Below are 109,998 nucleotides of genomic sequence, written 5' to 3' on the forward strand. Positions count from 1 at the left end.
GGCTCGTCAGGCTCCCAGTTTTCCGGAATGCGGCTGATTGCCGTTTCAAGCGCGGCGATCTTGGCGCTGAGCCGGTCCGGCGTGGGGGGCACGTCTTCTACCAGCTCGGACGTCCCGAGGTTGAGCATGTCGGCTGAATAGGCCGCAGCGCGTGGCGCACTAAAGGCCAGCTTGCGCGACGGCTCCGAGGTATCCTGCAGATGATCATCACCCGTGGGGGTCGAAAACTGCGCCCGAAAGCGCGGCTCGCGTCCGGAAATAAACTTAAAATCTTCTGCAACTTGATTGCGATCAGAGGCGGAGGGCTCTTCTTCCTCGCCTGACTCGATCTCTTGCATGGCCTCTTGATAGGAGGCGGACCGCTGCTGGACCACTTCGTGCACCTGAGGGGGCGCGGCCTTTGGCTGCGCCGCCACTGGCGTATCGTTCGAGACGCGCAATGACGGCGTGAGCACCAATTTCTCTTCAATAGCAGGCTTTTCGGGCGCTTTTTGCGCCGGCTTGCGATCCTCGGAGACCAGACGGCGGATCGAAGACAGGACGTCTTCGACCTCTGCGTTTGTGACGGTTTCGGACATAATCAATCACCACTCGTTCTTTGCAAATAGTCTAACCCGAAGGCTGTCTTGTCACAATGGGGGTGGTGAAAATGTCAGTCTTTTTGCAGCGCCCGCAAGACACGGTCCAACTGCTTACCCTCTTTCGAGAGTTTCGTTGGACCATCCTTGACTAGATTGTAGTACGCCGAGGGGTCATAGATCTGTACGGGCAGCTTGAGGTCCTGCGCGGTCAACTGTCCGGTTGCCGCCAGCACGGAATAGGCGGCAACATAGAGCTGTGACTGCGCCGAAACGCGGGCAGAGCGTGCATCAAGCAAGGATTGCTCAGCGTCCAGCACATCCAGCGTCGTGCGTGCGCCCAGACTTGCTTCTTCGCGGATACCGTCGAAAGCGATCTGTGCCGCGCTAACCTGCCGCTGCGATGCTTCGATCTGTGCCCGCGCCGAGGCGAGCCCCGCATAGGCATCGCTTACCGCACGTTCAACATCCTTGGCCACCACATGCAGGTTGCCGCGTTGCGCGTCACGTTGCGCTTGGCTTTTGCGCACACCGGCGGACAAGGCCCCGCCCTGATAGATCGTCTGCCCGACCTGAACCCCCACCGATCCACTGCGCGTAGAAGCTTCGGAGCTGAAGGTTTCGGTCAGGCCATAGGCCCCTTGCAGCGACACCCGTGGCTTCAAGCTGGATTCATTGCTGCGCACCAGCAAATCAGCGGCAGCGACCTGGTGTTGCACGGACAAGATATCGGGGTGTTGCCGCACAGCCAGTGCCTTGGCTGTCGCGATACTATTAGACACGCTTGGCAAGCGTGGCGGCGGGCTAAGACGACCGGGGTTCGTGCCCACGGCCACTTTGTAATAGGCCTTGGCACTGATGAAATCGCCCTGCGCACCCGCAAGATTGCTGCGTGCGGCTGCCAGCTCTGCCTCTGCGAGAGAGACGTCGGTACGCGTTACTTCACCCACTTCAAAACGATCCCGCGCGGCGCGCAATTCCTGCGTCAGGACGCGCACGTTGTTTTCCCGAAGCGACACAAGCTGTTGCGTCTGGATCACGCTCATATAGGCGTCGACAGCGCGCAGCAGGATCTGTTGTTCGGCACTGACCAATGTTTCGCGGGTGGCCAGCACGGTTTCTTTGGCCGCTTCGATCGAATAGCGCGATGCGCCAAAGTCATAGACAAGCAGCGATGCCACGAGGTTGACCGACGTGGTGAGGGAATTGGTGGAGTTTCTGAAACCCGTTGGAAGAGTGCTGGTGCCCCCGCTGACCGACCGGTTATACGATTTCGTCAGGTTTCCCGTCCATTGCAGCACCGGCTTGAGCACGGATTTGGCGATGGCCACGTCTTCGTCGGCAGCACGCAGCACGGCGCGGTTCTGGTCCAGCAGACCGGAGTTGTTATAGGCCCCGACCAGCGCATCAGCCAGTGTTTCCGACTGTGCCGCCATCGGAGCCATCAACCCCAACCCAACGCAGGACGCCGCCATTATACTGCGGACGGACCGCATCTTGCCTGTATTCATCATATTTCACACTCCATCGGTGTCACTGCTTCTGCCGTCATGCGCGGCAGTTATATTATCTTATAGCTGAAATTCTTTCGCGCGGGTAAACCCATTCAGCAGCGGGGCTGCGGCATTAAAGCTTTTGCGCCAGCTGATGCCATGATCACTTTTATATCCCAGGCGTACCTCGCCCAAGGGGCCCTCCATGAACAGGCAGGCAATCCGCCCACCGTTCTTAAGCTGCGCCAACAGCGCCTCTGGCACTTCTGCAACGCCGCCCTGCACGATCATCACATCATAGGGCCCATGCTGCTGTGCACCGTCTGCAAGCGCGCCGGTGTGCACAATAACGTTGTCGATGTCGGCGTTGATCAGCGTTTCCTGCGCTTCTTTCGCCATCTGCTCGTCCGCTTCCACGGCGACCACAGCTTCGGCCATATGCGCGATCACCGCAGAGGAATAGCCGTAGCCACAACCGATATCGAGCACCAGTTCGTCATTCTCGATCCCGAGGCCGTCCAGCATTTTGGCCAATGTGCGCGGCTCTAGCACGACACGTCCCTCGCCCAAGCTGATGTTTTCCCCCAGATAGGCGGCCTCGCGACGGGCGGCGGGCACATAATCTTCGCGCGCCACTTTCAACATCGCATCAATGATCGGGAACTTGGTAACATCCGAAGGGCGCACCTGAGTATCAACCATCATGGTGCGGCGGGCTGTGAAATCTGTCATCAGCTAAACTCTTTCGTTCGGTTATATGTCTTATGGAATGCCATATACCCGCCTGTCGGGCAACGGTCAGTGCGTTTAAGGGGTGCAATTTTCCCTGCTGGGCGAACAATAGGGTCAAAACAGGGCGGATGCCATAGCTGCTCCGCACAGCGCCGTTATCCCTCGCACACGAAGACTGGGGGCGATTGCCCCTCGCGCGCGGTCTCGAAAGCGCGGACAATAGCTCAGATCACCCGATCACGATCTGGCCAGACGCCTGCGACACCGGAACTGGTATCAAGCGGCAGCCAAGGCCTTCGCCCCCGATACCTTCGCCGGTTCCAGCGTCAAACATCGCACCATGGGCGCTGCACATCAGCTTTTGGCCATCTGCGGACAGCATCTGCCTTGCGCGATAATCGAGAGGCAAGAACTGATGCGGGCACATGTTAACAAAGGCAATCACCTGATCGCCTCGCCGTACCAGCAACAGGGGGAAATCCCCTGCTGCAGTCGTAAGCGTCATTGCGGCAACCCCGGTCACATCCGCCGCGCGCGCGACGCAGGTGCCGAGGGTCGGGGCCGTGGATAGATCCGTCCAGATCATTCCACCAGGGCAGCTTGCAAGACCCCACGACGAACCTGATCTTCTTCGATAGATTCAAACAAAGCGCGGAAGTTGCCCTCGCCGAACCCGTCATCCCCCTTACGCTGGATAAATTCGAAGAAAATCGGGCCAATCACGGTTTTAGAGAAAATCTGCAGCAGCACGCGGGTTTCGCCCCCGCCCACAACCCCTTCGCCATCAATCAAAATACCGCGTTTCTGCATCTGATCGATCGGCTCTTGGTGGCCTTTCACGCGGGCACGGCTCATCTCGTAGTAGGTCGCGGGCGGCCCTGGCATGAACCCCAGCCCTGCATCCGCGATCTTTTCAGTGCCGCCGTAGATGTCATCAGAAGCAATTGCGATATGCTGGATGCCCTCGCCTTTATATTCGCGCAGGTATTCCTCGATCTGGCTGTTATCATCCGCACTTTCGTTAATGGGGATGCGGATTTTACCATCCGGCGAGGTCAGCGCGCGGCTGGTCAAACCCGTCTGCTTTCCCTTGATGTCAAAAAACCGGATTTCCTTGAAATTGAAGGTATCGGCATAAAACCGGTACCACGTGTCCATATTGCCGCGGATCACATTGTGGGTCAGATGGTCCAGATAGTAGAACCCAAACCCTTCGGGGCGCGGATCAACTTCACCAAGCCAATCGTAGTCAGCATGAAAGGCACTGCCATCTTCACCATATGTGTCGATGAAATACAGCAGCGATCCGCCAATACCGTAAACGGCAGGTGCCTCTATCGCCTTACCGTCACCGGTGTATTCCTTCGCCCCCAGATCGACAGCACGTTTAAGCGCATGTTGCGCGTCCACGACACGCCAGCCCATGGCGGGGGCACAGGGGCCATGTTCTTCTACAAACTCGGCAGCGTGTCCGGTTTTCTCTGCGTTCAGCAAATAGGTAATATCGCCTTGGCGGTAGATCGTGATGTCCTTGGATTTATGCTTGGCCACTGAAACAAAGCCCATCTGGCGAAACAGCTTGTCTAGAACGTCCGGATCGCGGTGCGCAAACTCGACGAATGAAAACCCATCAGTCCCTGCAGGGTTCTGATCGGAAATAGTGGCCTTTGGCGCGTCGTGTGGGAACGGTCCCATGGTGCAAACTCCTCCAGGTATTAGTTGAATCCATTGTGCATCAGCGTCCGCGCATGGTGCGTGCATACTAGGCGTGAATTACACCTGATTTTACACAAAAATTGCATCAAAGTGGACATTAGCGCTCCTAAGAAACATACCCCCTGTGTAGGCTGCACGAAGCAGGCAAAAAGATAGGCTATTATGTCGCTAGACGGATTCGATATCGCAATACTCAGGGCGCTTCAGCAGGACGGAGCGCTGACCAACACCGCTCTTTCAGAAATGGTGAACCTTTCCCCGTCGCAATGCTCGCGGCGACGTGCGGCGCTCGAGTCGGCGCAGCTTATTTCCGGATACTCTGCACGGTTAAATGCGGACCGGCTGGGCTTTGGACTGCGCGCGATCGTGCGCGTCAATTTGCGCAGCCACGGTGGCAATAACGAAAGTGGCTTTGCCAGCTTTATCGCCCGCCACTCTGAAGTCCGCGCCGCCTTCTCCGTCTCTGGGGATGCGGACTATATCCTCGATCTGCGCACCCCGGACCTAGAGAGCTTTGCACGCTTCATACACGAACATTTGCTGCCGCATGAACTTGTAGCGCAGGTAAGGTCGGAGATTGTGCTTAGAACGCTCAAAGACGCCCCGGGCGTTGATCTTGCACAGCTTCCTACATCAGCGCGCTAGCACTGAAGTGCTACCGCAGCCCTCGCGCCCGAAAAGATCACCCAGACGCAACAATAGATTGCCCTGCCAATACTGGCACCCAACTGAGGTTTTTAACTTGAGCTTTTGAAATCAAATGGAGGCGAGTAGGAGAATCGAACTCCTGTACACGGATTTGCAATCCGCTGCGTAACCACTCCGCCAACTCGCCTCGGCCGCCTTGGTGGCGGCGATCATTCGGACCGTGGGCCCGAATGCGTTTGGCGCTTATCCCGATTTTTGTGGGAAATGTCTAGCCCAGTTTAGAGCAAAACGGCGGGAAAAATATCTCCCGCCGTCCAAGGGTCAGTTAAACCGAGATGACCGGCTTATCGCCTTCTTCCGGTGCGTCGATTTGCAAGTGGTGATCCTCAAGGATCAGGATGTTTTCCACACCGACAATCGCGCTTTTGGTCTTGTAGCCGATGACGTCCTCGATCTCCATTTCGGGGTTCCGCGCCATCAAGATGGTCTCTTCGGAGGAGAAGTTGGTCAGGCCACGTGCGAACTCGTTGCCCTGCTCGTCATAGACGTGCAGCACGTCCCCTTTCGAAAACTCGCCTTGGATCGACACCAGGTCATCACGTTGCAAGCCGCGCTCCTTGGCGGTGATCGCACGGACAGCATCGTCGGATACAACAAGTGTACCGGCGACCTGCAAACGGTTGCTGAGCCAGATCATCAAAGGCGAAGCACCCCTCCCCGAGGCCAGACAGCGCGTATGGCGGCGTTCGCGGTTCAGAACGGACGAAATCGGACGTTCGATGATGCCGTCGGCGATGATCGTCTCGACCCCGGCGTTTTGCGCCATATTGGCCGCCAGCATTTTGGTCAACATGCCGCCGCTGCCCAATTCGCTGATGCTCTTGGTGGATTCGAGGTGCTCGGACACGTCCTCGATTTCTTCGATGAACTGCGCGCCGGGTTCCGACGGATCGCGGTCATACAGGCCTTCGACGCTGGTCAGAATGATCAGGTGATCCGCTTCGACCATCTGGGCGACCTTGGCCGAGAGACGGTCGTTGTCTCCCACTTTCAAATCGCGCGTGGCGATGGAGTCGTTTTCGTTGATGATGGGAAGGATCTGGTTTTCAAACAGCCGCAGCATGGTGTTCTTGATGTTCAAAAAGCGGCGACGTTCTTCCATGTCTTCGACGGTCACCAGCATCTGTGCCACGTCAAAGTTATATTCATTCGCAACCTGACGATAGGCATTCATCAGCAGCGGCTGGCCACAGGCGGCAGCGGCTTGCTTGTCCAGAATACCGGCTTCCTCGGGGCGTTTGCCGATCATGTTCAGGCCAAGCGCGACCGACCCTGAAGAGGTCAGGATGATCTCGTAGCCCTGGTCCTGAAGGTCCCCCAAATCCGCCATGAGTCCGTTCATGAAAGCATAGCGCAATGTCAGCTTTTCTTCATTGGCCAGTAAACTGGATCCGATTTTAACGACGATACGTTTCTTCTTGGACACGAGGAGATTTCTCCGGTTTATTGTTAAATTTCAATGCGTCATCGCACGCGGCACGAAATGCCGCGATGCAGAAAGACACTGTGATTCGGTGATGTATAACATGTGGACACCAAGCACTTGCAACCGCCAAGCCTGAACGCGCGGGATTACGCCACGCTTAAGAGGTGGTTTGCAGCCCCTCTAGCGCGCTACGGGTCAGGCTGGGAATTTCAGTCGGACGATGGTCTTCGCGCCCCACGTAGACATGCACAAAGAACCCTTCGGCAGAGGCCGTGTCGTCGTCATTTTTAAACAACCCCAGCTCCATCCGCACAGAACTTTTGCCAAGCTGCGCCACCCGTAAACCTGCGGTTACACGGTCAGGGAATTTCATTTCCCCAAAGTATCGACAGCCGGTTTCAACCACGAGCCCGAACACAGGGCTGGTCTGCGGATCCAACAGTCCGCGTTCGATCAACCAGCCATTCACGGCCGTATCAAACAGCGCGTAATGGACGACGTTGTTCATATGCCCATAAGCGTCATTGTCGTTCCAGCGGGTTTGCAGCGGATAGAAATCAGCATAATCAGCCCGGGTTGCGGCAGGTGCGCGAGGGGCCATTACCAAGCCGCCTCATAGATCGCATGAACGTCGGCCTGCGTGACGTCGCGCGGATTATTGACCAGCAAACGCGCCTGCACCATCGCATCTTCGGCCATCTTTGGGATCGCACTTTGTGGAATATCCACGTCGCGCAGACGCTGGGGAAGCCCGAGCTTGGCCGAAAGCTCTGAGAGCGCATTGATAAAGGCTTCTGTGCGGGCCTGACTACCCTCCACCTCTGCCAGTGCGGGGAAAGCATCTGCTGCGATCTCGGCGTAGACGCTGCCGGCGTGTGGCGCGTTAAAGCGCAGTACATGAGGCAGCACCAGCGCATTGGAAAGCCCGTGCGGGATGTGAAAGGTGCCGCCGATGGGATAGGCCAGCGCATGCACCGCCGCGACCGGCGAATTGGCAAAGGCCTGACCCGCCAGCATGGACCCCAACAACATTGCACCGCGGGCGTCGACATTGCTGCCGTCGGCCACCACGGCTTCGATATTGGCCCCAAGCAAACGCAAGGCTTCGCGGGCGAGCAGCTTGGACACGGGGTTGTTGTTCGCATTGACCGACGCATAGGATTCAATCGCGTGGACCATCGCATCAACCCCCGTTGCCGCCGTAATCGGCGCAGGCAGTCCAACCGTCAGGGACGCGTCCAGAATGGCCATGTCAGGCAGGATCACAGGCGACGACACGCCGCGCTTTTCCTCTGCGCCGACGGTGATGATCGACACGGGCGTGACCTCTGATCCGGTACCAGCGGTCGTGGGGATCAGCACCAGTGGCAAGCGCGGACCCTTGGCCTGCCCTACCCCCCAAGCGGCATCCAGATCCTCGTCAGAGCCAAGCAGAAGCGCCACAAGCTTGGCCACGTCTTGCGATGATCCGCCGCCAAAGCCGATCACACCCGTGGCCCCTGCCGACCGCCCTGCCGCGACTGCGCGCATCAATGTCTCGCGCGAGGGGTCCGCCTCTACCTTGTCAAAGATGGTGACCTGATGACCCGCTTTTTCCAGCGCGTCGATGCAAGGCTCACATAGACCAAGCTGGCGCAAACCGGGGTCCGTGATCAGCAAGCAGGCCTTGCCCAGCAGACTGCCTGCCAACTCCGCGATACGCACGGCGGCTCCGTTTTCGAATACGACGGATTTGGTGGTGTTGAATACAAAAGGGTTCATATGCCCGCGCTTCTCCCATAGCTGCCCGCAGCTTTCCTCCGCGCTGCGACTTAAAGGCATTAAAGGGAATAAAGCCGCACGCGCATAGTCACTATTTCGGTTTCTTTTTTCGCTCTGCGAAACTGGGGCTGCGATATATGGCCGCCCGTGTCACCTTTGCAGAAATCTACGCCAGGGGTGCGCCTGTCGATGCACATCCTTGCAGCCCAATGGATAAATCCGGCCTTATTGCTGCTTTAGACCCTACCGGCCCAGACCGTTACGGCAGGCGGCGCACGTCGTTGGTTTGGCTGCGCAGATATTCCATCACCGCGGGGCGGACCGACTGGTCTCCACGATCCCGCGCGGCATAGATGACCTCGCGGATTTCGTTCAGATCAGACCGCAGCAACATGCTTTTGACCGGCCCGATAGAGGCAGGGCGCATGGAGAGCGTGGTTATCCCGATCGCGGCAAAACACAGTGCCTCCACCGGACGGCCCGCATCCTCGCCGCAAAACGACAACGGTGTTCCGGTTTCACGGCAGCGGCCAACGATGATTTCGAGAAAGGTCAGGAAGCTGACGTTCAACGTGTCATAGCGGCGGCGCACGAGTTCATTCTCGCGGTCGGCAGCGAAAAAGAACTGCTTGAGATCGTTGCCACCGATCGACAGGAACTCGACCTCTTCGAAGAACTTGGTCGGGGCAAAGGCGAGCGATGGAGTTTCCAGCATCGCCCCCACTTCGATCTGCGAGGGCAGCACGTGACCCAAACGGGCCTCGCGGGCAAGCGTCTTGTCCATCTCGGCGCGGGCGGCGCGGTATTCTTCGAACTGCGCGACAAAGGGAAACATCACCGACAGCGGGCGTCCGTTTGCGGCCCGGATCAACGCTTGCAACTGCATCCGCATCATACCCGGTTTGTCTAGCCCCACGCGGATCGCACGCCACCCCAGCGCGGGGTTCGGTTCGTCGTTGGGCTTCATATAGGGCAGCACTTTGTCCGACCCGATGTCCAGTGTCCGGAAAACCACGCGCTTGCCAGTCGCAGCATCCAGCACACGGCTGTACAACGCCGACAGCTCGGACCGTTTGGGCATCTTGCTGCGTACAAGGAACTGCAGCTCGGTGCGGAACAGCCCCACCCCTTCGGCCCCCGACCCCTCCAGCGAGGGCAAGTCAGCCATCAGCCCCGCATTCATATGTAGACCGACCGTGGTGCCGCATTTGGTAATCGCTGCTTTGTCACGGATCGAGGCATAGCGTTCCTGCGCCTCGGCCTGCATCGCAATCTTGTCACGAAACGCAGAGGCGACGGTTTCATCGGGGCGCAGGTGCACCACGCCTTGTTCACCATCGACCATGATCCGGTCACCGTTTAGCGCGTCATTGGTCACGCGCGCAGCATGAACGATCAGCGGAATCGCCAGCGCCCGCGCGACAATCGCGGCATGGCTGCCGACCGATCCACCTTCCAACACGATACCGCGCAGAGAGCGACCATATTCCAGCAGTTCCGCCGGTCCGATATTACGCGCCACCAAAATTGGGTCGGCAGGCATCTCTGCGCCGGTGTTTGACCCCTGCCCGGTCAAAATACGCAGCAAACGGTTGCTCAGGTCATCCAGATCTGACAGCCGTTCGCGCAGGTAGGCGTCGCTGGCTTGCCCCATACGGGCCCGTGCCAAGGATTGTTCTTTTTCGACAGCCGCCTCGGCGGACAGACCGCGGCCGATGTCTTCCTCCATCCGACGCAACCAACCTTTGGAGTTGGCGAACATGCGGTAGGCTTCAAGCACTTGCTGCTGGTCCTTGTCGCCCCCCGCCATCGCCATCATCTGATCGACGCTGACGCGTAGATCGTCGACGGCTTCGTTCAGGCGGGCGGTTTCAATCACGGGGTCATCCGCCACCAACTTTGACACAACGACGCGTGGTTCGTGCAGCCAGACGTGGCCTTCGGCGACGCCTTCTTGGGCAACGGTGCCGCGCAGCAGGACCGGCTGACTGTGGCGCGCCGACATCGCCGCCCCCTCGCCGACAAAGGCCCCCAGTTCGGTCATCTCGGCCAGCACCATGGCGACCACTTCCAGCGCGTAAACTTCGTCGGCTGAAAATTCGCGGGCAGCTTTGGATTGGACAACCAGAACGCCCAGCATTTCACCCAAGCGCTGCACCGGTATACCCAGAAAGCTCGAATACAGCTCTTCGCCGGTTTCGGGCATGAACCGGAAACCGGGGGCCTGGGGCGCGTTAGGTGTGTTTATGATACGTTTGCGCTTGGCGACGCGACCGACCAGGCCTTCGCCCATCTTCATGCGCGTTTCGTGAACCGCATCGGCTTTCAGCCCTTCGGTCGCGCAGAGTTCCAGCGTGTCTTCGTCGCGGAAAAGGTAGATAGAGCAGACTTCGCAGCCCATCGAAGACGCAATCAGATGCGTGATCTTATCCAGCCGCGCCTGCCCTGCGTCATCACTGGCCATGGCATCGCGCAGACGCCCCAGCAGCTTGCGGCTTTCTGTCTCTATCCCATCAGCCATGCGATCATTTCCCCCCGGCGATGCCAGCTTAGATCACAGGCGCGTCGAAAATGAAACGCCTGTTATCATAGACATCTATCATCTGCTTTTTGGGGCAGGAAGATGCGTTTTCCCCCGAGGCGGGAAAACGCAGCGATCCACACGGGCGATACGCCTGCGATTTAAGCAGCTTTGTCGAGCTCGAACGCGTCATGCAGCGCCTGAACGGCCAGCTCCATGTATTTGCGGTCGATCAGCACAGAGATTTTGATCTCGGAAGTTGTGATGACCTTGATGTTCACGCCCTCGTTCGACAGCACTTGGAACATCTTGGCCGCAACGCCGGTGTGGCTGCGCATGCCGATGCCCACGACCGACACTTTGGCCACATCTGTGTCCGCGATCAGATCGTCAAAGTTGAGCTCACCCGAGGCTTTTGCGGTATCTATCGCCGCCTGCGCACGCTTGATCTGGTCGACAGGGCAGGACCACGTCATATCCGTGCGCCCCTCTTCCGATATATTCTGAACGATCATATCGACGTTCACGCCACCTTCGCTGAGCGCGGTAAAGATCGCGGCGGCAATGCCGGGGCGATCCGCCACCGAAACCAGCGTCATCTTTGCTTCGTCACGCGAAAACGCGATACCGGATACTACATTGCTTTCCATAATTTCCTCCTCGGCGCAGACCAGCGTTCCAGCCTCGTCTGATTGTTCTTCAAAACTGCTTAATACACGCAGCTTGACCTTGTAACGCATAGCCAGTTCAACCGACCGGGTTTGCAGGACCTTAGCCCCCAGCGACGCCAGTTCCAGCATCTCTTCAAAGGCGATCTTGTCCAGTTTACGCGCCTTGGCACTGACCCGCGGGTCGGTGGTGTAAACCCCATCCACATCCGTATAGATGTCACAACGCTCTGCATCAAAGGCAGCGGCAAAGGCGACCGCGGTGGTGTCTGATCCGCCACGCCCCAGCGTGGTGATCCGTCCTTCGGGGCTGACACCCTGAAAGCCCGCGACAACCGCAACGCGCATGCCCTCGCCAAATTTGGTCATGATATTTGCAGGCGGAATGTCTTCGATCCGCGCAGACGAATGGGCCGAGGTCGTCTTGACCGGCACTTGCCAGCCCTGCCAGCTGCGCGCCGGCACGTCCATTTCCTGCAACGTCAACGCCATCAGGCCTGCGGTCACGTTCTCGCCAGACGATACGACAGCGTCATATTCACGCGCATCATACATCGGAGAGGTCTCGTTTACCCAGCCGACCAGCTCGTTCGTCTTTCCCGACATGGCAGAAACGATGACGATCACGTCATAGCCCTTGGCCACTTCGACGCCCACGCGTTTGGCCGCGCGGCGGATACGGTCCAAGGTGGCCACCGACGTGCCACCAAACTTCATCACCAGAACAGGCATATGTCCCCCGTTGCAAAACTCCGGCGCGGTGTACGCGCAAGCGCCGCCCTTAGCAAGCCCGCAGGCCGCTGGGATTGCACAGGCATACAACACGGGGCGCGCCTCTGTTCAGCCGGTCCTAAGAGGTGGAGCGTTTGGCCCGGAACGGCAGCGGCGTCAGCGGGATACCCTCTTCGATCAGGGCGACAGCTTCGTCCAGACGGGCTTCGCCATAGATCGACCGGTCAGGTGCATCGCCAAGATGCATGGCGCGGGCTTCTTTGACGAAATTGTTGCCGACATATTCCGACGAAAATTCGACCTCCTTGCGCAGGGCTTTCAACGCCTTTTCCAGTTCGGTTTGCGGTTTGGAGAGGACTGGCACCGCCGTGTCCGGCTTCGTGTCATCCTTAGGGCTGTTTGTGCGGGCGTCGCCGGTCGAGACACGCGGGGCCATCATGCCTTTGGTCACCTCGGGCGACCCGCAAATGGCACATGCCAAATGCCCCGCCTGCGCCAGCGCATCAAAGGCGGCGGCAGATTTAAACCAGCTTTCGAACTGGTGGTCGCGTTCACACTTCAGCGAAAACTTGATCATCGCGCCCGCAGGCATCCTCTCGTCGTTAAGGTATCTAAAATGGGGGTGCGATCTGGCGCCGTCAAGCGGCTTAGCTCCGCCCACGCGGATCAAAATCGCGGATCATCCGCGCCAGCTCGGGCTCGGACACCAGTTTGGCAGCCTTCTTGCGCGACATCCATTTACGTCGCCGCTGGCCGGCTTCGGGGTATTTATCGGCCAACATCTGAACCTCGATGGGGTAGAGCATGGCGATGACAGGCAGCTGCGCAGTGTCGTCCACCGCCTTGATGTATGAGTAAACGCCCAGACAGCCCCCCGTGACGCGCCCCCTGACGCCTGCCTCTTCCCACGCCTCGCGTGCGGCGGCTGCACCGGGGGTTTTGGCATCCATCGGCCAGCCCTTCGGCACGATCCAGCGTTTCGCCCCCCGCGAGGTAATCAGCAACACCTGCACCTTACCCTGCCTGACGCGATAGCACAGCGCCGCGAACTGGGTTCTTACCTCTCCCTTGCGGGCACCTTGCAGGGATATGGGCAACTGTTTCATGCGAGGCATTCTGTCTCCGAAGATGGTGCATCAACAAAAGCCTACCCGTGCCAAGTTGACAAGACCCGTCGCCCTTGCACGCCCCAACCGCTTGACTGATACTGCGCGGATGAAACGTTTTTTACCTCATGTTATTGCAGTGTTACTGCCCACCCTCGCGATGGCCGAGCAGCCTTCGGTGACGGTCTTCGCCGCCGCTAGCCTGCGCGGCGCGCTGGACGAGGTCGCGCGCGGCTATGACGGTGATGTGGCGCTATCCTTTGGCGGATCGGGCACCATGGCGCGGCAGGTTGATGCGGGGGCCCCTGCCGATGTGGTCCTGCTGGCCGCGCCGGTCTGGATGGACTGGCTGCGCGATCGCGGCGCGGTTGATCCCGACGCCGTGGTTGATCTGCTGGGCAATGCGTTGGTGTTGATCGCCCCCGCCGACAGCGACATCGCACCCGACCCTGCCGATCTGGCAGGTGCCCTTGGCGATGCACGGCTGGCTATGGGGCAGCGCGACGCTGTGCCCGCTGGTATCTATGCGCGTGAATGGTTCGAGAAAACCGGACAATGGGAAGCCATCTCTGCGCATTTGGCAGAGACAGATAACGTGCGCAGCGCCCTTGCCCTTGTTGCACGGGCAGAGACGCCGCTTGGTGTGGTCTACCGCACCGACGCCATGGCAGAGCCGCAGGTCCGCATCGTCTATGACATCCCAAAGGATACACACAGCCCGATCACCTACCCTGCCGCGGCTTTGACGGACAGCGGGGCGGCCTTCATGGCGCATCTGCGCTCGGAGGGAGCACGTGCGGTCTTTGCCCGCTACGGCTTCGAGCCGCGGCCCGAATGACGGTAGACGCCGCCGCATGGGACGCGCTGCGCCTGTCGCTTTGGGTGGCCTGTTGGGCGACACTGCTGGCAATACCGCTTGCGCTTTGGGTGGCGTGGTTGCTGGCGCGACGTGAGTTCTGGGGCAAGGCGCTGCTGAATGCCGCCGTGCACCTGCCGCTGGTTTTGCCGCCTGTGGTGACGGGCTATCTGTTGCTGATGGCGTTCGGGCGGAACGCGCCCTTGGGCCGTGCGCTGGACGCAATCGGGCTGCAACTGGCGTTCCATTGGTCCGGCGCGGTGCTGGCCGCGATCATCATGGGGTTCCCGCTGATGGTCCGTGCCATGCGGCTGGCGATAGAGGCGGTCGACCCCAAACTCGAGGACGCTGCCGCAACCTTGGGTGCCCCCCGCGCCGCCGTCTTTGCCCGCGTCACCCTGCCGCTTATCTTGCCCGGTGTGCTGGCGGGGACAGTCATGGGCTTTGCCAAAGCCATGGGCGAGTTCGGGGCCACGATCACCTTTGTCGCCAATATCCCCGGCCAGACCCAGACCCTGCCAAGCGCCATCTGGGCTGCGCTGCAAATTCCCGGTGGTGAGGGTCAGGCCGTGGTGATGGTGCTCATGTCATCAGTCATCGCCGTAAGCGCCGTGCTTTTGTCCGAGGTGCTGGCCCGCCGCGTTGCAAAACGGATTGCAGGCGCATGACGCTCTCGCTGTCCCTGTCGCACCGCTTTGACGGCTTTGCGCTGGACCTCGCGCTTGAGGCCGGGCCGGGCATCACTGCGCTGTTTGGCCGGTCGGGGGCCGGAAAATCCACCGTGATCAACGCGGTTGGGGGGCTTTTGCAGCCTGACCGCGGGCGCGTCCTTATCGACGGCGAGGTGCTGCTGGACACCGAACGCGGCATCTACGTGCCGCCGCACAAACGCCGCCTTGGTACCGTGTTTCAAGATGCGCGGCTGTTTCCGCATCTGACCGTGGCGCAGAACCTGATGTTTGGGGCCCGCTATGCGCCGCGCGGCAGCACCGGCCCCGCCCAAAAGGATGTGGTCGCCCTGTTGGGGCTAGAGACCCTGCTGGACCGCGCCCCCGCCACCCTGTCGGGCGGCCAGAAACAGCGGGTCGCCTTGGGCCGTGCCTTGCTAAGCCACCCGCGGATGCTGCTGATGGATGAACCGCTGGCCAGTCTTGATGGGCCACGCAAGCAAGAGATTTTGCCCTTTCTCGAACGTCTGCGCGACGGGCCCTTGGGGCTGCCGATCCTCTATGTCAGCCACGCGGTCGATGAAATCGCGCGGCTGGCCGATACGCTGGTGCTGATCCAGAACGGGACAGTGCAGGCGCAAGGCCCGCTGTTCGATGTCATGTCTGACCCCGCCGCTGTGCCCCTGCTTGGTGTCCGCGAGGCCGGCGCAGTGATCGAGGCGGATGTTGTTGAACATGGGAATGACGGGATCACGACCCTGCGGATCAGCGCCGGAGAGCTGGAACTGCCGGGTGTTCACGCCGAGGCAGGCGCGCGCGTGCGACTGCGGGTGCTGGCTCAGGATGTGATCCTTTCCCTGACCCGCCCTGAGGGGCTGAGTTCGGTCAATGTGCTGCCCGTGACGATAGAGGCGATCCACCCCGGCGACGGCCCGGGGGCCGCGATTGCCCTACGGGCGGGGCGCGACCGGTTGCTCAGCCGCGTGACGGCCCGCGCCGTCGCCGAATTGGGGCTGTCACCGGGCATGACCTGCTTTGCGATCCTCAAGGCCACAACGGTCGCGCCGGGCAGCATCGGACGCTAGGCGATCTTGCGCAGTCCAACCTTGGCGCGCAGCCGCTCGACCAGCTCTTCGTGGGGGACATCAGCATCAATCGCCAGCTTGCGCAGCCCGAAATGCACATGGGCCATGTCTTCGTAGTAGCTGGTATAAGCATAGTTGGTCGCCGCACCGGCCACCGCCCCCAGCACTGGCACCGCTTGCGCGGCCAGCTTTTGCCCCAACACCAGCGCCAGACGCGGGGCGACCTTGGCTATCACCGCCTGCATTGCCCGCCCGCTCAACGCGACCCGTGCCGACAGAAACGCCAGATCTGCCCCGTCATCCTCTGACAGCGGCCCCGCCGCGCTGAACACCTGTATGCAATCGAATTGCACGTTTTCCGCATGGGCATCGAACCCGTGCTCTACGGCAACGCCCTGAATGACGCGCAGCAGCAGCGTAGTCGTCACCGGCAGCTCTGCCAGCGCGGTAGGCAAACCACCTGCACCGCCCGCCGCCCCCATTGCCGCGCTCACTGCAATGTTCAACCAGCTTTTCTGATCCGGCACCATCGACCGTGTCGTGGTCGCAGCCTTCATCGCCTGGCCCAGCGCCTTGACGGTTGCACTTTCAAGATTGCGCCGTATCGGCGACGGTAGTTTGTCGATCAGGCCTTCGGCGCTGCCGCCGATGACATTCAACACGTTGATCCCCACCCCGCCCGCACTTTTGTAGCGCTTGGCGATCTGGTCCAGCCGCGCCTCTACATCAATGGTGCTGGGTAGGTTGCTTTCGATTTGCATTTTCCGGAGCCTCTGCCTGTTTGGCTAGAATGTGGGCTAATGCCTCGCCACTTTCAATGTGGCCAAGCAGTGACATCCCCTGAAATGCCCTCCCATGCGCGCTCTACCAGCGCACGGCCAAGCACCCGTTCAGGATTTGTCGGCGGCGGCATCACCACCTCGGACAGCAAAGTGAACCCGAACCGGCTATAGTAAGGCGCATCCCCCACAAGCATCACCCGCGACCACCCCAGCGGGACCGCTTGCGCGAGGCTCCCTTCGATCAGCAACGCGCCGAGCCCTTCGCCCTGCCGCGTGGGGTGCACAGCAACCGGCCCCAACAACAGCGCGGGATGGGTGCCAATACAGACCGGCCAATAGCGGATAGCCCCGGCAAGGATACCACCTGCATCGCGGGCTACATGGTTCAGCCCTGCCGCCGGCGGCACACCATCGCGCAAACGATAGGACGACAGCGCCTCGCGCCCGGGCGCAAAACAGGTGTCGTATAATGCTTCGACTTCCCAGCGATCTGCGGCCGTCTCGGGGGTGATGTGATACAAGGCGTGGCCCTCTGGAGGTTTTCCTGTGGCGCTGCCTTTATCATGGCGCTAGCCATAGGTGCAAACCATGAGGAGATTTTGATGTTCTATCGCCCGCAAGACGGCCACCCGCTGCCCCATAATCCGTTCAACGCGATTGTCACACCGCGCCCCATCGGATGGATTTCAACCCGCGATGCGGACGGGAACGACAATCTGGCCCCCTACTCCTTTTTCAATGGTGTTGCCTATACGCCGCCACAGGTGATGTTTGCGTCAACCGGCACCAAAGCCGATGTGGACGGGACAAAGGACAGCATGGCGAATATCCGTGAAACCGGCGTCTTCTGTGTGAACATTGTCGAATATGCGATGCGCGATGCGATGAACGCTTCTTCGGCCACGCTGCCCCATGGTGCCGATGAATTCGGCCATGCGGGGATCGAAAAGGCGGACTGCGACCAGATCAGCTGCGCACGTGTCGCACTGGCCCCGGCCAGTCTGGAATGCCGCATGACCCAGATGGTCAAGATTGAAGGAGAGAACAACTTTGCCGTCTTCGGCGAAGTTGTGGGCGTGCATATGCGCGACGATTGCATCAAAGACGGGCGGTTTGATGTGACGACCTACCAACCCCTCTCGCGCTTGGGCTATCGCGATTACGCCCGCGTGACCGAAATCTTCGAGATCATCCGCCCCGACGATTGATCCGACCATTTCAGCACAAAGACAAAAGCCCCCGATGCGGTCTGCATCGGGGGCTTTTTCATGTCATGGTGTCGGGCGGGCTAGTGACCGCCAAAAACGCCGGTGCGCACCTGATAGTTCACGGCGACCTGATACTCGGGATCATCATCGCTATCGATCATCAGGTGGCCCGCTTTCTTCAGCAGACGGTGACAGTCGCGGCTCAGGTGGCGCAATTGGATACGCTTGCCCGCGCCTTCGTATTTCGCGGCAATCGTCTCGATCGCCTGGAGGGCAGATTGATCCACCACGCGGCTGTCTTCGAAATCGACGATCACTTCGCTCGGGTCGCCCTTGACGTTGAACAGCTCCGCGAACCCCTCAGAAGACCCAAAGAACAAAGGCCCCTGAATTTGATAGACCTTGGCCCCGTCGGGCGTGGTGTAGGTCTTGGCGTGGATGCGGCGGGCGTTGTTCCAGGCATAGGCCAGCGCAGACACGATCACGCCGACGACCACCGCAACGGCAAGGTCTTCGTAGACCGTGACAAACGTCACCAGCAGGATCACAAAGGCATCGGTCAGCGGCACTTTGCGCAGAATACCAAAGGAGTTCCACGCGAAGGTGCCGATCACGACCATGAACATCACACCGACCAGTGCTGCCAGCGGGATCTGTTCAATCAAAGGTGCGCCCACAAGGATAAAGAGCAGCAGGGACACCGCCGCAGCGATCCCCGCAACCCGTGTGCGCCCGCCTGATTTGACGTTGATCATCGACTGGCCGATCATCGCACAACCGCCCATACCGCCAAAGAAGCCTGTCACGGTATTCGCCACACCTTGTGCGATACATTCCTGACTGGCACCGCCGCGGGTGTTGGTCATATCGCTGACCAGGTTCAACGTCAGCAGTGATTCAATAAGGCCGATCGCCGCGAGAATAACGGCATAGGGCAGAATGATATAAAGCGTCTCAAGGTTGAACGGGGCCAAAGCGGTGCCATAAAGGCCAAGCCCGTCGCCAAACGGCATGTGAAACATCGGGAAGCCACCTTCGATAGAGGCCAGATCCCCCACCCGCGGCACGTCCATGCCGGTCGCGATCACCAGAATGGCGATGATGCCGATACCTGCAAGCGGCGCGGGGATAAGCTTGGTCAGGCGTGGCATAATCCAGATGATCGCCATGGTCGCGGCAACCAGCGCCAGCATCAGATACAACGGGCTGCCCGATAGCCATTCGCCGCCCGACATGCCGTGCCCTGTATCAACCATCGTGCCCGGCACTTTGAACTGGCCCATCTGGGCAAGGAAAATAACAATCGCCAGACCGTTTACAAAGCCCAGCATCACAGGATGCGGCACAAGCCGCATGAACTTGCCCCATTGCATGACGCCCGCGAAAATCTGGATCAGCCCCATGAGCACCACCGTGGCGAACAGGTATTCAACACCGTGCTGCGCAACCAAAGCCACCATCACCACGGCCAAGGCCCCTGTCGCGCCAGAGATCATCCCCGGACGCCCCCCGATCAAAGCGGTGATCAGACCGACCAGAAACGCCGCATACAGCCCCACCAACGGGTTCACACCCGCGACAAAGGCAAAGGCCACCGCTTCGGGCACGAGGGCCAGAGCGACGGTCAGACCCGACAAAAGTTCAATGCGCAGACGCGAGGGAGAGAACCCCTCTCCCGGCATCCATCGCAGATCGGTCACATCAAGATTTTTGGTAAAACTACGGAACGTGGTACGCGCCATCGGGCATCCTTCGGGTCAAATCGCATCTATAAGCTGGAAAGGTCGTTGCCGCCTCCTAGCTGAAACGTGAACAAAATGAAAGGCACGGGAGGGTCCGACCCCGGATTTGAGGCTTTCCCTAAGGGCCAAGCTTGATACTCTGCCGCCAACTCAATCCAAAGGCACCTTCATGACACAGACTAAAATCGCCGTGATCGGCGGCTCCGGCATCTATGATATCAACGGGTTGGAGGGGGCCGAGTGGTTGACCGTCGAGAGCCCGTGGGGGCCGCCTTCGGATGCAATCCTGACCGGCAGGCTCGACGGGGTAGAAATGGCCTTTCTGCCGCGGCACGGTCGTGGACATGTGCATGCGCCCTCCACCGTGCCTTACCGCGCCAATATCGACGCGCTGAAACGGCTGGGCTGCACGGATGTGATCAGTGTGTCTGCCTGCGGGTCGTTCCGCGATGAAATGGCACCGGGTGATTTTGTCATCGTGGACCAGTTCATCGACCGGACCATTGCGCGGGAAAAGTCGTTCTTTGGCACCGGCTGCGTCGCTCATGTCAGCGTGGCACACCCCACTTGCCCGCGCTTGGGCGACGCGTGCGAAACCGCTGCGCGCGACGCTGGCATCAATGTGCACCGTGGCGGTACCTATCTGGCGATGGAAGGCCCGCAGTTCAGCACGCTGGCCGAATCCAAGATGTACCGCGAAAGCTGGGGCGCGGATGTGATCGGCATGACCAATATGCCCGAAGCTAAATTGGCCCGCGAGGCAGAGCTTTGCTATGCGTCGGTCGCAATGATCACCGATTATGACAGCTGGCATCCGGATCATGGCGAGGTTGACGTGACCAAGATCATCGAGACGCTGACGGGCAATGCCGACAAGGGCCGCCAACTCGTTGCGCGTCTACCCAAGCTGCTTGGGGCTGACCGCGCGCCCTGCCCGCATGGCTGCGACCGCGCGCTGGAGTATGCGATCATGACCCAGCCTGAAATGCGCGACGCAGCACTGGTGGCCAAACTGGATGCAGTAGCAGGTCGGGTGCTCTAGGCCGCGCTGCAAACGCTGTCGCAGCGCCCGTGGAGGGTGCTGTGGCAGGTGAGTTTATTTGGCAAAATGAAGACAGGCCGTGCGGTCTTGACGCGATGTCCTGCTTTGACGCGCTGTGGAAGACGCTTGCTGACAGGGGGCGGGTCGCTTAACGCTGTGGCGCGGTTGCTGCGCTGGTGCAGGGACCGACCAAAGCCCAACGACTGGAGCACTGCATGAAACAGGTTCAAGATTACATCCGTACCATTGTCGACTTCCCCCATGAAGGGATCATGTTTCGCGATGTGACCACGCTTTTCGCCGACCCGCGCGGGTTTCGTATGGCGATTGACCAGATGCTGCACCCCTACGCCGGTATCGATATCGACAAAGTGGTCGGGCTTGAGGCACGCGGGTTTATTCTGGGCGGCGCAATTGCGCACCAGCTGTCGGTGGGGTTCGTGCCGATCCGCAAAAAGGGCAAGCTGCCCGGTCGCACCATCTCTCAGGATTATAAGCTTGAATACGGCGAGGCGATTGTCGAATTGCACGAGGACGCGATCAAACCCGGTGAGAAGGTTCTGGTCGTCGATGATCTGCTCGCCACTGGCGGCACCGCCGAGGCGGGGATCAAGCTGATCCAGCGTTTGGGCGGCGAGATCGTGTCCTGCGCCTTTATCATCGACCTGCCAGAACTTGGCGGGCGTAAGCGGCTGGAAGCCATGGGGATGGAAGTCAACGCGCTCTGCGCATTCGACGGGGCCTGAACGGCCCTGCCTAAAGGTTTACGCCGGCGCGGGGAACATCGCGCCGGGGTTCATGATCCCTTTGGGGTCTAAGGCCGCCTTGATCGCGTGCAGCGCCGACAGCTTCGCGGGATCGCTATAGCGTTCGAGGTCTTTGACCTTGAGCCGCCCGATGCCGTGTTCCGCACTGATAGAGCCGCCCAATTCATGCACCAGATCGTGGATCGCCGTCTTGATCGCGCCACGGTCGTCCAGATGGTCCTCGCGGCTGCGCCCCTGCACGGGGAAGACATTATAGTGCAGGTTGCCGTCGCCCACATGACCGAAACAGTTGATCCTGAAGTCCCCAAGTGCCGTGACTTTTTCGCCCGCCCGAATGATAAACTCAGGCAGCGCCCCCAAGGGCACCGAGATATCGTGGCTGGAGATCGACCCGATCTGGCGGTTGGCATGGGGCATCATCTCGCGGACGGCCCAGAAATCTTCGGCCTGCTGCTGGCTTTGCGCGATCAGCCCGTCGGTGACCAGATCCGCCTCAAAGGCGGCGGCGAACAGCGTTTCAAGCGATGCCATCGGGTCCAGTTCACCGCTGAGCCCCAATTCGATCAGCACGCTCCATTCAGGGGGTGTGTCGAAGGGCTGGCGCAGCTCGGGCATCTTTTCGGTCAGGAAATCCAGCCCGACGCCATTCATGATTTCAAATGCACTGATCATCTCGCCCAACTGGCTGCGCGCCAACGACAGCAGCTTCAGCGCGGCCGCCGGAGAGTTCACGACCAGCAGCGCCGTTCCCGTCTTGGCCGGACGCGGAAAGAGTTTCAGCGCGGCGGCTGTGATGACGCCAAGCGTGCCCTCGGCCCCGACCAGCAAATGACGCAAGTCGTAGCCGGTGTTGTTTTTGCGCAGTCGGGTCAGCCCGTTCCAGATTTGACCATCGGGCAGCACCGCCTCGAGGCCCAGACACAGATCGCGGGCGTTGCCATAGCGCAGCACGCCGGTACCGCCTGCGTTTGTCGCCAGATTGCCCCCGATGCGGGCAGAACCCTGCGCTGCGAGCGTCAAGGGGAACAGGCGGTCGGCGGCTTCGGCGGCGGCTTGCACGTCTGACAGGATCATCCCCGCTTCGGCCACCAGCACGTTCTCATCAGGGTACACCGCGCGAAGTTTATTCATGCGCTCCAGCGAAAGGATCAGCGGTGCGGGGCCGGTTTCGGCCACCTGCCCCCCGACCAATCCGGTGCCCCCGCCGTACGGGATCACACCAACCCGCGCCGCATTGGCATGGCGGATCAGGGTTGCGACCTCTTCGACAGTGCGCGGCAGCGCTAGCACTGCGGATTTTCCCGCATAGAGCCCGCGTGGTTCTTCCAGATAGCGAGGTTCGACCTCGCGGAACACGTCGGGCGACAGATCGGCACGCAACGCGGCCTCGAATGCGGGATCAGCGGGGTTCAATGTCATGCCCTATTGATCGCGCCAAGCGAGGCGGGATGCAAGCGGCTTTGGCGGGGACCGATTAATGCAAGATCGGCGGCTTTGACGGATCAGAACCAGGAGCCTCCATCCGCGGGGTTTTTTCCAGCGGGTCCATCTGCGGCAGATCAAAGCGCAGCCCGACTTTTGACAGTTTTTCGACCGTCGGATCAGACGGCGCAAAGAACCCCACGTCCATTGCCCCTGCGTCGATCCCCGAAAACGTCAGCGCCTCGGATGCGGCACGCACCAGCGCGTCTTGGGCCCGCGGGATTGCCCCGACAAAGCCCAGCAAATGCCCATGCCCGCCGCCGGTATATTCGACCCTGACCAACCAAGCCCCTGCGGCCATGCCCGTGGCGGTCGCCAGCTTGGCATCAATCGCGGCGATCAGCGTTTCGGGCAAGCCGGTCGGCGGCAAGACGCGATCAATGCGGGCCTCGACCTCTCCGGCTTGGTGGGCGAGCGTTTCGCGCAGCCATGCCACCGCGCTGTCGGGCAACAGGATCGCCGACGGGGCCACATCAAGGTTGACCGCCATGCCAAGCGGCTGCCCGTCCAGCATCCCTGCTATCGCACGCCCCGACAGCGCCACATAGGGCGCGGGCTGGCCCACATGGGCCGCGAGACGTTCGATCCGATCAAAGACCAACACATAGGCGTCATCCAGCAGAACGGGGCTGATCTGATCGGCCGCGGGTTCGTCTTCGAGCAGCAGGAACAGTTCCACGTCGGCCATGCGTTCATAGAACCGCAGGCGGGCGGCGTCATCGCTTTCGTCGGCCATCATGGCGGCATGGGCGATGTCCAGCGGAGTCGCGTCAGTCATCCAATACATTCCTTACAGCAGCGCGGAGCCGGGGAAGCACCTCTTCCTCGAACCACGGATTTTTCTTGAGCCAACCGGTATTGCGCCACGACGGATGAGGCAAGGCAAAGACGCCGTTTCGGTGGTTTTGCCATTCGGCGACCGCGCGGGTGACGGTGGTGAACCCGGGCAAGTGATAGCGCATGGCATAGGCCCCGATCAACACGGTCAGCCGCACATCGGGCACGGTGGCCAGCGCCCCTGCCCGCCACGTTTTCGCGCAGACGGGGGGCGGCGGCAGGTCGCTGCCTTTGGCATCATAGCCCGGAAAGCAGAATGCCATTGGGATGATCGCCACGCGGCTGCGGTCATAAAACGTCGCCTCGTCCACGCCCAGCCAATCGCGCAAGCGTTTGCCAGAGGCGTCCCAGAACGGGGTATTCGCCTCGTGGACCCGCAACCCCGGTGCCTGCGAGGCAATCAACATCCGCGCGCCCGGCTGGAACCACACGACCGGATTGGGCCGATGCGCCGTCGCCGTCGCGGCAAAGCGGTCGGCGCACAGGGTACATTGGCTCAGTTGCGGGCGGATATCTGTCATGCGCCTAGACCTAAGGGGTGGGTCGCCGGTTTCAACCCGGGCCTCGCACGGACGGTTGCGGCGCGCAGGCGGCACCGTTCACGGCTCCTTGTCGACAATGGCCTACCTTTGCGGCGTGCCCTTTGCTTTGGCTCCTTGTAAATACAGTCTCATCTACGACATAATATAGTCAAAATAGTGGGCTAGACACCGCACAAGCCTCGGGAAACAGGGCGCGATATACCCACAACAGCACCAATCGGAGCAGGCATGCTGGAATTTGACAACGTATCCAAGTCCTTTTGGACTGGCACGCAACACAAGGTCATTCTGGACCATGTGTCGTTTCGTGTGGATTTGGGTCATTCCCTTGGCATCCTCGCCCCCAATGGCACCGGTAAGACGACCCTTATCAATATGATGGCGGGGCTGGAAAAACCGGACGAAGGCGAAATCAGACGGGGCTGCAACATCAGCTTTCCACTGGGGTTTATGGGCGGCGTCATCAACAAGATCTCTGCCATGGAAAACGCCCGCTATATTGCGCGGCTCTATGGCTTGGACCCTGATTACGTCGAAAGTTTTTGCCGCTGGCTGTGCGGTTTGGGTGAATATTTTGACCAGCCGGTCGGGACATATTCCGCCGGGATGAAATCACGGTTTTCGTTTTCACTGCTGCTTGCGCTTGATTTCGACATCTATTTGATCGACGAAGGCATGCCGAGCACCACAGATGTTGAATTCAACCGCAAGGCGGGCGAAATTCTGCAAGAGCGTCTGCAAACGACGACGATCATCATCGTGTCGCACCAAGCCGAGACGTTGGAACAATTCGCGCGGTCCGCTGCTGTACTACTTGGCGGAAAGCTTCATATCTTCGACACCTTGGAAGAGGCCAAACAGCTTTATGACTACGAAACCCAAGGCTAGAAAATTCCGCATCAAACGCGCGGCCCCTGCGGCAGCCCCGCAAGGCACCGAAACGCCCAAGGCGACTTCGGCCACGTCTTCTGACGTTCCGCCTGCGGCGGGCGCTGCGCAGGACAACGTTTCAGAACCTGTCAACAGCGCCCGAACGACGGCGGCCTCCCCCGCGTCTGCGCCACCACGTTCCACCCCGTCGCCGGCTCCGCGCAGCGGAGAGGTTGCTTCCGCAGACGAAGTCGGCGGCGAGCAGGACATTGACGCGATCCGTCGCGAAGGGCTGACCGGCCGCCAGTTGCGGATGGCACGGCGCGTGGCCCAGAAACACGGGCTTGCGCCGACCTCGGATTTTGATGCGGTACGTCTATTGCGCGATCAGGGTATTGATCCGTTCCAACGTTCAAACATGCTGGAGCTCGTCGTCCCGCAAGATCAGAAATCCACGGGTACGGCCCTGTCTAAGAACCGAATTCAACTGCCGCAAACGGTACCTGCAGGGGGGCGTAATGTTCCCTCGACCGACGTTAATCCGATGGAACGCCGGATGCGCGAAATTTCGGATATCCAGCGCGACATTACCAAACGCCGCCGCCGCAAGATGGCGCTTTTGGCGGTGCGGCTGGCGTTTTTCGTCGGGCTACCCACACTGATGGGAGGCTATTATTTCTATAAAATCGCCACGCCAATGTATGCGACCGACAGCCAGTTCCTGATCATTCAGAACGAGGGCACCGGCGGGCTTGGCCCGCTTGGCGGGCTGTTGCCGACGCAATTCGCCAACTCTGCCGACAGTATCGCGACGCAAAGCTACCTGCAGTCCAAAGACGCCATGCTGCGCCTGGACCGCGACGTCGGCTTTATGCAGCATTTCTCTGATCCCGAGATTGACCCGATCCAGCGGATGCACCCGGATGCGTCAAACGAGGAAGCCTATAAATTCTACAAGGACAACGTTAAAATCGGCTACGACCCCACCGAAGGGATGATCCGAATGGAGGTCATCGCCGCCGATCCGGCAGTCGCCACTGATTTCTCTCAGCACCTGCTCGACTACGCCGAGGAACGCGTGAACGCCCTGTCGCAACAAAAGCGCGAAGACGGTATGCGCGACGCGCGCGAGGCCTATGAACAGACTGTCGCCAAACGCCGCGAGGCGCAGGAGGCGCTGATCAAGCTGCAAGTTGAAAATGGCGTCGATCCGCAGGCTGTTATTGCGTCGATCCGCGGGCAGATCACCAACTACGAAACACTGCTGTTGGAAAAAGAGCTTGAGCTCGCTGCCCTGCTCGACAACCCGCGCCCCAACCGCGCCAAGGTGGACGGTGCCCAAGGCGACGTGCGCCGGCTTGGCGCCCAGCTGGACCGCTTGAACCAGCGTATGAACAGCGCCACAGAGGGTACGAACTCTCTTGCGCAGCAGGCCGTCAGCTTGCAACTGGCGCAGGCCGATTTGGCCGCCGCGGATGCAGCACTTCAGGCATCGCTCACACAGATGGAACAAGCCCGCACCGAAGCCAGCCGTCAGGTGCGCTATCTGACTGTTGCGGTGCGCCCTGTCGCATCGCAATCCGCCACATATCCGCGCAAGTTCGAGAACACGATTTTGACATTTCTGATCTTTGCGGGCATCTACCTCATGCTATCGCTGACCTCCTCTATTCTGAAAGAACAGGTAACAAAATGACCCAAGTCACCGTTGGAAATGTCGTTATCGGGAATGATCGCCCGCTGACGGTGATCGCAGGCCCTTGCCAGTTGGAAAGCGAAACCCACGCCCAGATGATCGCCGGCCAGATGAAAGAGGCCTGCGACGCCGTCGGCGCGCAGTTCGTGTTCAAGGCCAGCTATGACAAGGCCAACCGGACCTCGCTTGGCGGCAAACGCGGGCTTGGCATCGACGAAGGTCTGGCCGTGTTGCAGTCTGTGGGCAAGTCCATCGGCGTGCCGGTTCTGACGGATGTTCACACCGAAGCCCAATGTGCCATCGCCGCCGAAGCAGTGGACATCCTGCAAATCCCCGCCTTCCTGTGCCGCCAAACCGATATGCTGCTAGCCGCTGGCAATACGGGCAAGGTCGTCAATGTGAAGAAAGGCCAGTTTCTGGCCCCGTGGGACATGCCCAATGTCGTCGCCAAGATCGAATCCACCGGCAACAAGCGCATCTTGCTCACAGAACGCGGCACCTCTTTTGGGTACAACACGCTGGTCGCCGACATGCGCAGCCTGCCCCAAATGGCGCAGACCGGATACCCTGTCGTGATGGATGCGACGCATTCGGTCCAGCAACCCGGTGGGCAAGGCGGTTCGAGCGGCGGACAACGCGAATTTGCACCAGTCATGGCACGCGCTGCTGTGGCGATTGGTGTAGGTGCGGTGTTCATCGAGACCCACGAAGACCCCGACAATGCGCCGTCGGACGGGCCCAACATGATCTATCTGGATCAGATGCCAGCCCTTATCGCATCGCTGATGAAATTCGACGCGCTCGCCAAGGAATACCCCCTAAACTTCTAAGGGGGCATCCTGCCAATACTCAGACTTTCGCGGCGTTTCCGAATGCCGCGATCAGCCCAGCGTCCTTGACCCCCGGCGCGCTTTCCACACCCGACGACACATCGACTTGCCGTGCGCCGGTCATACGCGCCGCCTCTGCTACGTTGTCGGGCGTCAGGCCACCTGCCAGCATCCACGGCTTATCCCATGTGCGGTCCGCGACCAGACGCCAGTCAAACGACAGCCCGTTGCCACCGGGCAATGCAGCTCCTTTGGGCGGTTTGGCATCAATCAAGATCTGGTCCGCGACAGCCATATAGACATCGATCTGCGGCAGGTCATCGGCATCCGCGACCCCTACAGCTTTCATCACCGGCAGCCCATAGCGCGCCTTGACCTCGGCCACGCGTTCAGGCGATTCCTTGCCATGCAGCTGTAGCATGTCGATGGGGACAGAGGCGGTCAACGCATCCAGAAAGGCATCATCCGCATCCACCGTCAGCGCGACCTTGCACAGCCCCATAGGGACCTCTACGGCCAGCACCGCGGCTTGTTCGATCGTGACGTGGCGCGGGGATCTTTCGAAAAAGACGAACCCGACATAACGCGCACCGGCGGCAGCCGCCGCGGCAATATCCTGCGTGCTGCGTAAGCCGCAGAATTTCACATGCAAATTTTGGGTCATCGAATGGTTCCTGCGCTAAGGGGCATAGGCCCGCTTAGCTTGCTTGATCCAGCAACGCCAGAACCTCGTCTTGGTCCTGATACTTCTCGCCCTTCAACCGTGCGACTTCACGCTCCAACCGGCGCATTTCGCGGGCCTGACGGGCGGCTTCAGCACGTTGGCCGTATTCACGAATCCATTCCCAGACAAAACCGACAAGAAGGCCGGCGATGATGCTGCCCAGAATAACAATGAACAGCGGCACCTGGATTTCAGGGTTCATTGCGAACCAGCCCGAAACCTCGGTCGGCAGCAATTTCAGCGACACCATAGACCGGTTGGCCAAGGCGACCGCGATCAGTGCAATGGCGAAGACTGCGATGCAGAGGTAGCGAACATAGCGCATTAGGAATTCCCGTTTAAACGATCTCTAAGCAGTTTACCGGTCTTGAAGAACGGCACGTGCTTTTCTTCTACATGAACCGTTTCCCCAGTACGAGGGTTCCGTCCCACGCGCGCGTCACGTTTTTTGACCGAAAAAGCACCAAAGCCGCGCAGCTCGACACGGTCCCCGGCGGCCATCGCGCCGGTGATCTCTTCAAAGATGGTATTCACGATCCGCTCAACGTCGCGCTGATAGAGATGGGGATTGTCATCGGCAATCTTCTGGATCAGTTCTGACCGGATCATTTAACGTCCTCCGAGGTGCGCAATTTATGTCTTAACTAGAGGGGACTATAGCAAACCAAACGCGTTCGTGAAGTCATCCAAATTTCTATTATCGTCATTAAACGGCGGGAAGTCGCTGTTTTGCAGTCATTTTTTGGCCATAATTCACACTGGCACCCGGAATGGCGCGGCCAGCCGCCCTCGCCCGCCCCAATGCACCCCCTTGCGATTCGGAACGAAAAAGGGCCCCGCAGTCTGCACTGCGAGGCCCGAGATTGTCTGCGATAAGCGCTAAGGCTTATTCGTCGCCCTTCAGAGCGGCACCCAGGATATCACCCAAGGATGCGCCGGAGTCAGAGGAGCCATACTGCTCGACTGCTTCTTTCTCTTCTGCGATTTCGCGTGCTTTAATCGAGACGCCCAGACGGTGCGCTTTCGCGTCCACGTTGGTGATGCGTACGTCGACCTTGTCACCAACCGAGAAACGCTCGGGGCGTTGTTCGGCACGGTCACGCGACAGATCGGAGCGACGGATGAAGGCTTTCATACCTTCGTATTCGACTTCGATGCCACCTTCTTCGATGGAGGTCACGGACACAGTCACAACGGAACCGCGCTTCACGCCGCCCACTGCTTCTGCGAACTTGTCGCCGCCCACACCTTTGATCGACAGGCTGATGCGTTCTTTTTCAACGTCAACTTCGGAAACAACGGCCTGAACCGTGTCACCTTTACGGTAGTCTTGGATCGCTTCTTCGCCGCGCTGGTCCCAGCTCAGGTCGGACAGGTGAACCATACCGTCGATGTCGCCTGGCAGGCCAACAAACAGACCGAATTCGGTGATGTTTTTGACTTCGCCTTCGACTTCGGTGCCTTCTGGGTGTGTTTCAGCGAACACTTCCCATGGGTTGCGCATGGTCTGTTTCAGACCAAGGGAAACGCGACGCTTGGCGCCATCGATTTCCAGAACCATGACTTCGACTTCTTGGCTGGTGGAAACGATCTTGCCGGGGTGTACGTTCTTTTTGGTCCAAGACATTTCGGACACGTGAACCAGACCTTCAACGCCTGGCTCCAGCTCAACAAATGCACCGTAATCGGTGATGTTGGTGACGCGGCCAGTGTGCGTGGATTCCAGCGGGTACTTGGCTTGAACCAGATCCCATGGATCTTCTTGCAGCTGTTTCATACCCAAGGAGATGCGGTGCGTCTCTTTGTTGATCTTGATGACCTGAACCTTGATGGTTTCGCCGATCGCCAGGATCTCGGATGGGTGGTTCACACGACGCCATGCCATGTCTGTGACGTGCAGCAAGCCGTCAACGCCGCCCAGATCAACGAACGCACCGTATTCGGTGATGTTCTTGACCACACCATCAACTTCCTGACCTTCGGTCAGGTTGCCGATCACTTCGGCACGCTGTTCGGCACGGGATTCTTCAAGGATTGCACGACGCGATACAACGATGTTGCCACGACGACGGTCCATTTTCAGAACTTGGAACGGCTGCTTCAGACCCATCAGAGGGCCGGCATCGCGCACGGGGCGCACGTCAACTTGGGAACCGGGAAGGAAGGCAACAGCGCCGCCCAGATCAACGGTAAAGCCACCTTTAACACGGCCAAAGATCGCGCCTTCAACGCGCTCTTCTGCGGCATAGGCTTTTTCCAGACGGTCCCAAGCTTCTTCGCGACGCGCCATCTCACGGGAGATAACAGCTTCGCCGCGCGAGTTTTCAACCTGACGCAGGAACACTTCGACTTCGTCGCCGACTTCCACTTTCGGAGCTTCGCCAGGCTCGGCAAATTCTTTCAGCTCGACGCGGCCTTCCATCTTGTAGCCGACGTCGATAATGGCTTGGCCCGCTTCGATCGCGATAACCTTGCCTTTGACAACTGAGCCCTCTGCGGGCGTGTCCATTTCAAAGCTTTCTTCCAAAAGTGCTTCGAAGTCTTCCATTGAGTTCATAGCCATGTAGCTTGATTTTCCTTTAGCATTTGGTTTCTGGCCGCGCGGTTGTCTCCGCCGGTCTGTGGTTAAAGTTGTCATCCACGATGGGATTCGATCCGCAAAACAAAGAGGGCCGGATGAAACCGACCCTGCCTGATATACTGCGCCCGAAACGTGTATCCGCCCCTTAGACAGTCGCGCGTATAGTCCCGTTTTTCAGCAAACGCAAGGGCTGGCACCCTTTATAGCCTGCGTATGCGGGGGGATATGACGTGCGAAAAGGCAGACCGCAGCCTGCCCTCTCGTGATCCGTCATGCGCCGTGACGCTTAGGCTTCGGTCGGGCCGCCCGCGTCTTTCCAGCCGGGGAAACCACCAATGTTGGTGACATTGCTAAAGCCCATGTCGTGTAGGGTCTTGCCCGACAACGCGGCTTGGCCGCCCGCCCCGCAAATTAGATAGATTTCCGCGTCTTTCTTGAAGATCGGGTTATACATCTCTTCTTTGTTCGCATCGGCGCGGAATTCGATCATGCCACGCGGCACGCGGTGTGCGCCCTTGATTGTGCCGCTTTTGGCGATGTCACCAGAGTCGCGCACATCAATAAACATGCCTTCGCCTTTGGCGTGTTTCGCAATCGCATCATTAACGTCCATCTTGGGGACTACGGCATTGGCAGCGTCGAGATAATCTTGAGCGGTCTTCATAATCAGCACCTCTTGTTAATTCATGTCGCGCCGAGCTTAGCGCTAAGCACGTCTTGGACCAACGTTAAACGCCGCCATTCGTTCCAGCGCGCTCAAACACCCTGCCGCGCTGCCACCAGTGCAATTGCGCGCGCCACGGCCGTTTCGATATCCATTGTCGACGTGTCCATCAGTTCCGCATCCTCGGCGGGCTTTAATGGTGCCTCGGCGCGGGTGCTGTCGCGCGCGTCGCGGGCCTGAACATCGGCCAAAACCCCTTCGAGTGTGACCTCTGCCCCTTTGGCGCTTAGCTCGACAAAGCGGCGCTGCGCGCGCACCTCTGGTGTGGCGGTGATGAACAGCTTTACCGGTGCATCGGGGCAGATCACGGTGCCGATGTCACGCCCGTCCAGAACCGCGCCCCCTGCCCGCATGGCAAAGCTGCGCTGGAAATCGACCAAGGCGGCACGCACAGCGGGAATTGCAGCGGCGAGGCTTGCAGCCTCTGCCACAGCGTTGGTGCGCAGCTGGTCATTCTCGAGGTCATCGGCCTGCAAGGTCAGCGCGGCCTCTTCGGCGGTCATGCCGTCCAGCACCTTGGCCCCGACGGCACGGTACAGCAGGCCGGTATCCAGATGCGCAAAGCCGAAATGTGCAGCGACGGCGCGCCCTACGGTGCCCTTGCCCGCTGCAGCTGGCCCGTCAATCGCAACGGTAAATCCCAACATTACGCCTCCCCCTGTGTCACATTCGCACCAAGACGTTTCATCAGCGGTTCGAAGATCGGGAAGGACGTGGTGATGGGTGCCCCGTCATCCACACTGACGGGCGACGCCGCGGCCATGCCAAGGATCATGAAAGACATCGCAATCCGGTGGTCCAGCTGGCTGGCACAGGTCGCACCGCCCGGCACGTTCCCGTGCCCCCGTCCGGTTACCGCCCACCAGTCTGGGCCCTCGTCCACTTCGATCCCGTTGGCGCGCAGCCCCTTGGCCATCGCATCGATCCGGTCGCTTTCCTTGACGCGCAGCTCTTTGACACCGCGCATCATCGTTTGGCCCTGCGCAAAGGAGGCGACGACAGACAGCACCGGATATTCGTCAATCATCGACGCTGCGCGGGCTGGTGGCACCTCGATGCCTTTCAGATCGGGCGAAAACTTTGCCCGCAGATCAGCCACGGGCTCACCGCCCTCGGTCCGTTCATTCTCATAGCTCAGGTCGGCCCCCATTTCGCGCAATGTGGTGAACAGCCCTGCCCGCGTCGGGTTCAACCCGATGCCTGGCACCAGCACATCCGACCCCGGCACAATCAACGCGGCACAGACAGGAAACGCAGCCGAGGACGGATCGCGCGGGACATCGACATGCTGCGCTTGCAGTTCTGGCTGGCCGGTCAGAGTGATCACACGGCCCTCGTCGGTGTCTTCGACTGTGATTTCAGCGCCAAAGCCCGCCAACATGCGCTCGGTATGGTCGCGCGTGGCCTCGGCCTCGATCACGACAGTCTTGCCTGGGGCGTTCAGGCCCGCCAGCAACACGGCAGATTTTACCTGCGCCGACGGGACCGGAACAGTGTAACGTACAGGCACCGGGTCAGCGGCCCCCACGATGGTCATCGGCAAGCGCCCGCCTTTGCGGCCAACGGCTTGCGTGCCAAACAGCGCTAGCGGGTCCGTGACCCGCGCCATGGGGCGACCGTTCAGGCTTGCGTCGCCGGTAAATGTCGCGCTGATCGGGGATGTTGCCATCGACCCCATGATCAACCGTACCCCCGTGCCGGAGTTGCCGCAGTCGATCACCCCGTCAGGTTCAGCAAAACCACCAACGCCGACGCCGCGCACCGACCAGTTGCCGCCGCCCATATTGGTGACTTCTGCGCCAAAGGCTTGCATCGCCTTGGCTGTGTCCAGCACGTCATCACCTTCAAGCAGACCGCTGATGGTGGTTTCCCCCACACACATCGCGCCCAAAATCAGGGAACGGTGCGAGATCGACTTGTCGCCGGGCACCTCGGCCACGCCGGACAGCGGGCCGCAAGCGGTAGAGGTCATCGGGACGGGCGTGGCGTGGCTGGACATGGAGAACCCTCAAAAAACTTCCTGAAAGTCCGTCTTAAACCAGCGATCCCGTGCCGTCCATTGCCCGCGTCGGGGCAGCCTGCCTGCCGCTTAGATCTTGCGGAAGGTCAGGTAATGCGGCACGCGCCCCTCGCGCAGGGCTTTTTGTTCGTAGCGCGTGGAAATCCAATCGCCCCACGGTTCTTTCCAGTCGCCGGGGCGTTCGGCCAGCCATTCGAACCCGTGGCGTGGCACCTGTTCAAGCGTCTGGCGCACATAGTCCTCGATATCCGTCGCGACACGGAAAATCGCACCGGGCTTGAGCACCTTCACCAGCGGTTCAAGGTGTTCAGGCGTCACGAACCGGCGCCGGTGATGGCGTGTCTTGGGCCAAGGATCGGGATAGAGCAGAAAAGCGCGGTCAATCGACGCCTCGGGCAGCACGTCAAAGATATCGCGCGCATCGCCGGGGTGGATCGCCACATTGTCGACCCCCGCGCGGCGGATCTTGCCCAACAGCATCGCGACCCCGTTCATATAGGGTTCGCAGCCGATGATACCCACGTCGGGGTTTTGGGCGGCCTGATGCACCATATGTTCACCACCGCCAAAGCCGATCTCGAGCCAGACAGGTTTGCCATCAAACAAAGTCGGCAGATCCAGCGGTGTGCGGTCAGGGTTCGCATCCCAATCGACGGGACCGGGGGACAGCGCCTCTAGGTCCTCTTCGATATAGCCTTTCTGGCTTGGCTTAAGCGATTTGCCTTTAAGGCGACCGTAGAAATTGCGGCGGGGGCGTTCTGGATGTGTCATGGCGCTGGCTTTAGCCTGCGATGGCTACGGGCGCAACATTCCGCGTGATCCCCCGACGCAAAAGCCCGTCTTGCTGACGGTTTTGAGATGATCCCGACACGGATCAAAGGGTTCCTGACCAAGAGCATCAGCCATATCTCTATCGGCAAGCGCCCCGGCTTGGGCGCGCCGCCCCCCCTTTGGGCGCACCCCGCCAAAGCGAAAGGGCAGCCCACGGGCTGCCCTTTCGCGTCCAATACCGCGCTTGCTTACAGTGCGGCTTTCAGTGCATCGACCAGATCGGTCTTTTCCCAGCTGAACCCGCCGTCCGCTTCGGGCGCGCGGCCAAAGTGGCCATAGGCAGCTGTGCGTTCATAGATCGGCTTGTTCAGCTCCAGATGCTCGCGGATGCCCCGTGGGGTCAGGTCGATGATCTGGCGGATCGCTTTTTCAATCGCGGCATCCGACACATCGGCGTCGCCGCCATAGGTGTCGCAATAGATCGACAAGGGCTTTGATACGCCGATCGCATAGCTCAGCTGGATCGTGCATTTCTCTGCCAGACCCGCGGCGACGACGTTCTTGGCCAGATAGCGCGCGACATAGGCAGCAGAGCGGTCAACCTTTGTCGGATCTTTGCCCGAGAACGCGCCGCCCCCGTGCGGTGCCGCACCGCCATAGGTATCCACGATGATCTTGCGACCGGTCAGGCCGGCATCACCGTCAGGACCGCCAATCACGAATGTCCCCGTCGGGTTCACCCACCATTCGGTGTCCGGTGTGATCCAGCCTTCGGGCAGGACTTGGGTGATATAGGGTTCGACAATATCGCGAATGTCGGCGCTGGTCTGGCCCGCGTCGGCGTGCTGCGTCGACAGCACGATAGAGGACACGCCAACAGGTTTGCCGTCTTCATAGCGCACGGAAAGCTGGCTTTTCGCGTCAGGGCGCAGCGTCGGCTCGGTGCCGTCTTTGCGCACCTCGGCCAGACGGCGCAGGATCGCATGGGCATAGTGAATCGGCGCTGGCATCAGCTCTGGCGTTTCAGTGGTCGCGAAACCGAACATGATGCCCTGATCGCCTGCCCCTTCTTCCTTGTCGCCCGACGCGTCCACACCCTGCGCAATATGCGCCGACTGGGGGTGCAGCAGATTGGTGATCTCGCAGGTGGCGTGGTGGAATTCGTCCTGCTCGTACCCGATATCTTTGATGCACGCACGGGCGATGCCGTCAATCTTGCCAAGGTATTCGTCCAGTTTGGACTTGTTTGACAGGCCCACTTCGCCGCCGATGATCACCCGATTGGTTGTGGCAAAAGTCTCGGCTGCCACCCGCGCTTCGGGCTCTTCGGTGAGAAAGGCGTCAAGTACTGCGTCGGAAATCCGGTCGCAGACCTTATCCGGGTGGCCCTCGGAAACGGATTCCGAAGTGAACGTATAATTCTTGCGGGACATTTAGTGCTCCAATAGGTTTCATAGCCACGTCAGGAAGCCGTTGTGGCCGATTAGCGGGGCTTAGCTATGCCTGCCCCTGTGGTCAAACTTTAAGTTGCGACGTTTGCGCAGGATAACAAGGGCAAATCCTGCCAAAGTGATGAAAAGAAACGGCCATTCGCCCCACCTGCTATAGGGTGTCGCGGGGCGTGGGCCGGGCAAGCGTGCATCCAGAAAGCCGGCTTGGTTCAAGGCCAGGCTTTTCGTGATGCGGCCCCAAGGATCAATCATCGCCGACACGCCGGTATTGGCGACGCGCGCCATGGGCAGACCCTGCTCTATCGCGCGCATCCGCGCTTGGGCCAAGTGCTGCAATGGCCCCTGCCCCTTGCCAAACCACGCATCATTTGTGAGCTGCATCAGAAACGCCGGACGCGCCGGTGCCGCGTTGACGTCGCGGGCGAACACGGCCTCGTAGCAGATCAACGGCAGCGCGGCACCCAGATCCCCCAGATCCATTAGCTCTGCGCCCGGACCAGAGGAAAAGCCGCTGCCAAACTGTGCCGCCATGCCGCGCAGTCCTATCCGACCCAGAATGTCGCCAAAGGGGATGTATTCGCCAAAGGGCACCAGATGGTGTTTGTCATAGGTCTGAACCACCTCTGCATCGGGGCCAAGCAGCACAGCCGAGTTGTAATAGGCCATGTCGTCGCGCCGCTGCACCCCCAGCACAACGGGCGTACCGGCTGCGGCTTCGCTGATATAGGTCAACGCGCCATGGGCCAGATCCAGCGGCCACGCGATAGCGGTTTCGGACCAAAGGATCAGATCAGGGGCCGCATCCCCCTGCGCCGGAGCGGCGCTGGTCAAAGCGAGCTGACGATCAAAGAACTCCGGAATCTTGGCGGGATCCCACTTGTCTTTCTGCGCCGCGTTGGGCTGCACCATGCGGATCATATGCTGGGTCAAAACGGCATCTGGACCGCCGAACGGGACGGTCAAAGCCAGCACAGTGCATACGCGCGCGCCCCAGACAGCAGCCTGACGCAGCACGGATCCACCGGCGCGCTGCACCACGGCCACGGCTAGCGCGACAACCGCAAGTGTCATCCCGTAGGGGCCGATCAGTGCCAGCCCCTGCCCCGGCCATACGTTAACCAAGGATTGCGAGAACATGCCCCAAGGGAAGCCAGTAAACAGATACCCGCGCAGCATTTCTGCGGCGGGCAGCACGAAGATCAGCGGCCAAACCTGCGCGGACAACCTGCGCGCGCCATAGAACGCCGCTGCCCAGAACAGCGCCAAGCCGCCGGTCAGCCCGACTACGGCAAACGGGGCCATCCAGGCGTAGCGTTCGGGATCAACCATGAAGGGCGACACCAGCCATGACCAGCCGTGGATGAAATACCCAAAGCCAAAACCCCAGCCGATCGCAGCCGCTTGGCGCGACGTTGCAATGCGGCGGTAGATCAGCAGCACCGCTGCGAGGGCGGCCAGCAAAACCAGCGGCAGATCATACGGGGCCTGCCCAAAGGCCGCGACAACGCCGGCAAGCACCGCTGCCCCGAACCGCATCCAAGCGGCACTGCGCAGTGTCATCAGTGAGATCCGGCCATACGCACACGCAACCGCTTGATCCGGCGGGGATCCGCATCGATGACCTCGAATTCGGGGCCGTCGGGGTGCACAACCACTTCGCCGCGCGCCGGTACCCGACCCGACAGCATAAAGACCAACCCGCCAAGCGTATCGATTTCCTCTTCGTCCACATCGTCGTGGTCGGTCAACGAACGTCCGATCTCTGCCTCGAAATCATCCAGCGGCGTTTTGGCCAGCGCAAGGTAGCAGCCCGGTTTTTCAACGGTCCAGTATTTCCCTTCATCGACGTCATGTTCGTCTTCGATCTCGCCGATCACCTGTTCGATGAGGTCTTCGATCGTGACCAGCCCGTCGACGCCGCCATATTCGTCAATCACCAACGCCATGTGACGCCGTTCCGCCTGCATCTTGGTCAGCAGCACGCCAATGGTCATTGATGGCGGCACAAACAACAAGGGACGGAGCATCGCATTGAGATCAAACTCGGCGGATCTGCCATTAAAACCGTGGGTCAGCGCCAGGTCCTTGAGGTGGGCCATACCAACGGGCGTATCGAGCGTCCCGTCGTAAACCGGCAACCGCGTTAGGCCGCTCTCTTTGAACACGCCCACCAATTCATCCAGCGTCGAGCCGACGGGTATGGCGGTGATATCCGCCTTGGGCACCGCAACGTCTTCGACCCGCATCCGGCGCAGGTTCATCATGCCGCGCGTGGAAAGCCGGTCGGTCTGAGCCGCAGTCATTTCCTCCTCTTCCTCGGGGTCTGACGCGCTGAGTGCACCCATGACCCGGGAAAAGAAGCCACCGGATTTAGGGGTATCTTCGGTTTCTTCAGCCTCGGAGGCCAGTTTTATGTCTTCCAACTGCGCGCTTTGCGCCGCCTCAGATGATCCGTCTGTATCGCCCATCGGGTCCTGTCTTTATGTGGTTAGGCAGGCAGTTGCGCTGCGTCGTCTCTATATGGGTCATCCAACCCTAATTTACCAAGTATTTCTACCTCTAACCGTTCCATCAGGGCCGCATCCCCGTCCCGTTCGTGGTCATAGCCCACCAAATGGAGCACCCCGTGAACGATCAAATGGGTCACATGATCAACCATCGGCTTGCCTGCGGCCTCTGCCTCGGCGTGGCAGGTATCATATGAAATCGCGATATCGCCGAGTTCCAGCATATTGTCGAACCCCGGCGTGACCGGCAGCGGTATATCGCCATCCTGCGTGGCACCGCGTTCTTCCGCGGGCCAGCTCAGTACATTGGTCGGCGTGGGTTTGTCGCGGAAATCAGCATTCAGCGTGGCAATATGCGCGTCGTCACAGGCCAGCACAGTGACCTCGGCGGCGCTGGCCTCCAGCGACAGATGCGCCAGCGTGGCCGATATCGCACGCGGGCACAGCGTCTCTAGGTCCAAATCGGCCCAACGCGGATCTTCCTCGATTACGTCCAGCGCCTGCATCAGCGCCGCACCGGGGGCCAGCCCCCGGCCCCCCGGAGTTTATTTGGCAAAATGAAGCAGCCGGGCATTACGCGTGGCCCGTATCTGCTTCGTAGGCTTCGATGATCGCGGCAACTAGCGGGTGACGCACCACGTCTTTGGACGTGAAGTAATTAAAGCTGATCTTGGGGATCGTCTTGAGCAGCCGTTCCGCGTCTTGCAGCCCCGACGGCACGCCGCGTGGCAAGTCGATCTGGGTCCGGTCGCCTGTAATCACCATACGCGACCCTTCGCCCAAACGGGTCAGGAACATCTTCATCTGCATAGAGGTCGCGTTCTGCGCCTCGTCCAACACAACAAAAGCATTCGACAGGGTCCGCCCGCGCATAAAGGCCAGCGGTGCGATCTCGATCTTTTTCTCTTCGATCAGCTTGGCCAGCTGTTTGCCGGGCAAGAAATCGTTCAGCGCATCATAGAGCGGCTGCATGTAGGGATCGACCTTGTCCTTCATATCGCCCGGCAGATAGCCAAGTTTTTCGCCTGCTTCGACCGCGGGACGCGACAGGATAATGCGATCAACATGGCCGCCAATGAACATCGACACGCCCACAGCCACGGCCAGATAGGTTTTGCCCGTGCCGGCGGGCCCGATGCCAAAGGCCAGTTCATTGTCAAACAGCGATTGCACATAGGCCTTTTGTGCCGCGGTGCGGGGTTCGACACGTTTCTTGCGGGTCTGGATTTCGACGCCGCCAAGATTGGGCATCTCGATCTGGTCGCCCGGACGTACGCCTGTCCCTGCCGCGGAATCACCCATGCGCAACAGGCTGGTGACATCCGCAGGTTCGACGCTGCGTCCGCCTTCAAGCCGGGCATATAGCCCGTTCAGCACCGCCACGGCACGCGTTGTCGCATCATCTTCGCCGATCACCGACAGCTGGTTGCCTCGGCGCACAATCTGCACCTCGAGCGCCGTTTCCACGGCGGTCAGATTGGCGTCATAAGGGCCGCACAGGTCGATCAGCAGCCGGTTATCCGGAAATTCAAGCTGCTGCGCGTTAGAGGCGGGAGGTGTCATTGTATCACTAGATGGCAAAGCGTTTTCCTAATTGGAGATGTCTTTGGATTAATATGGGACCCGTTTTCAAACTGTGTACCCCTTGGCACCGACAAAAAAGGGCCGGAGCGTAAAACGCGCCGGCCCGATCCTATGTGCAGGAGTCGTCTCAAGATCAGTTTGGATCTCGGACGCGCGAACCGCCTTTGAAATCACCCGCCGTATAGGTCGGCTGCGCCACACCAGAACAAACCGGCTTGCCATATTTGTCCAAGCGCTGGCTCAGGTAGCCTTCGACGCCATCATCGATGATCCAGTGGTCGCAGCCATTGGGGTCGACCCAGATACCGGCCTGAAGCTGGCTCAGGTGCTTTTTGTCGAAACCGCGGTCAACGGATTTATCGGCGGGGTAGCCCCGGCCTTCGTAGTCAGCGCAAGCACCCAGTGTCAGGGCGCAGGCGGTGACCATCATAATCTTAGCTTTCATCACGTTACTGTCCCCTTAGCGAATGCAGATGATTTCGACGCGGCGGTTCTTGGCCATACCGCCCGATGTGCCGTTGGACGCTGCTGGCATCCGCTCGCCGTAGCCGCGAACATCCGCGATGCGGGCCCCCGACTGCTGTGCGATACTGGCGACAGCATTGGCACGGTTCAGCGACAGCTTCATGTTATAGGCATCCGACGCACGGCTGTCGGTGTGACCGCTGACGATATAGGACACTGCACCTGTCGACTTGAAGAATTCAGCCAGACGCGCGCGGCCCTGCGGGTGCACGCGGTAGCTGTCAGTCTTGAAAAACTGGTCCGTATCCATCACGCCGCAGACGTTCCCCCGGCGGCAGACAGGAATACCCTGACGTGTGACATGCGGTGTCATGTAGCCTTCGGCACCGTCATCCATGACCCAGTGTTCGCACCCGTCGGGATCAACCCAGATCGTTGGAATATACTGGCCCTTGTCGCGGCCCTGTTGAGATCTTGTTTGTGCATCGGCAGCAGATGCCTGAAGCACGAATGTCGCGGCGATCATGGTGCCCGCAAACAGCCGTAGCCCCTTGGAAATTGTATTGAACACAGCCCTCGTCCTTTTCTTCTGTCCCCCAGTCGGAAAACCCAGAGATACCCCAGGCACCACGGTCGTCCGCTATATGTTGTAAGATTAGGAGGTAAACGAGGCTCTGTGAAGCGCGAATGCGGCCATATTTACTATATTACTGCCACACTTACGCCATTTACCCGCGATTGCAGCCGTTTTGGTCTACAATCTTTGCGGGCAAAGCGCGGCTTGCGACACTTAAATCTGCCGTGCGGTCAGTGAATTGGTTTTGGCATCAACGATTCTGACGCGGACCACATCGCCGATATTGGCCTGCGCATCGTCAATATGCACAGAATGGAGGTATTCTGATTTACCCACCATTTGCCCTACCTCGCGGCCGGTTTTTTCCACCAGTACAGACAGGTCACGGCCGACCATGCTGTTCTGGATCTCGCGCTGTTGGCCGGTGATCAACCCTTGCAGACGTTGCAGGCGCGCGTCGGCGATGGCGGCCTCTACCTGCGGGCGTTCAGCGGCGGGGGTGCCCGGGCGGGTCGAGTATTTGAACGAATAAGCATATCCGTATTTGACCTCGCGGACGAGCTCCATCGTGGCCTCGAAATCCGCGTCTGTCTCTTCGGGGAAGCCGACGATGAAATCGCCCGACATCACGATATCGGGCCGTGCGGCACGGATGCGTTCGATCAGCCGCAGATAGCTTTCGGCGGTGTGGCTGCGGTTCATCCGCTTGAGGATACGATCGGACCCCGATTGAACGGGCAGGTGCAAATAGGGCATCAGCTTGTCGATCTCGCCATGTGCCGCGATCAGCGCGTCGTCCATGTCATTGGGGTGGCTGGTGGTATAGCGGATCCGTTCCAGCCCGTCGATCTTGGCCAACTCTTGGATCAGGCGGGCAAGCGTGTAATCCGCGCCCTCTGCGCCCACGCCGTGATAGGCGTTGACGTTCTGACCCAGCAAAGTGACTTCGCGCACGCCGCGTTCTACCAGTTCGCGCGCTTCGGTCAGCACACGGGTTGCAGGGCGCGAGACTTCGGCACCGCGGGTATAGGGCACCACGCAGAAGGCGCAGAACTTGTCGCACCCTTCTTGCACGGTCAGAAATGCAGAGGGTGCGCGTTTCGCCTTGCCGCGGCCCTTGAGCTTTTCGAATTTGTCTTCTTCGGGGAAATCCGTATCTAGCGCAGTCTTGCCGGACCGCACGCGGGCTTCCATGGCGGGGAGCCGGTGATAGGATTGCGGCCCGACGACCAGATCAACAGCCGGTTGACGGCGCATGATCTCTGCCCCTTCGGCCTGCGCCACGCAACCGGTCACGCCGATTTTCAGATTGGGGTTCAGCTCTTTCAGCGGCTTCAGGCGGCCCAGCTCGGAATAGACTTTTTCAGCCGCTTTTTCCCGGATGTGACAGGTGTTCAGCAGGATCATATCCGCATCGGCAGCGGTCTTTGTTTCGACGTAAGTATCGCCCAGAGACTCGGCCATACGTTCACTGTCGTAGACGTTCATCTGGCAACCGTAGGTCTTGATGAACAGCTTTTTTGGCGCGGTCATGGCAGGGTCCGTTGATCAAAGGTGCAAAAGCGCGGTCTAACAGTGCCAGCGTTCTCTTGCAATGCGTCCCGATTTGACAGATTTAGGACAAAGCGCAGTTTCCACCGGGGTGTCATGCAATATCGTAGTCTTGACCATTTCATCAGCGACAGCAAAACCGTGCTGAGCAAGGGCCCCATCGCCTTGATCATGGTCGAAGACGCCATAGAGATCGAGACAACGCTGCGCCATCACCAGCAGCTTGGGTTCGGCACGTTGGTTGCCTTTATGCCCCCCAGCTTTGCACTGGCCCGCGATGTGGCCGAAAGCAAAGGCGTGCTGCGGGTAGATTACGACATGGACCGCGAAGGCGCGATCGAAGATGCGGTGAACGCCGTGATCGAGGCCGCGCCGGGGCAATGGCTGTATGTCTGCTATAACGCGGAATACCTGTTCTACCCCTTCTGCGAGACGCGCACCGTGGGCGAGATGCTGGCGTTTCACACCGAAGAGCGCCGCGATGCGATGTTGGCCTATGTTGTCGACCTCTACGCAGATGATCTTGAGGCGGCACCCAACGCCGTGTCCTTGGACAATGCCCTTATGGATCGGTCCGGCTATTACGCGCTGGCCCGTCAAGAGACGCCTGACACCGCCCCCAAAGAGCGGCAGTTGGATTTCTTTGGCGGATTACGGTGGCGCTTTGAGGAACACGTGCCAGCGGCGCGGCGCAAGATCGACCGCATTTCCCTGTTCCGCGCCAAACCCGGCTTGAGGATGCTTGGCGATCACACGTTCTCGGATCAGGAATACAACACCTACGCCTGCCCGTGGCATCACAATATCACAGCCTCCGTCTGCTCGTTCCGCACGGCCAAGGCGCTCAAGTCCAATCCGGGCAGTACGGGCAGCATTTCAACCTTCAAATGGCACAACTCTGCGCCGTTTGAATGGCATTCACGGCAGCTGCTGGATCTGGGTCTGATGGAACCGGGACAATGGTTCTAGCGCGGTGCAGTTGGTGAAATACGCCCGCGCCCGATTGGCAGCCGCGGCCTAAACCTTGCGGCGCAGACGGATCACCACATCGACCGATGCGATCTCGGCCCCTTCGGGGGCGTCAGGCAGCTGCGCGATCACAAGCTGATCAGAGGGGGCATCGGACAGACGCGCCTCGTCCTCCCAGAAGAAATGGGGGTGATCATGGGTGTTGGTATCGAAATAGCTTTTGGACCCGTCAACCGTGACTTCCTGCATCAGCCCCGCATCGCAAAAGGCGCGCAGGGTATTGTAGACGGTTGCCAGCGACACGGCATCGCCCTGCCCCTTGGCCGCGTCAAACAGGCTTTCGGCGGTGACATGGCGGTGCTGACCGTCGCCCACCAACAGATGCGCCAGCGTCATGCGCTGCCGCGTGGGGCGCAGGCCCGCCTTGGCAAGCCACTCAGAACTGATCTGCTGTGTTGTTTGGGTCATTGGCTATAGGTACCTCTCATGTCCTATATATAAAGGGCAAAGCCTGCGGTTTTCAAACGGAAATCCCGAAACACCTGCCAACGCCGCCCTGCGCCGTGGCGTAAATGCGATCTGCCTGCGCCCTTGCGGGCCTGCGGTGCGCAATGCTAAACCTGCCGGGACTTGAAATTCAGCCCTCAGGAGCCGCGATATTATGGCCGACTACCCCACCAGCTTTGACAAAGAAGCCCTGCTCAAATGCGCCCGTGGCGAGCTTTTCGGCGAAGGCAACGCACAGCTGCCCGCCCCGCCGATGCTGATGATGGACCGTATTACAGACGTATCCGCTGATGGCGGTGCCCACGGCAAAGGCCACATCACGGCCGAATTCGACATCACGCCTGACCTGTGGTTCTTTGACTGCCACTTCCCCGGCAACCCGATCATGCCCGGCTGTCTTGGCCTTGATGGCCTGTGGCAGCTGACCGGCTTTAACCTTGGCTGGCGCGGCTGGCAGGGGCGCGGCTATGCGCTTGGCGTCGGCGAAGTGAAACTGACCGGTATGGTACGCCCTGACCGCAAGTTGCTGACCTACAAGATCGACTTTACCAAAGCGATCCAGACCCGTCGCCTGACCATGGGCGTTGCCGATGGCATCGTCGAAGCTGACGGCGAAGTGATCTATCAGGTCAAAGACATGAAGGTCGCGCTGAGCGAGAGCTGAGCGGACTTCCGAGCATCTTGCTGATCATCCAGACAGACTGATGACTTGATTTGTCGCCCCATAGGCGGCAAACGGGAAACGAACGTGCGGCCCCGCAACACGCGCGGGCCGCGCAGCATCAAGAGGGCACCCGCCCCACACAGATCAAGGGAGTGCAGCCCATGCGCCGCGTCGTTGTCACAGGATTGGGAATTGTCTCGTCCATCGGAAACAATGCAGAAGAAGTTCTGGCATCGCTTAAAGACGGGACCAGCGGCATCGTCGCCAGCCCCGAAATGACAGAGCACGGCTTTCGCAGCCGCGTTGCAGGGACGCTCAAGATTGATGTGGCCGACCACATCGACAAACGCGCGCTGCGCTTCATGGGCGGCGGCGCGGCCTATGCCTATATCGCGATGCAGCAAGCGATCGCGGACGCCGGCCTGAGCGAAGACCAGGTCAGCAACCCGCGCACCGGCCTTGTGGCGGGCTCCGGCGGGCCGTCGACTTCGGCGCTGTTCACCGCGCATAATGTCGTGCGCGACACCGGCGCGACCAAGCGTATCGGGCCGTTCGCCGTGCCAAAATGCATGTCGTCCACCGTCAGCGCGAACCTGTCGACTGCTTTCAAGATCAAAGGCATCAACTATTCGATCACCTCGGCCTGCTCTACTTCGCTGCATTGCATCGGTAACGCGGCCGAACAGATCATGTTGGGCAAGCAAGACGTGATGTTCGCAGGCGGCGGCGAGGAACTGGACTGGACGCTGTCGTGCCTGTTCGACGCCATGGGCGCGATGAGCAGCAAATATAACGACGCCCCCGAAACCGCGAGCCGCGCCTTTGACGCCAACCGCGACGGGTTCGTGATTTCGGGCGGCGGCGGCATGCTGGTGCTCGAAGAGCTTGAGCACGCCAAGGCCCGCGGTGCCACCATCTATGCCGAAGTTACCGGCTATGCGGCGACATCCGATGGGCACGACATGGTAGCCCCCTCTGGCGAGGGTGGCGAACGCGCCATGCGTCTGGCGCTGGAAACCCTGCCCGAGGGCCGCAAGGTCGGCTATATCAACGCGCACGGCACATCCACACCCGTCGGCGATGTCGGCGAAATCGAAGCGGTCCGCCGCGTCTTTGGCCAAGGCAGCACGCCACCCGTCAGCTCGACCAAGTCGATGACCGGCCACGCCCAAGGGGCCGCCGGCGCACTAGAGGCAGTGTTCTGCCTGTTGATGCTGAAACATGACTTTATCACGAAATCCATCAACGTCGTTGATCTGGACCCGAAACTGGACCCCTCCGAAATCGCGCTGGAGCGCGTGGACAATGCCGGTCTAGATTCGGTGATGACCAACTCCTTTGGGTTCGGCGGCACCAACGGATCAATGATCCTTTCCAAGTTCCAAGAGTAAGGGCAGCAAATGTCAGAAATGCTTAAAGGAAAACGCGGCCTGATCATGGGTGTCGCGAATGAACGTTCCATCGCTTGGGGCATTGCCAAGGCGATGGCCGGGGCCGGTGCGGAACTGGCGTTCACCTATCAGGGGGAAGCATTTGGCTCGCGTCTTAAACCGCTGGCTGAAAGCGTCGGGTCTGACTTTATGGTCGATGTCGATGTGACCGACGATGTCTCGCTTGATGCCGCGTTTGACCAACTGCGCGCGCGTTGGCCCACGATCGATTTCGTCGTCCACGCCATCGCGTTTTCCGACAAGTCAGAGCTGACGGGCCGTTTCCTGAACACCAGCCGCGAGAACTTTAAAAACTCGATGGATATCTCGGCCTATTCCTTCATCGAGGTCGCACGGCGGGCGCATCCGCTGATGGTCGAGAATGGCGGCACGCTGCTGACGCTGACCTATATGGGATCAAATCGTGTAACGCCCAACTACAATGTCATGGGCGTAGCCAAAGCCGCACTGGAAAGCGCCACGCGCTATCTGGCGAATGATCTGGGGCCCGAAGGCATCCGCGTCAACGCAATCAGCCCCGGCCCGATGAAAACGCTCGCTGGTGCCGCGATTGGCGGGGCGCGCAAGACCTATAAGCACACCGACATGAACGCCCCCTTGCGGTCCAACGCGACGCTGGAAGCCGTTGGCGGGACAGCGGTCTATCTGGCCTCTGATGCCGGTGCCTGCACCACGGGCGAGATCATCCGCGTTGATGGTGGGTTCCATGTACTGGGAATGCCGCAGGCGGATAACCTGTAAGCACACTGCAGATACGATACTGGCGATCCGGGGCTCTGCCACAAAGTTCTATTTCCGGGGCTCTGCCCCGGGACCCCGGGATTTTTCCCCATTTGGAAATGGTGCGGCGTGTTTAGCGCAACGGGGGGGTTTGGTAGAGCCAGACCTTCATGCCGCCGTGGGCGATGGCGGGGCCTTGGGGTTTCCACGGCAGACCGGTGGCTTTGGCCAAGGGCGGTTCTGACGTGACGAGGCCGACGCGCCAGCCTTTGAAGCGGGTCAGCAGCGTTTGTCCAAGCGTCCCGTAGAGCGGATAAAGCAGTTTCTTGTTACCGATGCGGCCGCCGTAGGGCGGGTTAACCATAACAAGGCCGGGTGGTCCGTCTGGCGGGGTCAGCTCCCCCGCGGCATGGTTTTCGAACTGCACTGCCTCTGATACCCCTGCCCGTTCCGCGTTCATCCCGCTCATCCGGACGGCACCGGCGTCGCGGTCGGAACCATAGAACCGCAGCGGCGTCGACGTGGCGGTATTGTCACGCATAGCGGCCCATTGATCGGGATCAAAACTAGCGAGGTCCTCGAAAGCGAAATGGCGCGAGCGGCCGGGGTTCAGGCCCATGGCGATCTCGGCGGCCTCGATCACGAACGTACCTGAGCCGCACATCGGGTCGACCACAGTCTCGGTGCCGGTGTACCCCGCCTGACGCAGCATCAAATAGGCCAGATTCTCGCGCATGGGGGCTTTGCCTACGGCCTCTTTGTGGCCGCGCTTGTGCAGCGACTCGCCCGATGTGTCGAGGCTGATGGTCACCACATTATCGTCGATCCGCACCTTGAGCACGAGCGCCGCTTCGGGCGAGATCGTCACCCCGAGACTTTCGCGCAGGGCGGTCTCGATCCGCTGTGTTGCGGCACCGGCGTGGTAAATCTTGGAGGCTTTCGTGGTTACCTGCACCCGCAGCGGCACATCGGCGCGCAGCACGTCGCCCCACGGGAACTTGCGTGCACGTTTATCAAGTTGCGCCAGGTGGAACGCCATGAATGACCCGATCCGCGCCAGCACGCGCGAGGCACCGCGCAGTTGCAGGTTGGCGCGCCAGACCTCGGGCCAGCCGCCCTGCACCGTAATCCCGCCGGGCGTGGTGACGGGATTGGCAAAGCCTTTTTCCGTCACCTCGGCCAGAAGCATGTCTTCCAGACCGGGGGTGGCCACGATAAAAATGTCGAAGGTGTTTTGACTGTCCATAACCGCTGCTTACTGCGCGGCGCGCGAGGTTTCGAGCGGTTTCTTGGGACAAGCCAGTCCGGCGCGATCAAAAGCGCCGGACTGTATGCGCCTGATCAGGCGATTTTCACCAGTTCGATGTCGAACTGCAGGTCTTTGCCCGCCAGCGGGTGGTTGGCATCAAGTGTGACAGTGGATTCGTCCACTTCAACAACCATCACCGGCATCGCTTGACCGTCGGGTGTTTGCATCTGCAGCTGCGTGCCGATTTCCAGCGGGATGTCCGCAGGGATGCCTTCGCGCGGTACAGCTTGGCGCATTTCAGGGTTCACATCGCCGTATGCTTCGGCGCTGTCGATTTTGACGGTCTTGGTATCGCCGACTTCCATGCCGGGTATCGCGGTATCGAGGCCGGGGATAATCTGGCCGGACCCGACCGTGAATTCCAAAGGCTCGCGTCCGTCCGAGCTGTCGAAGGTGCTGCCGTCAAGCAACGTACCAGTATAGTGAATAGCAACGGTATCGCCGGATTTAACCTGCGTCATAGAAAGCTCCAGTCTATAGGGGAAAATACAGGAGGCCACGTATCTGCGCGGGTGCTCCGGGTTCGGCACGCAGTCTTTCAAGCCTGCGCCCTGTCGTAAACCCCCATGCGGCCAGTTTTTCGGCCTTTTCTGTTCGGGCAGCGCGTGACAGTCTCGCGGTAGGATATTTCAGGGGGGAAAATCATGGCGATAACAACATGCGTGTTCGATGCATATGGTACATTGTTCGATGTGGCCGCGGCCGCACGGCAAGCCGCATCAGAGCCGGACTTTGCAGCGATAAAAGACAGCTGGCCGCAGGTCGCGGAACACTGGCGGCAAAAGCAGTTAAGCTACTCTTGGCTGCGCGCTGTCACCGGTGCCCATGATGACTTCTGGCAGGTCACCCAAGAGGGCCTGGACTGGGCACTGGAAAAGACCGGACACGACGACAACCCTGCCCTGCGCGCACGTTTGCTGGCGCTGTACTGGGAGCTTCAGGCATTTTCCGAAGTACCTAAGATGCTGAAAACATTGAAGGATGCCGGATTGAACACGGCGATCCTATCGAACGGGTCGCCGGCAATGCTTGAAGGGGCGGTGTCATCCGCCGGTCTGGCCGACACGCTGGATGCCGTTTTGTCGGTCGAAAGCGTAGGGATCTTCAAGCCTAATGCGCGTGTCTATGAACTGGTCGGCCAAAAGTTCGGCTGCACGCCATCGCAAGTGCTGTTTGTATCGTCCAATGGCTGGGATGCAGCGGCGGCAACCGGCTTTGGCTTCACGACCGCCTGGGTCAACCGTGCGGGCGAACCGATGGACCGTTTGCCGTGGAAACCCGTTCATGTGCTGCAGGACCTGAACGGCATCCCAGAACTGGCAGGCGTATAATGGCTCATTTCACCACATCCGACGGGCTATCGCTCTATTTTGCCGACGAAGGTCAGGGGCTACCGATTCTCTGCCTGGCGGGATTAACGCGGACCACGGCGGATTTCGACTATGTCACTCCGCATCTGGAAAACGTGCGCCTGATTAAGATGGATTATCGCGGGCGGGGGCAATCCGACTTTGATCCCGACTGGTCGCATTATTCCCCACCCGTTGAATGCCGCGATGCGTTGGAACTGCTGGACCATCTCGGAATCGACAAGGTCGCCGTGCTTGGGACGTCACGCGGGGGGCTGAACGCATTGGGGTTGGCCAAGGCAGCCAAGAACCGGTTGCTGGGCGTCGCCTTTAACGATGTCGGGCCACATATCGACCCGCAGGGGCTGGATTTCATCATGGAATTCATTGGCCGGAACCCCGCCACCAAGACCCACGCCGAAGCCGCGGCTGCCATGCCGCGTGTGTTCCCCGAATTTGACGACGTACCCGACAGCCGCTGGCTGGAGGAAGCGCAAAAGCACTACACCCAGACCGAAACCGGGCTGCAGATCACCTATGACAAGCATTTGCGCGATGCGGTGGCCAAAGCGTTTTCGGCCCCCTCGCCCGATCTTTGGCCGTTCTTTGAAGCGCTTGACGGGCTGCCGATTGCCTGCATCCGTGGCATGGCGTCCAATCTGCTGAGCGAGGAAACCTTGCAAGAGATGGAACGCCGCCGTCCCGACATGGTGGTCGCGCGGGTGCCGGGGCGCGGGCATATTCCGTTTCTGGACGAACCCGAGGCGGTTGAGGCCTTGAAGAAATGGATTGGCATGATGCAATGAATATCGACATGATCCGCGCCGCGGCGGGGCGGCTGGAAGGCCATGTGCGGCGCACGCCTTTGCTGAACTCTCCGTTTCTGGATGACATCACGGGCCGGCGCGTCTGGATCAAGCCCGAGTGTTTGCAACACACCGGCAGCTTCAAGTTTCGCGGTGGCTGGTCGGCGGTATCGGCGCTGGAATCGTCGGTACGGGCCAAGGGGGTCATCGCCTTTTCCAGCGGCAATCATGCCCAAGGGGTTGCCTATGCAGCCAAACTGCACGGCGTGCCTGCGGTGATCATCATGCCTGCCGATGCGCCGCGCCTGAAGATCGCCAACACCCGTGCCCTTGGGGCCGAAGTTGTGCTGTATGACCGCATGACCGAGGACCGCGACGCGATTGGCGCTACTATGGCGCAGGAACGGGAACTAACGCTGATCAAACCGTTCGACGATCCGCTGGTCATTGCGGGTCAGGGGACCACCGGGCTTGAGATCGCGCAGCAGGCCGCCGAGGCGGGGATCACCCGCGCGGATGTGATTGTCTGCTGTGGCGGCGGGGGGCTGACCTCTGGCATTGCGCTGGCGCTCGAGGCGGATGCGCCGGGGCTGCGCGCCCGCACCGCCGAGCCCGCAGGGTTTGACGATGCCGCGCGCTCGCTGGCCGCAGGGCAGATCAAGCGCAATGCGGCGCTTGGCGGGTCGATCTGCGATGCCATCGTTACGCCGCAACCGGGCGACCTGACTTTTCCAATCCTCAAACGGTTGTGTGGCCCCGGCCTTGTCGTCACTGATGAGGAGGCGCTGCAGGCGATTGGCCATGCGTTCAACCGGCTGAAACTTGTGGCAGAACCCGGCGGTGCCGTCGCCCTCGCCGCCGCTCTGTTTCGCGGGGACGAGATCGAAGGCGATGATGTGATCGTCACCATCTCGGGCGGGAATGTGGATACGGATGTTTTTACCCGCGCGCTCGCCACCCTTGATTGATACCCCTGAGGAGGTTCTGACATGAATATTTTCGATACCGGCGATGTGCGCCTGCACTACCGCGTGGATGGGCCTGACGATGGCGCGCCTGTCGTGTTTGCCAATTCACTGGGCACCGATCTGCGCCTTTGGGACCCGATCCTGCCGCTGCTGCCCAAGGGACTGCGTATCATCCGATTTGACAAACGCGGTCATGGACTGTCGTCTTGTCCGCCTGCGCCCTATGCGATGGGTGCGCTGATCGGCGATACGGAAAAGCTGCTGGATCATCTGGGCGTGAAGGGCTGCGTCTTTGTCGGCCTGTCGATTGGCGGGATGATTGCCCAAGGGCTCGCGACCAAGCGGCTGGACCTGATCCGCGCGATGGTGCTGTCCAATACCGCCGCCAAGATCGGCACCAAGGATATGTGGGCCGACCGCGTGCGCGCCGTGCAGGACAGCGGGATTGAACCGATGGCCGACACGATCATGGAACGCTGGTTCGCAGCTCCCTTTCGCGCCACGCCTGAAATTGAGCTTTGGCGCAACATGGTCGTGCGTCAACCGGCGGAAGGCTACGCCGGATGCTCTGCCGCGATATCGGGCACGGACTTTTATACGACCACGGCGGCACTGCGCCTGCCTGTTCTGGGGATCGCGGGTTCCGATGACGGATCAACACCGCCTGATCTGGTGCGCGAAACAATCGATCTCATCCCCGGGGCGAAGTTCAAGATCATCCGCAAGGCCGGCCACCTGCCCTGTGTCGAACACCCGCAGGAATACGCGGATCTGCTGACCGAATTTTTAGAAAGCGTAGGACATGTCTGATATTCTATTGGTTCATGGATCATGTCACGGCGCATGGTGCTGGCGCGATCTGATCCCGGCGCTGCGTGCGCTTGGGCACAGCCCGCGCGCCATCGACTTGCCAAGCCACGGCGACGACACCACCCCCGTCAACGCGGTAACGCTGGACGGCTATGCCAACGCGGTGCTTGCAGCCTCTACGCCCGAAACGGTGGTGGTCGGCCATTCGATGGGTGGCTTCGCCATCGGTGCTGCGGCGCAAAAAGATCCAAGCGCAATGGCGCGGCTGATCTATCTATGCGCCTATGTCCCCGCTGCGGGGCGATCGCTGGCAGAAATGCGAAAACAGGCCCCGAGCCAACCTTTGATGCCCGCCGTACGTCTGGCACCGGATGGTAAAAGCTTTACCCTTGATACCGCCATGACCGAGACGCTTTTCTATCACGATTGCCCACCGGACGTCGCGGGCTTTGCGGCTGCTCGGCTCTGCGCACAAGCTGTTGCCCCGACGATCAAACCCCTGCCCGATACCGCGCGCGCCGATGCCATGCCGCGCAGCTATATCCGCTGTATGGACGACCGCACCATCCCGCCGGCCTACCAGATCACGATGACGAAAGACTGGCCAAGCGCGGATGTTCATGAGATGGCCTGCGGGCATTCACCCTTCTTTACCGATCCCGCCGGTCTGGCGCGGATCATCGACGATATCATTCCGAGGTAACCCATGGCCGCCAGCGTCTTTGACAGCCCCCTGTTCGCACAGCTTTTCAACACCGGTGACGCGGGGCGGCTGTTTTCCGACACCGCTGCGATCCGCGCGATGCTGCTGGTCGAAGGCGCGTTGGCCAAAGTACAGGGCAGCCTTGGTGTGATCCCCGAACTGAGCGCCGCCGCCATCCACCGTGCAGCGCTGGAAATTCAGGTCGATCCCGGCGCGATTGCGGCCTCTACGGGGGAAAACGGCGTGTCTGTGCCGGGACTGCTAGCCCAGTTCCGCGCCGAAATGCAGGCGCCGGAATTTGCCCAGCATGTGCATTGGGGGGCCACCAGTCAGGATATCATCGACACCGCGCTGATGCTGCGCCTGCGTCAGGCGCTCAAGCTGGCCGAGACGGACTTGCGTGAAATCATCGCGAGCCTCGCGGCGGCTGCAGAGCAGCACCAGTCCCTGCCGATGCCCGCCCGCACCTACGGTCAACACGCCACCCCCACCAGCTGGGGCGCGGTTTTGGCTGAATGGGGCATGCCGCTGTGCGATGCGCTGGACCAGCTTAAGGCGCTCCGCGACGGATCGCTGTTCGTGTCCCTGTCGGGGGCCGCTGGCACGGGGTCGGCGCTTGGCCCGAAAGCCAGCGAGACGCGTGCGCAACTGGCCAAAGCGCTTGGCCTGAGGGATCCCGGGCGCAGCTGGCATGTGGACCGCGGCCCCGTGCTGCGCATCGCCGATTGGCAGGGCCGCGTGATGGCTGCCCTATCGCATATCGCACAAAGCACACTGGCGCTGACCATGACCGAAACCGCCGAACTTGCCCTTGGTGCCGCTGGTGCCTCGTCCACCATGCCGCAAAAGCAGAACCCCGTATCGCCCTCAGTGATTGTCGCCTTGGGGCATCAGTTCACCGGCCAGCGTGCCACGCTTCAGGCCGCTGCCGCGCACCAGCACCAGCGCGACGGCGGTGCGTGGTTTGCCGAATGGATGGCCGTACCGCAATTGACGCTGAGCCTTGCCGCAGCGCTGACCCATGCCAAAACGCTTGTCGCGGGGCTGACGCCGCATCCTGTCAAAATGCACAGCGCGCTGGCCGATGGTTTGGGTTTGATCCACGCCGAAGCGCTGAGCTTTGCACTGGCCGAAACCATGCCCCGCCCCCAAGCTCAGAAGATCACAAAACAGCTGTGTCAGGACGCAATGGCCAAGCAGGTGCCGCTGGCCGATCTGGTGCGGGCAGATTATCCCGACGTGGCCGAAGACCTGTTCGACGCCGCCACCCAAATGGGACAGGCCCCCGCAGACGCCGCGGCTTTCGTCGCCCGGGCGCGCGCACTCTAGCCACAGCGATCGTCGCACAGCGGCCACGGGGGCCAGCCCCCGGTCCCCCGGGATTTAAAACCATTTGGAAATGTTATGAGGGGTGGGGCACGATCCTACGGCAGCTGATTCAGCCATGTGCAGGATGGCGTGAGAGGGGACCAAAGCCCCCTCTGTCGTCGCTTTAGAAGAACGCCTGCAGGCCGGTCTGGGCGCGGCCCAGGATCAGCGCGTGCACGTCGTGCGTGCCTTCGTAGGTGTTCACTGTTTCGAGGTTCATCATGTGGCGGATGACCTGAAATTCACCGCTGATGCCGTTGCCGCCGTGCATGTCGCGCGACATGCGGGCGATGTCCAGCGCCTTGCCGCAGTTGTTGCGCTTGACGATAGAGATCATCTCGGGCGCGGCGTTGGCGTTGTCCATCAAGCGACCCACCTGCAACGAGGCCTGAAGGCCAAGCGCGATTTCAGTCTGCATGTCAGCAAGTTTCTTTTGGAACAGCTGTGTCTGCGCCAGCGGTTTGTTGAACTGCTTGCGGTCCAGACCGTACTGGCGCGAGGCGTGCCAGCAGAATTCAGCGGCCCCCAATGCGCCCCAGCTGATGCCATAGCGGGCGCGGTTGAGACAGCCGAACGGGCCTTTCAGGCCTTCGACATGGGGCAGCAACGCATCTTCGCCGACTTCGACGTTGTCCATCACGATCTCGCCTGTGATCGATGCGCGCAGCGACAGCTTGTTGCCGATTTTTGGCGCGGACAGACCCTTCATGCCTTTATCAAGAATAAAGCCGCGGATCTTGCCGCCGTGCTCTTCCGACTTGGCCCAAACAACGAATACATCCGCGATTGGCGCGTTCGAGATCCACATTTTGGAACCGGTCAGCTTGTAGCCGTTGGCCGTTTTCACGGCGCGGGTTTTCATGCCTGCAGGGTCAGAGCCCGCATCGGGTTCGGTCAGACCAAAGCAACCGATGAATTCACCGCTGGACAGTTTGGGCAGGTACTTCATGCGCTGCTCTTCCGAGCCATACGCATAGATCGGGTACATCACGAGGCTGGATTGCACCGACATCATCGACCGGTAGCCGCTGTCCACACGTTCAACTTCGCGGGCGACCAGACCGTAGGAAACATAGTTGCCGCCCAGACCGCCGTATTGTTCGGGCACCGTGACGCCCAACAGGCCCATGTCGCCCATTTCCTTGAAGATACCTTCATCTGTGGTTTCGTTCGCAAAGGCGTCAATGATGCGGGGCTGCAGTTTTTCCTGTGCGTAGGCGCGCGCACTTTCCTGGATCATGCGCTCGTCTTCGGTCAGCTGTTCGCTCAGGCGGAAGGCATCCGCCCAATCAAAGCTGCCCATGTCTGGGGCGTCTTTGGCTTTCAATACGGGCAATTCGGTGCTCATCTTATATCCTCCTCGGGGTTCAGATTTGGCCACAGTATTGCAAAGCATGCGGCGAAAGACTATCGCTGGTTACTCCTGAACCTATGAGTTTAAGTCATATGATCGCCCCGCGTCGGTTCCTTCCCTCGATCAACGCCCTGCTCGCCTTCGAAGCTGTGGCGCGGTTGGGCAGCGCCACGCTCGCGGCGCAGGAACTGTCGCTGACGCAAAGCGCGATCAGTCGCCAGCTCAAGACGTTAGAGGCGCAGTTGAACGTCGCCTTGTTGGACCGGATGGGGCGGCAACTGGTTCTGACAGAGGCCGGTAAAAGCTATGTAATTCAGGTACGTGATGTGTTGAACAGGCTGGCACAGGCGTCGATCACAGCGCGTACGAACCCGATTGCAGGCGCACTGAACCTCGCGATCTTGCCCGGCTTCGGAATGCACTGGCTGGCCCCGCGGCTGCGCGACTTTGCTCAGGCTCATCCAGAGGTGACGGTGAACCTTAGCACGCGACTGCACCCGTTTTCGTTTCAGAACAGCCCCTTTGACGCTGCAATACATTTTGGCAAGGAAGACTGGCCCGGCGTGCGCTATCTGTCGCTGATGCCGGAAACCGTTGTGCCTGTCTGTGCGCCCGACCTGCTGACTGAACCGCTGGACGACCCCAGCCAGATCCTGCGGTTTCCCCTACTGCATCTGGATACCCGCCCGCGCGGCTGGTCGCGCTGGCTGAGCGCCCTTGGTGTCACGCAAGAGCCACCCGCGGGCATGATGTTCGACCAGTTTTCGACAATGGCGCAGGCGGCGGTGCACGGGTTGGGGGTGGCGCTGCTCCCTACGTTTTCAGCCGAGCCCTATTTGCGTGACGCGCAGCTGGTGTTGGCGTCAACCCAGACAACGCAGAGCATCGGAAACTACTATCTTGTCTGGCCAGAAGATCGCGCTGAAACCGCGGCCCTGCAATCGTTCATGACATGGCTGGACGGGCAGACGGGCCAAGTTCTTTAACATATCGGCAAGGTTTAGCAGCACAGACGCCCTATTTCCGCCGTAATGGCGCGATACCTCCCACGTATCAATTTAGGGGGGGGGCCCTTTGAAAGGGAGCATTGGAATGCCAATTTCTTTTACCAAATTCGCCGCGGTCGGTGCCACTGTTATGACGCTTGCGACGGCCAACGCGGCCACGGCACAGACGCATGACATTATCATCTTTGACGAGGCTTTTTTTCCGGCCGTGATTTACGTTAAAGCCGGGGATGATCTGAGCTTTGTCAATAGAGCGAATGCCGCTCGAACCGTTAGCGGCAGCGACGGTTCGTGGACGTCGGGAACGCTGCAGAACGGCGGCACCTATCGCCAGACCGTTGAAGCAGGCGCCCAAGTCACCTTTATCGGCGCGTCCGAGGGGGACGACCCGATAAGCTACAGCGGTGAAGTCAGCTTTGATCCGGCACCACTAAGCAACTGATATATCGGACAGCCTGCGGCTTACGCAGAGCCGAGACATGAAAACAGCGCGCCCCCTATTCTCGGAGGCGCGCCGTTTCTATTTACGGCAGGCTGCTTACTTCACCGTGATGCGGCCATCTGTATACGGCGTGTAGGCCCCGTTGGCGGCGATAAACTCAGCCGTCACATCTGCCAGATCAGGACCGTAGTCATAGGCGTTTTGCGCGGTCTTGAACGGTTCATAGCCGTCGCCGCCGTTGCGCACGTAGTTATTGGACACGACGCCATAGGTCTTTTCCGGGTCAAGCGGCATGCCCGAAACGGTGACATCGCTGATGCGGCCGCCCGCGTCGGCGCTTGGGTCAACGGTAAAGGTCATGCCCGCGACCTGGGGGAAACGACCGGCGACCTCGTCGATCTGGCTCACGCCGTTTTCCAACGCCTCGACCAGCGCAGCACCGGTGACCTGAAATGTAGACAGCGTGTTCTGAAACGGCAGTACGGCCAGCACTTCGCCCATCGTGACCTCGCCCGCATCGATAGAGGACCGCAGACCGCCGCTGTTCTGGATCGCGACCTCAATACCCTGATCTGCCACACGGGCAAGCATTGCGTCGGCGACCAGATTGCCCATCTGACATTCCTGCACGCGGCAAACCGACCGGTCACCCTCAATCGCATCGGTAGTTTCGGCGACGACTTTGCTGCGCAGCTCTTCAAGGGGTTGGGCCAACTCGCTGATACGCGCGACGGTGGTTTCATCTTCGGCAACGCCCGCATCGATCAGGATCGGCTCGCCCGAGGCTTCCTTGATGTTGCCTTCGTCGTCAAAGGTGACATTCAGCTCGCCCAGAAATTTGCCGTAGGCATAGGCTTGCACGATCGCCGTTTCCTTAACCATCGTGGGGTACGCCCCTTCGGCGCGTTCTTGGGTATTGCTCAGCAGTGTGTTGCTGTGCCCGCCAACGATCACATCGACACCCGTGGTGTTTTCCGCAACCATCTGGTCCACCTTGTAGCCCGAGTGGCTCAGCACGATGATCTTGTTCACTCCCTGCGCGGTCAACAGGTCGACCTCGCCCTGCACGGCGGCCACTGAATCAGAGAACACGACGTTCTCGCCGGGGCTTGCCAAATCAGGTGTATCTTCGGTGGTCAGGCCGATCAGGCCGATTTTTTCGCCGCCGCGTTCGATGACGGTCGATTTCGCCAGCTTGTCGGCCAGCAGCGGTTCGGCGGATACATCTGCATTCGACATCAGGATGGGAAAGTTGATCGCCTCCATGAAGCCGGCCAGCACTTCGGGGCCGTCGTCGAATTCATGGTTGCCCACGGTCATGCCGTCATAGCCCAGCATGTTCATCATCTCGGCCGCCATCTTGCCCTTGTAGTGGGTGTAGAACAGCGAGCCCTGAAACTGGTCCCCGCCGTCGACCAGTACATAATTGTTAGTGCGCGCCTTGGCGTCCTTGATCGCGTTGACCAGACGCGCGGTCCCGCCAAAGCATTCGCCTGCGGTGTTGTCCTCGGCGGAGCACGGTCCGTCGTATTTGCTGATCGGTTCGAACCGCGCGTGAAAGTCGTTGGTGTGCAGGATGGTCAGGCTGTAGTCCGCCGCCGCCATACCCGATGTCAGCGCAAGCGCCGCCGTCGCTGTCAGGAATCGTTTCATGATGGTCCCCCCTTGGGTTGAATATGGGCGTATGGTGACCCCCAGTTTGCCCCCTTGTCAAAGACCATCTGAGCGCAAAGCCGCGCTTCCCCAAGGTCAGGGGCATTCGCAGTCCCAATCTGCTGCGCCCTTGACCGCTTGCACCGACCAAGGCATCACAGCAGCTATGTTGATTTACAAAATTTTCCGCTCCGATGAATGGCAGGCCCTGCGCCGCGACGGCTCTACAGCCGGTGCGCCGATTGATGTGGCCGATGGCTATGTGCATTTCTCGACCTCTGAGCAGGCCGCTGAAACTGCTGCGAAACATTTTGCGGGCAAGGCGGACCTGTTTCTGCTGGCCGTAGAAACCGACCGCCTTGGCGATGCACTGAAATGGGAGGTGTCACGGGGCGGTGCCGAATTCCCGCATCTGTACCGCGCACTGGCGCTAGAAGACGTTGTTTGGGCGCAGCCGCTGCCGTTGGTGGACGGGGCGCATGACTTTCCCGCTGGCTTTAAGGAGGCCGAATAATGACAGGATATATTGACCCGGATCGCGCCCAGTTTGATGCCTTTAAGGGGCTGGACCGCGACACGCCGCTGAACATGGTGAACCTTGTTAAACTGCGCGACAAGGCCGCCTACCCCGACGATCACGCATTGGCGGCCAAAGCGCTGACAGGGGCGCAAGCCTACAAGAATTACGGCGCGGAAAGTGGGCCGGTGCTGGCAGATGTCGGCGGGTCGATCCTGTGGCGCGGCCAGTTCGAGACGACCTTGATCGGCCCGTCGGACGAGGCGTGGGATGTGATGTTCATCGCGCAATACCCCAACGCACACGCGTTTTTGCAGATGATCTCGGACCCGCGCTACAAAAGGGCGGTCGTGCACCGTCAGGCTGCGGTTGTGACATCGCGCCTGATCCGCAGCGCGCCGCTGCCCCTAACGGATGAATTTGCATGAGGCGTATGGTCGAGCAGCTGGGGCTGCGCGCCCTGCATAAGGTAGACCCTGAAACTGCGCATGGTCTGGCGATCACCGCGCTGCGGCTTGGCCTTGCGCCCGCGCCCGGTCCGGTCACGTCAAAGCGGCTAAAGACCTCGCTGGCGGGGATGAGCCTGCCGAACCCCGTCGGGCTTGCCGCGGGGTTTGACAAAAACGCCACCGCCGTCGCCCCCCTGTCCAACGCGGGCTTCGGTTTCATCGAAGTCGGGGCCGCCACGCCCCTGCCGCAGCCCGGCAATGACAAACCCCGTCTGTTCCGCCTGACCGACGACCGCGCCGCGATCAACCGGTTCGGCTTCAACAACGAAGGCATGCAGGCGATCTGCACCCGCCTGGCACGACGCGGCGCGGGTGTGCCCGTGGGGCTCAACCTTGGGGCCAACAAGACCAGCACCGACCGCGCCGCCGATTTCGCCCGCGTGATGGAGCTGGCCCGCGATCACGTGGATTTCGCCACGGTCAATGTATCATCGCCCAACACCGAAAAGCTGCGCGACCTGCAGGGCAAGGCTGCACTGGCCGCCCTTCTGGCCGGTGTGATGGAGGTGCGCGGTAACACGCCTGTCTTCCTTAAGATCGCCCCTGACCTGACCGAGGCAGAGATCGCCGATGTGGCCGAGGTTGCAAATGACGCAGATGTCGCAGCGATCATTGCCACCAACACAACGCTGGACCGCGCCGGCCTGAAAGACGCGCAGCGCGACCAGATGGGCGGGCTGTCAGGCGCGCCCTTGTTCGAAAAATCAACCCGCGTGCTGGCACGGCTGTCTACCCTCACGGATATTCCACTGGTGGGCGTCGGGGGCATCAGCTCGGCTGAAGATGCCTATGCCAAGATTTGCGCAGGTGCATCGGCGGTGCAGCTTTATACCGCGCTGGTCTATGGCGGTCTGTCGATGGCATCGGACATCGCCAAGGGGATCGACAAGCTATTGAAGCAAGACGGATTTGACACCGTCGCGGATGCCGTCGGCTGTAACCGCAGCGCCTGGCTTTGATGGAATTCGGGGCGCCGTTTAAGCAACGCCGCCCCGACACCCGGCACGAGACCCGGCACGGTGCCCCCTAACCCGCGGCGCGTTCCAGTGCAGGGTAGCGCAGCCCGAGCGTCACGCCGCGTGCGACAAAGGACACCAGCAGCGAAATCCACAGCCCGTGATTACCCAGCCACGGCACCAACAAAGCCGCACACGCACAGTAAATTACAAAAGACACCGCCATCATATTGCGCATGTCCCGCGACCGTGTGGCCCCGATGAAAATCCCGTCCAGCATCCACGACGCCCACCCCAACAGCGGGGCCGCGACCATGTAGGGCAAGAACACCCGCGCCTCTGCCCGCACCAGCGGCGCGGTGGTCATCAGATCAATGATCATGCCGCCGCCCCATGCGAACGCGATCGCCATCAGCGCGCAGGCCAGCAGGCCCCAGCCGCTGGTCAGCACCGCACCGCGCCGCAAGATATCACGTTGTTTGCCGCCCATGGCACGCCCGACCAAGGCCTCGGCGGCAAAGGCGAACCCGTCCAGCGCAAAGGCCGCGATCATCAAAAATTGCAAAAGCACCTGATTGGCCGCGAGCTTTACGTCCCCCAAGCCCGACCCCAGAAACAGGAACGACACGAATATCGTCTGTAGCAATAGGGACCGCACAAGGATGTCGCCGTTGACCTTCATCATGTTGATCCAGCGCGGTCTGTCGAAAACCTGCACCCAGTCTCGCCACGCGGGCACGGCAAAAGCGGCGCGGCAGAACCACAGCCCAAGCGCCGCCCCCGTCCATTCGGCCAGAAACGTCGCGATGGCGACACCTTCGATGCCCCAATCCAGCCCCAGCACAAACCACAGGTCCAGCAGGATGTTCATGCCGTTCATCCACAGCTGTACCACCAGCACGGCACGGGTACGCTCCTGGGCGATCAGCCAGCCGGTGATCGCATAGAGTGCAATCGCCGCCGGCGCGGACCAGATGCGGATGCCCATGTAGGACCGCGCGAGCGTTTCAACCTCTGCGCTGGCCGGAGACGCCTGGAACGCCGCCCAGAACAGCGGCAGTTGCAGCAAAACCAGTGCCAAGCCCGCCAGCCCGCCGATCAGCAGCCCGCGCGTCAGCAGGGCTGCGACCTCTGCGTCGTCGTTATTCCCTGCCGCCTGCGCCGTTAGCCCAACGGTGCCCATGCGCAGAAAGCCGAACACCCAGTAGAGCGAGGACAGGATGATCGCGCCAATGCCCACAGCCCCGATGGGGGCCGCCAACCCGATCTGCCCCACCACGCCCGTATCGACCGCACCCAAGATGGGCACGGTGGCGTTTGAGATCACAATGGGGATGGCGATGTTCAGCACACGGCGGTGCGTGACGACTTCTTTTGCAGAAAGCTTGCCAAGGGCAACGGCGCTGACCTCGCCCTTGGGGATCGCGTCAGTCACGGCTTTGCGGCATCAGAAAATGCCCCGTGGCCTGCGCGAAAAGCTTCGAGCGGTTGTCTTGCCACGCCTCTACATGCACCGATGCATAGCGCCGCCCCGACCGGTTGATCCGCGCCCGTGCATAGGCGTCACGCGGCAAGCCGGACCGCAGATAATCAACTGTAAAATCAATCGTTTTAGGCAAACGTGGCAGATGCGTCGCATCCATTTTGTCCACGGCAAGCGCACCGGATTCCAGATCGGCCCACAGGTGTTCCCAGCTTAGCGTAATGATCGACGTGACCTCGAGAAACGACGCCGTCGCCCCACCGTGCAATGCCTGCAGCATCGGGTTGCCGATCAGCTTGTCTGAATAGGGCAAGATGCCGGTCAGCTCGTCCCCGCGACGATCGAACTGAATGCCTAGAAAGTTGATATAGGGCACGCCGTCCACCAGTGCACGCAAGGCCGCATCACGGCGCTTTTTGACGACCTGTACGGTTTCGGGTTTGCTACGTGTGCTCATCGTTTGCCCTCCACGGTGAAACTGCCGGTGGCGGTGGCGACCGGGCTGCCGTCTTCTTCGTCTCGCGCTGTGGCACGCACAAAAGCGACCGACCGCGTCACGTGATAACATTCCGCGCGCGCGGTAATGCGCTGCCCCGGCACAGCCGCCCGCAGGTATTCTATCCGCAGGTCGATGGTTGCCGTGCCGCCGGGGTTGCTAGGGTGGCTCATCACGGCCGCGCCACAGCAGGTGTCCATCAGGGCCGATACCGCTCCGCCATGCAGCACGCCGGTTCGCGGGTCCCCGACCAGTCTTTCATCATACGGCATGTCGATCACAGAGACCCCGCCATCCAGCTCTTGCAGCTCCATCCCCAAAGCCCCACTGTAGGGCAGCGCCGAGATGAACTGCTTGGCAATGCGAAGTTTGTCTGACATTTTTTGCTTCCTTGGCGTTATTCCCCCCATATCAACCGAGCGACCAAGCAAGAGCAACCCCAGTGTTGCGCTTGGAAAGTGAACCGCATAGTTTCCGAAACTGAGGAGACCATGATGACTGACAAACGCCTGAACTTTAAAGAAATGTGTGCGGAGTTTGACGTCACGCCGCGCACGCTGCGCTACTACGAGTATATAGAACTGCTCCACCCCGAGCGTGAGGGACGGTCACGCAGCTATGGTGCCCGGGAAATCGCGCGCATGAAGCTGATCATGCGGGGGCGCAAATTCGGGTATTCGCTGGAAGGCATCCGACAGTGGTTGCTGATCTATGAAAACGAAGGCACCGAAGCGCAAATGCGGGCTTGGGTGATCAGCGCGAACCGCCAACTGGGAGAGTTGGCAGAGCAGCGCAAGCAATTGGACGAAGCCATAGAAGAGCTGCAAAAGTCGCGCGACGACACCGAAGCCGCATTGGCCAAGTGCACACCAAATGGCGGGTCAGCTCAATAGCGTCCTACCCCTAGTGCTCAGACCTGACGCGCTGCCATACGGCGCAACACATCGGACAGACGTGTCAGGTCAGCCGCAGCGACAATTAATTCTGAAAGCGAATCCGCGTCCAGATTGGCAGCGAATTCATAGGCCACGTCCTCGGCCAGCTTTGCAGCGTCCAAAAGCCCCTTCGACGCCGAAGAGGCTGAAATCCCCGTGCATTGCGTCAGATCAAATGCAGTCGGGATCACCGAAGGGATCGAGGTCTTATTCTGGGCCACGGGGCTGTCCACGCTTATTTACGAAGCTGCCATACCTATGCTGCAACCAGACCGGGCGCATGTCCCGTAGCTACGCGACATGCACGGGTGTCCTCATGCCAAATTGTCGAGGGATTGATCTATCAGGCCAAAAGCCAACCCCCTCACTGCAGCGCGCGTCCGGTCGGTCACGTCCAGTTTGCCGAACAAACGCCGCATGATCGTGTCGACCGTATGCCTTGATACGCCCATAATCTGCGCGATTGACGTATTGCTTTTCCCCCGCGCGATCCAGCGCAGCAGCTCTAGCTCGCGCGGGGAGAGTCGGCGGTAAGACGCCCCCGGCCCCTCGACCAATGCACAAAAGCGCAGATGGGCAAGCTGGCTCGCCATTTGCAGAGCCGTCACCTCGGCCTGAGACGGGCGTGGCCTGCCCTCGTGAAAACCGATGCTCACCAATGCGTTGCGCGCCTGAGGGCCGAAGACCTGACAGACGAGCCCATCACCGAAACCGTGCTCTCTGGCTATGCGCATATAGGCCTCTTGTTTGTCGGTCAGCGTGGTCATCTGCGATAGGTCCTGCCAGAAAAACGGGCTGATCCGCGACGCCGCGAAGGCGGGAAACGGATCATCAAGATACAGGCGCTCGGCAGTGTACATCCGCTGGAACGCGGGCGGAATCCCGATCGCGACAGCCCCGAAATTAGATTCCCCCAAGGATTGCACATCAATACTATGGTAGGTCACCGTGCGAAAATCCTGTGCTTTGGCAAAACGGTGCACCAGCAACCACAGCGCTGAAACACGACGCACCTCGCCGAGGCGGTCCATAAATGTATGTGGCTCCAACTCCTTGGACATGTCAGCTCCCCCGTCGCCATTGGCGTTCCCACCAAACAACCTAGGCGGCAACACGCCCTGATCAACAAAAGTGCCCGAAAAACCTATGGGCTCAGGTTACGTAAGATTACCCAACGTAAAGCAATTGTTTGACGTGACGTCTGGATTACGTAAGCTTGCTTCTAGGTTATATCGCTCCTCATATAGGCGCAGTTGACCGTTCTACTAATGTGATAGAATAGCGAGTACCCCATATGTCGACCACTACGATGACCATTCGCGAGATGTGTACAGCCTTTGACGTAACCCCGCGCACCCTGCGGTTCTACGAGGCGAAAGAACTGCTTTTCCCTGAACGTCAGGGCCAAAAGCGATTGTTCACAAAGCGCGACCGTGCGCGGCTGAAACTGATCCTGCGCGGCAAGCGCTTTGGGTTCAGCCTCGAAGAAATCCGTCAGTTGCTTGACCTGTATCATATGGGTGACCAGCAGCAGACCCAGTTGGCGCGCACCTATGACATCGCGCGCGAACGTCTGGCCGACCTCGAGGCGCAACGCGACGACCTCAACAACGCCATAGACGACCTGCAGAACCAGTTGAAATGGGGGGAAAAAATGATCGCCTCCATCAACAGCGCCCGAAACGCGGCAGAATAGGCCACGGTCCGGCGCACCCCATCACCTTATACACCGACCAATTTATACTGACCAAACGACGGCCAGATGGCCAAGGGAGAACACCACATGCCGAGCTACACCGCCCCGATCAAAGATCTGCAATTTGTACTGCACGACGTGCTGAACGTCACCGCGTCCTCGACCCCCGGCTATGACGAACTTGAAGCGGATTTCACCTCTGCCATTCTCGAAGAAGCCGGCAAGCTGACCTCCGAAGTGCTGGCACCGCTGAACGCAGTCGGTGATCGGGAGGGCTGCCGTCTGGAGAACGGCGTCGTTCACACCCCAAAAGGTTTTAAAGAAGCGTTTGAAAAGGTCAAAGAAGGCGGCTGGACCGGTCTGGATATGCCAGAGCAGTACGGCGGCCAGAACATGCCCTACGTTCTGGGCACCGCTGTCGGCGAGATGTTCTCGGCCTCCAACCAAGCGTTCACCATGTATCAAGGTCTGACCCATGGTGCAGCATCCGCAATTCTGGCGCACGGGTCCGACGCGCAAAAAGATACGTATCTGCCGAACATGGTGTCCTGCGAATGGACCGGCACCATGAACCTCACAGAGCCCCACTGCGGCACCGATCTGGGTCTGATGCGTACCAAGGCAGCCCCACAAGAAGACGGCAGCTATAAAATCACCGGCCAAAAAATCTTTATCTCGTCCGGCGAACACGACATGGCGGACAACATCATCCACTTGGTGCTGGCCAAAATCGACGGCGGCCCCGAAGGCATCAAGGGCGTGTCGCTGTTCATCGTCCCCAAGTTCATGGTCAAAGAAGACGGCTCCCTTGGGGACCGCAACGCAGTTTCCGTCGGTTCCATCGAAGAAAAGATGGGCATCCACGGCAACTCGACCTGTGTGATGAACTATGACGGTGCTGTCGGATACCTGCTGGGTGACGAACACAAAGGCATGCGCGCCATGTTCACCATGATGAACGAAGCCCGCGTCGGCGTCGGCATGCAAGGTCTGGCGCAGGCCGATGTTGCCTACCAGAATGCGTTGATCTACGCCAACGACCGCCTGCAAGGCCGTGCGGTAACCGGCACCGAACACCCCGACAAGCCCGCCGATCCGCTGATCGTACACCCCGATATCCGCCGCAGCCTGATGGAACAGAAATCCTTTGTCGAAGGCGCGCGGGCATTTATCCTTTGGGGGGCCAGCCTGATCGACGCGGCACACCGTGCGGATGACAAAGACGCAGACGGCCTCGTGTCGCTGATGACCCCGGTCATCAAAGGCTTCTTGACCGATGTCGGCTATGACATGACCGTAAAGGCGCAACAGGTCTATGGCGGCCACGGCTATATCGAGGAATGGGGCATGTCCCAGTTCACCCGCGATGCCCGTATTGCCATGATCTATGAAGGGGCCAACGGCGTACAGGCGCTGGACCTCGTGGGCCGCAAGCTGGCGCAGGATGGCGGCAAACACGTCATGGCGTTCTTTGATTTGGTCAAAAACTTCATCAAGGAAAACACCGGCCAGGACGCCGAATTCGACGCCAACTTTATGGAGCCGCTTAAGGCTGCAAGCAAAGACCTGCAGTCTGCCGGCATGTATTTCATGCAAAACGGCATGAAAAACCCGAACAATGCGCTCTCGGGGTCGAACGACTTCATGCATATGTTCGGGCATGTCTGCCTTGGCCTGATGTGGGCAAAAATGGGGCTGGCCGCAAACAAAGCGCTTAAGGACGGCACCGGCGACGCGGCCTTCTACGAGACCAAGCTGGCGACGGGCCGTTTCTACATGGCCCGCCAACTGCCCGCGACGGCGCTGCACCTCAAGCGGATCGAGACCGGCGCGGATACTGTGATGGCGCTCGACGCGGCAAACTTCTAGGCTGCATCGGGGTGGGGACATGCCCCACCCCGATGCTGACTGAAAGGACGCCCCTTGCCCAAACGTTTCCGCCTGACCCGCCGCTTTCCTGTTGCCATGACCGAAGACGGCTATCGCCGCCTCAAGAAATTCGCGGCAGAGGCCGGATTGGACGAAGGTGAAGCGCTGTCATTTCTCTTCGAGAACTTCAACAGCGTGATTGACGAGGAAAACCTGACCGCAAGACTGCGGCTTTTTAATGCGGAACTGGACGGACGAAAGAGGTAGCATACCGCCACACCCCAAGTGCCCTGCCGAACCCGACCCTTCGGGGAGAGTTTAAGGGGCAAAATGAAGCGAAAACACCCTGCCCTGATCACGCGATCAGCACGACCAAAGCAGGGCTTCACGTTGCACGCGGCCCGGCTCTCCAGCCTGCCGCGCGGGGGTTGAATACGACAAGATGATTAGTAACTGATTAACACAGACCCGCGCATCTTCATTTTGCCGGATAAACTCCACGGGGGTGTGGGGGTGTGAGACCCCCACGTGCTGACGGATCAACATACAGGACTTGAGGGAGGGTTCAGATGACCATCAAACTGCATTGCTTTGGCGAAAGCGGGAACGCTTATAAGGCGGCGCTTGCGTTGCAATTGTCGGGGCTAGATTGGGAGCCGGTGAAGGTCGATTTCTTTGGCGGCCAGACCCGCACACCGGATTACCGCACCACCATCAACAACATGGGCGAAGCCCCTGTGCTGATCGACGGTGACATCCGGCTGACGCAATCCGGTGTGATCCAGGACTATGTATCGGAACAATCGGGCAAATTCGGCGGCCGCACCAACGAAGAGCGCCGCGAGATCCTGCGGTGGGTATTGTGGGACAACCACAAGCTCAGCTCGAACGCCGGTATGACGCGGTTCTTGATAAACTTTCTCCCCGAGGACAAGCAGCCCAAAGAAGTCATCGGCTTTATGCAGGGGCGTCTGTCTGCCGCCTATGCCGTGTTGAACGACCACCTTGAGGGCCGCGACTGGATCGTCGGCGACGGTATCACCAACGCCGATCTCAGCTGCTGCGGCTATCTCTATTACCCCGAGTCTTTCGGATTTGTCCGCGAGGATTGGCCCCATGTCGACGCGTGGCTTACGCGTCTGAGCGAAACACCGGGCTGGAAAGCCCCCTACGACCTGATGCCCGGCAGCCCCGCTGACCGCGCCTGACCCAAAGGGAGACACCACATGACCGAAGCATATATCTACGACGCCCTGCGCACCCCGCGTGGCAAGGGCCGCAAAGACGGTGCCCTGCACGAGCTCACCTCGCTGCGCCTATCCGCGCTGACGCTCAACGCCGTCAAAGAGCGTAACAACCTTGAAGGCCGCGCCGTCGAAGACGTGATCTGGGGCAACGTGACCCAGGTGATGGAGCAAGGCGGCTGTCTGGCGCGCTCTGCCGTTCTGGCATCCGATCTGGACGAACGCATTCCCGGCCTCGCGATCAACCGGTTCTGCGCCTCGGGCATGGAAGCCGTGAACCTGGCCGCCAACCAGATCAAAGGCGGCGCGGGCATGGCCTATATCGCCGGCGGCGTAGAGATGATGGGCCGCGTGGCCATGGGCAGCGACGGGGCAGCGATTGCCGTCGATCCGTCGCTCGCGATGGACCGTTATTTTGTGCCACAGGGCATCTCGGCTGATATTATCGCGACGGAATACGGATTTACCCGGGACGAGGCTGACAAATTGGCCGTGCAATCCCAACAACGTGCAAAGAAAGCATGGGACGAAGGCCGCTTTGCAAAATCCGTGATCGACATCAAAGACCAGAACGGTTTGTCGATCCTCAGCCATGACGAATACATGCGCCCGCAGACCGATATGCAATCGCTCGGCGCGCTGAACCCGGCCTTCCAGCAGATGGGCGAGGTCATGCCGGGCTTTGATAAGGTCGCGCTGATGAAATATCCGCACCTCGAAAAGATCAACCACATTCACCACGCCGGGAACTCCTCGGGTATCGTGGATGGTGCCGCGGCTGTGCTGATCGGCAACAAGGAATTTGGCGAGAAATACGGCCTCAAGCCGCGCGCGCGCATTCGGGCGACGGCCAAGATCGGCACCGACCCGACCATCATGCTCACCGGCCCCGTTCCCGTGACCGAAAAAATTCTTGCCGACAATGGAATGAACATCAACGACATCGATCTGTTCGAGGTCAACGAGGCCTTCGCGGCCGTGGTCATGCGCTTTATGCAGGCGTTCGATGTTGATGAGAGCAAGGTCAACGTTAACGGCGGATCGATCGCTATGGGTCACCCCTTGGGCGCGACCGGCGCGATGATCATCGGCACACTGCTGGACGAGCTGGAGCGGTCGGATAAAGAAGTTGGCATGGCCACACTGTGCATTGCCTCCGGCATGGGTGCCGCAACCATCATCGAGCGCGTCTAATGGTACATGAATCCCACCCGTTTCTTGCCGTTGCTGAAATGGCCCCCAAAAAGGGCCTGAAAGATCTTAAGGTCAAAGTCGAGCGGGGCGGTACCTATGTGCGTCTGTACCAGAATGACCCGCCGCTGTTCTTTAAGCACCGCAATGATCCAAGCGACAGTTTCGACCGCGAGAATTTCAATGACTTCAAGCGGGTCTTGCTGAGCGAAGAAGATTGCGACGCAGGCCCCAAAGCGACAATCGAGTTGATCAGATCGCTGCTTGAAAAATTCGCTGATTACACGCCTCAGCGCTCGTAACACACTCCAAATCAGGGAGAGATATAAATGACCGATTTCACCATGAAGACAGACGCCGACGGCGTCGCCATCATCACCTGGGACGTACCCGGAAAATCCATGAACGTCATGTCGATCGAGGGGCTGTCGGAACTGGACAGCATCATCGACACGGTACTTTCAGACGACGCCATTAAGGGTGCCGTGATCACTTCTGGGAAAGACGGGTCCTTTGCCGGCGGGATGGACCTGAACCTGCTGGCCAAGATGCGCGAAGATGCGGGCGACGACCCCGCACAGGGGCTGTTCGACGGCACAATGAAAATGCACGCCCTGCTGCGCAAGATCGAACGCGCCGGCATGGATGCCAAGACCAACAAGGGCGGTAAGCCTATCGCGTCTGCCCTGCCCGGCACCGCCGCTGGCATCGGGCTTGAACTGCCGCTGGCCACACACCGCATCTTTGTCGCCGACAACCCCAAGGCCCGTATCGGCCTGCCCGAGATCATGGTCGGCATCTTTCCCGGCGCGGGCGGCACAACCCGTCTGACACGCAAACTGGGCGCGATGGCGGCGTCACCTTTCCTGCTGGAAGGCAAGATGGTCGCTCCTGCTGCTGCGAAATCTGCCGGCTTGATTGACGAAGTCGTCGCCGATCCGGTGGCCGCGGCAAAGGAATGGGTGCTGAACGCCAAGGATGCGGACATCCTGAAGCCCTGGGATGCCAAAGGCTATAAGATGCCCGGCGGCGCGCCCTATCACCCTGCGGGTTTCATGACCTTTGTCGGCGCCAACGCGATGGTCAACGGCAAGACCAAAGGCGCATTCCCTGCGGCCAAAGCCTTGCTGAGCGCCGTCTACGAAGGGTCGCTTGTGCCGTTCGATACCGCGCTCAAGATCGAGGCGCGCTGGTTCACCAATATCCTGTTGAACCCGTCGTCCTCTGCCATGATCCGGTCGCTGTTCCTGAACAAGGAAGCCTTGGAAAAAGGCGCAGTGCGGCCCGAAGGTGTCGCCGATCAGCGCGTCAAGAAGCTGGGCGTGTTGGGCGCTGGCATGATGGGTGCGGGCATCACGCTTGTGTCCGTACAAGCCGGCATCGAGGTCGTGTTGATCGACCAGACGCAAGAAGCAGCGGACAAGGGCAAAGCCTATTCCGCGAGCTTCTTTGATAAGGGCATCGCGCGCAAGAAATCCACCGAGGAAAAGAAAACCGCCGCGCTGGACCTGATCACTGCGACCACCGATCTGGATGCGCTGAAAGGCTGCGACCTGATCATCGAAGCCGTATTCGAAGACCCTACCGTCAAGGCCGAGATGACCAAACGCGTCGAAGCCGTGATCCCCGAGGATTGCATCTTTGCCTCCAACACCTCGACCCTGCCGATCACCGAGCTGGCCAAAGCGTCGTCGCGTGCGGAACAGTTCATCGGCATCCACTTCTTCTCGCCGGTCGAGAAAATGGCACTGGTCGAGATCATCAAGGGTGCCGAAACAGGCGACCGTGCGGTTGCCAAATCGCTCGATTATGTGCGCCAGATCCGCAAAACGCCCATCGTGGTAAATGACGCGCGGTTCTTCTATGCCAACCGCTGCATCATCCCCTACGCCAACGAAGGCGCGCGGATGATCACCGAGGGTACAGCACCGCAGCTGGTAGATCACGCGGCACAGCTGTTGGGCTTCCCTGTGGGGCCGGTGCAGTTGACCGATGAAACCTCTATCGATCTGGGGGCCAAGATTGCTCGCGCGACCAAGGCCGCTATGGGCAATGCCTATCCTGCGTCCCAAGCCGATGACCTGATCTTTTGGATGGAAGATCTGGGCCGTCTGGGTCGCAAGGCAAACGCGGGCTTTTTCGACTATGATGAAAAGGGCAAGCGTCAGGGCTATTGGAAGGGCATGCACGACAAGTTCCCGCTAGCCGACGAACAGCCAGACCTGCGCGATGTGCAGGACCGTCTGATGTTCGTTCAAGTGCTGGAAGCTGTGCGCGCGTTGGAAGAAGGCGTGCTGGAAGACATCCGCGAAGGCGACGTGGGCGCGATCCTTGGCTGGGGCTTTGCGCCTTGGTCCGGTGGCCCGTTCAGCTGGCTCGACATCATCGGCACACCCTATGCGGCAGAACGCTGTGACCAGCTTGAAGCGCAATTCGGCGCACGTTTCAAATGCCCCGACTTGCTGCGTGAAATGGCAGAGAAGAACCAGAGCTTCTATGGTCGCTTCGGCCCCGACGCCAAAGCTGCCTGAGTTTCAGGCGACACCATATAAAATGGAAACGGCCAGCATTTTGTGCTGGCCGTTTTGCGTTGCGGTGATCGATGGGGTGCCTGATCTCAGCCGTCGAAACGATACCCGAAACGTGTGATATCCTCGGCGCAGGCCGCAGCAATCAGGTCGCGTGTCTTTGCGGTATAATACCCCTGATAGCCCGCAGCGCGGTCAGAGGTGTTTTCGCGGGGCAATGTCAGATCGAACCCCAGATGATCGAACAATGGCTGCGCATCCTGCGAGAAATGCTCGATCCGGACGAACAGGTTGCTTTGATCTACACCTGCACCGTCGCGCAGATAGGACCCATAAGGGGACGCAGCAAGACTACCCTGCACGGTAGGTGACTGAACGAACGCGCCGAACTCCAGCGACTTGGCCAGCCCCACTGCCGGATGATCGAACCCTTGTTCGCGCAGCCAGTGGTAATAGCTGACCATCCGGTCCCACGGGTTTCTGACCAGCGCAAAGGTGAACATCTGTGACATCTCCTCGCGGGTCACGACGCCTTCGATATCGGCAAGCGTCGAATGTTTCCATAGCCGCCCCGCCGCCGTGACCCCCTGCAGACGCTTGCGCCGTTTGCTGGCTTTGGGCGTATCCCCCAACAGCAAATCATCTTTCATCGCCCGCGCCTCAAGCGCCAATGCCAGCGATGTGCCCCCCGTCTTTGGAATATGCACAAAGATATAGCTGCGCCCGCGGCTGACAATCATTGCCGCCTGCCTCTACGCGCGGTCGGTCGTTTTGCGCTTTGGCCCATAATTCTCCCCTAGCCTGCTTTGATCATCCTTCCCAAAACGGGGGATGCTGCGCAATAGTAACCGGAACCAGGAAACGAACGACTAGGTGCGCCATGGGCTGGATGACAAACGAAGACGGGTTGGACAAATGCGCGGCGAACTATGTGCCGCTGACACCGCTGTCGCATCTGAAGCGTGCGGCGCATGTCTTTGCCGATGTGACGGCGGTGATCTACGGCGCGCACCGTGTGACCTACGCGCAGTATCACGCGCGCTGCTCTCAGCTGGCCTCTGCCCTATCGGGGGCGGGGATCGAGGCGGGCCAGGTGGTTGCTACCCTGCTCCCCAACATTCCCGCGCAGGCCGAAGCGCATTTCGGCGTGCCCGCTTGCGGTGCCGTGCTCAACACCATTAACACGCGGCTGGATGTGGCGACCGTGCGCTATATCCTGACCCACGGCGAAGCGCGGGTGCTTCTGGCGGATACACAGTTCATCGATCTGGCCGAAGCCGCCTGTGCCGAACTGGACGGGCCTGCGCCCTTGCTCATCGAAGTGCCCGATGCCGGTTTTGCCGCGACAGGGCGTCATCCGACCTATGAAGATTTCATCGCGCAAGGCGACCCTGCCTTCGTATGGCATATGCCAAGCGACGAATGGGAAAGCCTTGCGCTGAACTATACCTCTGGCACCACGGGGCGGCCCAAAGGCGTGGTCTATCATCATCGCGGGGCCTATCTGATGACTATGGGCACAGTGGTGAGCTGGCGCATGGTGATGCGGCCTGTGTTCATGCAGATCGTGCCGCTGTTTCATTGCAACGGCTGGAACCATACGTGGATGATGCCCCTGCTCGGCGGCACGCTGGTCTGCTGCCGCGACATTACCGCAGCCGCAATCTATGACGCCATCGCAGACGAAGGCGTGACCCACTTCGGCGGTGCGCCTATTGTCCTGAACATGATGGTGAACGCCCCCGAAGCAGAACGCCGCACGTTCAACCATCAGGTAGAGGTGTTCACCGCCGGTGCACCCCCTGCCCCCGCCACCCTGTCCAAAATCGAAGCCCTGGGGTTCAACGTCACGCAGGTCTACGGGCTGACCGAAACCTATGGCCATGTGACAGAATGCCTGTGGGACCCCGCGTGGGACAACACTCAAGGGGCCGAACGCGCTGCGATCAAAGCCCGCCAAGGCGTCGCCATGCCCATGATGGAGGATATCACCGTGATGGACAGCCAAATGTCCCAAGTCCCGCTGGACGGCACCACCCAAGGCGAGATCATGATCCGCGGCAATTCGGTGATGAAGGGCTATTTTAAGAACCCCGCCGCCACGTATGAGGCGTTTGCGGGCGGGTATTTCCATTCCGGCGATCTGGCGGTGCAACACCCCAATGGCCACATGCAGATTGCGGACCGCGCCAAGGACATCATTATTTCGGGCGGGGAAAACATTTCCTCCATTGAGGTAGAGGGCGTGTTGATGGGCCACCCCGATGTGAACCTTGCTGCAGTGGTGGCGCAGCCGGATGATAAATGGGGCGAAGTGCCCTGCGCCTTTATCGAGCTTAAACCCGGTGCAACGAGCGACGAAGCCAGCATGATCGCCTTTGCCCGCCAAACCCTTGCAGGGTTCAAAACGCCCAAACGGGTTATCTTTCAGGAGCTGCCAAAAACCTCGACCGGCAAGGTACAAAAATTCGAACTGCGCGCCGAGGCTGCGAAGTCATAGGTAATGCTACATCACGTTTTGAGAGATGATCGGATCGGCAACGATCATCGTCTCTGCCTGATTGACCGGCCCGAGCCGTTTTTCATACCGCCAGACGTCGATTTGTAGCGGCCCTTCGCCGGTTTCGACCTCGTAGGGGATTGCGCCCGCCTGCACCCAACCGCAGGCCTCGTAAAACTGCGCGGCGCGCGTATTGCCGACCGTACAGGCCAGCCATTTCAGCCCATGGCCCAGCTCGGCCTCTGTCGCCGCCATCATCTGCTGCGCCAGACCAGAGCCTTGAAAGGCGGCGTTGATGTAGAACTGATAGATCTCGTCATGATCCACCATAAAAAAGCCCGCGATCTGCCCGTCAACCCAAGCCACCTTGGTATGTTTGAGATGCACGCGCATCCGCATCGTGAATTCCTCGGGTGTGCGCAGGGTCGTCAATGCTGTAGGGACAACGCTGGCATGAGCCTGATGCCATCCTTGATACCACATCTCGGCCAGTCTGGCGGCATCATCTGGATGTGCGGGCTTGATCTGCATGGGGACACTCCTTTAGAATTCTCCTATGCTGTCGTAAGTCCACCCATTGCTCAACCCGTGTCAGGTGGTAAACTATCCAAAACAGTTAGGCACTATACTTCAGGATATGACAGCCCTTTCCAAATACGCTCGGTTGGAAGCAACCGGACTCTGGCGTTCGGCCCCGGATGCGCAACGTCGCGAGGTCATCGTGTCGATCGGCGATGCGACGCTGGTAATCTCTGACCTTAGGGATCAGGCGTTGGCCCATTGGTCCTTGGCGGCTTTGGCACGGTCGAACCCCGGCATCCGTCCTGCTATTTACCACCCCGATGGCGACCCCAGTGAAACGCTGGAAATCTCCGACAACGAGGGAGAGATGATCGACGCCATCGAAACATTGCGCCGTGTCGTCGAACGCCACCGCCCCCGTCCCGGCCGGTTGCGCTTTGCCGGGGTGCTGACCTCTGCGCTGGTGGTGGCGGCCGTGGCGCTGTTCTGGCTGCCCGGTGCCTTACAAGATCACACCCTCAAGGTCGTCCCCAAGGTCAAACGCACCTCTATCGGGACGTCGTTATTGAAAAAGATCGAACGGGTGTCGGGTGGCACCTGCACCAATGCGCGGGGTCGGACTGCGCTGGCAAAACTCGGGGTGCGCCTGTCGTCGGAACCGATGGTTGTGCTGCCGGCCATGACCCGTCCCAGCCTGCACCTGCCAGGCGGTCTGATTGTGCTGAACAAAACCCTGTTCGAAGACTACGAATCCCCCGATATCGCGGGCGGCTATATTCTGGCAGAGCAAGCCAAACGCGCGATCACAGATCCGCTGCAACATATGCTGGCGACCATCAGTATCCGCGAAAACTTTCGGTTGCTGACGACCGGCGATGTGTCTGACGCGGCCCTGTCGCGGTATGCGGAGCACCTGATGGCCGAACCGTCCCCCGAACCTCCGGTGGAGGCCTTGCTTGCACGGTTCGAAAAGCAGCGGCTGCACAGCACTCCCTATGCGCAGGCGCGCGACATCACCGGCGAAACGGTCCTAGCCCTGATCGAGGGCGATCCGATGAACGGCAAGGAAACCGACCCGCTGCTCAGCGACGCGGACTGGCTGCGGTTGCAGAACATCTGCGGCGGGTAACGCGTACTCGCGTTTCGGGTTGAAACGAAAAAGGCCCGCCAGATCGCTCCGGCTGGCCTTTTGTCTGTGTGATCGCATTTGACTGTCAGCGGATATAGGCATCGCCATAGCCAGCACCGCGCAGCTTGCCCAATGCCGCAGGGGCCGAGGACGCGCCAAAAGGTCCGGCCTGCACCGACAGATAGGTCTTACCGCCGCGGGTGGATTTACCGATCCGCGCCCCCATCCCCATACGAGCGATACGTTGCGCGGCGCGTTGTGCGTTTGCACTATCGCCATAGACACCGATTTGCACATAACTGTTGCCTGACGCACGCGGGGTCGCGGGTGCAGTTGCCACCGGCTTGGGCGCAGAGCGGCTGGAATAGACCGGCTTGCGTTTAGCTGGGGCAGCGTTTTTGTTGCGTACAATGCGCTTGACCAGTTGGCCATTGCGCTTGGCAAAGGTCACGTCGCCCAACTCGCGGCGCTGCTGTTCAACCGATGTATAAGGATAAACCAGCGGCAGACGCGCCGTAACATCCTGACCGGTATTCTGGTTGATCAAACGGCGCGGCACGGTGTTGGTCCAGATCAACAGCATCTGGGACCGCCCAGCCAGGTTCTGCTCTGCCCGTTTCGGGTTCAGACGGTCGTCTTCCCACACGGGACGATAGCCTTTTGGCACGGCCACATTGGCATAGGTATTCTGGCGGTTGATCGCGACGTGTTTTGGCACAATGCGGGTATACGCATGTGCAGGCGCGGGTTTCGCAGGGGCGGTCACACGGCGCGTCGTGCCAATGCGGGACGGCGCAGTTCCCGTCACAGCAGCCTGCGCTGTGGATGGCAGGATTGGCGCGGATTGCGGACCGCAACGCACAACAACCCCTTTGGTCCGCGAACCGGAATATTGCTGGCTGATCGCCGACCGCCCTGCACACGTGCTGGGGACCTGCGCAACAGCCACCGGAGCCTGCGTTATAGGGGCTGATGGCACATCGACAGAGCGCGGCACCGGCTGGCGCACGACTTTGGGTGCTTTCTGGCGTACAACAACCGGCTTGGCCTTGCGCTGTGGCAAGGGCCGTGCCGCAACCGTGGGCTGCTTGGCCGCGACGGGCGCGCTGTTCACGGTGATCTGTACCGGCGCGTCAGCAGCACCGGCAGGTGCGCTGGCAGCTGTCTGCACATTGGTCGGTTTGAACCCGCACACCCCCTGACGCTTGCGCGAGACGCGCGGCACCCAGGTCACATTGCCGTCGATACCGGCCCGAATGTACACACAGCCTTTGCTGTCGACATATTGCTTGCCTTTATACGACGCCGACGGGAATTCCGCCGGCTGGTCGCGAAAGCTTTGCGCTTGTGCGATTCCTGCTCCAAGTGCGCTCATCAACGCCGCTACAGCCACAATACTAGTAAATTTCATCTGCGCCCCCACACAATGTAGTAAACAAACCATGCGCGATCCCGGTTTCAGAGTAAAGCACCCTGATCACCGGATCGCCCATTTGCGCCTTATTTGGTCCCGAACATCCGGTCACCGGCGTCACCTAGCCCGGGAATGATATATCCCAGCTCGTTCAGCTTCTCATCGACAGCCGCGGTCACAATCGGCACATCGGGATGGGCCTCTTTCATGCGCGCCACACCTTCGGGGGCGGCCAGCAGACACAGGAACCGGATATTGGTCGCGCCCGCCTTCTTCAGCATGTCGATCGCCGCCACAGACGAATTGCCCGTTGCCAGCATCGGGTCCACGGCAATGACCAGACGGTCATCCAGCCCCTCTGGCACCTTAAAGTAGTATTCGACGGGCTGCAGCGTTTCCTCGTCGCGGTAAAGGCCGACAAAACCGACCCGCGCTGACGGGATCAGCTCTAGCACCCCATCCATCAACCCGTTGCCCGCGCGCAGGATCGAAATCAGCGCCAGTTTCTTGCCATCCAGCGTCGGCGCGTCCATCGGCTGCATCGGCGTGTCGATCCGCTTGGTCGTCATCGGCAGGCCGCGCGTCACCTCGTATGCCAAAAGCTGGCTGATCTCGCGCAGCAACTGGCGGAACGCCGCGGTGGACGTCGATTTATCCCGCATGATTGTCAGCTTGTGCTGCACCAGTGGATGATTAACGACGGTCAGGTGGTCAATGATATCGGACATCGGGGCGCTCTCCATATTACTTGGCTGAACTCATGCCCCGAAAAGCGGCTCCCCGCAACCGCCGCGTCCGGGCAGGCTTCATTTTGCCAAGCAAAACTCCGGGGGGATCGTGGCGTTGCCGGGGTGGGGGCTGGCCCCCTCGCCCTCTCGCCCCCTCGCATCATCCGGGGCTCAATCAGGAACAACGACCCCTAGATGCGCCGCAATCATCGACGCCACATCGCGAAAGCCGATCTGGCCCAACGTGCCCGAACCCTGCCCCGCCACCAGTACCGGCACCCGCTCGCGCGTGTGGTCGGTGCCGACCCATGTCGGGTCATTGCCATGATCTGCGGTTAGAACCAGCATATCGCCCGCCCGCAATCGTCCTTGCAGTTTACCGATCTCGGCATCGAACCATTCAAGCGCACGGGCATAGCCCGACACATCGCGCCGGTGCCCGTAAAGACTGTCAAATTCGACGAAATTCGCAAAGGTCAGGCTGCCGTCTTCGGCGGTGTCGATCAAATCGCCAAGATGTCCCATCAGCGCCGCGTCCGACCCTTTACGCACCTCGTCAAAACCGGCCATCGAAAAGATGTCACCGATCTTGCCCACCGCATACACGTGCGCACCACTGTCCTGCACCCAGTTGCTGAGCACCGGCGCAGGCGGCTTGATTGCAAAATCGCGGCGGTTGGTGGTGCGGGTAAACCCGCTTTGTGCATCCCCGACAAAGGGGCGTGCGATCACACGACCGACTTTCATCTCATGCGCAATCGGAGCCATCTTTTCACACAGCTCAAGCAACCGTTGCAGGCCAAAGCTTTCCTCGTGGGCGGCAATCTGCAGCACACTGTCAGCCGACGTATAGCAGATCGGAAAACCAGTCTTGATATGTTGCGCGCCAAACTCCTCGATAATGGCGGTGCCGGGGGCGTGGCAGTTGCCCAAAATCTCGTCCGTCCCCGCAAAGGCCGCAAGCTGCGCCAACAGTTCGGGCGGAAACGACCGCGACACCTCGGGAAAGTAATGCCAGTCCCACGGCACGGGCAAACCCGCCAACTCCCAGTGCCCCGACGGCGTATCCTTGCCCCGCGACACTTCCGTCGCTGCCCCCCATGTGCCGCTGGGGACGCAATCCAGACTGTCGATATGAAGCCCGCTGGCCAGTTCAATGGCGCGGCCCAGACCCAGCGACGCCAGATGCGGTACTGTCAAGGGGCCGCTGCGTCCGTCTTCGGCCCGTCCCTCGGCGCAAGCCTGCGCGATATGGCCCAAGGTATTCGCACCGGTATCTGGCACCGCACCGTTAAAGAACGTATCCGCGTCCGGTGCACCGCCGATGCCAACTGAATCCATTACAACCAGAAAAGCACGCGCCATCAGCCGACCCTCTCTACAATCAAATCAGGGATAGGGACCGGCTTCGGGCCAATCGTAATCGCGCCCCGCACCGCCTGCGCTGCACGTTCGGCATCATCGGCGCGGGCGGCATGAACGACTGCCAGTGGGCCTTTGGACGATACCTTGGCCCCAAGCCGCACTACGTCGGAAATCCCCACGGCGGGGTTGATCTGATCCGTTTCGACCGCGCGACCGCCGCCCAATGCGACCACGGCAAGGCCCAACGCCTCGCCGTCAATCGCCGTCACATAACCGGCTTTGGCTGCGGGCACTTCGCGGATGATTGGCGCCTCGGGCAGGAACCGCGTCCAGTTTTCGACGAACCTCGCTGGCCCCCCCATAGCGGCGATCATCACGCCAAACCGTTCCGCCGCGCGGCCCGACCGGATCGCTTGTACGATCATATCTGCGCCGACCTGCACGTCGCCGGCCAGCCCGGCATTGGCCAGCAAAACACCCCCAAGGGCCGCACAGACCGATACGATCGGCCCCTTGCTGTGCCCCGTCAGCACACGCATCACCTCTGCCACCTCAAGCGCATTGCCAAGGCTCGGCACCAAAGGTTGGCTCATGTCGCTAATCACCGCCGTTGTACGGCATCCACTGGCATTCGCAGTCTTGGTCAACGCTGTGGCAAGCGCCTGCGCTTGCGCCAGATCCTTCATAAAGGCACCGCTGCCGACCTTGACGTCCAATACCAAGCCGTCCAGCCCCGCCGCGAGCTTTTTCGACAGGATCGACGCGGTGATCAAATCCAGACTGTCCACGGTCGAAGAGACATCGCGCACCGCATAAAGCCGTTTGTCCGCAGGCGCGATACCGTCGGTCGCACTGACAATCGCGCAGCCAGCTCTCGCCACCACCGCGCGAAACTGCGCCTCGTCCAACGTGGTATTCACCCCCGGGATCGCTTCGAGCTTGTCGAGCGTCCCGCCGGTATGCCCCAGCCCGCGTCCCGAGATCATCGGCACAAAGGCCCCGCAAGCCGCCAAGGCCGGTGCCAGCACAAGGCTTACACAATCGCCCACGCCGCCAGTGGAATGCTTATCCAACACCGGCCCGTTCAGGTCCCAGTCAAACACACGTCCGCTGTCGCGCATGGCCAGCGTCAGGGCGACGCGCCCCACATCGCTCAGGCCGACCTGACAGACACCCATCGCAAACGCCCCGGCCTGTGCATCACTGACCCGACCATCCGCTAAGGCCATCGCGAACCAGACCAGCTCTTCGCGGTTCAATGACCGCCGGTGTCGCAGTTTAGACAGGATCGCGCGGGCATCCATGGCCTAGCGCTCCATATGGGCGCGGCCAAAGGCACCGGGCAGCAGCTCGGCCATCGTCATCACCTCTTCAACGCCAGAAACGGTCGCCATGGTCACGCGCGCCTCGCCCTGCCCGAACTCTGCCAGTTTCTGACGGCAGCCGCCGCAGGGCGTGACGGGCATGGGGCTTCCGGCAATCACATAGGCCTCTACAAAGGCAGTTTCGCCCGCCGCAATCATCGCCGCAATCGCCCCCGCTTCGGCACACGTGCCCTCGGGGTAGGCCACGTTCTCTACGTTGCAGCCGACAAAAATCGCCCCCGACGCCGTGCGCAGCGCCGCCCCCACCTTGAAGTTGGAATAGGGCGCATAGGCATTTTCTTGCACGGCGCTGGCGTGCTGGCGCAAATCGTTGATCATAAATCCCCCAAGGTTTCATAAAACTATAAAAACCTTTCGCCAAAGTTGCGATGCCAAAAGCGGAAAAATGCGCAGCTTCATTTTGCCAGACAAACTCCGGGGGGATCGCGGCCTGCCGCGATGGGGGCTGGCCCCCTCTCACCTGCACGATCACCCCTGGCCTGCGCGGTGCAGCGCCCCTTTCCAAAAGTCGTATTGGCGCGGCTTGAAATTTAGTTTAACGCTAAACTACTCTCTTAAAGGACCGCCAAAACATGACCGATGCGCCAAATCTGCGCCAAGCCGCGCTTGACTATCACGCCTTTCCCAAGCCCGGAAAACTCGAAGTGCGTGCGACGAAACCGCTGGCAAATGGCCGTGATCTGGCGCGGGCCTATTCCCCCGGCGTCGCCGAAGCCTGCCTTGAAATCAAGGCTGATCCCACGACGGCTGCCCTTTATACCACCCGCGCGAATCTGGTGGGCGTTGTCACCAACGGCACCGCAGTCTTGGGGCTTGGCAACATCGGCGCGCTTGCGTCCAAGCCGGTGATGGAGGGCAAAGCCGTCTTGTTCAAAAAGTTCGCCAATATCGACTGTTTCGATATCGAACTTGACCAAACCGATCCTGAAAAGCTCGCCGATCTGGTCTGCGCGCTGGAACCGACCTTTGGCGCGATCAACCTCGAAGACATCAAGGCCCCCGACTGCTTTACCGTGGAACGCATCTGCCGCGAGCGGATGAACATTCCGGTTTTCCACGATGACCAGCACGGCACGGCAATTGTCGTTGGTGCCGCCGTGAAGAACGCGCTTTTTGTAGCAGGCAAGAAATTCGAGGACATCAAGATCGTGTCGACCGGCGGTGGCGCGGCGGGCATCGCTTGCCTGAACATGCTGCTGAAACTCGGTGTCAAACGCGAGAACGTCTGGCTGTGCGATATTCACGGGCTGGTCTACGAGGGCCGCGAGATCGACATGAACCCGATCAAATCGGAATATGCGCAAAAGACAGATCTGCGCACCCTGGCCGATGTGATCCCTGATGCCGATCTTTTCCTCGGCCTGTCCGGCCCCGGCGTGCTGAGCCCTGAAATGGTGCAGAAAATGACGCCGCAGCCGATCATCTTTGCGTTGGCCAACCCCACGCCCGAGATCATGCCCGACCTTGCCCGCGCCGTGGCCCCTGACGCGATTATCGCGACGGGCCGGTCGGATTTTCCCAATCAGGTCAACAACGTGCTGTGCTTCCCCTTTATCTTTCGGGGGGCACTGGATGTCGGCGCAACGACCATCAACGATGAGATGAAGATCGCTTGTATCGACGGCATTGCAGCCCTCGCCCGCGCCACCACGTCGGCCGAGGCGGCAGCGGCCTATCAGGGCGAGCAGCTGACATTCGGCCCCGATTACCTGATCCCCAAACCCTTTGATCCACGCTTGATCGGCGTCGTCTCGACCGCCGTGGCGAAGGCCGCGATGGAGACAGGCGTCGCCACCCGCCCGATCGAGGATCTAGCCGCCTACCGTCACAAACTGGACAGTTCGGTTTTCAAGTCCTCCATGTTGATGCGCCCCGTTTTCGAAGCCGCCCGTATTGCGCCCCGCCGGATCGTCTTTGCCGAGGGCGAAGACGAACGCGTATTGCGCGCCGCGCAGGCGATGGTCGAGGAAACCAACGAGCGGCCCATCCTCATCGGCCGCCCGGATGTCATCGAACGCCGCATCGAAAAGGCGGGCCTCACCATCAAACTGGGCGAGACTGTGGATCTGGTGAACCCCGAAAATGACCCGCGCTACCGCGACTATTGGGAGACCTATCACAACCTGATGGCGCGCCGTGGCGTGTCGCCCGACATCGCCCGCGCGATCATGCGCACCAACACCACTGCCATCGGTGCCGTCATGGTCCACCGCGAAGAGGCCGACAGCCTGATTTGCGGTACCTTCGGGGAATTCCGCTGGCACATGAACTATATCGAACAGGTTTTGGGCCGCGACGGGCGTCGCCCCCACGGGGCCCTGTCGCTGATGATCCTTGAGGACGGGCCTTTGTTCATCGCGGACACGCAGGTTCATCTGCACCCCACCCCCGAACAGATCGCCGAAATCGCCATAGGGGCCGCGCGCCACGTGCAGCGCTTTGGCATCGAACCCAAGATCGCGCTGTGTTCGCAAAGCCAGTTCGGCAATCAGGGGGAAGGGTCGGGCAAACGCTTGCGTGCCGCCCTGCGGTTGCTGGACGCCGGCAACCACGACTTTTGCTATGAAGGCGAGATGAACATCGACGCCGCGCTTGATCCCGAGCTGCGCAAACGCCTGCTGCCCTCGAACCGGATGGAAGGAGCCGCCAACGTGCTGGTCTTTGCCCATGCAGATGCCGCATCGGGCGTGCGCAACATCCTGAAAATGAAGGGGGGCGGGCTTGAGGTCGGACCGATCCTGATGGGGATGGGCAACCGCGCCCACATCGTGTCGCCATCCATTACCGCACGCGGGCTGCTGAACGTCGGGGCTATCGCGGGCACGCCCGTCGCCGAATACGGCTAAGCCCCATGTGAAAACGCCGCCCTCACGCGGGGGCGGCGTTCGACCGGAACCGGCGCGGGATTACTTGGCGGGCTTGATGCCTTTTGCGGCAAACGGTGCCTTGATATCGGACACGTTGCTTGGCGTCGGCTTGGCAGGCCGCGCGTCGGCTTTGGACTTTTTCTTCTTGTTGGCGAGCTTATCACCCATTGTCTTGGACCTTTGTTCAAAGACGCAAGGGGCAGCGACATGCGGCCCCTGAACCCGACGCTGCGCCCCTTACCGCCCCCGGTCTGATCCAAATTCGACGCAATGGTCTGAATTCGACATTCTGCATCCAGTCGTTGGCGGAATGCTGTGCATCGGCCAGAACGCGCTTGTCAATTTCCACACAGACAGCGCAGGGGCCTGTGTAAAATTTATTGCTGGATGGCACGTGTTTTAGGCGCAAGCCCTTGCTCTTGCCCGCGGCTCTGGCCTACCAAATATGATACGCGTTCACGGGAGGGAGCCGCTTATGGGGTATCACGACATTTACAAAAGCTGTCAGGACGATCCTGAAGCCTACTGGCTAGAGCAATCCAAAGCCATCGACTGGGAGGACGCTCCGCGTCAGGCGCTGTTCGACAAAGGCAATGATCTGTACGAATGGTTCGCGGATGCCAAGGTAAATGCGTGTTACAACGCCGTGGACCGGCACGTCGAAAACGGCCGCGCCGATCAGGTGGCGATTATCCACGACAGCCCGATCACCGGCACCCAGACCAAGATTACTTTTGCCGACCTGCAAACTCGCGTCGCAGCCGTCGCCGGTGTGCTACAAGCGAATGGCGTGGGCAAAGGCGACCGCGTGATCATCTATATGCCAATGGTCCCCGAAGCGCTTGAGGCCATGCTGGCCTGTGCGCGCATCGGGGCAGTACACTCGGTCGTGTTCGGCGGCTTTGCGGCGAACGAGCTGGCCGTGCGGATCAACGACTGCACCCCCAAAGCCATCATCGCCGCGTCCTGCGGGTTGGAACCTTCGCGCGTGGTGGCCTACAAGCCGCTGCTGGACGGGGCCATCGAACAGGCCGACCATAAACCCGATTTCTGCCTGATCCTGCAGCGCGAACAAGCCCCCTGCGATCTGATACCGGGGCGCGACCTGGATTGGCACGACGCGCAAGAAGGCACGCCCCCTGCCCCCTGCATTGCCGTCGAGGGCAACCACCCTGCTTATATTCTTTATACCTCCGGCACGACTGGCGCACCCAAGGGGGTCGTCCGCCAGACCGCAGGCCATCTGGTTGCACTGAACTGGACGATGAAGAACATCTATAATGTCGATCCCGGCGACGTGTTCTGGGCCGCGTCCGATGTGGGCTGGGTCGTGGGCCACAGCTATATCTGCTATGGCCCGCTGGTGCATGGCAACACGACCGTCGTGTTCGAAGGCAAGCCCGTGGGCACGCCTGATGCGGGCACCTTCTGGCGCGTTATCTCTGAACACAATGTGCGCAGCTTCTTTACCGCCCCCACCGCGATCCGCGCCGTCAAACGCGAAGACCCCAAGGGCGAAGAGATCGGGAAATACGACATTTCGTGCCTGCGTGCGCTTTATCTAGCAGGGGAACGGGCTGACCCCGATACGGTGATCTGGGCGCAAGAAAAGCTGGGCAAACCTGTCTATGACCATTGGTGGCAGACTGAAACCGGCTACACCATCGTCGGCAACCCAGCGGGGCTCGAGGCGCTGCCGGTCAAGGTCGGATCGCCCACCGTGCCGATGCCCGGCTATGACGTGCAAATCCTGAACGAAACAGGCGAACAACAACCTGCAGGCACGCTCGGGTCTATCGCGATCAAGCTGCCCCTGCCCCCCGGCACGCTGCCGACCCTGTGGAATGCCGAGGACCGGTTTCGCAAAAGTTACCTCACCACGTATCCGGGGTATTACGAAACAGGCGATGCGGGGAAAATCGATGAGGACGGATATCTTTACATCATGTCGCGCACCGATGACGTGATTAACGTCGCGGGCCACCGCCTATCGACCGGCGCGATGGAGGAAGTTCTAGCAAGCCACCCTGATGTTGCCGAATGTGCCGTGATCGGCGTCAGCGATCAGCTGAAGGGACAGGCCCCGATGGGGTTTGTCTGCCTGTCCAAAGGCGTCAACCGCCCTCATGCAGAGATTGAAGCCGAATGCGTAAAGCTGGTACGCGACCAGATCGGGCCTGTTGCGGCCTATAAAATGACGTTGGTGGTGGACCGCCTCCCTAAAACCCGTTCGGGCAAGATCCTGCGGGCCACGATGGTCAAACTCGCAGATTCGGAGCCTTTCAAGCTGCCTGCCACGATCGATGATCCCGCCATTCTGGACGAGATCAAGGCAGCGCTGCAAACCATCGGATACGCAAAGGACGCCTAAGCGCCGCAGTGTCCCCAAACGTAAAGAAGGCGGCTCACTGAGCCGCCTTCTTTATTCAATCACTGGGCAGGTTAATGCTTGGCGACGAAACCGTCGACTTGACGCTCAGCCTCGTCCTTGGCCACGCCGTAGCGGGCTTGGATCTTGCCGACAAGCTGGTCGCGCTCACCGGCGGCCTCTGTCAGGTCATCGTCGGTCAGATCGCCCCATTCTTCTTTAACCTTACCGGTCATCTGGCTCCAGTTACCTTTGATTGTATCCCAATTCATGTCAGGTCTCCTTTTGCTATAATTCCAAACGATGAAAGCACCATATCGGCCCCTCATGCGTCTCGGAATATCAACGCGCAAAAGCCAATGCGGTTCCGCCTGTCGCGCGGATTAGTTGAACTGTTCACTGATCAGCCGTTCTTCCAACCCATGACCCGGATCGAACAGAATACGGTGTTCAATCAGCGGGTCTGACGCAATTTCGACGACCACGACATCCCGGTACGAATTACCGTCCGCATCAGCCATCACCGGGCGCTTGGCGGGTTCCAGCACATCAAAGCGCACGGTCACGGTTTTCGGCAGTAAAGCCCCGCGCCAGCGGCGTGGCCGAAACGCCGCCATCGCCGTCAGGGCCAACACGTCAGCACCAATTGGGAGGATCGGGCCGTGTGCGGAATAGTTATAGGCGGTCGACCCGGCGGGCGTCGCCACAAGCGCGCCGTCGCAGACCAGTTCTTCCATTCGAACGCGCCCATCGACGCTGATCCGTAGCTTGGCCGCCTGCGGACCCTCGCGCAGCAGGGCGACCTCGTTCAGGGCCAGCGCTTTGGACGTGGCACCATTCGCATGGGTCGCGACCATCACCAACGGGTTAATCACCGCTTCCTCGGCGGCACGCAGCCGCTCAACCAGATCTTCTTCGGCATAGGTGTTCATCAAGAACCCGATGGTGCCTCGGTTCATCCCATAGACCGGCGTCGACAATTCTTGCGAGTCGTGCAGTGCCTGCAGCATGAACCCGTCGCCCCCAAGGGCCACGATCACCTCGGCCTCTTCGCGCGTGGCATTGCCATATCGGGTGCCTAGCGCGGTCAGCGCAGCCTGGGCAACATCAGAGCGGCTGGCGATAAAAGCGATCTTCATGGGCGGATGTTTCCAATGAGGGATATTCACATTCAAAAGAACCACATATTGCGCTGACCTACCAGCTTTGCCGCATATGACGGTGCGACCGGCGTAATACGACCTTCACCCCCGTAGCGGATTAAGCTAGACCACCTGCAACCCGTATCTGCAGTCAAAGGAACCATGCCCATGACCGGTTTTTTCACCACCCCCCTGTCCGAAGCCGATCCCGAAATCTTTGGGTCCATCACAGACGAGCTGGGCCGCCAGCGTAACGAGATCGAACTGATCGCCTCCGAGAACATCGTCTCTGCGGCTGTTATGGCGGCGCAAGGGTCGGTGATGACCAACAAATACGCCGAAGGGTACCCGGGCCGTCGCTATTATGGCGGGTGTGAATTTGTCGACGTCGCAGAAAATTTGGCGATTGAACGCGCCTGCAAACTGTTCAACTGCGACTTCGCCAACGTGCAGCCGAACTCTGGCTCGCAGGCAAACCAGGGCGTGTTCACCGCGCTGCTGCAACCCGGCGACACAATTCTGGGCATGAGCCTGGACGCTGGCGGCCACCTGACCCACGGGGCCAAGCCAAACCAATCCGGCAAATGGTTCAACGCCATCCAGTACGGCGTGCGCAAGGAAGACAATCTGCTCGACTATGATCAGGTCGAAGCGCTCGCAAAAGAGCACCAGCCAAAAATGATCATCGCAGGGGGCTCTGCCATCCCGCGCCAGATCGATTTCAAACGCATGCGCGAAATCGCCGATATGGTCGGTGCCTACCTGCACGTAGACATGGCGCATTTTGCCGGTCTGGTTGCAGCGGGCGAACACCCCTCGCCCTTCCCCCATGCACATGTGGCCACAACCACAACACACAAAACCCTGCGCGGCCCGCGCGGCGGCATGATCCTGACCAACGACGAAGCGCTGGCCAAAAAGTTCAACTCGGCCATCTTCCCCGGCATTCAGGGTGGCCCGCTGATGCATGTCATCGCTGCCAAAGCCGTGGCCTTTGGCGAAGCGCTGAAGCCCGAGTTCAAGACCTACATCCAGCAGGTCGTCAAAAACGCCCAGGCTCTCAGCGACCAGCTGATCAAAGGCGGGCTCGACACGATCACCCACGGCACTGACACGCACCTGTTGCTGGTCGACCTGCGTCCAAAAGGCGTCAAAGGCAACGACACCGAAAAGGCACTGGGTCGTGCACATATCACCTGCAACAAGAACGGCGTGCCGTTTGACCCTGAAAAGCCCATGGTCACCTCCGGTATCCGTCTTGGCTCGCCCGCTGCAACCACCCGCGGATTTGGTGAGGATGAATTCCGCCAGATCGCCGACTGGATCATCGAAGTCGTCGACGGGCTGGCCGCCAACGGGGCCGACGGCAACGCCGACGTCGAAGCAAAAGTCAAAGCCGAAGTCGAAGCGCTTTGCGCCCGCTTCCCGATCTACCCCGACCTCTAAGGTAACGCGCCCCTTGCCCTTCCAAATGGCCTAAAATCCCGGGGGGCCCGCAAGGGCGGGGCAGCGCCCCACCAACGCCTTACGCAAAAGCCCCGCCTGCATTTCTGCGGCGGGGCTTTTGTTATTGTGCAGCTTCTCTACCTGTCGCGTCAGATGTACCCGCGCCACCATAGAAAGGTGATAAAGGCGACCGCGACGAACAACAGGTTGAACGCCACGCTGGCGGTAAGGTGCAGCAACCGGTCCTTGCGCCGCTCGACCACGTCGATGCCTTCGATGTGGGTCATCACCTCGGCATAGGCGACCTGCGTCGTCGCACCGTCAAGCTGTCGTGCCACCTTGGGGTTGCGCGACATAAAGACCGCCTGCGCAAAGACTTTGCCCTGGCGCTGCACCCGCGCTGGCAAGCGGCGTCCGGCACGGGCCAGCGCATGAGAGACATCGCGCCCCTGCACGCCCAATTTATCCTGCAACCCGCGCTGCAATTCCTGTGCTTTGTTATCTAGGTCTTTTTGATCCAACATGGGCCGACCTTAAACGCTCTGGCACATTGGCCGCAATGGTCCTACATCTTTGGGCATGTTGAATTATACCGAATATGGCACCGCTACCGACGCCCCCGCCCTGTTGATCGTGCATGGCCTGTTCGGGTCTGGGCGCAACTGGGGTGTGATTGCCAAACGTCTGTCCGACCAGCGCCACGTGATCACGGTCGACATGCGCAACCACGGGGACAGCCCGCGTGCGCAAAGCCAAAGCTACCCCGAGATGGCGACTGATCTGGCCGAGGTAATACAACACCTTGGCGCGCCGATGGATGTCTGCGGGCATTCGATGGGCGGCAAGGCCGCGATGATGCTGGCCTTGAACCACCCCGAACTGGTGCACCGACTGGTGGTGGCCGATATCGCCCCCGTCACCTATGGCCACAGCCAGCAGGAATTTATCGACGCGATGCGCAGCGTTGATCTGGCCACGCTCACCCGCCGCTCTGACGCGGCTGAGCAACTGGCCGCTGCTGGCGTTGAGCCCGCGCTACAAAGCTTTTTTACCCAGTCACTGGATGTGCCCAACAAGACGTGGAAGCTCAATCTTGATGTGCTTGAAGCCGATATGTCCAAAATCGTCGGCTGGCCCGACGGGGTGGACGGGCAATATGAGGGGGCGACGCTGTTTTTGTCCGGCGGTGCCTCGGCCTATGTCAAATCCGAAGATCGCCCCGTCATCAAGGGGCTGTTCCCGCAGGCCCGCTTTGCCAAACTGCCGGGCGCCGGCCACTGGCTACATGCGGAAAAGCCGCGCGACTTCGAGGCCTCTTTGCGGGCATTTCTGACGCTTGGTTAAGGGAAACCGGCGGTGCGCGGCGTGACGCTGCGTACCTGCTACGCGGGTGTTGCCTGAAAACACGCCCCCTATCCCGATATGCCCCCTTGCACCTCTGTCCCCAAGGCCTATAACGCGGAGAATTTGCAAACATCCGGGGGCCTGAGCCATGCCAAAAAGAACCGATATCCAGTCGATCATGATCATTGGAGCGGGGCCCATTGTCATCGGTCAGGCGTGCGAGTTCGACTACTCCGGCGCGCAGGCCTGTAAGGCCCTGAAAGAGGAAGGCTACCGTGTCATCCTCGTGAACTCCAACCCTGCGACGATCATGACCGATCCGGGGCTGGCAGATGCCACCTACATCGAACCGATTACCCCGGAAATCGTCGCCAAGATCATCGAAAAAGAGCGCCCCGACGCGCTGCTACCCACAATGGGCGGCCAGACCGGGCTGAATACTTCGCTTGCACTCGAAGAGATGGGTGTGCTGAAAAAATTCAACGTCGAGATGATCGGCGCAAAGCGCGAAGCCATTGAAATGGCAGAAGATCGCAAACTTTTCCGCGAGGCGATGGACCGGTTGGGCATCGAAAATCCCAAGGCAACCATCGTCACAGCGCCGGTTGCGGCGAGCGGCAAAAAGGACCTTGCAGCAGGGGTTCAGCTGGCGCTGGACGCGCTGGACTATGTCGGCCTGCCCGCGATCATCCGACCTGCCTTTACCATGGGCGGCACCGGCGGTGGCGTGGCCTATAACCGCGACGATTACGAATTCTACTGCCGCTCGGGCATGGACGCGTCGCCAATGGGGCAAATCCTGATCGACGAAAGCCTGCTTGGCTGGAAAGAGTTCGAAATGGAGGTGGTGCGCGACACCGCTGACAATGCGATCATCGTTTGCTCGATCGAGAACATCGATCCGATGGGTGTACACACAGGCGATTCGATCACCGTGGCCCCTGCCCTGACGCTGACCGACAAAGAATACCAGATCATGCGCAACCACTCGATCGCCGTGCTGCGCGAGATCGGCGTAGAGACCGGCGGCTCGAACGTACAATGGGCCGTGAACCCCGCTGACGGGCGCATGGTTGTGATCGAAATGAACCCCCGCGTGTCGCGGTCCTCGGCGTTGGCCTCCAAGGCGACAGGTTTCCCGATTGCCAAGATCGCAGCCAAGCTGGCTGTCGGCTTTACACTCGATGAACTCGACAACGACATCACCGGTGTGACGCCTGCCTCATTCGAGCCGACAATCGACTATGTCGTCACCAAAATCCCGAAGTTCGCGTTTGAAAAATTCCCCGGTTCCGAACCCCATCTGACGACGGCGATGAAATCTGTGGGCGAAGCGATGGCCATTGGCCGCACGATCCACGAGTCGCTGCAAAAGGCGCTGGCGTCGATGGAATCCGGGCTGACCGGCTTTGACGAGGTCGACATTCCCGGGCTCGACAGCGATCTGCCCGCCGATGCGGCGCAGAACGAAGCCGCCCTGATTGCCGCCATCAGCAAGCAAACTCCGGACCGGATGCGCACCATTGCGCAGGCGATGCGTCACGGTATGTCCGATGTGGATATCCACGGCGTCACCATGTTCGATCCATGGTTCCTTGCCCGCATCCGCGAGATCGTCGACGCCGAAGCCGAGGTTCGCAAGGATGGTCTGCCGCTGACTGAATACGGCATGCGCAAGCTCAAGATGATGGGCTTTACCGATGCACGTCTTGGCACGCTGACAGGTCGCGAAGAAGACAACGTGCGCCGTGCCCGTCTGAACCTTGGCGTCAAGGCCGTGTTCAAACGCATCGACACCTGCGCTGCCGAATTCGAAGCGCAAACACCCTATATGTATTCCACCTACGAGGCACCGGCCTTTGGCGAGGTCGAATGCGAAGCCCGCCCTAGCGATCGTAAGAAAGTCGTCATTCTGGGCGGTGGTCCGAACCGGATCGGCCAAGGGATCGAGTTTGACTATTGCTGCTGTCACGCCTGCTATGCGCTGACCGACGCGGGCTATGAAACCATCATGGTCAACTGTAACCCTGAAACCGTGTCGACCGACTATGACACGTCGGACCGGCTGTATTTCGAACCCGTCACCTTTGAACATGTGATGGAAATTCTGCGGGTCGAACAGGAAAACGGCACGCTACACGGCGTCATCGTCCAGTTTGGTGGCCAGACGCCGCTGAAAATCGCGCAAGCGCTGCAAGAGGCCGGCATCCCGATCCTTGGCACCACGCCCGACATGATCGACCTTGCCGAAGACCGCGAGCGCTTCCAGCAGCTGGTACAATCGTTAGGCCTGAAACAGCCGCATAACGGGATCGCCCACTCGGACGCCCAAGCGCTTGAGATTGCAGCCGACATCGGCTTCCCGCTGGTGATCCGCCCGTCGTATGTTCTGGGTGGCCGCGCAATGGAAATCGTCCGCGATCAGGCCAGCCTTGAACGGTATATCCGCGAAGCCGTTGTCGTATCAGGCAAAAGCCCCGTGTTGCTGGACCACTACCTGTCCGGTGCGGTCGAACTTGACGTAGATGCGCTGTCAGACGGCACAGACGTCCATGTCGCGGGCATCATGCAGCACATCGAAGAGGCCGGGGTGCACTCGGGCGATAGCGCCTGTTCGCTGCCGCCCTATTCACTGAGCCGCGACATCATCGCAGAGGTCGAAAAACAGACCAAGGCGTTGGCGCTGGCGCTGAACGTTGTCGGCCTGATGAACATCCAGTTTGCGGTTAAGGATGGCGAAATCTACCTGATCGAAGTCAACCCGCGTGCCTCGCGCACCGTCCCGTTTGTTGCCAAGGCGACGGACAGCGCGATTGCGTCAATCGCGGCGCGGATCATGGCTGGTGAAAAGCTGTCGGCCTTCCCATTGCGTGCGCCCTACCGTGATGATGCCGCTTATGACGACGTACTGCCCTTGGGCGATCCGATGACGCTGGCCGATCCGAACATGCCTTGGTTCTCGGTCAAAGAAGCGGTGCTTCCCTTTGCACGTTTCCCCGGTGTCGACACGCTGCTAGGGCCAGAAATGCGGTCCACTGGCGAAGTCATGGGCTGGGACCGCGACTTCCCGCGTGCCTTCCTGAAGGCCCAGATGGGTGCCGGCAACCCGCTGCCGCGGTCGGGCTGTGTGTTCTTCTCGGTCAAGGATATGGACAAGTCAGAAGAGATGCTGACCGCCGCCCGCATCTTGCTGGACCAAGGGTTCACACTGCGCGCCACCCGCGGCACTGCAGCTTGGCTTACAGAGCATAACATCGCCTGCGAGATCGTGAACAAGGTCTATGAGGGCCGTCCGAACATCACCGATATGATGAAGGACGACGCGATCCATCTGGTGCTGAACACCACCGAAGGCACGCAAGCGGTTGAGGATAGCAAATCCATCCGCTCTATCGCGCTGTATGACAAGATCCCGTATTTCACCACGGCTGCCGGTGCCTATGCCGCTGCGTTGGCCATCAAGGCGCAAGCCGAAGACGAAATCGGCGTTAAATCGCTTCAGGGGTAAACGCCCTCCTGGACCTGCGCCGCGCCGGATTGCTTGGCGCAGGTCCCCCCGTTCCTCCCCCTCATTGTCCCCTGCCCTTGCCTGCCAGCCCTCGCTGGTCTTGACCCGGCAGCCGTTCTTTGGCCTACTCGGACAACGCTGAAAAAGGTTTACCCATGTACACACCCGCCATTACTGGTAGCGGCATTTTTACGCCGGAACAGGTCATCACCAACGCCGAGTTGGTCAAGGCGTTCAACGCCTATGCCGATCTGTACAACCTCGAGCATGCCGCCGAGATCGAGGCAGGAGAGCTGCCTGCGAAAGAACATTCCTCGGAGGAGTTCATCGTCAAGGCATCGGGCATCGAGCAGCGCTATGTCATGGATAAGACGGGTATTCTTGACCCCAAAGTGATGCACCCGCTGCTGCGTCAGCGATCAGATGACGAACCCGGCCTGATGGCCGAGATGGCGCTGGATGCGGCGCAAAAGGCGCTAAAACAGGCAGGCAAGACTGCCGCTGATGTGGATGCCGTGATCTGCGCCGCGTCGAACCTTGAACGGGCTTATCCGGCCGTCGCGATCGAAATCCAGCAGTTGCTGGGCATCAACGGCTTTGCCTTTGACATGAACGTTGCCTGTTCGTCGGCGACGTTTGGCGTCCAGGCCGCCGCTGACATGGTCCGGTCGGGATCGATCCGGTCGGCTTTAGTGGTCTGCCCTGAAATCTGTTCTGCCCACCTGGAATGGCGCGACCGGGACTGCCACTTTATCTTTGGCGACGTGGCAACGGCTGTGTTGATCGAACGCGCCGAGGATGCGGCTGGCCCCTATTTTGAAATCAAATCAACCCGTTGCGCGACCGAGTTTTCGAACAACATCCGCAACAACAACGGCTTTTTGCGTCGCTCGCGCCCCGATGGCGTGGCAGACCGGCGTGACATGCAGTTCATGCAAAACGGACGTAAAGTGTTCAAAGAAGTGCTGCCCATGGTCGCCGAACACATCGCGGGCCACTTGGCCCACGAAGGGGTCGAGGCCGCGGACCTGAAGCGTCTCTGGCTGCATCAGGCGAACAAATCGATGAACGACTTTATCGGTCGAAAAGTGCTTGGGCGTGAGCCCGAAGCAGGCGAGCAGCCGAATATCCTGCAAGATTACGCCAACACATCTTCTGCCGGATCCATTATCGCGTTTTCAAAATATTCTGACGATCTGGTCGATGGTGATACCGGCCTGATCTGTTCGTTCGGAGCTGGCTATTCGGTAGGCTCCGTTCTGGTCCAGCGTCGCGGCTAGATCAGATGCGGCCCACCGTTCGTCGCCGCGACGGTGGGTCATTTCTGCAGCGGTCTGGACGGTTTCTTGATGGTTGCGCCAACTGGTACATCCCGATCTTGAACGCGGCGGCTGCCTGACGCTAAAGAGGGCCATGGCAAAGCTTTATTTTCATTATTCGACCATGAACGCGGGCAAATCGACCGTGCTGTTGCAGGCGGCGCATAACTATGTCGAACGCGGCATGGTGCCTTATCTGATGACCGCGAAATTCGACAATCGCGCGGGCGACGGGCGCATCGCGTCTCGCATCGGCATCGGGCATGAGGCCGACACCTTCGAGACAGGCGAAGATTTGCTGGCCAAGATTGAACAGCGTCTCGCCTCCGGCCCTTGCGCCTGCATCTTTATCGACGAGGCACAGTTTCTAAGCCCCGATCAGGTCTGGCAACTGGCGCGTGCGGTGGATGATCTGGGCGTGCCGATCATGTGCTATGGTCTACGCGTGGATTTCCGCGGTCTGCTGTTCCCCGGGTCTGCGACCTTGCTGGCACTGGCAGATGAAATGCGCGAGGTCCGCACAATTTGCCACTGCGGTAAGAAGGCGACGATGGTGGTGCGGCAAGATGCGCAGGGTGGCGCGATCAAGGAAGGCGCACAGGTGCAGATCGGCGGCAACGAGACCTATATCTCTCTGTGCCGCCGTCATTGGCGCGAGGCCGTGGGCCGTTAAACGAGGTTCGGAGGCGTTTCGCCCGCGACGCCAGCTTTCAAATTCTCAACCGCCATCATCCACATATCCACACGCACCTCCCGCGAGGACGTGCCCAAATGCGGCAATAGCACCACGTTATCCATATCCCGCAACGCCTGCGGCACCTTGGGTTCAAATTCGTAAACATCTAGCCCTGCGCCACCGATGGTGCCGGCCTGAAGTGCCTTGATTAAGGCGGGTTCGTCCACGATATTGCCCCGTGCGATATTGATCAGATACGCATGGGGCTGCATCGCCGCCAGAACATCCGCGTTGATCAGGTGCTGGGTGTCGTCCCCACCAGGTACCGCGATGACGACAACATCAACCGCGGCCACCAAGCGTTTGAGGTCGTTAATGTGTTCAGCCGGATAGGCGACGCTTTTGGCACTGCGGCTAAAGTATTTCACGTCCATCGAGAAGCCGTAGTGACAGCGTCGCGCAACCGCTTGGCCAATCCGCCCCATCCCGACGATCCCGACGGTTTTGCCTGTCAGATGCATCCCGAGTAGCTGCGAAGGCTCCCAGCCGGACCATTCGCCTGACCGCACCAGCCGTTCGCCTTCCCCCGCACGCCGCGCTGCCATCAGCATCAACGTCATCGCGATATCGGCCGTGGCATCTGTGACGGCACCGGGCGTGTTCGAGACCTGAAGCCCCGCCGCTTTCGCCGCATCCACATCAATGTGGTTATACCCTACCCCAAAATTGGCGAGCATTTTACAGCGCGGCATCCCCACCTTGCGAAAGACATCGGACGAAAACCGATCGCCCAAGGTGGCCAGCACCCCGTCATAGTCGCGCAGCGCGTCCTGCATCTCGGCGACTGTCAGCGGGGCGCTGTCGTCTCGGTAGGTCACATCAAAATCCGACAGGGCAGCATGTACTTCTGGCGGGGCGGGGCGGGCGATCAAGAGCTTGGTCAATGCAGGCGTCCTCCGTTCGGGGTGGGTTGCGTCGGGCGCATCAACACGATCGCCCCGTTCTCATCTGGCACCCCAAGCACCAGCACTTCGGACATGAACGGCCCGATCTGGCGCGGGGGGAAGTTAACCACCCCCATCACCTGCGTACCGATCAAAGCGTCGGGCGTGTAATGCACCGTGATCTGAGCCGAGGTTTTGCGCTCTCCGATCTCGGGGCCGAAGTCGATCCACATCTTGATCGCGGGCTTGCGGGCCTCGGGAAAGGGTTCGGCACGGGTGACCGTCCCGACCCTGATGTCGACTTTCATAAAGTCCTCAAAGCTGATCTCAGCCATTCGAGAGCTCGCGCGAGCGATCAGCAGCAGCTGCCACCGCGCGCTTGAGCAAGACAGGGAAGCCGTCTGTCTCGTTCATCAACACGTCCAGCGCCGCCTGCGTGGTGCCGTTGGGGCTGGTGACGTTTACGCGCAGCTCGTCGGGGCCTTCGTCGGCGGATTTGGCCAGCGCCCCTGCCCCTGCGACCGTGGCCGTGGCGAGCTTCAGCGCCAGTTCGGGGCTGAGCCCTTGTGCGACGCCGCCTGCGGCCATTGCCTCGATCATGTGGAAAACATACGCCGGACCCGAGCCGCTGACCCCTGTCACCGCATCAATCTGCGCCTCTTCGTCCAACCGGACAACATCGCCCACGGCCGACAGCAGCTCTTCGGCCTCGTCCATGCCTTTGGCGTCTACATGGGCATTGCCGACGATCGCGGTGATGCCTTGGCTGATGGCAGCCGGTGTGTTGGGCATGGCGCGCACGATGGGCGTTTGTTCACCCAGCGTTTTCTCGAATGTCGCGATGGTGGTGCCGGCTGCAACGCTGACGAACACTGTCTTGCCGTTGCCCATGGCCTGCAACGTGGGCAGTGCGTCGCCCATCATCTGCGGCTTGACGGCGACAAGCACAACCGCCGGTTCTTTGGGCAGATCGACGTTCAACTGCACGCCCTGCTCTTTCAACCAATCAGAGGGTTTCGGATCGATAACATAAACCGAAGATGTCGGAAGCCCGCGTGCCAGCCAGCCAGCCAGCATCGCAGACCCCATCTTGCCACAGCCCAGTAGAACCAAACCGTCTTTGGCGATGCGCGTATCTTTCATATCGGTACCCCTAAATTAACGTTTCGGGGATACACCTATGCGTGGCCGTACGCCTCTGCAATGGCAACCTGAAGGGCTTGTCGGGGCGTCTGATCGCCCCAAACCGCCAGTTGCACCGCGGGATAATACCGTTCTGCGTTGGTCACAGCGGCGTTAATCATGGTATCAATCTGCTGCGCAGAGGCGTCCTGACCACCAGCAAGAACCAGCCCATAGCGGTACACCATCAGCTTTTGTTCCGGCCAATATGTGAATGCGCCGGTCCAGCACTGGTCGTTCATATCGTTCAACAGGTGGTACAGTACGGGCAGCTTTTCGGCAGGCGGGTCCATTTCAAACGTGCAAACAAGGCGCAGTGTTTCATCGTATGCCGACCACGCGAGGGTGATGGAATAGGTACGCCACTGCCCTTCGACAGCCATAGCGATCTGTTCATCCGAGATACGGTCGAAATCCCAATCATGGAACGCCGCAAGATTCTCTACGATGTCGATGGGGTGAATGTCTTCTTCAAGATACTGCTCTGTCAGGGCCATGTGGTCACCTCTTTCGATCCGGGTATTCATATGCGCAGGCACATCAATACATGGGTGCATCTACCATAATTCGCTGAAGTCATCAGCGACCTATACCAAATATGGTGCGCGTTACGCGACTATGAGGCAAGTCTTTTTCTGGGGGTAACCACGAAAGGTAGGGGATAACCTCAGTATCTTGTGGATAAATGCAGGATAAACCGCAATCTGTAGCGCCTGCCGCCCGAATGGCAGCAATCACGACAGAATCGCCACCCCAAAAACAAAGACACCCGCCGGAAGGGCGGGTGTGGGTCACATTTCACAAAGGCCGAAAAATCGGCGCAGGGCGTTACCCCTTGTTTTCCATCGCATCGAGCCGCGATTTCAGGGCTTCGTTCTCTTCGCGGGCCTTTTGGGCCATCGCACGGACCGCATCGAATTCTTCGCGGGTGACGAAATCACGGTCTGCCAGCCAACGGTCCAGCATCCCCTTCATCGCGGTCTCTGCTTCGGTTTTTGCCCCTTGGGCCACGCCCATGGCATTTGTCATCATCTGCGAGATGTCGTCGAAAATCTTGTTGCGCGTTTGCATGGTCATTCTCTCCTGATCGGCTGTTGGTCACTATATGGTGTGCAATGTGGCTTCTCGCAAGGTTGACTTCCGTTTGCGGTCAGGCTCAATCAGCGCATGAACGCAATGCTCCCCTTCCCCGACCTGTCACCCGAGATATTCTCGTTTACCTTATTTGGCATGACCGTCGCCCTGCGCTGGTATGCGCTGGCCTATATTGCCGGCATCCTGATCGGCTGGCGTATCGTTGTACGCGCCGTTGAGCGGCCTTCGCTTTGGGCGGGCAACACCCCCGTTATAACCAAGCAGCAAGTCGAGGATTTGCTGTTCTGGGTCATACTCGGCGTCATTCTGGGCGGACGTCTGGGGTATGTGCTGTTCTATCAACCGGGCTATTACCTTAGCAACCCGGCACAGATTTTGCGTATCTGGGAAGGCGGGATGTCGTTCCACGGCGGCGCGCTTGGGGTGATTTTTGCAGCCATCGCGTTTACCAAACGGCATGGCATCAGCACAATCTCCACCGGCGATGTCGTCGCTCTGGGCCTCGCGCCCGGCCTGTTTCTGGGGCGTCTGGCAAATTTTATCAACGCAGAGCTTTGGGGCCGCCCGACTGACCTGCCGTGGGGCGTGGCCTTTCCGACCGTGGCGGCGCAGGACTGTCCCAATATCGCGACGATCTGCGCGCGGCACCCTTCGCAATTGTACGAAGCACTGCTTGAGGGGCTGATCCTTGGTGCGCTGCTGATCTATCTGGCATGGCGGCGCGGCGGGTTGAAATCCGAAGGGTTGATCGGGGGCGTCTTTCTGGCTGGATACGGGGCCGCGCGGTTTGCCGTTGAATTTGTGCGCCAACCCGATGCGCAATTCGTCAGCGCCGATAATCCGCTGGGACTGGCCTGGCATGTGGGCGGCTGGGGCCTGACCATGGGCCAACTGCTGAGCCTGCCGATGATCGCGATCGGACTGTTTTTCATTCTGCGGGCAAAGCGCAACGCATGACGACCCTGCGCGACACGATTCAGACCCGCATCGCGTCCAATGGACCGATGCGGATCGACGAATACATGGCCACCTGCTTGCTGCACCCAACGCAGGGGTATTACACCACCCGTGACCCCTTTGGCGCACAGGGCGATTTCACCACCGCCCCCGAAATCAGTCAGATGTTCGGAGAGCTGTTGGGCCTGTGTCTGGCGCAATGCTGGATCGCCCAAGGTGCACCCAAAGCCTTTACTCTGGCAGAGCTAGGCCCCGGTCGTGGCACCCTGATGGCAGATATGCTGCGGGCCGCGCGTAAAGTCCCCGGCTTTGCGGATGCCGCACAGATCACCTTGATCGAGGCATCACCGACGCTGCGCGATGTACAGGCCAAGACGCTTGCCGGACATCAGGTGACCTGGGCTGATGGCACCGCCGACCTGCCCGACCAGCCCCTGTATTTGGTGGCAAATGAATTCTTCGACGCGCTGCCTATCCGCCAGTTTGTCCGCGGGGAAACATCGTGGCGCGAACGGCAGATTGGGTTGGCCGACGGGGCACTGACCTTTGGCTTGGGTCCAGAATTGCCGCAGCCAGCATTAGCCGACCGGCTGGCGGATACCACGCCCGGTGATCTGGTAGAGGAATGCACCCAGCTTGCCCCACTGCTGCACCCTGTGTCTGACCGGATCGCAGCCCATGGCGGGGCCGCGCTAATCGTCGACTATGGCGATTGGCACAGTCTGGGCGACACGTTGCAAGCTTTGCAGGGGCACGAAAAGACCGATCCGCTGACAGCACCGGGTCAGGCCGATTTGACAGCGCACGTCGATTTTGAAAAGCTTGCCCTAGCAGCGGCTCCGGCCAAGCACACACGTATCACCCCGCAAGGTGTTTTTCTTGAGCGCCTCGGGATCACGCAACGCGCACAAACCCTTGCCAAGGGCATGACAGACGACGCGCTGAACAGCCATATCGCCGCACATAAACGCTTGACGCATCCGTCAGAAATGGGAAATTTGTTTAAAGTGATGGGGATTTACCCGCCGCACCAGAACCCGCCCCCAGGATTGGAACCATGACGCTGGAAATACTCACCTCCGATAGTCTGGGCGATGTGCGCCACGGATTCTTCACCCGTCGCGGGGGCGCGTCGTCTGGTGTGTTTGCGGGGCTGAACTGCGGAGTTGGCAGTTCGGATCAGCGCGAGATCGTAGAGATTAACCGCGCCCGCGTCGCTGACGCGATGGAGGTCGCGCCGGATCATCTGGTCGGCGTGCACCAGATTCATTCAGCGACTGTGGTCAGCGTCACTGTCCCCTTGAATGAAAAGCCCCGCGCCGATGCCTTGGTCACGGCAACACCGGGCTTGGCGCTGTCGATCCTGACCGCCGATTGCCAGCCTGTTCTATTCCACGACAGCGAAGCCGGCGTCATCGGGGCCGCACATGCAGGATGGCGCGGCGCGCTGGACGGTGTGTTGACCGCAACCGTCGATGCGATGGAAGACCTAGGGGCGACACGCGAAAATATCACTGCTGTAATCGGCCCCTGCATCAGCCAGCGCGCCTATGAAGTCGGTCCAGAGTTCATCGATGCTTTTTTGGCCGAAGACCCGACATACGCCCGCTATTTCGCCAACGGCACAGACGGCCGCATGCAATTTGACCTTGCTGGCTTTGGCCTGAACCGTCTGCGTGCGGCGGGCGTGGGCCATGCGGAATGGACGCGGCACTGCACCTATAGCGACGCGGATCGTTTTTATTCCTATCGTCGCAGCACGCACGCGAAAGAAGCCGATTATGGCCGCTTGATCGCAGCGATCGTGCTCTAGCACTCTGAAATTGGGCGGCAATGTGACAAGCACCTGCCCAATTTTCGCCGCACAAACGGCTTGCCCCCGCGCCAGACCACGCCACTTTTCTACCTGAGGTCCTAATTTTAAGGGTCCGCAGCGTTTTCAGCCGCGTGCCGCAAAGCTGTTCAAATCCGCTACAAATTTTCGGCTTTTTTTCCTTAAACGCCCCATCCATGCCCAAAATCATTTGCATAATGATCCTAACGAACGGGCACTGCCCATAGACAGTAGGATACAGAGCATGAAAACCAACGCACGCTTCATCAAATCGGTTATCGACGCTTCCAACAAAGAAGGCGTCGCCCTGCCTTGGTCCCGTGGCACACGTCGCGCTGCTTTCATCGCAAAGCGCGCTGCCACGCAATCGCACCAAAAGGCCGCCTGAGCTTCACGGGGCTGGCAAGACGTATCGCGCCCTGCAGCGGCTCTACCGGCGCGACAGCCTTTTCTGTCGACCTAGGCGGCGCACCCACTGGTCTGGCCACACGCCTTACGCGCAGGGTGCCACGCGCCCATTCATCTGGATCGCACATGCTTCAGCGGGGGTGAGAAACATGGAATCGATCATCTAGAGGTCATATCATGACATTACACACTGCCCCTGATTTCATCCCCTCCAATACACACACGCCGCATTCGCAGACGGCCTCTCGTTCGGTTCTGCGCGATGCCCGTGCGCGATCGGGTGGCCGCACCCGGGCCTATGAAATCGCGGCATTGCGACCGGACGGAACTGTCTTTGTCACCGAAGGCTACGCCCCTGCAACCCCGCTGTTCGAAGAACCGTTTTCGGCTTTTGCCCGCGGCACATTGATCCGTACGCCCCAAGGCGAAACCCCTGTCGAAGACCTATGCCCCGGCGACCGGATCGTACGCGCCGACGGAACCGAGGCCCCCCTGCTGTGGATCGGATCAAGCAAATTTGTCCCCGCCGATACTGGTCATCGCACCCCTTGGGTACGGGTGATGGCGGATAGTCTGGGGCTGTCACGTCCGTCCAGTTTCCTGACCTTCGGTCCTGCCGCACGCATTCTACACACGCCACAAAACTTGCGCGGCGCGGCACCGGGACACAAAGTCTTTACCCTGATGCGCGATCTCGTGGACGGCGTAAATATCATCGAGATCCAGCCCCCCACCCCCGTCCGGCTGTATCATCTGGGTTTGGCGCGCCATGCAGCCATCAGCGTGAGCGGCCTCGAGATGGAAACATTCCACCCCGGCCCCGCCACGATCGCGGCCCTGCCGCTGCATCAACGCGATGCATTTCTGTCGATGTTTCCACATATCGGCGCGGCAACGGGTTTTGGCCCGCTGTGTTACCCGCGGGCGTAAGGCCGAAGTTGGGCGTTCTATCTTGGGCGAAACGCCTTAGGGCGCGTTTTTCAGACGGCTTTCCAGCACATCAAAGGGCACACCCGGTTCGTCCTTGGCCGGCCGGATCACAAGGCTGGTCTTGACGCTTTCGACATTTGGGGTGGTCAGCAGTTGGCCCGTTAGAAAGCTCTGAAAGCTAGACAAGTCCGGTGCAACGCATTTCAGCAGGAAATCCACCTCGCCGTTCAACATATGACATTCGCGGACAAGCGGCCAGTTGCGGCATTTTTCCTCGAAAGCGGTTAGATCAGTTTCAGCCTGGCTGGCCAGTCCGACCATCGCAAACACCTGTACCTCGAACCCGAGTTCGCGCGCATTTACGTTGGCATGATAGCCTCGGATATAGCCGCTTTCCTCGAGGGTTCGGACCCGACGCAAGCACGGCGGTGCAGAGATGCCGACGCGTTTCGCCAACTCGACGTTGGTCATGCGTCCATCTGCCTGCAATTCGGCTAAAATTTTCCGATCAATCGGATCAAGCCGCGTCCCTGCCATAATACCCCCATAGGATTTTCAATTGTTATAGCACCAACAACGTTGGACGCAATAATCTTTCGCCGGTGCGCAATGTTCTGAATTCAAGCAAAAATCAACCGCATTTTCGATGACGGTGATCTTTGCATGGCGGATATGCAAACTTGGGGTTTAAGGCAACACGAGCGGCGTCTATATCGGTTGGAACGCAACATATAATATACCCTGGGGTTCTTTATCATGGCCGAAACACGCGAAACCAAGCTCTTGATCATCGGCTCCGGCCCTGCGGGATACACTGCGGGCGTTTATGCCAGCCGCGCAATGTTGAACCCGATCCTTGTGCAAGGCATCGAACCGGGCGGGCAGTTGACCACCACAACCGAGGTCGAAAACTGGCCCGGTGACAGCGAGGTTCAAGGCCCTGACCTGATGATCCGCATGCAGGACCACGCCAAGGCGATGGGAACCGAAATCATCGGCGATATCATCACCGATCTGGACCTGTCCAGCCGCCCCTTCCACGCCAAAGGCGACAGCGGCACAACCTATGTTGCCGATGCGGTGATCCTTGCGACGGGTGCGCGTGCGAAATGGCTGGGACTGGAAACCGAAGAGAAGTTTAAAGGCTTTGGCGTTTCGGCCTGTGCCACCTGTGACGGCTTTTTCTATCGCAATCAGGAAATTGTGGTTATCGGCGGCGGTAACACCGCCGTAGAAGAAGCGCTGTTCCTGACCAACTTTGCGTCCAAAGTCACGCTGATCCACCGTCGCGACGAGTTGCGCGCCGAGAAGATCCTGATCGACCGTCTGATGAAAAACCCCAAGATCGAACCGCTGTGGTTCCACCAGCTGGACGAAGTCTATGGCACCGACGCGCCGCTTGGCGTTGAAGGTGTGAAGGTCAAACATGTGGAAACTGGCGAGATTACCGACATCCCCTGTAAAGGTGTGTTCGTCGCCATCGGCCACGCGCCCGCGAACGAATTGGTCAAGGATACGCTGGAAACGCATATGGGCGGCTATGTCGTCACCAAGCCTGACAGCACTGAAACCTCTGTGCCGGGCGTTTTCGCCGCTGGCGATCTGACCGACCATAAATACCGTCAGGCTGTGACCAGCGCTGGCATGGGCTGCATGGCCGCGCTCGAGGCTGAACGATTCCTCGCAGAGGTCGGCGACGACTCCGGCAAGGACACATCTCTGCCGCTTGGCTATGGGGCCGAGGTAAAAGACGACGCATAACGTTCGCCCTGAATGGCATTTGCTGGGATAAGATTGGCTTTTCCCAGCAAAAAACACGTCACTGTCCGTAATTCGCCATAAACCGGCGGCAAAGGTTGCCTAGCCTAAGCTGGGCGGTCTATCAGCCCGAATATCCGAATTTGAACCCAAAATATTGCGAGACGCCCATGCAAACGCCCAACCTTGCTCCGATCCCTGAACTTTATGTCTCTTACGATTCGGCGCAAAAGCTGAAGGTGGAAGCTGGCGATCTGGTCAGCCATGACCTGACGCCGCGCCAGATCTGCGATCTAGAGCTGCTGATGAACGGTGGCTTTAACCCTCTTAAGGGTTTCTTGACCGAAGAAGACTATGACGGTGTTGTCGAAAACATGCGTCTGGCGGACGGGTCGCTTTGGCCGATGCCGATCAACCTTGATGTGTCGGAAAAATTCGCTGAAGGGCTCGAGCTTGGGCAGGACATCGCGCTGCGCGATCAGGAAGGCGTGATCTTGGCGGTGATGACCGTCACCGACCGTTGGGTCCCGAATAAGGCCCGCGAGGCAGAGAACGTGTTTGGCGCGGACGATAGCGCGCATCCGGCGGTGAACTATCTGCACAACACCGCGGGCAGCGTCTATCTGGGCGGTCCCGTGACCGGCATCCAGCAGCCGGTACACTATGATTTCAAGGCGCGTCGCGACACGCCGAACGAGCTGCGCACCTATTTCCGCAAGATGGGCTGGCGCAAGGTTGTGGCCTTCCAGACCCGCAACCCCCTGCACCGTGCGCACCAGGAACTGACCTTCCGCGCCGCACGCGAAGCACAGGCTAACCTGTTGATCCACCCCGTTGTCGGCCTGACCAAGCCCGGCGATGTGGACCACTTTACCCGCGTGCGCTGCTACGAGGCAGTGCTGAACAAGTACCCAGCTGCTACCACCGCGATGAGCCTTCTGAACCTTGCGATGCGCATGGCCGGCCCGCGCGAGGCCGTGTGGCACGGTCTGATCCGCAAGAACCACGGCTGCACCCATTTCATCGTGGGCCGCGACCACGCGGGCCCCGGCAAGAACTCTGCCGGTGACGATTTCTATGGTGCCTATGACGCGCAGGACCTGTTCCGTACCCATGAGGAAGAAATGGGCATCGAAATGGTCGACTTCAAACATATGGTTTGGGTGGCCGAGCGCGCACAATACGAGGCGATTGACGAGATCGATGACAAGGATGACATCACCATCCTCAACATCTCGGGCACAGAGCTGCGCCGCCGTCTGCAGGAAGGGCTGGAAATCCCCGAGTGGTTCTCCTTCCCCGAGGTGGTCGAAGAGCTGCGCCGCACCAAGCCCCCGCGCAACAAGCAGGGCTTTACGGTCTTCTTCACCGGCTTCTCCGGTTCGGGAAAGTCGACGATCGCCAACGCTTTGATGGTCAAATTGATGGAAATGGGCGGCCGTCCCGTCACGCTGCTGGATGGTGATATCGTCCGTAAGAACCTGTCGTCGGAACTGGGCTTTAGCAAAGAGCACCGCGATCTGAACATCCGCCGCATCGGCTATGTCGCGTCCGAGATCACCAAGAACGGCGGCATCGCCATCTGCGCGCCCATTGCGCCTTACGCCACCACCCGCCGCGCCGTGCGCGAAGACGTGGAAAGCTTTGGTGCCTTCGTCGAGGTGCATGTCGCCACCTCCATCGAGGAATGCGAACGCCGCGACCGCAAGGGTCTGTACAAGCTGGCCCGCGAAGGCAAGATCAAGGAATTCACAGGAATTTCAGACCCCTATGACGTCCCCGCCGACCCCGAACTGCGCGTTGAAACAGAGAATGTCGACGTCGACAACTGCGCGCATCAGGTGCTGCTCAAGCTGGAAAGCATGGGGCTGATCAAGGGGTAAACCTTCGTCGCACCGATCCTACAAAGGCCAGCCTCGACGGGCTGGCCTTTTTCCTTGGTGCCGGTGAACTTTGCGTACAAAAAAGGCCGCGAAATCGCGACCCTTTTCGTCAAAATTTAACTGTTACTGCTTAATGCACCATCACGGGCGCATAGTCGTGATCGCGTGCAAGGCTAAACGCAAGCTTGCGGTCACCGACCAGCGCCAGCTGCTGCCCTTCGGCGTCATGCACGGCGTAAAGCTGTTTCAGCCCTTCCGCCTGCTCGCGCACCTCTAGGGGAAGGTCGGACACAGCGATCATCTTGACGTAGACGGTGCGATCTTGGACATGCGTTTCTTCGTTATGCATTTTATTCCCCTTTTCTGATCTTGATGGTCTGAACGACCTTTTCGGGTTTGGCGCGGGTCAGATCTACATGAAGCAGACCATTTTCAATCAGCGCTTCACCGACATCTACGCCATCTGCCAGCACGAAAGACCGCTGGAACTGTCGCGCCGCAATACCGCGGTGCAGAAAGATACGCTCGTCTTGCGCGTCGACCTGCCGGCCACGGATCACAAGCTGTCTATCCTCAACGGTTATCGACAGATCTTGTTCCGCAAAACCTGCAACCGCAAGCGTGATGCGATAACTATAATCGGAAGTTTGTTCGATATTGAACGGTGGATAGCCTTCGTTTCCGGCCTTTGCCGTACGTTCCATCACCCGTTCCAACTGTTCAAAACCCAGCATATGCGGGTATGAAGCCAGCGTTAATTTGGTCATAAGACACGTCCTTTAGGATAAGCGACAGTCAGTCATCTGGCCCCGCAATCGGCGACCTGTTTCAAATATGGGGGGCAAGGGGGCAGGACGCAAGGGCTATGCCTTTGATTTGCAAACGCCTATATTCACAAGCCTAGATATAGCAAGAATCAGCCAGCCTTATGAATCCTCCCTCCGATCTGTCGATGAAGAATGACGATGTCCTGCGTGTCGAGCTTGAGGTTTTCCGCCGCGAGCATCGCGATTTGGACGACGCCATTCACGCGCTGATCGACAAAGGCACCGGGGATCAACTGACGCTGCAGAGGCTGAAAAAACGCAAGCTGCGGATGAAAGACCTGATTGCGCAGATCGAAGACCGGCTGACCCCCGATATTACCGCATGACAGCGCCCGCCAGCGGATTGCCACGCGGGCGATCATGGCTATAGTGCGCGCTTCTTATACGCTCTAGCAAAGGCCCTTTTCATGGAAAATCCACCTGTCGGCATCATCATGGGCTCGCAGTCCGATTGGGCAACCATGCGCGAGGCAGCGACGCTGCTGGATGAACTTGGCATCGTTTACGAGACCAAGATCGTATCGGCACATCGCACGCCTGACCGGTTGTGGAGCTATGGCAAGACTGCCGCTGATCGTGGCCTGCAGGTCATCATCGCTGGTGCAGGCGGTGCGGCGCATTTGCCCGGCATGATGGCGTCCAAGACCCGCGTGCCCGTGATCGGCGTTCCGGTCCAGACAAAGGCGCTGTCGGGCGTCGATTCGCTTTATTCGATTGTACAGATGCCGCGCGGTTTTCCGGTCGCGACCATGGCAATCGGTGCGGCCGGTGCCGCCAACGCCGCGCTGATGGCGGCGGGTATTCTGGCGCTGCAGGACCCCGCACTTGCCGCCCGTCTTGATGCCTGGCGCGATGCGCTGAGCGCGTCCATCCCAGAGGAGCCGTCGAATGACTGAAGCATTGCAAACAGGCGCGACCATCGGGATTTTGGGCGGCGGACAATTGGGCCGTATGCTTGCCGTTGCAGCGGCGCGTCTCGGGTTTCGCACTCATATCTTTGAACCCGGTGCCAACCCGCCTGCGGGCGATGTCGCCCATGCGCTGACCACCGCCGGATATGAAGATGTCGACGCGCTGACCGCCTTTGCCAAATCGGTTGATATTGTCACGTTCGAGTTCGAGAACATCCCAACTGACGCGCTGGACGTGATTGAAAATATTACCCCCATCCGTCCCAACCGCGAGGCCCTGCGGACCAGTCAGGACCGTTTGGTTGAAAAGCAGTTCCTTGAAGGCTTGGGGCTGACCGTTGCCCCCTTTGCCGATATCGCCAATGCGGCCGATCTGGATGCTGCGATGACGACCATCGGCGCGCCGTCGATTCTGAAGACCCGCCGATTTGGCTATGACGGCAAGGGCCAGTCGCGTCTGCGCAGCACGGATGATGCGGCGGGTGCGTTGGCAGATATGGCGGGTAATCCCGCCGTGCTCGAAGGGTTCGTGAACTTCACCGCCGAAGTGTCGGTCATTGCCGCGCGCAGCCCATCGGGCGAGGTGGCCTGTTTCGATCCCGGTGAGAATGTGCACCGCGACGGCATCCTGCACACCACCACGGTCCCTGCCCGCCTGACCGCAGCGCAGCGCATGGACGCGGTACTTCTTGCCGCCAAGATACTGAATGCGCTCGATTATGTCGGTGTTCTTGGGGTCGAGCTTTTCGTCACGCGACAGGGATTCATCGTGAACGAGATCGCGCCACGGGTCCATAACTCGGGCCACTGGACGCAGAACGGCTGTGCGGTGGACCAGTTTGAACAGCATATCCGTGCCGTGGCCGGATGGCCGTTAGGCGATGGCAGTCGCTATGCCGATGTGGTGATGGAGAACCTGATTGGCGATGACATGGACCGCGTGCCCGAGCTGGCCAAACAGCGCGAAACGGCGCTGCATCTTTACGGTAAGGCGGATGTTAAACCGGGGCGGAAGATGGGCCATGTGAACATTGTCAAACGGCCAAGCTGACCCAGAACTTACCTGACAAACCGCGCCGCGATATCACCGGTCATATAGCTCACGCGCCCGCCCGCCATGGTCATGGCGACGCGGCGTGTTTGCGCATCCAACACCAGTAGATCGGCGCGTTTGCCTGTGGCGATTTCACCGCGATCCGACAGCCCCAGCACCGCCGCGGGACCGCCAGAGACCAGATGCCATGCCTGC

General features: G+C 60.0%; 116 protein-coding genes, 1 tRNA gene and 1 riboswitch (2 of these 118 only partly in view). Of the genes, 52 read left to right on the top strand and 65 right to left on the bottom strand.

Annotation, left to right across the window (positions count from 1 at the left end; all coding sequences use genetic code 11):
- The 5 genes from ACVBAU_RS13760 to hppD form a co-directional block, all read right to left on the bottom strand.
- A protein-coding gene (locus ACVBAU_RS13760; protein ID WP_448326794.1) for a hypothetical protein crosses the window boundary here: on the bottom strand, positions 1-578 show its 5' portion. 454 nt of this gene lie to the left of the window's left edge; 578 of the gene's 1,032 nt are visible here — the first part of the coding sequence; its start codon is at positions 576-578; its stop codon lies off the left edge, out of view.
- Between the two features lie 74 nt (positions 579-652).
- A complete protein-coding gene (locus ACVBAU_RS13765; RefSeq protein WP_448326795.1) occupies positions 653-2,092 on the bottom strand; it encodes a TolC family outer membrane protein in 1,440 nt (479 codons plus the stop codon).
- A gap of 57 nt (positions 2,093-2,149) precedes the next feature.
- Positions 2,150-2,803: a protein-L-isoaspartate O-methyltransferase family protein gene (locus tag ACVBAU_RS13770; protein WP_138922823.1), complete on the bottom strand. Its 654-nt coding sequence runs from the start codon at positions 2,801-2,803 to the stop codon at positions 2,150-2,152.
- A gap of 229 nt (positions 2,804-3,032) precedes the next feature.
- Complete coding sequence (locus ACVBAU_RS13775) at positions 3,033-3,389, bottom strand: Rieske (2Fe-2S) protein (RefSeq protein ID WP_448326796.1); 357 nt, start codon at positions 3,387-3,389, stop codon at positions 3,033-3,035.
- Positions 3,386-4,498, bottom strand: coding sequence for a 4-hydroxyphenylpyruvate dioxygenase (gene hppD / locus ACVBAU_RS13780; protein WP_448326797.1), 1,113 nt, complete (start codon positions 4,496-4,498; stop codon positions 3,386-3,388). The genes ACVBAU_RS13775 and hppD overlap by 4 nt, the downstream gene beginning before the upstream one ends.
- Before the next feature lie 183 nt (positions 4,499-4,681).
- Between hppD and ACVBAU_RS13785 the strand changes: the two genes are divergently transcribed.
- Positions 4,682-5,164, top strand: a complete 483-nt coding sequence (locus tag ACVBAU_RS13785) for an Lrp/AsnC family transcriptional regulator (protein WP_448326798.1) — start codon at positions 4,682-4,684, stop codon at positions 5,162-5,164.
- A gap of 116 nt (positions 5,165-5,280) precedes the next feature.
- Here the strand turns inward: ACVBAU_RS13785 and ACVBAU_RS13790 are convergent.
- From ACVBAU_RS13790 to ACVBAU_RS13825, 8 genes are all read right to left on the bottom strand, one after another.
- A tRNA-Cys gene (locus tag ACVBAU_RS13790) sits at positions 5,281-5,354 on the bottom strand.
- Positions 5,355-5,492: 138 nt separating this feature from the next.
- On the bottom strand, positions 5,493-6,653 hold the full coding sequence (gene proB / locus ACVBAU_RS13795) for a glutamate 5-kinase (RefSeq protein WP_138922819.1): 1,161 nt from the start codon (positions 6,651-6,653) through the stop codon (positions 5,493-5,495).
- A 157-nt stretch (positions 6,654-6,810) separates the two neighbouring features.
- The gene (locus ACVBAU_RS13800; RefSeq protein ID WP_138922818.1) at positions 6,811-7,254 is read right to left on the bottom strand and encodes an acyl-CoA thioesterase; all 444 of its coding nucleotides are present in this window, start codon (positions 7,252-7,254) and stop codon (positions 6,811-6,813) included.
- Positions 7,254-8,414, bottom strand: coding sequence for an iron-containing alcohol dehydrogenase (locus ACVBAU_RS13805; RefSeq protein WP_448326799.1), 1,161 nt, complete (start codon positions 8,412-8,414; stop codon positions 7,254-7,256). The genes ACVBAU_RS13800 and ACVBAU_RS13805 overlap by 1 nt, the downstream gene beginning before the upstream one ends.
- Before the next feature lie 259 nt (positions 8,415-8,673).
- A complete protein-coding gene (ptsP, locus tag ACVBAU_RS13810) occupies positions 8,674-10,935 on the bottom strand; it encodes a phosphoenolpyruvate--protein phosphotransferase (RefSeq protein WP_335744329.1) in 2,262 nt (753 codons plus the stop codon).
- A gap of 161 nt (positions 10,936-11,096) precedes the next feature.
- A complete protein-coding gene (locus tag ACVBAU_RS13815) occupies positions 11,097-12,335 on the bottom strand; it encodes an aspartate kinase (RefSeq protein WP_138922815.1) in 1,239 nt (412 codons plus the stop codon).
- Positions 12,336-12,453: 118 nt separating this feature from the next.
- Positions 12,454-12,912: a DUF1178 family protein gene (locus ACVBAU_RS13820; protein WP_448326800.1), complete on the bottom strand. Its 459-nt coding sequence runs from the start codon at positions 12,910-12,912 to the stop codon at positions 12,454-12,456.
- A gap of 70 nt (positions 12,913-12,982) precedes the next feature.
- A complete protein-coding gene (locus tag ACVBAU_RS13825) occupies positions 12,983-13,441 on the bottom strand; it encodes an NUDIX hydrolase (protein ID WP_254700503.1) in 459 nt (152 codons plus the stop codon).
- Between the two features lie 109 nt (positions 13,442-13,550).
- Between ACVBAU_RS13825 and modA the strand changes: the two genes are divergently transcribed.
- Genes modA through modC form a run of 3 tightly spaced genes read left to right on the top strand, consistent with a single transcriptional unit; the run spans position 13,551 to position 16,050 of the window.
- Positions 13,551-14,279 (top strand): molybdate ABC transporter substrate-binding protein, encoded by a 729-nt coding sequence (modA, locus tag ACVBAU_RS13830; RefSeq protein ID WP_138922812.1) that lies wholly within the window; start codon positions 13,551-13,553, stop codon positions 14,277-14,279.
- Positions 14,276-14,965 (top strand): molybdate ABC transporter permease subunit, encoded by a 690-nt coding sequence (gene modB / locus ACVBAU_RS13835; protein ID WP_448326801.1) that lies wholly within the window; start codon positions 14,276-14,278, stop codon positions 14,963-14,965. The genes modA and modB overlap by 4 nt, the downstream gene beginning before the upstream one ends.
- Complete coding sequence (modC, locus tag ACVBAU_RS13840) at positions 14,962-16,050, top strand: molybdenum ABC transporter ATP-binding protein (protein WP_448326802.1); 1,089 nt, start codon at positions 14,962-14,964, stop codon at positions 16,048-16,050. Before modB ends, modC begins: the two co-directional genes overlap by 4 nt.
- Here modC and ACVBAU_RS13845 read toward each other — a convergent pair.
- Together ACVBAU_RS13845 and ACVBAU_RS13850 are read right to left on the bottom strand one after the other, a co-directional pair.
- Positions 16,047-16,811 carry an EcsC family protein gene (locus ACVBAU_RS13845; RefSeq protein ID WP_138922809.1) on the bottom strand — a complete coding sequence of 255 codons (765 nt, stop codon included), beginning with the start codon at positions 16,809-16,811 and terminating at the stop codon, positions 16,047-16,049. The genes modC and ACVBAU_RS13845 overlap by 4 nt on opposite strands.
- A gap of 53 nt (positions 16,812-16,864) precedes the next feature.
- On the bottom strand, positions 16,865-17,353 hold the full coding sequence (locus tag ACVBAU_RS13850) for a GNAT family N-acetyltransferase (protein WP_448326803.1): 489 nt from the start codon (positions 17,351-17,353) through the stop codon (positions 16,865-16,867).
- Positions 17,354-17,434: 81 nt separating this feature from the next.
- Between ACVBAU_RS13850 and ACVBAU_RS13855 the strand changes: the two genes are divergently transcribed.
- Positions 17,435-18,040, top strand: coding sequence for a flavin reductase family protein (locus ACVBAU_RS13855; protein WP_138922807.1), 606 nt, complete (start codon positions 17,435-17,437; stop codon positions 18,038-18,040).
- 80 nt (positions 18,041-18,120) lie between these two features.
- On the opposite strand, the gene ACVBAU_RS13860 is transcribed toward ACVBAU_RS13855, so the two are convergent.
- Complete coding sequence (locus ACVBAU_RS13860) at positions 18,121-19,782, bottom strand: SulP family inorganic anion transporter (RefSeq protein WP_138922806.1); 1,662 nt, start codon at positions 19,780-19,782, stop codon at positions 18,121-18,123.
- A 169-nt stretch (positions 19,783-19,951) separates the two neighbouring features.
- Here ACVBAU_RS13860 and ACVBAU_RS13865 point away from each other — a divergent pair, with 169 nt between their 5' ends.
- Both ACVBAU_RS13865 and ACVBAU_RS13870 read left to right on the top strand, forming a co-directional pair.
- Positions 19,952-20,824, top strand: coding sequence for an S-methyl-5'-thioadenosine phosphorylase (locus tag ACVBAU_RS13865; RefSeq protein WP_138922805.1), 873 nt, complete (start codon positions 19,952-19,954; stop codon positions 20,822-20,824).
- A 215-nt stretch (positions 20,825-21,039) separates the two neighbouring features.
- Positions 21,040-21,570, top strand: coding sequence for an adenine phosphoribosyltransferase (locus ACVBAU_RS13870; protein WP_138922804.1), 531 nt, complete (start codon positions 21,040-21,042; stop codon positions 21,568-21,570).
- An 18-nt stretch (positions 21,571-21,588) separates the two neighbouring features.
- On the opposite strand, the gene ACVBAU_RS13875 is transcribed toward ACVBAU_RS13870, so the two are convergent.
- From ACVBAU_RS13875 to ACVBAU_RS13885, 3 genes are read right to left on the bottom strand one after another with little or no spacing between them, the layout of a single operon-like run.
- The gene (locus ACVBAU_RS13875) at positions 21,589-23,010 is read right to left on the bottom strand and encodes an FAD-binding oxidoreductase (protein WP_448326804.1); all 1,422 of its coding nucleotides are present in this window, start codon (positions 23,008-23,010) and stop codon (positions 21,589-21,591) included.
- A gap of 55 nt (positions 23,011-23,065) precedes the next feature.
- Positions 23,066-23,851: an SseB family protein gene (locus tag ACVBAU_RS13880; protein WP_448326805.1), complete on the bottom strand. Its 786-nt coding sequence runs from the start codon at positions 23,849-23,851 to the stop codon at positions 23,066-23,068.
- Positions 23,844-24,431, bottom strand: a complete 588-nt coding sequence (locus ACVBAU_RS13885) for a uracil-DNA glycosylase family protein (protein WP_138922801.1) — start codon at positions 24,429-24,431, stop codon at positions 23,844-23,846. The genes ACVBAU_RS13880 and ACVBAU_RS13885 overlap by 8 nt, the downstream gene beginning before the upstream one ends.
- A gap of 249 nt (positions 24,432-24,680) precedes the next feature.
- Here ACVBAU_RS13885 and ACVBAU_RS13890 point away from each other — a divergent pair, with 249 nt between their 5' ends.
- From ACVBAU_RS13890 to kdsA, 3 genes are read left to right on the top strand one after another with little or no spacing between them, the layout of a single operon-like run.
- Positions 24,681-25,340 (top strand): ABC transporter ATP-binding protein, encoded by a 660-nt coding sequence (locus ACVBAU_RS13890; protein ID WP_093733574.1) that lies wholly within the window; start codon positions 24,681-24,683, stop codon positions 25,338-25,340.
- Complete coding sequence (locus ACVBAU_RS13895; protein ID WP_448326806.1) at positions 25,318-27,018, top strand: capsule biosynthesis protein; 1,701 nt, start codon at positions 25,318-25,320, stop codon at positions 27,016-27,018. Before ACVBAU_RS13890 ends, ACVBAU_RS13895 begins: the two co-directional genes overlap by 23 nt.
- Positions 27,015-27,848: a 3-deoxy-8-phosphooctulonate synthase gene (gene kdsA, locus ACVBAU_RS13900; protein ID WP_138922799.1), complete on the top strand. Its 834-nt coding sequence runs from the start codon at positions 27,015-27,017 to the stop codon at positions 27,846-27,848. The genes ACVBAU_RS13895 and kdsA overlap by 4 nt, the downstream gene beginning before the upstream one ends.
- A 19-nt stretch (positions 27,849-27,867) precedes the next feature.
- On the opposite strand, the gene ACVBAU_RS13905 is transcribed toward kdsA, so the two are convergent.
- The 16 genes from ACVBAU_RS13905 to miaB form a co-directional block, all read right to left on the bottom strand.
- Entirely contained in the window at positions 27,868-28,512 is a 645-nt protein-coding gene (locus ACVBAU_RS13905; RefSeq protein WP_448326807.1) for a phosphoribosylanthranilate isomerase, read from the bottom strand.
- 34 nt (positions 28,513-28,546) lie between these two features.
- Complete coding sequence (locus ACVBAU_RS13910; protein ID WP_093733570.1) at positions 28,547-28,897, bottom strand: LapA family protein; 351 nt, start codon at positions 28,895-28,897, stop codon at positions 28,547-28,549.
- Positions 28,897-29,181 (bottom strand): integration host factor subunit beta, encoded by a 285-nt coding sequence (gene ihfB / locus ACVBAU_RS13915; protein ID WP_093733569.1) that lies wholly within the window; start codon positions 29,179-29,181, stop codon positions 28,897-28,899. The genes ACVBAU_RS13910 and ihfB overlap by 1 nt, the downstream gene beginning before the upstream one ends.
- Positions 29,182-29,458: 277 nt before the next feature.
- Entirely contained in the window at positions 29,459-31,135 is a 1,677-nt protein-coding gene (rpsA, locus tag ACVBAU_RS13920) for a 30S ribosomal protein S1 (RefSeq protein WP_237271345.1), read from the bottom strand.
- Positions 31,136-31,439: 304 nt separating this feature from the next.
- The gene (locus ACVBAU_RS13925; RefSeq protein WP_335744337.1) at positions 31,440-31,817 is read right to left on the bottom strand and encodes a rhodanese-like domain-containing protein; all 378 of its coding nucleotides are present in this window, start codon (positions 31,815-31,817) and stop codon (positions 31,440-31,442) included.
- A gap of 92 nt (positions 31,818-31,909) precedes the next feature.
- Positions 31,910-32,524, bottom strand: a complete 615-nt coding sequence (locus ACVBAU_RS13930) for a (d)CMP kinase (protein WP_138922796.1) — start codon at positions 32,522-32,524, stop codon at positions 31,910-31,912.
- Positions 32,524-33,876 (bottom strand): 3-phosphoshikimate 1-carboxyvinyltransferase, encoded by a 1,353-nt coding sequence (aroA, locus tag ACVBAU_RS13935; RefSeq protein WP_448326808.1) that lies wholly within the window; start codon positions 33,874-33,876, stop codon positions 32,524-32,526. Before aroA ends, ACVBAU_RS13930 begins: the two co-directional genes overlap by 1 nt.
- Before the next feature lie 90 nt (positions 33,877-33,966).
- Positions 33,967-34,668, bottom strand: coding sequence for a tRNA (guanosine(46)-N7)-methyltransferase TrmB (gene trmB, locus ACVBAU_RS13940; protein WP_448326809.1), 702 nt, complete (start codon positions 34,666-34,668; stop codon positions 33,967-33,969).
- 248 nt (positions 34,669-34,916) lie between these two features.
- Positions 34,917-36,101, bottom strand: coding sequence for a methionine adenosyltransferase (gene metK, locus ACVBAU_RS13945; RefSeq protein WP_448326810.1), 1,185 nt, complete (start codon positions 36,099-36,101; stop codon positions 34,917-34,919).
- A 4-nt stretch (positions 36,102-36,105) separates the two neighbouring features.
- Positions 36,106-36,153: riboswitch (SAM-SAH riboswitch) on the bottom strand.
- 8 nt (positions 36,154-36,161) lie between these two features.
- Entirely contained in the window at positions 36,162-37,679 is a 1,518-nt protein-coding gene (gene lnt, locus ACVBAU_RS13950; protein WP_448326811.1) for an apolipoprotein N-acyltransferase, read from the bottom strand.
- Positions 37,679-38,587 (bottom strand): hemolysin family protein, encoded by a 909-nt coding sequence (locus ACVBAU_RS13955; protein WP_335744342.1) that lies wholly within the window; start codon positions 38,585-38,587, stop codon positions 37,679-37,681. Before ACVBAU_RS13955 ends, lnt begins: the two co-directional genes overlap by 1 nt.
- A gap of 20 nt (positions 38,588-38,607) precedes the next feature.
- On the bottom strand, positions 38,608-39,132 hold the full coding sequence (ybeY, locus tag ACVBAU_RS13960) for an rRNA maturation RNase YbeY (protein WP_448326812.1): 525 nt from the start codon (positions 39,130-39,132) through the stop codon (positions 38,608-38,610).
- A 67-nt stretch (positions 39,133-39,199) separates the two neighbouring features.
- Positions 39,200-40,189 carry a PhoH family protein gene (locus ACVBAU_RS13965; RefSeq protein WP_138922789.1) on the bottom strand — a complete coding sequence of 330 codons (990 nt, stop codon included), beginning with the start codon at positions 40,187-40,189 and terminating at the stop codon, positions 39,200-39,202.
- Positions 40,190-40,343: 154 nt separating this feature from the next.
- The gene (locus ACVBAU_RS13970; protein ID WP_093733558.1) at positions 40,344-40,655 is read right to left on the bottom strand and encodes a hypothetical protein; all 312 of its coding nucleotides are present in this window, start codon (positions 40,653-40,655) and stop codon (positions 40,344-40,346) included.
- A gap of 15 nt (positions 40,656-40,670) precedes the next feature.
- Positions 40,671-41,201 carry an OmpA family protein gene (locus ACVBAU_RS13975; RefSeq protein WP_441351454.1) on the bottom strand — a complete coding sequence of 177 codons (531 nt, stop codon included), beginning with the start codon at positions 41,199-41,201 and terminating at the stop codon, positions 40,671-40,673.
- 264 nt (positions 41,202-41,465) lie between these two features.
- Positions 41,466-42,785 (bottom strand): tRNA (N6-isopentenyl adenosine(37)-C2)-methylthiotransferase MiaB, encoded by a 1,320-nt coding sequence (gene miaB, locus ACVBAU_RS13980; RefSeq protein WP_448326813.1) that lies wholly within the window; start codon positions 42,783-42,785, stop codon positions 41,466-41,468.
- A gap of 114 nt (positions 42,786-42,899) precedes the next feature.
- Here miaB and ACVBAU_RS13985 point away from each other — a divergent pair, with 114 nt between their 5' ends.
- Positions 42,900-43,772: a glycosyltransferase family 2 protein gene (locus ACVBAU_RS13985; protein ID WP_448326814.1), complete on the top strand. Its 873-nt coding sequence runs from the start codon at positions 42,900-42,902 to the stop codon at positions 43,770-43,772.
- Positions 43,773-43,820: 48 nt separating this feature from the next.
- On the opposite strand, the gene irrA is transcribed toward ACVBAU_RS13985, so the two are convergent.
- Positions 43,821-44,240 carry an iron response transcriptional regulator IrrA gene (irrA, locus tag ACVBAU_RS13990; protein WP_093733554.1) on the bottom strand — a complete coding sequence of 140 codons (420 nt, stop codon included), beginning with the start codon at positions 44,238-44,240 and terminating at the stop codon, positions 43,821-43,823.
- A gap of 193 nt (positions 44,241-44,433) precedes the next feature.
- Here irrA and fabA point away from each other — a divergent pair, with 193 nt between their 5' ends.
- The 3 genes from fabA (at position 44,434) to ACVBAU_RS14005 (ending at position 47,135) form a co-directional block, all read left to right on the top strand.
- Entirely contained in the window at positions 44,434-44,943 is a 510-nt protein-coding gene (gene fabA / locus ACVBAU_RS13995) for a bifunctional 3-hydroxydecanoyl-ACP dehydratase/trans-2-decenoyl-ACP isomerase (protein WP_093733553.1), read from the top strand.
- Positions 44,944-45,104: 161 nt separating this feature from the next.
- On the top strand, positions 45,105-46,334 hold the full coding sequence (fabB, locus tag ACVBAU_RS14000) for a beta-ketoacyl-ACP synthase I (protein ID WP_138922785.1): 1,230 nt from the start codon (positions 45,105-45,107) through the stop codon (positions 46,332-46,334).
- A 9-nt stretch (positions 46,335-46,343) separates the two neighbouring features.
- Positions 46,344-47,135, top strand: a complete 792-nt coding sequence (locus ACVBAU_RS14005) for an enoyl-ACP reductase FabI (RefSeq protein ID WP_448326815.1) — start codon at positions 46,344-46,346, stop codon at positions 47,133-47,135.
- 112 nt (positions 47,136-47,247) lie between these two features.
- Here the strand turns inward: ACVBAU_RS14005 and ACVBAU_RS14010 are convergent, their stop codons facing one another.
- Positions 47,248-48,360: a THUMP domain-containing class I SAM-dependent RNA methyltransferase gene (locus ACVBAU_RS14010; protein ID WP_138922783.1), complete on the bottom strand. Its 1,113-nt coding sequence runs from the start codon at positions 48,358-48,360 to the stop codon at positions 47,248-47,250.
- Between the two features lie 95 nt (positions 48,361-48,455).
- Positions 48,456-48,884, bottom strand: coding sequence for an FKBP-type peptidyl-prolyl cis-trans isomerase (locus ACVBAU_RS14015; RefSeq protein WP_138922782.1), 429 nt, complete (start codon positions 48,882-48,884; stop codon positions 48,456-48,458).
- A 183-nt stretch (positions 48,885-49,067) separates the two neighbouring features.
- Between ACVBAU_RS14015 and ACVBAU_RS14020 the strand changes: the two genes are divergently transcribed.
- From ACVBAU_RS14020 to ACVBAU_RS14045, 6 genes are read left to right on the top strand one after another with little or no spacing between them, the layout of a single operon-like run.
- Entirely contained in the window at positions 49,068-49,754 is a 687-nt protein-coding gene (locus ACVBAU_RS14020; protein WP_448326816.1) for a haloacid dehalogenase type II, read from the top strand.
- Positions 49,754-50,578 (top strand): alpha/beta fold hydrolase, encoded by an 825-nt coding sequence (locus ACVBAU_RS14025; protein WP_448326817.1) that lies wholly within the window; start codon positions 49,754-49,756, stop codon positions 50,576-50,578. Before ACVBAU_RS14020 ends, ACVBAU_RS14025 begins: the two co-directional genes overlap by 1 nt.
- Complete coding sequence (locus ACVBAU_RS14030) at positions 50,575-51,546, top strand: threonine ammonia-lyase (RefSeq protein WP_448329005.1); 972 nt, start codon at positions 50,575-50,577, stop codon at positions 51,544-51,546. Before ACVBAU_RS14025 ends, ACVBAU_RS14030 begins: the two co-directional genes overlap by 4 nt.
- Positions 51,547-51,567: 21 nt before the next feature.
- A complete protein-coding gene (gene pcaD, locus ACVBAU_RS14035) occupies positions 51,568-52,356 on the top strand; it encodes a 3-oxoadipate enol-lactonase (protein ID WP_138922779.1) in 789 nt (262 codons plus the stop codon).
- Positions 52,349-53,059, top strand: coding sequence for an alpha/beta fold hydrolase (locus ACVBAU_RS14040; protein ID WP_138922778.1), 711 nt, complete (start codon positions 52,349-52,351; stop codon positions 53,057-53,059). The genes pcaD and ACVBAU_RS14040 overlap by 8 nt, the downstream gene beginning before the upstream one ends.
- A 3-nt stretch (positions 53,060-53,062) precedes the next feature.
- A complete protein-coding gene (locus ACVBAU_RS14045; protein ID WP_448326818.1) occupies positions 53,063-54,388 on the top strand; it encodes a lyase family protein in 1,326 nt (441 codons plus the stop codon).
- A gap of 163 nt (positions 54,389-54,551) precedes the next feature.
- Here the strand turns inward: ACVBAU_RS14045 and ACVBAU_RS14050 are convergent, their stop codons facing one another.
- Positions 54,552-55,775 carry an acyl-CoA dehydrogenase gene (locus tag ACVBAU_RS14050; RefSeq protein ID WP_138922776.1) on the bottom strand — a complete coding sequence of 408 codons (1,224 nt, stop codon included), beginning with the start codon at positions 55,773-55,775 and terminating at the stop codon, positions 54,552-54,554.
- A 98-nt stretch (positions 55,776-55,873) separates the two neighbouring features.
- On the opposite strand from ACVBAU_RS14050, the gene ACVBAU_RS14055 reads away from it, so the two are divergent.
- Complete coding sequence (locus tag ACVBAU_RS14055) at positions 55,874-56,767, top strand: LysR substrate-binding domain-containing protein (protein WP_448326819.1); 894 nt, start codon at positions 55,874-55,876, stop codon at positions 56,765-56,767.
- 106 nt (positions 56,768-56,873) lie between these two features.
- A complete protein-coding gene (locus ACVBAU_RS14060) occupies positions 56,874-57,230 on the top strand; it encodes a hypothetical protein (protein WP_138922774.1) in 357 nt (118 codons plus the stop codon).
- A gap of 96 nt (positions 57,231-57,326) precedes the next feature.
- On the opposite strand, the gene ACVBAU_RS14065 is transcribed toward ACVBAU_RS14060, so the two are convergent.
- Entirely contained in the window at positions 57,327-58,883 is a 1,557-nt protein-coding gene (locus tag ACVBAU_RS14065) for a bifunctional metallophosphatase/5'-nucleotidase (protein WP_448326820.1), read from the bottom strand.
- Between the two features lie 166 nt (positions 58,884-59,049).
- On the opposite strand from ACVBAU_RS14065, the gene ACVBAU_RS14070 reads away from it, so the two are divergent.
- From ACVBAU_RS14070 to ACVBAU_RS14080, 3 genes are read left to right on the top strand one after another with little or no spacing between them, the layout of a single operon-like run.
- Positions 59,050-59,397, top strand: coding sequence for a DUF952 domain-containing protein (locus tag ACVBAU_RS14070; RefSeq protein ID WP_335744355.1), 348 nt, complete (start codon positions 59,050-59,052; stop codon positions 59,395-59,397).
- The gene (locus ACVBAU_RS14075) at positions 59,397-59,828 is read left to right on the top strand and encodes a DUF1330 domain-containing protein (RefSeq protein WP_335744356.1); all 432 of its coding nucleotides are present in this window, start codon (positions 59,397-59,399) and stop codon (positions 59,826-59,828) included. The genes ACVBAU_RS14070 and ACVBAU_RS14075 overlap by 1 nt, the downstream gene beginning before the upstream one ends.
- Entirely contained in the window at positions 59,825-60,868 is a 1,044-nt protein-coding gene (locus tag ACVBAU_RS14080; RefSeq protein ID WP_448326821.1) for a quinone-dependent dihydroorotate dehydrogenase, read from the top strand. The genes ACVBAU_RS14075 and ACVBAU_RS14080 overlap by 4 nt, the downstream gene beginning before the upstream one ends.
- A 67-nt stretch (positions 60,869-60,935) precedes the next feature.
- Here ACVBAU_RS14080 and ACVBAU_RS14085 read toward each other — a convergent pair whose 3' ends face one another.
- The 3 genes from ACVBAU_RS14085 to ACVBAU_RS14095 are packed head-to-tail and all read right to left on the bottom strand — an operon-like array spanning position 60,936 to position 63,224.
- Positions 60,936-62,300, bottom strand: coding sequence for an MATE family efflux transporter (locus tag ACVBAU_RS14085; RefSeq protein WP_448326822.1), 1,365 nt, complete (start codon positions 62,298-62,300; stop codon positions 60,936-60,938).
- A complete protein-coding gene (locus ACVBAU_RS14090; RefSeq protein WP_138922768.1) occupies positions 62,293-62,805 on the bottom strand; it encodes a PaaI family thioesterase in 513 nt (170 codons plus the stop codon). The genes ACVBAU_RS14085 and ACVBAU_RS14090 overlap by 8 nt, the downstream gene beginning before the upstream one ends.
- Entirely contained in the window at positions 62,802-63,224 is a 423-nt protein-coding gene (locus tag ACVBAU_RS14095; RefSeq protein ID WP_093733534.1) for a PaaI family thioesterase, read from the bottom strand. The genes ACVBAU_RS14090 and ACVBAU_RS14095 overlap by 4 nt, the downstream gene beginning before the upstream one ends.
- A gap of 114 nt (positions 63,225-63,338) precedes the next feature.
- Here ACVBAU_RS14095 and ACVBAU_RS14100 point away from each other — a divergent pair, with 114 nt between their 5' ends.
- A complete protein-coding gene (locus ACVBAU_RS14100) occupies positions 63,339-63,737 on the top strand; it encodes a MerR family transcriptional regulator (RefSeq protein ID WP_138922767.1) in 399 nt (132 codons plus the stop codon).
- A gap of 17 nt (positions 63,738-63,754) precedes the next feature.
- On the opposite strand, the gene ACVBAU_RS14105 is transcribed toward ACVBAU_RS14100, so the two are convergent.
- Together ACVBAU_RS14105 and ACVBAU_RS14110 are read right to left on the bottom strand one after the other, a co-directional pair.
- Positions 63,755-64,000: a hypothetical protein gene (locus ACVBAU_RS14105; protein ID WP_138922766.1), complete on the bottom strand. Its 246-nt coding sequence runs from the start codon at positions 63,998-64,000 to the stop codon at positions 63,755-63,757.
- Positions 64,001-64,093: 93 nt separating this feature from the next.
- A complete protein-coding gene (locus ACVBAU_RS14110) occupies positions 64,094-64,840 on the bottom strand; it encodes a helix-turn-helix transcriptional regulator (protein ID WP_448326823.1) in 747 nt (248 codons plus the stop codon).
- A 233-nt stretch (positions 64,841-65,073) separates the two neighbouring features.
- Here ACVBAU_RS14110 and ACVBAU_RS14115 point away from each other — a divergent pair, with 233 nt between their 5' ends.
- The 7 genes from ACVBAU_RS14115 (at position 65,074) to ACVBAU_RS14145 (ending at position 72,310) form a co-directional block, all read left to right on the top strand.
- Positions 65,074-65,475, top strand: coding sequence for a MerR family transcriptional regulator (locus ACVBAU_RS14115; protein ID WP_093733530.1), 402 nt, complete (start codon positions 65,074-65,076; stop codon positions 65,473-65,475).
- Positions 65,476-65,562: 87 nt separating this feature from the next.
- Complete coding sequence (locus ACVBAU_RS14120) at positions 65,563-67,344, top strand: acyl-CoA dehydrogenase C-terminal domain-containing protein (protein ID WP_448326824.1); 1,782 nt, start codon at positions 65,563-65,565, stop codon at positions 67,342-67,344.
- 54 nt (positions 67,345-67,398) lie between these two features.
- Positions 67,399-67,611 (top strand): hypothetical protein, encoded by a 213-nt coding sequence (locus ACVBAU_RS14125; protein WP_005849464.1) that lies wholly within the window; start codon positions 67,399-67,401, stop codon positions 67,609-67,611.
- Positions 67,612-67,913: 302 nt separating this feature from the next.
- Complete coding sequence (locus tag ACVBAU_RS14130) at positions 67,914-68,552, top strand: glutathione S-transferase family protein (RefSeq protein WP_138922763.1); 639 nt, start codon at positions 67,914-67,916, stop codon at positions 68,550-68,552.
- 18 nt (positions 68,553-68,570) lie between these two features.
- Positions 68,571-69,782: an acetyl-CoA C-acetyltransferase gene (locus ACVBAU_RS14135; RefSeq protein ID WP_448326825.1), complete on the top strand. Its 1,212-nt coding sequence runs from the start codon at positions 68,571-68,573 to the stop codon at positions 69,780-69,782.
- The gene (locus tag ACVBAU_RS14140; protein ID WP_138922762.1) at positions 69,782-70,081 is read left to right on the top strand and encodes an acetyl-CoA acetyltransferase; all 300 of its coding nucleotides are present in this window, start codon (positions 69,782-69,784) and stop codon (positions 70,079-70,081) included. The genes ACVBAU_RS14135 and ACVBAU_RS14140 overlap by 1 nt, the downstream gene beginning before the upstream one ends.
- 27 nt (positions 70,082-70,108) lie before the next feature.
- Positions 70,109-72,310 (top strand): 3-hydroxyacyl-CoA dehydrogenase NAD-binding domain-containing protein, encoded by a 2,202-nt coding sequence (locus tag ACVBAU_RS14145; RefSeq protein ID WP_448326826.1) that lies wholly within the window; start codon positions 70,109-70,111, stop codon positions 72,308-72,310.
- Positions 72,311-72,396: 86 nt separating this feature from the next.
- On the opposite strand, the gene ACVBAU_RS14150 is transcribed toward ACVBAU_RS14145, so the two are convergent.
- A complete protein-coding gene (locus ACVBAU_RS14150; protein WP_448326827.1) occupies positions 72,397-73,047 on the bottom strand; it encodes a sulfotransferase family 2 domain-containing protein in 651 nt (216 codons plus the stop codon).
- A 140-nt stretch (positions 73,048-73,187) separates the two neighbouring features.
- Between ACVBAU_RS14150 and ACVBAU_RS14155 the strand changes: the two genes are divergently transcribed.
- Complete coding sequence (locus tag ACVBAU_RS14155; protein WP_448326828.1) at positions 73,188-74,807, top strand: AMP-binding protein; 1,620 nt, start codon at positions 73,188-73,190, stop codon at positions 74,805-74,807.
- A 6-nt stretch (positions 74,808-74,813) separates the two neighbouring features.
- Here the strand turns inward: ACVBAU_RS14155 and ACVBAU_RS14160 are convergent, their stop codons facing one another.
- A complete protein-coding gene (locus ACVBAU_RS14160) occupies positions 74,814-75,338 on the bottom strand; it encodes an N-acetyltransferase family protein (RefSeq protein WP_448326829.1) in 525 nt (174 codons plus the stop codon).
- 106 nt (positions 75,339-75,444) lie between these two features.
- Here ACVBAU_RS14160 and ACVBAU_RS14165 point away from each other — a divergent pair, with 106 nt between their 5' ends.
- Positions 75,445-76,458, top strand: a complete 1,014-nt coding sequence (locus tag ACVBAU_RS14165) for a hypothetical protein (protein ID WP_335744365.1) — start codon at positions 75,445-75,447, stop codon at positions 76,456-76,458.
- Positions 76,459-76,543: 85 nt separating this feature from the next.
- Here the strand turns inward: ACVBAU_RS14165 and ACVBAU_RS14170 are convergent, their stop codons facing one another.
- From ACVBAU_RS14170 to ACVBAU_RS14190, 5 genes are all read right to left on the bottom strand, one after another.
- On the bottom strand, positions 76,544-77,869 hold the full coding sequence (locus ACVBAU_RS14170) for an SPOR domain-containing protein (RefSeq protein WP_448326830.1): 1,326 nt from the start codon (positions 77,867-77,869) through the stop codon (positions 76,544-76,546).
- 89 nt (positions 77,870-77,958) lie between these two features.
- Entirely contained in the window at positions 77,959-78,591 is a 633-nt protein-coding gene (upp, locus tag ACVBAU_RS14175) for a uracil phosphoribosyltransferase (RefSeq protein ID WP_093733593.1), read from the bottom strand.
- Between the two features lie 180 nt (positions 78,592-78,771).
- Positions 78,772-79,965 carry a phosphopentomutase gene (locus tag ACVBAU_RS14180; protein ID WP_448326831.1) on the bottom strand — a complete coding sequence of 398 codons (1,194 nt, stop codon included), beginning with the start codon at positions 79,963-79,965 and terminating at the stop codon, positions 78,772-78,774.
- A complete protein-coding gene (locus ACVBAU_RS14185) occupies positions 79,965-81,269 on the bottom strand; it encodes a thymidine phosphorylase (protein WP_448326832.1) in 1,305 nt (434 codons plus the stop codon). The genes ACVBAU_RS14180 and ACVBAU_RS14185 overlap by 1 nt, the downstream gene beginning before the upstream one ends.
- A 3-nt stretch (positions 81,270-81,272) precedes the next feature.
- On the bottom strand, positions 81,273-81,668 hold the full coding sequence (locus tag ACVBAU_RS14190; protein WP_448326833.1) for a cytidine deaminase: 396 nt from the start codon (positions 81,666-81,668) through the stop codon (positions 81,273-81,275).
- 254 nt (positions 81,669-81,922) lie between these two features.
- Here ACVBAU_RS14190 and ACVBAU_RS14195 point away from each other — a divergent pair, with 254 nt between their 5' ends.
- Positions 81,923-84,196 carry an NADP-dependent malic enzyme gene (locus ACVBAU_RS14195; RefSeq protein WP_138922753.1) on the top strand — a complete coding sequence of 758 codons (2,274 nt, stop codon included), beginning with the start codon at positions 81,923-81,925 and terminating at the stop codon, positions 84,194-84,196.
- 60 nt (positions 84,197-84,256) lie between these two features.
- Here ACVBAU_RS14195 and ACVBAU_RS14200 read toward each other — a convergent pair whose 3' ends face one another.
- Positions 84,257-84,385 carry a malic enzyme gene (locus tag ACVBAU_RS14200; RefSeq protein ID WP_093733516.1) on the bottom strand — a complete coding sequence of 43 codons (129 nt, stop codon included), beginning with the start codon at positions 84,383-84,385 and terminating at the stop codon, positions 84,257-84,259.
- Between the two features lie 307 nt (positions 84,386-84,692).
- Between ACVBAU_RS14200 and ACVBAU_RS14205 the strand changes: the two genes are divergently transcribed.
- A complete protein-coding gene (locus ACVBAU_RS14205) occupies positions 84,693-86,588 on the top strand; it encodes a propionyl-CoA synthetase (protein WP_448326834.1) in 1,896 nt (631 codons plus the stop codon).
- A gap of 71 nt (positions 86,589-86,659) precedes the next feature.
- On the opposite strand, the gene ACVBAU_RS14210 is transcribed toward ACVBAU_RS14205, so the two are convergent.
- Positions 86,660-86,857 (bottom strand): CsbD family protein, encoded by a 198-nt coding sequence (locus tag ACVBAU_RS14210; RefSeq protein ID WP_093733514.1) that lies wholly within the window; start codon positions 86,855-86,857, stop codon positions 86,660-86,662.
- A gap of 111 nt (positions 86,858-86,968) precedes the next feature.
- The gene (locus ACVBAU_RS14215; protein WP_138922751.1) at positions 86,969-87,724 is read right to left on the bottom strand and encodes an NAD kinase; all 756 of its coding nucleotides are present in this window, start codon (positions 87,722-87,724) and stop codon (positions 86,969-86,971) included.
- Positions 87,725-87,895: 171 nt separating this feature from the next.
- On the opposite strand from ACVBAU_RS14215, the gene glyA reads away from it, so the two are divergent.
- Complete coding sequence (gene glyA / locus ACVBAU_RS14220; protein WP_093733512.1) at positions 87,896-89,173, top strand: serine hydroxymethyltransferase; 1,278 nt, start codon at positions 87,896-87,898, stop codon at positions 89,171-89,173.
- Between the two features lie 149 nt (positions 89,174-89,322).
- Here glyA and ACVBAU_RS14225 read toward each other — a convergent pair whose 3' ends face one another.
- A complete protein-coding gene (locus ACVBAU_RS14225; protein ID WP_448326835.1) occupies positions 89,323-89,697 on the bottom strand; it encodes a hypothetical protein in 375 nt (124 codons plus the stop codon).
- Positions 89,698-89,752: 55 nt separating this feature from the next.
- Here ACVBAU_RS14225 and ACVBAU_RS14230 point away from each other — a divergent pair, with 55 nt between their 5' ends.
- From ACVBAU_RS14230 to ACVBAU_RS14245, 4 genes are all read left to right on the top strand, one after another.
- Positions 89,753-90,517, top strand: coding sequence for an alpha/beta fold hydrolase (locus tag ACVBAU_RS14230; protein WP_448329007.1), 765 nt, complete (start codon positions 89,753-89,755; stop codon positions 90,515-90,517).
- Between the two features lie 148 nt (positions 90,518-90,665).
- Positions 90,666-94,025 (top strand): carbamoyl-phosphate synthase large subunit, encoded by a 3,360-nt coding sequence (carB, locus tag ACVBAU_RS14235; RefSeq protein WP_448326836.1) that lies wholly within the window; start codon positions 90,666-90,668, stop codon positions 94,023-94,025.
- Between the two features lie 155 nt (positions 94,026-94,180).
- Positions 94,181-95,305, top strand: coding sequence for a beta-ketoacyl-ACP synthase III (locus ACVBAU_RS14240; protein WP_448326837.1), 1,125 nt, complete (start codon positions 94,181-94,183; stop codon positions 95,303-95,305).
- A 133-nt stretch (positions 95,306-95,438) separates the two neighbouring features.
- Positions 95,439-96,017, top strand: coding sequence for a thymidine kinase (locus tag ACVBAU_RS14245; protein WP_138922746.1), 579 nt, complete (start codon positions 95,439-95,441; stop codon positions 96,015-96,017).
- Here ACVBAU_RS14245 and ACVBAU_RS14250 read toward each other — a convergent pair.
- From ACVBAU_RS14250 to ACVBAU_RS14270, 5 genes are all read right to left on the bottom strand, one after another.
- Complete coding sequence (locus tag ACVBAU_RS14250; RefSeq protein WP_448326838.1) at positions 96,014-96,964, bottom strand: 2-hydroxyacid dehydrogenase; 951 nt, start codon at positions 96,962-96,964, stop codon at positions 96,014-96,016. The genes ACVBAU_RS14245 and ACVBAU_RS14250 overlap by 4 nt on opposite strands.
- Positions 96,961-97,299, bottom strand: a complete 339-nt coding sequence (locus ACVBAU_RS14255; RefSeq protein ID WP_448326839.1) for a tRNA-binding protein — start codon at positions 97,297-97,299, stop codon at positions 96,961-96,963. Before ACVBAU_RS14255 ends, ACVBAU_RS14250 begins: the two co-directional genes overlap by 4 nt.
- Positions 97,292-98,107 carry a pyrroline-5-carboxylate reductase gene (gene proC, locus ACVBAU_RS14260; protein WP_138922743.1) on the bottom strand — a complete coding sequence of 272 codons (816 nt, stop codon included), beginning with the start codon at positions 98,105-98,107 and terminating at the stop codon, positions 97,292-97,294. The genes ACVBAU_RS14255 and proC overlap by 8 nt, the downstream gene beginning before the upstream one ends.
- A 35-nt stretch (positions 98,108-98,142) precedes the next feature.
- Complete coding sequence (locus ACVBAU_RS14265; protein WP_093731921.1) at positions 98,143-98,643, bottom strand: type III secretion system chaperone family protein; 501 nt, start codon at positions 98,641-98,643, stop codon at positions 98,143-98,145.
- A 331-nt stretch (positions 98,644-98,974) separates the two neighbouring features.
- On the bottom strand, positions 98,975-99,217 hold the full coding sequence (locus tag ACVBAU_RS14270; protein ID WP_093731947.1) for an accessory factor UbiK family protein: 243 nt from the start codon (positions 99,215-99,217) through the stop codon (positions 98,975-98,977).
- Positions 99,218-99,313: 96 nt separating this feature from the next.
- Here ACVBAU_RS14270 and lgt point away from each other — a divergent pair, with 96 nt between their 5' ends.
- The 5 genes from lgt (at position 99,314) to ACVBAU_RS14295 (ending at position 103,370) form a co-directional block, all read left to right on the top strand.
- Positions 99,314-100,198, top strand: coding sequence for a prolipoprotein diacylglyceryl transferase (gene lgt / locus ACVBAU_RS14275; RefSeq protein ID WP_138922742.1), 885 nt, complete (start codon positions 99,314-99,316; stop codon positions 100,196-100,198).
- Positions 100,195-101,259, top strand: coding sequence for a class I SAM-dependent methyltransferase (locus ACVBAU_RS14280; RefSeq protein ID WP_448326840.1), 1,065 nt, complete (start codon positions 100,195-100,197; stop codon positions 101,257-101,259). The genes lgt and ACVBAU_RS14280 overlap by 4 nt, the downstream gene beginning before the upstream one ends.
- Complete coding sequence (gene pgeF / locus ACVBAU_RS14285; RefSeq protein ID WP_138922740.1) at positions 101,256-102,011, top strand: peptidoglycan editing factor PgeF; 756 nt, start codon at positions 101,256-101,258, stop codon at positions 102,009-102,011. The genes ACVBAU_RS14280 and pgeF overlap by 4 nt, the downstream gene beginning before the upstream one ends.
- 265 nt (positions 102,012-102,276) lie before the next feature.
- On the top strand, positions 102,277-102,420 hold the full coding sequence (locus ACVBAU_RS14290) for a hypothetical protein (protein WP_171048880.1): 144 nt from the start codon (positions 102,277-102,279) through the stop codon (positions 102,418-102,420).
- A 197-nt stretch (positions 102,421-102,617) separates the two neighbouring features.
- Positions 102,618-103,370 carry a Hint domain-containing protein gene (locus ACVBAU_RS14295; RefSeq protein WP_448326841.1) on the top strand — a complete coding sequence of 251 codons (753 nt, stop codon included), beginning with the start codon at positions 102,618-102,620 and terminating at the stop codon, positions 103,368-103,370.
- 36 nt (positions 103,371-103,406) lie between these two features.
- Here ACVBAU_RS14295 and ACVBAU_RS14300 read toward each other — a convergent pair whose 3' ends face one another.
- Complete coding sequence (locus tag ACVBAU_RS14300; protein ID WP_138922738.1) at positions 103,407-103,907, bottom strand: Lrp/AsnC family transcriptional regulator; 501 nt, start codon at positions 103,905-103,907, stop codon at positions 103,407-103,409.
- A 219-nt stretch (positions 103,908-104,126) separates the two neighbouring features.
- Between ACVBAU_RS14300 and trxB the strand changes: the two genes are divergently transcribed.
- Positions 104,127-105,131: a thioredoxin-disulfide reductase gene (trxB, locus tag ACVBAU_RS14305; RefSeq protein ID WP_093731915.1), complete on the top strand. Its 1,005-nt coding sequence runs from the start codon at positions 104,127-104,129 to the stop codon at positions 105,129-105,131.
- 167 nt (positions 105,132-105,298) lie between these two features.
- Complete coding sequence (locus ACVBAU_RS14310) at positions 105,299-107,011, top strand: bifunctional sulfate adenylyltransferase/adenylylsulfate kinase (RefSeq protein ID WP_138922737.1); 1,713 nt, start codon at positions 105,299-105,301, stop codon at positions 107,009-107,011.
- Between the two features lie 130 nt (positions 107,012-107,141).
- Here the strand turns inward: ACVBAU_RS14310 and ACVBAU_RS14315 are convergent, their stop codons facing one another.
- The gene (locus ACVBAU_RS14315; RefSeq protein WP_009825186.1) at positions 107,142-107,360 is read right to left on the bottom strand and encodes a DUF1150 family protein; all 219 of its coding nucleotides are present in this window, start codon (positions 107,358-107,360) and stop codon (positions 107,142-107,144) included.
- A gap of 1 nt (position 107,361) precedes the next feature.
- Positions 107,362-107,778 carry an Hsp20 family protein gene (locus ACVBAU_RS14320; RefSeq protein WP_093731913.1) on the bottom strand — a complete coding sequence of 139 codons (417 nt, stop codon included), beginning with the start codon at positions 107,776-107,778 and terminating at the stop codon, positions 107,362-107,364.
- 161 nt (positions 107,779-107,939) lie between these two features.
- Between ACVBAU_RS14320 and ACVBAU_RS14325 the strand changes: the two genes are divergently transcribed.
- The 3 genes from ACVBAU_RS14325 (at position 107,940) to ACVBAU_RS14335 (ending at position 109,800) form a co-directional block, all read left to right on the top strand.
- The gene (locus ACVBAU_RS14325; RefSeq protein ID WP_138922736.1) at positions 107,940-108,164 is read left to right on the top strand and encodes a YdcH family protein; all 225 of its coding nucleotides are present in this window, start codon (positions 107,940-107,942) and stop codon (positions 108,162-108,164) included.
- 81 nt (positions 108,165-108,245) lie between these two features.
- Positions 108,246-108,734 carry a 5-(carboxyamino)imidazole ribonucleotide mutase gene (gene purE, locus ACVBAU_RS14330; RefSeq protein WP_171048879.1) on the top strand — a complete coding sequence of 163 codons (489 nt, stop codon included), beginning with the start codon at positions 108,246-108,248 and terminating at the stop codon, positions 108,732-108,734.
- On the top strand, positions 108,727-109,800 hold the full coding sequence (locus ACVBAU_RS14335) for a 5-(carboxyamino)imidazole ribonucleotide synthase (protein WP_448326842.1): 1,074 nt from the start codon (positions 108,727-108,729) through the stop codon (positions 109,798-109,800). Before purE ends, ACVBAU_RS14335 begins: the two co-directional genes overlap by 8 nt.
- Before the next feature lie 8 nt (positions 109,801-109,808).
- Here ACVBAU_RS14335 and ACVBAU_RS14340 read toward each other — a convergent pair whose 3' ends face one another.
- A protein-coding gene (locus ACVBAU_RS14340; protein ID WP_448326843.1) for an alpha-D-ribose 1-methylphosphonate 5-triphosphate diphosphatase crosses the window boundary here: on the bottom strand, positions 109,809-109,998 show its end. The gene runs 953 nt beyond the window's last position; the window shows 190 of its 1,143 coding nt (coding positions 954-1,143); its start codon lies beyond the right edge, outside the window; it ends in the stop codon at positions 109,809-109,811.

The sequence above is a fragment of the Sulfitobacter sp. M13 genome (assembly GCF_053474885.1).

Bases quoted from the DNA above. Each gene is read 5' to 3' on its own strand.
- ACVBAU_RS13765 (WP_448326795.1), bottom strand. From the start codon at position 2,092: ATGATGAATACAGGCAAGATGCGGTCCGTCCGCAGTATAATGGCGGCG.
- ACVBAU_RS13770 (WP_138922823.1), bottom strand. From the start codon at position 2,803: ATGACAGATTTCACAGCCCGCCGCACCATGATGGTTGATACTCAGGTG.
- ACVBAU_RS13775 (WP_448326796.1), bottom strand. From the start codon at position 3,389: ATGATCTGGACGGATCTATCCACGGCCCCGACCCTCGGCACCTGCGTC.
- hppD (WP_448326797.1), bottom strand. From the start codon at position 4,498: ATGGGACCGTTCCCACACGACGCGCCAAAGGCCACTATTTCCGATCAG.
- ACVBAU_RS13785 (WP_448326798.1), top strand. From the start codon at position 4,682: ATGTCGCTAGACGGATTCGATATCGCAATACTCAGGGCGCTTCAGCAG.
- ACVBAU_RS13800 (WP_138922818.1), bottom strand. From the start codon at position 7,254: ATGGCCCCTCGCGCACCTGCCGCAACCCGGGCTGATTATGCTGATTTC.
- ACVBAU_RS13805 (WP_448326799.1), bottom strand. From the start codon at position 8,414: ATGAACCCTTTTGTATTCAACACCACCAAATCCGTCGTATTCGAAAAC.
- ptsP (WP_335744329.1), bottom strand. From the start codon at position 10,935: ATGGCTGATGGGATAGAGACAGAAAGCCGCAAGCTGCTGGGGCGTCTG.
- ACVBAU_RS13815 (WP_138922815.1), bottom strand. From the start codon at position 12,335: ATGCCTGTTCTGGTGATGAAGTTTGGTGGCACGTCGGTGGCCACCTTG.
- ACVBAU_RS13820 (WP_448326800.1), bottom strand. From the start codon at position 12,912: ATGATCAAGTTTTCGCTGAAGTGTGAACGCGACCACCAGTTCGAAAGC.
- ACVBAU_RS13825 (WP_254700503.1), bottom strand. From the start codon at position 13,441: ATGAAACAGTTGCCCATATCCCTGCAAGGTGCCCGCAAGGGAGAGGTA.
- modA (WP_138922812.1), top strand. From the start codon at position 13,551: ATGAAACGTTTTTTACCTCATGTTATTGCAGTGTTACTGCCCACCCTC.
- modB (WP_448326801.1), top strand. From the start codon at position 14,276: ATGACGGTAGACGCCGCCGCATGGGACGCGCTGCGCCTGTCGCTTTGG.
- modC (WP_448326802.1), top strand. From the start codon at position 14,962: ATGACGCTCTCGCTGTCCCTGTCGCACCGCTTTGACGGCTTTGCGCTG.
- ACVBAU_RS13845 (WP_138922809.1), bottom strand. From the start codon at position 16,811: ATGCAAATCGAAAGCAACCTACCCAGCACCATTGATGTAGAGGCGCGG.
- ACVBAU_RS13855 (WP_138922807.1), top strand. From the start codon at position 17,435: ATGTTCTATCGCCCGCAAGACGGCCACCCGCTGCCCCATAATCCGTTC.
- ACVBAU_RS13860 (WP_138922806.1), bottom strand. From the start codon at position 19,782: ATGGCGCGTACCACGTTCCGTAGTTTTACCAAAAATCTTGATGTGACC.
- ACVBAU_RS13865 (WP_138922805.1), top strand. From the start codon at position 19,952: ATGACACAGACTAAAATCGCCGTGATCGGCGGCTCCGGCATCTATGAT.
- ACVBAU_RS13870 (WP_138922804.1), top strand. From the start codon at position 21,040: ATGAAACAGGTTCAAGATTACATCCGTACCATTGTCGACTTCCCCCAT.
- ACVBAU_RS13875 (WP_448326804.1), bottom strand. From the start codon at position 23,010: ATGACATTGAACCCCGCTGATCCCGCATTCGAGGCCGCGTTGCGTGCC.
- ACVBAU_RS13880 (WP_448326805.1), bottom strand. From the start codon at position 23,851: ATGACTGACGCGACTCCGCTGGACATCGCCCATGCCGCCATGATGGCC.
- ACVBAU_RS13885 (WP_138922801.1), bottom strand. From the start codon at position 24,431: ATGACAGATATCCGCCCGCAACTGAGCCAATGTACCCTGTGCGCCGAC.
- ACVBAU_RS13890 (WP_093733574.1), top strand. From the start codon at position 24,681: ATGCTGGAATTTGACAACGTATCCAAGTCCTTTTGGACTGGCACGCAA.
- ACVBAU_RS13895 (WP_448326806.1), top strand. From the start codon at position 25,318: ATGACTACGAAACCCAAGGCTAGAAAATTCCGCATCAAACGCGCGGCC.
- kdsA (WP_138922799.1), top strand. From the start codon at position 27,015: ATGACCCAAGTCACCGTTGGAAATGTCGTTATCGGGAATGATCGCCCG.
- ACVBAU_RS13905 (WP_448326807.1), bottom strand. From the start codon at position 28,512: ATGACCCAAAATTTGCATGTGAAATTCTGCGGCTTACGCAGCACGCAG.
- ACVBAU_RS13910 (WP_093733570.1), bottom strand. From the start codon at position 28,897: ATGCGCTATGTTCGCTACCTCTGCATCGCAGTCTTCGCCATTGCACTG.
- ihfB (WP_093733569.1), bottom strand. From the start codon at position 29,181: ATGATCCGGTCAGAACTGATCCAGAAGATTGCCGATGACAATCCCCAT.
- rpsA (WP_237271345.1), bottom strand. From the start codon at position 31,135: ATGGCTATGAACTCAATGGAAGACTTCGAAGCACTTTTGGAAGAAAGC.
- ACVBAU_RS13925 (WP_335744337.1), bottom strand. From the start codon at position 31,817: ATGAAGACCGCTCAAGATTATCTCGACGCTGCCAATGCCGTAGTCCCC.
- ACVBAU_RS13930 (WP_138922796.1), bottom strand. From the start codon at position 32,524: ATGTTGGGATTTACCGTTGCGATTGACGGGCCAGCTGCAGCGGGCAAG.
- aroA (WP_448326808.1), bottom strand. From the start codon at position 33,876: ATGTCCAGCCACGCCACGCCCGTCCCGATGACCTCTACCGCTTGCGGC.
- trmB (WP_448326809.1), bottom strand. From the start codon at position 34,668: ATGACACATCCAGAACGCCCCCGCCGCAATTTCTACGGTCGCCTTAAA.
- metK (WP_448326810.1), bottom strand. From the start codon at position 36,101: ATGTCCCGCAAGAATTATACGTTCACTTCGGAATCCGTTTCCGAGGGC.
- lnt (WP_448326811.1), bottom strand. From the start codon at position 37,679: ATGACACTGCGCAGTGCCGCTTGGATGCGGTTCGGGGCAGCGGTGCTT.
- ACVBAU_RS13955 (WP_335744342.1), bottom strand. From the start codon at position 38,587: ATGGGCGATACAGACGGATCATCTGAGGCGGCGCAAAGCGCGCAGTTG.
- ybeY (WP_448326812.1), bottom strand. From the start codon at position 39,132: ATGCAGGCGCTGGACGTAATCGAGGAAGATCCGCGTTGGGCCGATTTG.
- ACVBAU_RS13965 (WP_138922789.1), bottom strand. From the start codon at position 40,189: ATGACACCTCCCGCCTCTAACGCGCAGCAGCTTGAATTTCCGGATAAC.
- ACVBAU_RS13970 (WP_093733558.1), bottom strand. From the start codon at position 40,655: ATGAAAGCTAAGATTATGATGGTCACCGCCTGCGCCCTGACACTGGGT.
- ACVBAU_RS13975 (WP_441351454.1), bottom strand. From the start codon at position 41,201: ATGATCGCCGCGACATTCGTGCTTCAGGCATCTGCTGCCGATGCACAA.
- miaB (WP_448326813.1), bottom strand. From the start codon at position 42,785: ATGACCGCGCCAAAAAAGCTGTTCATCAAGACCTACGGTTGCCAGATG.
- ACVBAU_RS13985 (WP_448326814.1), top strand. From the start codon at position 42,900: ATGCAATATCGTAGTCTTGACCATTTCATCAGCGACAGCAAAACCGTG.
- irrA (WP_093733554.1), bottom strand. From the start codon at position 44,240: ATGACCCAAACAACACAGCAGATCAGTTCTGAGTGGCTTGCCAAGGCG.
- fabA (WP_093733553.1), top strand. From the start codon at position 44,434: ATGGCCGACTACCCCACCAGCTTTGACAAAGAAGCCCTGCTCAAATGC.
- fabB (WP_138922785.1), top strand. From the start codon at position 45,105: ATGCGCCGCGTCGTTGTCACAGGATTGGGAATTGTCTCGTCCATCGGA.
- ACVBAU_RS14005 (WP_448326815.1), top strand. From the start codon at position 46,344: ATGTCAGAAATGCTTAAAGGAAAACGCGGCCTGATCATGGGTGTCGCG.
- ACVBAU_RS14010 (WP_138922783.1), bottom strand. From the start codon at position 48,360: ATGGACAGTCAAAACACCTTCGACATTTTTATCGTGGCCACCCCCGGT.
- ACVBAU_RS14015 (WP_138922782.1), bottom strand. From the start codon at position 48,884: ATGACGCAGGTTAAATCCGGCGATACCGTTGCTATTCACTATACTGGT.
- ACVBAU_RS14020 (WP_448326816.1), top strand. From the start codon at position 49,068: ATGGCGATAACAACATGCGTGTTCGATGCATATGGTACATTGTTCGAT.
- ACVBAU_RS14025 (WP_448326817.1), top strand. From the start codon at position 49,754: ATGGCTCATTTCACCACATCCGACGGGCTATCGCTCTATTTTGCCGAC.
- ACVBAU_RS14030 (WP_448329005.1), top strand. From the start codon at position 50,575: ATGAATATCGACATGATCCGCGCCGCGGCGGGGCGGCTGGAAGGCCAT.
- pcaD (WP_138922779.1), top strand. From the start codon at position 51,568: ATGAATATTTTCGATACCGGCGATGTGCGCCTGCACTACCGCGTGGAT.
- ACVBAU_RS14040 (WP_138922778.1), top strand. From the start codon at position 52,349: ATGTCTGATATTCTATTGGTTCATGGATCATGTCACGGCGCATGGTGC.
- ACVBAU_RS14045 (WP_448326818.1), top strand. From the start codon at position 53,063: ATGGCCGCCAGCGTCTTTGACAGCCCCCTGTTCGCACAGCTTTTCAAC.
- ACVBAU_RS14050 (WP_138922776.1), bottom strand. From the start codon at position 55,775: ATGAGCACCGAATTGCCCGTATTGAAAGCCAAAGACGCCCCAGACATG.
- ACVBAU_RS14055 (WP_448326819.1), top strand. From the start codon at position 55,874: ATGATCGCCCCGCGTCGGTTCCTTCCCTCGATCAACGCCCTGCTCGCC.
- ACVBAU_RS14060 (WP_138922774.1), top strand. From the start codon at position 56,874: ATGCCAATTTCTTTTACCAAATTCGCCGCGGTCGGTGCCACTGTTATG.
- ACVBAU_RS14065 (WP_448326820.1), bottom strand. From the start codon at position 58,883: ATGAAACGATTCCTGACAGCGACGGCGGCGCTTGCGCTGACATCGGGT.
- ACVBAU_RS14070 (WP_335744355.1), top strand. From the start codon at position 59,050: ATGTTGATTTACAAAATTTTCCGCTCCGATGAATGGCAGGCCCTGCGC.
- ACVBAU_RS14075 (WP_335744356.1), top strand. From the start codon at position 59,397: ATGACAGGATATATTGACCCGGATCGCGCCCAGTTTGATGCCTTTAAG.
- ACVBAU_RS14080 (WP_448326821.1), top strand. From the start codon at position 59,825: ATGAGGCGTATGGTCGAGCAGCTGGGGCTGCGCGCCCTGCATAAGGTA.
- ACVBAU_RS14090 (WP_138922768.1), bottom strand. From the start codon at position 62,805: ATGAGCACACGTAGCAAACCCGAAACCGTACAGGTCGTCAAAAAGCGC.
- ACVBAU_RS14095 (WP_093733534.1), bottom strand. From the start codon at position 63,224: ATGTCAGACAAACTTCGCATTGCCAAGCAGTTCATCTCGGCGCTGCCC.
- ACVBAU_RS14100 (WP_138922767.1), top strand. From the start codon at position 63,339: ATGACTGACAAACGCCTGAACTTTAAAGAAATGTGTGCGGAGTTTGAC.
- ACVBAU_RS14110 (WP_448326823.1), bottom strand. From the start codon at position 64,840: ATGTCCAAGGAGTTGGAGCCACATACATTTATGGACCGCCTCGGCGAG.
- ACVBAU_RS14115 (WP_093733530.1), top strand. From the start codon at position 65,074: ATGTCGACCACTACGATGACCATTCGCGAGATGTGTACAGCCTTTGAC.
- ACVBAU_RS14120 (WP_448326824.1), top strand. From the start codon at position 65,563: ATGCCGAGCTACACCGCCCCGATCAAAGATCTGCAATTTGTACTGCAC.
- ACVBAU_RS14130 (WP_138922763.1), top strand. From the start codon at position 67,914: ATGACCATCAAACTGCATTGCTTTGGCGAAAGCGGGAACGCTTATAAG.
- ACVBAU_RS14135 (WP_448326825.1), top strand. From the start codon at position 68,571: ATGACCGAAGCATATATCTACGACGCCCTGCGCACCCCGCGTGGCAAG.
- ACVBAU_RS14140 (WP_138922762.1), top strand. From the start codon at position 69,782: ATGGTACATGAATCCCACCCGTTTCTTGCCGTTGCTGAAATGGCCCCC.
- ACVBAU_RS14145 (WP_448326826.1), top strand. From the start codon at position 70,109: ATGACCGATTTCACCATGAAGACAGACGCCGACGGCGTCGCCATCATC.
- ACVBAU_RS14150 (WP_448326827.1), bottom strand. From the start codon at position 73,047: ATGATTGTCAGCCGCGGGCGCAGCTATATCTTTGTGCATATTCCAAAG.
- ACVBAU_RS14155 (WP_448326828.1), top strand. From the start codon at position 73,188: ATGGGCTGGATGACAAACGAAGACGGGTTGGACAAATGCGCGGCGAAC.
- ACVBAU_RS14160 (WP_448326829.1), bottom strand. From the start codon at position 75,338: ATGCAGATCAAGCCCGCACATCCAGATGATGCCGCCAGACTGGCCGAG.
- ACVBAU_RS14165 (WP_335744365.1), top strand. From the start codon at position 75,445: ATGACAGCCCTTTCCAAATACGCTCGGTTGGAAGCAACCGGACTCTGG.
- ACVBAU_RS14170 (WP_448326830.1), bottom strand. From the start codon at position 77,869: ATGAAATTTACTAGTATTGTGGCTGTAGCGGCGTTGATGAGCGCACTT.
- ACVBAU_RS14180 (WP_448326831.1), bottom strand. From the start codon at position 79,965: ATGGCGCGTGCTTTTCTGGTTGTAATGGATTCAGTTGGCATCGGCGGT.
- ACVBAU_RS14185 (WP_448326832.1), bottom strand. From the start codon at position 81,269: ATGGATGCCCGCGCGATCCTGTCTAAACTGCGACACCGGCGGTCATTG.
- ACVBAU_RS14190 (WP_448326833.1), bottom strand. From the start codon at position 81,668: ATGATCAACGATTTGCGCCAGCACGCCAGCGCCGTGCAAGAAAATGCC.
- ACVBAU_RS14195 (WP_138922753.1), top strand. From the start codon at position 81,923: ATGACCGATGCGCCAAATCTGCGCCAAGCCGCGCTTGACTATCACGCC.
- ACVBAU_RS14200 (WP_093733516.1), bottom strand. From the start codon at position 84,385: ATGGGTGATAAGCTCGCCAACAAGAAGAAAAAGTCCAAAGCCGACGCG.
- ACVBAU_RS14205 (WP_448326834.1), top strand. From the start codon at position 84,693: ATGGGGTATCACGACATTTACAAAAGCTGTCAGGACGATCCTGAAGCC.
- ACVBAU_RS14210 (WP_093733514.1), bottom strand. From the start codon at position 86,857: ATGAATTGGGATACAATCAAAGGTAACTGGAGCCAGATGACCGGTAAG.
- ACVBAU_RS14215 (WP_138922751.1), bottom strand. From the start codon at position 87,724: ATGAAGATCGCTTTTATCGCCAGCCGCTCTGATGTTGCCCAGGCTGCG.
- glyA (WP_093733512.1), top strand. From the start codon at position 87,896: ATGACCGGTTTTTTCACCACCCCCCTGTCCGAAGCCGATCCCGAAATC.
- ACVBAU_RS14225 (WP_448326835.1), bottom strand. From the start codon at position 89,697: ATGTTGGATCAAAAAGACCTAGATAACAAAGCACAGGAATTGCAGCGC.
- ACVBAU_RS14230 (WP_448329007.1), top strand. From the start codon at position 89,753: ATGTTGAATTATACCGAATATGGCACCGCTACCGACGCCCCCGCCCTG.
- carB (WP_448326836.1), top strand. From the start codon at position 90,666: ATGCCAAAAAGAACCGATATCCAGTCGATCATGATCATTGGAGCGGGG.
- ACVBAU_RS14240 (WP_448326837.1), top strand. From the start codon at position 94,181: ATGTACACACCCGCCATTACTGGTAGCGGCATTTTTACGCCGGAACAG.
- ACVBAU_RS14245 (WP_138922746.1), top strand. From the start codon at position 95,439: ATGGCAAAGCTTTATTTTCATTATTCGACCATGAACGCGGGCAAATCG.
- ACVBAU_RS14255 (WP_448326839.1), bottom strand. From the start codon at position 97,299: ATGGCTGAGATCAGCTTTGAGGACTTTATGAAAGTCGACATCAGGGTC.
- proC (WP_138922743.1), bottom strand. From the start codon at position 98,107: ATGAAAGATACGCGCATCGCCAAAGACGGTTTGGTTCTACTGGGCTGT.
- ACVBAU_RS14265 (WP_093731921.1), bottom strand. From the start codon at position 98,643: ATGGCCCTGACAGAGCAGTATCTTGAAGAAGACATTCACCCCATCGAC.
- ACVBAU_RS14270 (WP_093731947.1), bottom strand. From the start codon at position 99,217: ATGCAAACGCGCAACAAGATTTTCGACGACATCTCGCAGATGATGACA.
- lgt (WP_138922742.1), top strand. From the start codon at position 99,314: ATGAACGCAATGCTCCCCTTCCCCGACCTGTCACCCGAGATATTCTCG.
- ACVBAU_RS14280 (WP_448326840.1), top strand. From the start codon at position 100,195: ATGACGACCCTGCGCGACACGATTCAGACCCGCATCGCGTCCAATGGA.
- pgeF (WP_138922740.1), top strand. From the start codon at position 101,256: ATGACGCTGGAAATACTCACCTCCGATAGTCTGGGCGATGTGCGCCAC.
- ACVBAU_RS14290 (WP_171048880.1), top strand. From the start codon at position 102,277: ATGAAAACCAACGCACGCTTCATCAAATCGGTTATCGACGCTTCCAAC.
- ACVBAU_RS14295 (WP_448326841.1), top strand. From the start codon at position 102,618: ATGACATTACACACTGCCCCTGATTTCATCCCCTCCAATACACACACG.
- ACVBAU_RS14300 (WP_138922738.1), bottom strand. From the start codon at position 103,907: ATGGCAGGGACGCGGCTTGATCCGATTGATCGGAAAATTTTAGCCGAA.
- trxB (WP_093731915.1), top strand. From the start codon at position 104,127: ATGGCCGAAACACGCGAAACCAAGCTCTTGATCATCGGCTCCGGCCCT.
- ACVBAU_RS14310 (WP_138922737.1), top strand. From the start codon at position 105,299: ATGCAAACGCCCAACCTTGCTCCGATCCCTGAACTTTATGTCTCTTAC.
- ACVBAU_RS14315 (WP_009825186.1), bottom strand. From the start codon at position 107,360: ATGCATAACGAAGAAACGCATGTCCAAGATCGCACCGTCTACGTCAAG.
- ACVBAU_RS14320 (WP_093731913.1), bottom strand. From the start codon at position 107,778: ATGACCAAATTAACGCTGGCTTCATACCCGCATATGCTGGGTTTTGAA.
- ACVBAU_RS14325 (WP_138922736.1), top strand. From the start codon at position 107,940: ATGAATCCTCCCTCCGATCTGTCGATGAAGAATGACGATGTCCTGCGT.
- purE (WP_171048879.1), top strand. From the start codon at position 108,246: ATGGAAAATCCACCTGTCGGCATCATCATGGGCTCGCAGTCCGATTGG.
- ACVBAU_RS14335 (WP_448326842.1), top strand. From the start codon at position 108,727: ATGACTGAAGCATTGCAAACAGGCGCGACCATCGGGATTTTGGGCGGC.